The sequence below is a fragment of the Algoriphagus sp. 10J20-15 genome (assembly GCF_055809615.1).
This window is the reverse complement of sequence record NZ_JBVVUG010000039.1, coordinates 1-115343: the sequence shown is the minus strand read 5'-3', so window position 1 is coordinate 115343 and position 115343 is coordinate 1. Positions and strand designations below refer to the sequence as shown.

General features: G+C 40.7%; 111 protein-coding genes, 1 tRNA gene and 4 pseudogenes (1 of these 116 running past the window's edge). 74 read left to right on the top strand and 42 right to left on the bottom strand.

The annotated features are described in order from the left end of the window. Positions 1–646, bottom strand: the 5' portion of a protein-coding gene (locus tag AC0L6R_RS17035; protein WP_283411608.1) for a cystathionine gamma-synthase. Its footprint begins 500 nt before the window's first position; 646 of the gene's 1146 nt are visible here — the first part of the coding sequence; the start codon lies at positions 644–646; its stop codon lies beyond the left edge, outside the window. 179 nt (positions 647–825) lie between these two features. Further along, positions 826–1008: a hypothetical protein gene (locus tag AC0L6R_RS17030; protein ID WP_473272269.1), complete on the bottom strand. Its 183-nt coding sequence runs from the start codon at positions 1006–1008 to the stop codon at positions 826–828. A gap of 254 nt (positions 1009–1262) precedes the next feature. On the opposite strand from AC0L6R_RS17030, the gene AC0L6R_RS17025 reads away from it, so the two are divergent. Continuing rightward, positions 1263–1472, top strand: a complete 210-nt coding sequence (locus AC0L6R_RS17025) for a hypothetical protein (RefSeq protein WP_473272268.1) — start codon at positions 1263–1265, stop codon at positions 1470–1472. 70 nt (positions 1473–1542) lie between these two features. On the opposite strand, the gene AC0L6R_RS17020 is transcribed toward AC0L6R_RS17025, so the two are convergent. The 7 genes from AC0L6R_RS17020 to AC0L6R_RS16990 form a co-directional block, all read right to left on the bottom strand. After that, complete coding sequence (locus AC0L6R_RS17020) at positions 1543–1683, bottom strand: DUF2256 domain-containing protein (RefSeq protein WP_473272267.1); 141 nt, start codon at positions 1681–1683, stop codon at positions 1543–1545. Next, positions 1680–2309 carry a flavin reductase family protein gene (locus AC0L6R_RS17015; RefSeq protein ID WP_473272266.1) on the bottom strand — a complete coding sequence of 210 codons (630 nt, stop codon included), beginning with the start codon at positions 2307–2309 and terminating at the stop codon, positions 1680–1682. The genes AC0L6R_RS17020 and AC0L6R_RS17015 overlap by 4 nt, the downstream gene beginning before the upstream one ends. Continuing rightward, a complete protein-coding gene (locus tag AC0L6R_RS17010) occupies positions 2296–2772 on the bottom strand; it encodes a hypothetical protein (protein WP_473272265.1) in 477 nt (158 codons plus the stop codon). The genes AC0L6R_RS17015 and AC0L6R_RS17010 overlap by 14 nt, the downstream gene beginning before the upstream one ends. Before the next feature lie 34 nt (positions 2773–2806). After that, a complete protein-coding gene (locus AC0L6R_RS17005; protein WP_473272264.1) occupies positions 2807–3439 on the bottom strand; it encodes an FAD-binding domain-containing protein in 633 nt (210 codons plus the stop codon). Further along, the gene (locus AC0L6R_RS17000) at positions 3439–3702 is read right to left on the bottom strand and encodes a TIGR03643 family protein (protein WP_473272263.1); all 264 of its coding nucleotides are present in this window, start codon (positions 3700–3702) and stop codon (positions 3439–3441) included. Before AC0L6R_RS17000 ends, AC0L6R_RS17005 begins: the two co-directional genes overlap by 1 nt. Positions 3703–4422: 720 nt before the next feature. Beyond that, positions 4423–4998, bottom strand: coding sequence for a DUF7010 family protein (locus AC0L6R_RS16995; protein WP_473272262.1), 576 nt, complete (start codon positions 4996–4998; stop codon positions 4423–4425). Between the two features lie 831 nt (positions 4999–5829). Continuing rightward, entirely contained in the window at positions 5830–7080 is a 1251-nt protein-coding gene (locus tag AC0L6R_RS16990; RefSeq protein ID WP_473272261.1) for an alkaline phosphatase D family protein, read from the bottom strand. A gap of 331 nt (positions 7081–7411) precedes the next feature. On the opposite strand from AC0L6R_RS16990, the gene AC0L6R_RS16985 reads away from it, so the two are divergent. Then, complete coding sequence (locus AC0L6R_RS16985; RefSeq protein ID WP_473272260.1) at positions 7412–8278, top strand: alpha/beta hydrolase; 867 nt, start codon at positions 7412–7414, stop codon at positions 8276–8278. 554 nt (positions 8279–8832) lie between these two features. Here the strand turns inward: AC0L6R_RS16985 and AC0L6R_RS16980 are convergent. The 4 genes from AC0L6R_RS16980 to AC0L6R_RS16965 are packed head-to-tail and all read right to left on the bottom strand — an operon-like array spanning position 8833 to position 14984. Further along, the gene (locus AC0L6R_RS16980) at positions 8833–10908 is read right to left on the bottom strand and encodes a hypothetical protein (protein WP_473272259.1); all 2076 of its coding nucleotides are present in this window, start codon (positions 10906–10908) and stop codon (positions 8833–8835) included. 53 nt (positions 10909–10961) lie between these two features. Next, complete coding sequence (gene porU2, locus AC0L6R_RS16975; protein ID WP_473272258.1) at positions 10962–12350, bottom strand: putative type IX secretion system sortase PorU2; 1389 nt, start codon at positions 12348–12350, stop codon at positions 10962–10964. Next, positions 12289–13854: a putative type IX secretion system sortase PorU2 gene (gene porU2, locus AC0L6R_RS16970; RefSeq protein WP_473272257.1), complete on the bottom strand. Its 1566-nt coding sequence runs from the start codon at positions 13852–13854 to the stop codon at positions 12289–12291. The genes porU2 (AC0L6R_RS16975) and porU2 (AC0L6R_RS16970) overlap by 62 nt, the downstream gene beginning before the upstream one ends. Next, positions 13851–14984 (bottom strand): putative type IX sorting system protein PorV2, encoded by a 1134-nt coding sequence (locus tag AC0L6R_RS16965; RefSeq protein ID WP_473272256.1) that lies wholly within the window; start codon positions 14982–14984, stop codon positions 13851–13853. Before AC0L6R_RS16965 ends, porU2 (AC0L6R_RS16970) begins: the two co-directional genes overlap by 4 nt. A 956-nt stretch (positions 14985–15940) precedes the next feature. Between AC0L6R_RS16965 and AC0L6R_RS16960 the strand changes: the two genes are divergently transcribed. The 16 genes from AC0L6R_RS16960 to AC0L6R_RS16885 all read left to right on the top strand — a co-directional run bounded on the left by AC0L6R_RS16960 (position 15941) and on the right by AC0L6R_RS16885 (position 25725). Continuing rightward, positions 15941–16270, top strand: coding sequence for a PadR family transcriptional regulator (locus tag AC0L6R_RS16960; RefSeq protein ID WP_283411618.1), 330 nt, complete (start codon positions 15941–15943; stop codon positions 16268–16270). 94 nt (positions 16271–16364) lie between these two features. Beyond that, a complete protein-coding gene (locus tag AC0L6R_RS16955; protein WP_473272255.1) occupies positions 16365–16739 on the top strand; it encodes a hypothetical protein in 375 nt (124 codons plus the stop codon). Then, on the top strand, positions 16739–17293 hold the full coding sequence (locus AC0L6R_RS16950; protein ID WP_473272254.1) for a PspC domain-containing protein: 555 nt from the start codon (positions 16739–16741) through the stop codon (positions 17291–17293). Before AC0L6R_RS16955 ends, AC0L6R_RS16950 begins: the two co-directional genes overlap by 1 nt. Next, complete coding sequence (locus AC0L6R_RS16945) at positions 17232–18353, top strand: hypothetical protein (RefSeq protein ID WP_473272253.1); 1122 nt, start codon at positions 17232–17234, stop codon at positions 18351–18353. Before AC0L6R_RS16950 ends, AC0L6R_RS16945 begins: the two co-directional genes overlap by 62 nt. Before the next feature lie 62 nt (positions 18354–18415). Further along, positions 18416–19597, top strand: coding sequence for an MBL fold metallo-hydrolase (locus tag AC0L6R_RS16940; protein ID WP_473272252.1), 1182 nt, complete (start codon positions 18416–18418; stop codon positions 19595–19597). A 17-nt stretch (positions 19598–19614) separates the two neighbouring features. Beyond that, on the top strand, positions 19615–19818 hold the full coding sequence (locus tag AC0L6R_RS16935) for an MBL fold metallo-hydrolase RNA specificity domain-containing protein (protein ID WP_473272251.1): 204 nt from the start codon (positions 19615–19617) through the stop codon (positions 19816–19818). Between the two features lie 46 nt (positions 19819–19864). Further along, on the top strand, positions 19865–20269 hold the full coding sequence (locus AC0L6R_RS16930; protein ID WP_473272250.1) for a hypothetical protein: 405 nt from the start codon (positions 19865–19867) through the stop codon (positions 20267–20269). A gap of 149 nt (positions 20270–20418) precedes the next feature. Beyond that, positions 20419–20928 carry a VOC family protein gene (locus tag AC0L6R_RS16925; protein WP_283411622.1) on the top strand — a complete coding sequence of 170 codons (510 nt, stop codon included), beginning with the start codon at positions 20419–20421 and terminating at the stop codon, positions 20926–20928. Positions 20929–21314: 386 nt separating this feature from the next. After that, positions 21315–21884: an RNA polymerase sigma factor gene (locus AC0L6R_RS16920; protein ID WP_111612127.1), complete on the top strand. Its 570-nt coding sequence runs from the start codon at positions 21315–21317 to the stop codon at positions 21882–21884. Next, positions 21877–22110, top strand: a complete 234-nt coding sequence (locus tag AC0L6R_RS16915) for a hypothetical protein (RefSeq protein WP_473272249.1) — start codon at positions 21877–21879, stop codon at positions 22108–22110. The genes AC0L6R_RS16920 and AC0L6R_RS16915 overlap by 8 nt, the downstream gene beginning before the upstream one ends. Next, positions 22100–22456 carry a hypothetical protein gene (locus AC0L6R_RS16910; RefSeq protein ID WP_473272248.1) on the top strand — a complete coding sequence of 119 codons (357 nt, stop codon included), beginning with the start codon at positions 22100–22102 and terminating at the stop codon, positions 22454–22456. Before AC0L6R_RS16915 ends, AC0L6R_RS16910 begins: the two co-directional genes overlap by 11 nt. 2 nt (positions 22457–22458) lie before the next feature. Continuing rightward, complete coding sequence (locus tag AC0L6R_RS16905; protein ID WP_473272247.1) at positions 22459–22704, top strand: hypothetical protein; 246 nt, start codon at positions 22459–22461, stop codon at positions 22702–22704. A 234-nt stretch (positions 22705–22938) separates the two neighbouring features. After that, positions 22939–23220, top strand: coding sequence for a hypothetical protein (locus AC0L6R_RS16900; protein ID WP_473272246.1), 282 nt, complete (start codon positions 22939–22941; stop codon positions 23218–23220). Positions 23221–23363: 143 nt separating this feature from the next. Beyond that, a complete protein-coding gene (locus AC0L6R_RS16895) occupies positions 23364–23858 on the top strand; it encodes a hypothetical protein (RefSeq protein WP_473272245.1) in 495 nt (164 codons plus the stop codon). 123 nt (positions 23859–23981) lie between these two features. Then, the gene (locus tag AC0L6R_RS16890; protein ID WP_473272244.1) at positions 23982–24881 is read left to right on the top strand and encodes a hypothetical protein; all 900 of its coding nucleotides are present in this window, start codon (positions 23982–23984) and stop codon (positions 24879–24881) included. Continuing rightward, the gene (locus tag AC0L6R_RS16885) at positions 24796–25725 is read left to right on the top strand and encodes a DUF4097 family beta strand repeat-containing protein (protein ID WP_473272243.1); all 930 of its coding nucleotides are present in this window, start codon (positions 24796–24798) and stop codon (positions 25723–25725) included. The genes AC0L6R_RS16890 and AC0L6R_RS16885 overlap by 86 nt, the downstream gene beginning before the upstream one ends. A 199-nt stretch (positions 25726–25924) precedes the next feature. Here AC0L6R_RS16885 and AC0L6R_RS16880 read toward each other — a convergent pair whose 3' ends face one another. Together AC0L6R_RS16880 and AC0L6R_RS16875 are read right to left on the bottom strand one after the other, a co-directional pair. Beyond that, positions 25925–26440 (bottom strand): hypothetical protein, encoded by a 516-nt coding sequence (locus AC0L6R_RS16880; protein ID WP_473272242.1) that lies wholly within the window; start codon positions 26438–26440, stop codon positions 25925–25927. A gap of 1 nt (position 26441) precedes the next feature. Continuing rightward, positions 26442–27545: a 2Fe-2S iron-sulfur cluster-binding protein gene (locus AC0L6R_RS16875; RefSeq protein ID WP_473272241.1), complete on the bottom strand. Its 1104-nt coding sequence runs from the start codon at positions 27543–27545 to the stop codon at positions 26442–26444. Between the two features lie 218 nt (positions 27546–27763). Here AC0L6R_RS16875 and purB point away from each other — a divergent pair, with 218 nt between their 5' ends. Together purB and AC0L6R_RS16865 are read left to right on the top strand one after the other, a co-directional pair. Beyond that, positions 27764–29107 (top strand): adenylosuccinate lyase, encoded by a 1344-nt coding sequence (purB, locus tag AC0L6R_RS16870; RefSeq protein WP_283411629.1) that lies wholly within the window; start codon positions 27764–27766, stop codon positions 29105–29107. Between the two features lie 287 nt (positions 29108–29394). Then, entirely contained in the window at positions 29395–29532 is a 138-nt protein-coding gene (locus AC0L6R_RS16865) for a hypothetical protein (protein ID WP_473272240.1), read from the top strand. Between the two features lie 247 nt (positions 29533–29779). Here AC0L6R_RS16865 and AC0L6R_RS16860 read toward each other — a convergent pair whose 3' ends face one another. The 3 genes and pseudogenes from AC0L6R_RS16860 to AC0L6R_RS16850 all read right to left on the bottom strand — a co-directional run bounded on the left by AC0L6R_RS16860 (position 29780) and on the right by AC0L6R_RS16850 (position 31585). Next, positions 29780–29851, bottom strand: a complete 72-nt coding sequence (locus tag AC0L6R_RS16860; protein ID WP_473272276.1) for a hypothetical protein — start codon at positions 29849–29851, stop codon at positions 29780–29782. An 88-nt stretch (positions 29852–29939) separates the two neighbouring features. Continuing rightward, positions 29940–30692: pseudogene (locus AC0L6R_RS16855) on the bottom strand (arginine deiminase-related protein); the annotation flags it as partial. 23 nt (positions 30693–30715) lie between these two features. After that, the gene (locus tag AC0L6R_RS16850) at positions 30716–31585 is read right to left on the bottom strand and encodes a hypothetical protein (protein WP_473272239.1); all 870 of its coding nucleotides are present in this window, start codon (positions 31583–31585) and stop codon (positions 30716–30718) included. A gap of 131 nt (positions 31586–31716) precedes the next feature. Between AC0L6R_RS16850 and AC0L6R_RS16845 the strand changes: the two genes are divergently transcribed. The 6 genes from AC0L6R_RS16845 to AC0L6R_RS16820 all read left to right on the top strand — a co-directional run bounded on the left by AC0L6R_RS16845 (position 31717) and on the right by AC0L6R_RS16820 (position 36141). Next, positions 31717–32118, top strand: coding sequence for a hypothetical protein (locus AC0L6R_RS16845; RefSeq protein WP_473272238.1), 402 nt, complete (start codon positions 31717–31719; stop codon positions 32116–32118). Positions 32119–32357: 239 nt separating this feature from the next. Continuing rightward, positions 32358–32431, top strand: a tRNA-Asn gene (locus AC0L6R_RS16840). A gap of 363 nt (positions 32432–32794) precedes the next feature. Then, the gene (locus AC0L6R_RS16835) at positions 32795–33781 is read left to right on the top strand and encodes a beta-N-acetylhexosaminidase (RefSeq protein WP_473272275.1); all 987 of its coding nucleotides are present in this window, start codon (positions 32795–32797) and stop codon (positions 33779–33781) included. Beyond that, complete coding sequence (locus tag AC0L6R_RS16830) at positions 33765–34949, top strand: family 20 glycosylhydrolase (RefSeq protein WP_473272237.1); 1185 nt, start codon at positions 33765–33767, stop codon at positions 34947–34949. Before AC0L6R_RS16835 ends, AC0L6R_RS16830 begins: the two co-directional genes overlap by 17 nt. A 30-nt stretch (positions 34950–34979) precedes the next feature. Further along, on the top strand, positions 34980–35558 hold the full coding sequence (locus AC0L6R_RS16825; protein ID WP_473272236.1) for an exo-alpha-sialidase: 579 nt from the start codon (positions 34980–34982) through the stop codon (positions 35556–35558). Further along, positions 35509–36141, top strand: coding sequence for a sialidase family protein (locus tag AC0L6R_RS16820; RefSeq protein WP_473272235.1), 633 nt, complete (start codon positions 35509–35511; stop codon positions 36139–36141). The genes AC0L6R_RS16825 and AC0L6R_RS16820 overlap by 50 nt, the downstream gene beginning before the upstream one ends. A 14-nt stretch (positions 36142–36155) precedes the next feature. Here the strand turns inward: AC0L6R_RS16820 and AC0L6R_RS16815 are convergent, their stop codons facing one another. Beyond that, positions 36156–36845 (bottom strand): LytR/AlgR family response regulator transcription factor, encoded by a 690-nt coding sequence (locus AC0L6R_RS16815; protein WP_473272234.1) that lies wholly within the window; start codon positions 36843–36845, stop codon positions 36156–36158. Further along, on the bottom strand, positions 36833–37972 hold the full coding sequence (locus AC0L6R_RS16810; RefSeq protein WP_473272233.1) for a sensor histidine kinase: 1140 nt from the start codon (positions 37970–37972) through the stop codon (positions 36833–36835). The genes AC0L6R_RS16815 and AC0L6R_RS16810 overlap by 13 nt, the downstream gene beginning before the upstream one ends. Before the next feature lie 179 nt (positions 37973–38151). Between AC0L6R_RS16810 and AC0L6R_RS16805 the strand changes: the two are divergent. The 7 genes and pseudogenes from AC0L6R_RS16805 to AC0L6R_RS16775 all read left to right on the top strand — a co-directional run bounded on the left by AC0L6R_RS16805 (position 38152) and on the right by AC0L6R_RS16775 (position 44883). Continuing rightward, a pseudogene (locus tag AC0L6R_RS16805) lies at positions 38152–39032 on the top strand (ABC transporter ATP-binding protein). Then, a complete protein-coding gene (locus tag AC0L6R_RS16800) occupies positions 39029–39403 on the top strand; it encodes a hypothetical protein (RefSeq protein WP_473272232.1) in 375 nt (124 codons plus the stop codon). The pseudogene AC0L6R_RS16805 and the gene AC0L6R_RS16800 overlap by 4 nt, the downstream one beginning before the upstream one ends. Positions 39404–39473: 70 nt before the next feature. Further along, positions 39474–40190 (top strand): hypothetical protein, encoded by a 717-nt coding sequence (locus tag AC0L6R_RS16795; RefSeq protein WP_473272231.1) that lies wholly within the window; start codon positions 39474–39476, stop codon positions 40188–40190. A 288-nt stretch (positions 40191–40478) separates the two neighbouring features. After that, positions 40479–42608 (top strand): M1 family aminopeptidase, encoded by a 2130-nt coding sequence (locus AC0L6R_RS16790; RefSeq protein ID WP_473272230.1) that lies wholly within the window; start codon positions 40479–40481, stop codon positions 42606–42608. A gap of 285 nt (positions 42609–42893) precedes the next feature. Further along, positions 42894–43034, top strand: a complete 141-nt coding sequence (locus tag AC0L6R_RS16785; RefSeq protein ID WP_473272229.1) for a hypothetical protein — start codon at positions 42894–42896, stop codon at positions 43032–43034. Positions 43035–43154: 120 nt separating this feature from the next. After that, complete coding sequence (locus AC0L6R_RS16780; RefSeq protein ID WP_473272228.1) at positions 43155–44009, top strand: N-acetylmuramoyl-L-alanine amidase-like domain-containing protein; 855 nt, start codon at positions 43155–43157, stop codon at positions 44007–44009. Between the two features lie 211 nt (positions 44010–44220). Next, on the top strand, positions 44221–44883 hold the full coding sequence (locus AC0L6R_RS16775; protein ID WP_473272227.1) for an SDR family oxidoreductase: 663 nt from the start codon (positions 44221–44223) through the stop codon (positions 44881–44883). 4 nt (positions 44884–44887) lie between these two features. On the opposite strand, the gene AC0L6R_RS16770 is transcribed toward AC0L6R_RS16775, so the two are convergent. Next, positions 44888–45727: a cyclase family protein gene (locus AC0L6R_RS16770; protein WP_473272226.1), complete on the bottom strand. Its 840-nt coding sequence runs from the start codon at positions 45725–45727 to the stop codon at positions 44888–44890. A 359-nt stretch (positions 45728–46086) separates the two neighbouring features. Here AC0L6R_RS16770 and AC0L6R_RS16765 point away from each other — a divergent pair, with 359 nt between their 5' ends. Both AC0L6R_RS16765 and AC0L6R_RS16760 read left to right on the top strand, forming a co-directional pair. Continuing rightward, positions 46087–47415, top strand: a complete 1329-nt coding sequence (locus AC0L6R_RS16765) for an ammonium transporter (protein ID WP_377919194.1) — start codon at positions 46087–46089, stop codon at positions 47413–47415. A gap of 241 nt (positions 47416–47656) precedes the next feature. Beyond that, positions 47657–48289, top strand: coding sequence for an ABC transporter ATP-binding protein (locus AC0L6R_RS16760; protein ID WP_473272225.1), 633 nt, complete (start codon positions 47657–47659; stop codon positions 48287–48289). Between the two features lies 1 nt (position 48290). Here AC0L6R_RS16760 and AC0L6R_RS16755 read toward each other — a convergent pair whose 3' ends face one another. Beyond that, complete coding sequence (locus tag AC0L6R_RS16755; protein WP_473272224.1) at positions 48291–48419, bottom strand: hypothetical protein; 129 nt, start codon at positions 48417–48419, stop codon at positions 48291–48293. Positions 48420–48468: 49 nt separating this feature from the next. On the opposite strand from AC0L6R_RS16755, the gene AC0L6R_RS16750 reads away from it, so the two are divergent. Beyond that, a complete protein-coding gene (locus AC0L6R_RS16750; RefSeq protein WP_473272223.1) occupies positions 48469–49344 on the top strand; it encodes a hypothetical protein in 876 nt (291 codons plus the stop codon). A gap of 3 nt (positions 49345–49347) precedes the next feature. Here the strand turns inward: AC0L6R_RS16750 and AC0L6R_RS16745 are convergent, their stop codons facing one another. Further along, positions 49348–50751 carry a sugar porter family MFS transporter gene (locus AC0L6R_RS16745; RefSeq protein ID WP_473272222.1) on the bottom strand — a complete coding sequence of 468 codons (1404 nt, stop codon included), beginning with the start codon at positions 50749–50751 and terminating at the stop codon, positions 49348–49350. A gap of 191 nt (positions 50752–50942) precedes the next feature. On the opposite strand from AC0L6R_RS16745, the gene AC0L6R_RS16740 reads away from it, so the two are divergent. From AC0L6R_RS16740 to AC0L6R_RS16720, 5 genes are all read left to right on the top strand, one after another. After that, on the top strand, positions 50943–51305 hold the full coding sequence (locus AC0L6R_RS16740; RefSeq protein WP_473272221.1) for a DUF1016 N-terminal domain-containing protein: 363 nt from the start codon (positions 50943–50945) through the stop codon (positions 51303–51305). A 35-nt stretch (positions 51306–51340) separates the two neighbouring features. Then, on the top strand, positions 51341–51937 hold the full coding sequence (locus AC0L6R_RS16735; protein WP_473272220.1) for a PDDEXK nuclease domain-containing protein: 597 nt from the start codon (positions 51341–51343) through the stop codon (positions 51935–51937). A gap of 290 nt (positions 51938–52227) precedes the next feature. Continuing rightward, positions 52228–53907 carry a serine hydrolase gene (locus tag AC0L6R_RS16730; protein WP_473272219.1) on the top strand — a complete coding sequence of 560 codons (1680 nt, stop codon included), beginning with the start codon at positions 52228–52230 and terminating at the stop codon, positions 53905–53907. A 467-nt stretch (positions 53908–54374) separates the two neighbouring features. After that, the gene (locus AC0L6R_RS16725; protein WP_473272218.1) at positions 54375–56072 is read left to right on the top strand and encodes an ATP-dependent nuclease; all 1698 of its coding nucleotides are present in this window, start codon (positions 54375–54377) and stop codon (positions 56070–56072) included. A 29-nt stretch (positions 56073–56101) separates the two neighbouring features. Then, a complete protein-coding gene (locus AC0L6R_RS16720; RefSeq protein WP_473272217.1) occupies positions 56102–57130 on the top strand; it encodes a hypothetical protein in 1029 nt (342 codons plus the stop codon). Positions 57131–57222: 92 nt separating this feature from the next. On the opposite strand, the gene AC0L6R_RS16715 is transcribed toward AC0L6R_RS16720, so the two are convergent. After that, a complete protein-coding gene (locus AC0L6R_RS16715) occupies positions 57223–57540 on the bottom strand; it encodes a hypothetical protein (protein WP_473272216.1) in 318 nt (105 codons plus the stop codon). After that, the gene (locus AC0L6R_RS16710) at positions 57512–57940 is read right to left on the bottom strand and encodes a phytanoyl-CoA dioxygenase family protein (RefSeq protein ID WP_473272215.1); all 429 of its coding nucleotides are present in this window, start codon (positions 57938–57940) and stop codon (positions 57512–57514) included. Before AC0L6R_RS16710 ends, AC0L6R_RS16715 begins: the two co-directional genes overlap by 29 nt. 556 nt (positions 57941–58496) lie before the next feature. On the opposite strand from AC0L6R_RS16710, the gene AC0L6R_RS16705 reads away from it, so the two are divergent. Beyond that, on the top strand, positions 58497–58847 hold the full coding sequence (locus tag AC0L6R_RS16705) for a GIY-YIG nuclease family protein (RefSeq protein ID WP_473272214.1): 351 nt from the start codon (positions 58497–58499) through the stop codon (positions 58845–58847). A gap of 169 nt (positions 58848–59016) precedes the next feature. Here the strand turns inward: AC0L6R_RS16705 and AC0L6R_RS16700 are convergent, their stop codons facing one another. From AC0L6R_RS16700 to AC0L6R_RS16675, 6 genes are all read right to left on the bottom strand, one after another. After that, a complete protein-coding gene (locus AC0L6R_RS16700) occupies positions 59017–60705 on the bottom strand; it encodes a sulfatase family protein (protein ID WP_473272213.1) in 1689 nt (562 codons plus the stop codon). After that, positions 60702–60884 (bottom strand): hypothetical protein, encoded by a 183-nt coding sequence (locus tag AC0L6R_RS16695; RefSeq protein WP_473272212.1) that lies wholly within the window; start codon positions 60882–60884, stop codon positions 60702–60704. Before AC0L6R_RS16695 ends, AC0L6R_RS16700 begins: the two co-directional genes overlap by 4 nt. A 172-nt stretch (positions 60885–61056) precedes the next feature. Continuing rightward, complete coding sequence (gene msrA / locus AC0L6R_RS16690; RefSeq protein WP_473272211.1) at positions 61057–61557, bottom strand: peptide-methionine (S)-S-oxide reductase MsrA; 501 nt, start codon at positions 61555–61557, stop codon at positions 61057–61059. A gap of 211 nt (positions 61558–61768) precedes the next feature. Beyond that, positions 61769–61960 (bottom strand): hypothetical protein, encoded by a 192-nt coding sequence (locus AC0L6R_RS16685; RefSeq protein ID WP_473272210.1) that lies wholly within the window; start codon positions 61958–61960, stop codon positions 61769–61771. After that, positions 61950–62525 (bottom strand): zeta toxin family protein, encoded by a 576-nt coding sequence (locus AC0L6R_RS16680; RefSeq protein WP_473272209.1) that lies wholly within the window; start codon positions 62523–62525, stop codon positions 61950–61952. The genes AC0L6R_RS16685 and AC0L6R_RS16680 overlap by 11 nt, the downstream gene beginning before the upstream one ends. A 191-nt stretch (positions 62526–62716) precedes the next feature. Then, positions 62717–64345, bottom strand: coding sequence for a sulfatase family protein (locus AC0L6R_RS16675; RefSeq protein ID WP_473272208.1), 1629 nt, complete (start codon positions 64343–64345; stop codon positions 62717–62719). Positions 64346–64680: 335 nt separating this feature from the next. Between AC0L6R_RS16675 and AC0L6R_RS16670 the strand changes: the two genes are divergently transcribed. The 15 genes and pseudogenes from AC0L6R_RS16670 to AC0L6R_RS16600 all read left to right on the top strand — a co-directional run bounded on the left by AC0L6R_RS16670 (position 64681) and on the right by AC0L6R_RS16600 (position 80290). Continuing rightward, positions 64681–66279 (top strand): sodium:solute symporter family transporter, encoded by a 1599-nt coding sequence (locus AC0L6R_RS16670; protein ID WP_473272207.1) that lies wholly within the window; start codon positions 64681–64683, stop codon positions 66277–66279. Between the two features lie 7 nt (positions 66280–66286). Further along, positions 66287–67360 carry a Gfo/Idh/MocA family protein gene (locus AC0L6R_RS16665; RefSeq protein WP_473272206.1) on the top strand — a complete coding sequence of 358 codons (1074 nt, stop codon included), beginning with the start codon at positions 66287–66289 and terminating at the stop codon, positions 67358–67360. A 5-nt stretch (positions 67361–67365) separates the two neighbouring features. Then, the gene (locus AC0L6R_RS16660; protein WP_473272205.1) at positions 67366–68811 is read left to right on the top strand and encodes a sulfatase; all 1446 of its coding nucleotides are present in this window, start codon (positions 67366–67368) and stop codon (positions 68809–68811) included. After that, positions 68808–70028: a glycoside hydrolase family protein gene (locus AC0L6R_RS16655; RefSeq protein ID WP_473272204.1), complete on the top strand. Its 1221-nt coding sequence runs from the start codon at positions 68808–68810 to the stop codon at positions 70026–70028. Before AC0L6R_RS16660 ends, AC0L6R_RS16655 begins: the two co-directional genes overlap by 4 nt. A 52-nt stretch (positions 70029–70080) precedes the next feature. After that, entirely contained in the window at positions 70081–70674 is a 594-nt protein-coding gene (locus AC0L6R_RS16650) for an enolase-like domain-containing protein (RefSeq protein ID WP_473272203.1), read from the top strand. Continuing rightward, positions 70607–71407: an enolase C-terminal domain-like protein gene (locus AC0L6R_RS16645; protein WP_473272202.1), complete on the top strand. Its 801-nt coding sequence runs from the start codon at positions 70607–70609 to the stop codon at positions 71405–71407. The genes AC0L6R_RS16650 and AC0L6R_RS16645 overlap by 68 nt, the downstream gene beginning before the upstream one ends. Further along, entirely contained in the window at positions 71391–72467 is a 1077-nt protein-coding gene (locus AC0L6R_RS16640; protein WP_473272201.1) for a glycoside hydrolase family protein, read from the top strand. Before AC0L6R_RS16645 ends, AC0L6R_RS16640 begins: the two co-directional genes overlap by 17 nt. 75 nt (positions 72468–72542) lie before the next feature. After that, on the top strand, positions 72543–72716 hold the full coding sequence (locus AC0L6R_RS16635; RefSeq protein ID WP_473272200.1) for a hypothetical protein: 174 nt from the start codon (positions 72543–72545) through the stop codon (positions 72714–72716). Positions 72717–72991: 275 nt separating this feature from the next. Continuing rightward, positions 72992–73519, top strand: a complete 528-nt coding sequence (locus AC0L6R_RS16630) for a carboxypeptidase-like regulatory domain-containing protein (RefSeq protein ID WP_473272199.1) — start codon at positions 72992–72994, stop codon at positions 73517–73519. 19 nt (positions 73520–73538) lie between these two features. Further along, positions 73539–76298, top strand: a pseudogene (locus AC0L6R_RS16625) (SusC/RagA family TonB-linked outer membrane protein); the annotation flags it as partial. Between the two features lie 13 nt (positions 76299–76311). Then, a complete protein-coding gene (locus AC0L6R_RS16620; RefSeq protein ID WP_473272198.1) occupies positions 76312–77883 on the top strand; it encodes a RagB/SusD family nutrient uptake outer membrane protein in 1572 nt (523 codons plus the stop codon). A gap of 265 nt (positions 77884–78148) precedes the next feature. Continuing rightward, positions 78149–78424: a TetR/AcrR family transcriptional regulator gene (locus tag AC0L6R_RS16615; protein WP_473272197.1), complete on the top strand. Its 276-nt coding sequence runs from the start codon at positions 78149–78151 to the stop codon at positions 78422–78424. Continuing rightward, positions 78405–78812 carry a TetR/AcrR family transcriptional regulator gene (locus AC0L6R_RS16610; RefSeq protein WP_473272196.1) on the top strand — a complete coding sequence of 136 codons (408 nt, stop codon included), beginning with the start codon at positions 78405–78407 and terminating at the stop codon, positions 78810–78812. The genes AC0L6R_RS16615 and AC0L6R_RS16610 overlap by 20 nt, the downstream gene beginning before the upstream one ends. Further along, positions 78805–80115 (top strand): sulfatase family protein, encoded by a 1311-nt coding sequence (locus AC0L6R_RS16605; RefSeq protein ID WP_473272195.1) that lies wholly within the window; start codon positions 78805–78807, stop codon positions 80113–80115. Before AC0L6R_RS16610 ends, AC0L6R_RS16605 begins: the two co-directional genes overlap by 8 nt. Positions 80116–80131: 16 nt before the next feature. Next, positions 80132–80290: a hypothetical protein gene (locus AC0L6R_RS16600; protein ID WP_473272194.1), complete on the top strand. Its 159-nt coding sequence runs from the start codon at positions 80132–80134 to the stop codon at positions 80288–80290. 20 nt (positions 80291–80310) lie between these two features. Here the strand turns inward: AC0L6R_RS16600 and AC0L6R_RS16595 are convergent, their stop codons facing one another. The 3 genes from AC0L6R_RS16595 to AC0L6R_RS16585 form a co-directional block, all read right to left on the bottom strand. Next, entirely contained in the window at positions 80311–81948 is a 1638-nt protein-coding gene (locus tag AC0L6R_RS16595; protein ID WP_473272193.1) for a RagB/SusD family nutrient uptake outer membrane protein, read from the bottom strand. Positions 81949–81976: 28 nt separating this feature from the next. Further along, entirely contained in the window at positions 81977–85096 is a 3120-nt protein-coding gene (locus tag AC0L6R_RS16590) for a SusC/RagA family TonB-linked outer membrane protein (protein WP_473272192.1), read from the bottom strand. 1226 nt (positions 85097–86322) lie between these two features. Then, on the bottom strand, positions 86323–88140 hold the full coding sequence (locus AC0L6R_RS16585; RefSeq protein WP_473272191.1) for an alkaline phosphatase: 1818 nt from the start codon (positions 88138–88140) through the stop codon (positions 86323–86325). Between the two features lie 251 nt (positions 88141–88391). Between AC0L6R_RS16585 and AC0L6R_RS16580 the strand changes: the two genes are divergently transcribed. The 3 genes from AC0L6R_RS16580 to AC0L6R_RS16570 are packed head-to-tail and all read left to right on the top strand — an operon-like array spanning position 88392 to position 91335. Then, a complete protein-coding gene (locus AC0L6R_RS16580) occupies positions 88392–89471 on the top strand; it encodes a phosphatidylinositol-specific phospholipase C1-like protein (protein ID WP_473272190.1) in 1080 nt (359 codons plus the stop codon). Between the two features lie 15 nt (positions 89472–89486). Then, entirely contained in the window at positions 89487–89822 is a 336-nt protein-coding gene (locus tag AC0L6R_RS16575; RefSeq protein ID WP_473272189.1) for a hypothetical protein, read from the top strand. Between the two features lie 10 nt (positions 89823–89832). Further along, positions 89833–91335, top strand: coding sequence for a metallophosphoesterase family protein (locus AC0L6R_RS16570; protein ID WP_473272188.1), 1503 nt, complete (start codon positions 89833–89835; stop codon positions 91333–91335). Positions 91336–91692: 357 nt separating this feature from the next. On the opposite strand, the gene AC0L6R_RS16565 is transcribed toward AC0L6R_RS16570, so the two are convergent. Both AC0L6R_RS16565 and AC0L6R_RS16560 read right to left on the bottom strand, forming a co-directional pair. After that, positions 91693–93438, bottom strand: coding sequence for a RagB/SusD family nutrient uptake outer membrane protein (locus AC0L6R_RS16565; RefSeq protein WP_473272187.1), 1746 nt, complete (start codon positions 93436–93438; stop codon positions 91693–91695). Positions 93439–93482: 44 nt separating this feature from the next. Next, positions 93483–96554 (bottom strand): SusC/RagA family TonB-linked outer membrane protein, encoded by a 3072-nt coding sequence (locus AC0L6R_RS16560; RefSeq protein WP_473272186.1) that lies wholly within the window; start codon positions 96552–96554, stop codon positions 93483–93485. A gap of 982 nt (positions 96555–97536) precedes the next feature. On the opposite strand from AC0L6R_RS16560, the pseudogene AC0L6R_RS16555 reads away from it, so the two are divergent. Next, positions 97537–98846: pseudogene (locus AC0L6R_RS16555) on the top strand (PhoPQ-activated pathogenicity-related family protein). A gap of 74 nt (positions 98847–98920) precedes the next feature. On the opposite strand, the gene AC0L6R_RS16550 reads toward AC0L6R_RS16555, so the two are convergent. Beyond that, entirely contained in the window at positions 98921–99064 is a 144-nt protein-coding gene (locus AC0L6R_RS16550) for a hypothetical protein (RefSeq protein WP_473272185.1), read from the bottom strand. Between the two features lie 326 nt (positions 99065–99390). On the opposite strand from AC0L6R_RS16550, the gene AC0L6R_RS16545 reads away from it, so the two are divergent. From AC0L6R_RS16545 to AC0L6R_RS16535, 3 genes are all read left to right on the top strand, one after another. Further along, complete coding sequence (locus tag AC0L6R_RS16545) at positions 99391–101133, top strand: hypothetical protein (RefSeq protein ID WP_473272184.1); 1743 nt, start codon at positions 99391–99393, stop codon at positions 101131–101133. Positions 101134–101320: 187 nt separating this feature from the next. After that, complete coding sequence (locus tag AC0L6R_RS16540) at positions 101321–101518, top strand: hypothetical protein (RefSeq protein WP_473272183.1); 198 nt, start codon at positions 101321–101323, stop codon at positions 101516–101518. Next, complete coding sequence (locus AC0L6R_RS16535; RefSeq protein ID WP_473272274.1) at positions 101482–102324, top strand: sialidase family protein; 843 nt, start codon at positions 101482–101484, stop codon at positions 102322–102324. The genes AC0L6R_RS16540 and AC0L6R_RS16535 overlap by 37 nt, the downstream gene beginning before the upstream one ends. Positions 102325–102442: 118 nt before the next feature. Here the strand turns inward: AC0L6R_RS16535 and AC0L6R_RS16530 are convergent, their stop codons facing one another. From AC0L6R_RS16530 to AC0L6R_RS16515, 4 genes are read right to left on the bottom strand one after another with little or no spacing between them, the layout of a single operon-like run. Beyond that, entirely contained in the window at positions 102443–102955 is a 513-nt protein-coding gene (locus AC0L6R_RS16530) for an NAD(P)(+) transhydrogenase (Re/Si-specific) subunit beta (protein WP_473272182.1), read from the bottom strand. Continuing rightward, positions 102930–103829, bottom strand: coding sequence for an NAD(P)(+) transhydrogenase (Re/Si-specific) subunit beta (locus AC0L6R_RS16525; RefSeq protein ID WP_473272181.1), 900 nt, complete (start codon positions 103827–103829; stop codon positions 102930–102932). Before AC0L6R_RS16525 ends, AC0L6R_RS16530 begins: the two co-directional genes overlap by 26 nt. Further along, positions 103826–104113 (bottom strand): NAD(P) transhydrogenase subunit alpha part 2, encoded by a 288-nt coding sequence (locus AC0L6R_RS16520; RefSeq protein ID WP_086501027.1) that lies wholly within the window; start codon positions 104111–104113, stop codon positions 103826–103828. Before AC0L6R_RS16520 ends, AC0L6R_RS16525 begins: the two co-directional genes overlap by 4 nt. Positions 104114–104132: 19 nt before the next feature. Then, positions 104133–105257 carry a Re/Si-specific NAD(P)(+) transhydrogenase subunit alpha gene (locus tag AC0L6R_RS16515; RefSeq protein WP_473272180.1) on the bottom strand — a complete coding sequence of 375 codons (1125 nt, stop codon included), beginning with the start codon at positions 105255–105257 and terminating at the stop codon, positions 104133–104135. Between the two features lie 409 nt (positions 105258–105666). On the opposite strand from AC0L6R_RS16515, the gene AC0L6R_RS16510 reads away from it, so the two are divergent. The 3 genes from AC0L6R_RS16510 to AC0L6R_RS16500 all read left to right on the top strand — a co-directional run bounded on the left by AC0L6R_RS16510 (position 105667) and on the right by AC0L6R_RS16500 (position 108274). Further along, positions 105667–107127 carry a Gfo/Idh/MocA family protein gene (locus tag AC0L6R_RS16510; protein ID WP_283411693.1) on the top strand — a complete coding sequence of 487 codons (1461 nt, stop codon included), beginning with the start codon at positions 105667–105669 and terminating at the stop codon, positions 107125–107127. 304 nt (positions 107128–107431) lie between these two features. After that, positions 107432–107665, top strand: coding sequence for a hypothetical protein (locus tag AC0L6R_RS16505; RefSeq protein WP_283411694.1), 234 nt, complete (start codon positions 107432–107434; stop codon positions 107663–107665). A 99-nt stretch (positions 107666–107764) separates the two neighbouring features. After that, the gene (locus AC0L6R_RS16500; RefSeq protein WP_283411695.1) at positions 107765–108274 is read left to right on the top strand and encodes a heme-binding domain-containing protein; all 510 of its coding nucleotides are present in this window, start codon (positions 107765–107767) and stop codon (positions 108272–108274) included. Positions 108275–108537: 263 nt separating this feature from the next. Here the strand turns inward: AC0L6R_RS16500 and AC0L6R_RS16495 are convergent, their stop codons facing one another. Further along, entirely contained in the window at positions 108538–109122 is a 585-nt protein-coding gene (locus tag AC0L6R_RS16495; protein ID WP_473272179.1) for a hypothetical protein, read from the bottom strand. 209 nt (positions 109123–109331) lie between these two features. Here AC0L6R_RS16495 and AC0L6R_RS16490 point away from each other — a divergent pair, with 209 nt between their 5' ends. The 7 genes from AC0L6R_RS16490 to AC0L6R_RS16460 all read left to right on the top strand — a co-directional run. Continuing rightward, complete coding sequence (locus AC0L6R_RS16490) at positions 109332–110333, top strand: Gfo/Idh/MocA family protein (protein WP_473272178.1); 1002 nt, start codon at positions 109332–109334, stop codon at positions 110331–110333. A gap of 266 nt (positions 110334–110599) precedes the next feature. After that, positions 110600–111394, top strand: coding sequence for an SDR family NAD(P)-dependent oxidoreductase (locus AC0L6R_RS16485; RefSeq protein WP_473272177.1), 795 nt, complete (start codon positions 110600–110602; stop codon positions 111392–111394). Positions 111395–112172: 778 nt separating this feature from the next. Then, entirely contained in the window at positions 112173–112430 is a 258-nt protein-coding gene (locus AC0L6R_RS16480) for a hypothetical protein (RefSeq protein ID WP_473272273.1), read from the top strand. Further along, entirely contained in the window at positions 112363–112818 is a 456-nt protein-coding gene (locus AC0L6R_RS16475; protein ID WP_473272176.1) for a c-type cytochrome domain-containing protein, read from the top strand. Before AC0L6R_RS16480 ends, AC0L6R_RS16475 begins: the two co-directional genes overlap by 68 nt. Further along, positions 112818–113699, top strand: coding sequence for a DUF1549 domain-containing protein (locus tag AC0L6R_RS16470; protein WP_473272175.1), 882 nt, complete (start codon positions 112818–112820; stop codon positions 113697–113699). Before AC0L6R_RS16475 ends, AC0L6R_RS16470 begins: the two co-directional genes overlap by 1 nt. 15 nt (positions 113700–113714) lie before the next feature. Beyond that, the gene (locus tag AC0L6R_RS16465; RefSeq protein WP_473272174.1) at positions 113715–114425 is read left to right on the top strand and encodes a DUF1553 domain-containing protein; all 711 of its coding nucleotides are present in this window, start codon (positions 113715–113717) and stop codon (positions 114423–114425) included. 591 nt (positions 114426–115016) lie between these two features. Then, the coding region (locus tag AC0L6R_RS16460; protein ID WP_473272173.1) for a DUF1501 domain-containing protein at positions 115017–115343 on the top strand (327 nt) is incomplete at its 3' end.

Sequence of the window (115343 nt, the reverse complement as noted above, 5' to 3'; positions counted from 1 at the left end):
CCAATTCATCATCATTTACCACCAAAGCTCCCATTACTACATCCGAATGTCCACCAAGGTATTTGGTCACTGAGTGCATCACGATGTCAGCACCAAGATCCAGAGGGGTTTGCAAGTATGGAGAAGCAAAGGTGTTATCCACTGCGACTATGATTTTATTGCCTTTTCCCAACTTTGCTACTGCAGCAATATCGATAATATTCATCATAGGATTGGTGGGCGTTTCTACCCAGATCATCCTAGTCTTTTCCGTAATATGATCAGCTATTGAAGCCGGGTCTGACATAGGCACAAACTTAAATTTGATCCCATAACGCTCATAGACTTTAGTAAAAAGCCTGTAAGTTCCACCATAAAGATCATTAGTGCTGATGATTTCATCACCTGGGTTAAATAACTTGATTACCGCATCGATAGCTCCTAGGCCAGAGGAAAAACAAATTCCATGCTTTCCATTTTCCAGCGCTGCCAGATTATTTTGCAAAGCAGTTCTGGTAGGATTGTGCGTGCGGGAATACTCATAACCTTTGTGATCACCAGGAGATTTTTGCACGTAAGTGGAAGTCTGGTAAATCGGAGTCATGATAGCTCCTGTCGCAGGATCTGGCTCTATTCCGGCATGAATGGCTTTTGTTCCAAATTTCATTCGTTATTGGTTTAGGTTGTTTTGGTTCGTAGGAAAATGAAAATCAGTTACGATTTTCAGGGTTATTTTAAGCAGTGCGTGTTAAACTTGCAGACTTTCCCAGTGAATCCAATAGATAAGAGACCAAATATGACAAAAAAGGGCAGGATATTCAAAACTATCCGAAGGTACTTCGGCAGTCATCCTGCCGGTATTTTTGCCTGGCTCTGGGTCACCGCTATGCCTTTTATTGGAAGCGTGATTTTTGCCACAAAGTATAATCTGCTTGAAGCATACCAACTTGAAAGTGGATTTGAATTCTTCGCATATACAGTCATTGGAGCGCTGTTAATGGGTTTGGCTCTGCTGCCAACTACGCTCATCGCCCTGGCGTCTGGATTCTACTTCGGTTGGGCTTCCTTACCCTTCTTGATTTTGGGTTACTCGCTAGCTTCTGTATTAGGGTATGCTTTAGGAAAAATCACCAACATGGGCTTCACAGAATTACTTTTTAAGAAAAACCCAAAATTCCGGAAAGAAGTAGAATCACGAAAAGAAAAGGAAGGATCCTTGGTCTTTTTCGTTCAGAATCTCTCCGATTGTGCCCTTTGCAGTTTCCAATTTTCTCTTTGCCTCGTTGAATATCAAGATTTGGAAAGTATTGGTTTATGGTATTCCTGGAATGCTCACCAGAACGGTCATCGCTTTCGCCGCCGGAGTCATTGCCAATTCCTATATAGCTGCCAAAGAATCTATGAATAGTCCTTTACAATGGGGAATTGGACTTGCTTTATTGGTAATCGGCGTAGCAGGGATTTATAATTACCTGAGAAAAAAGAAAAAATGAAGTATGTGCACTAGTCAATGATCAAGGGTAGACCCCAACTCTTGATTCTCGTAGTTGCTTGATGATTTCATCAAAGTCTTTCTGCTCTATTCCTCCTACATCTTTCACTGCAATACTTCACCTCTTCCCAATTCTTTTCCCATTTTTTGCGCCAAGTAAAAGGTCTATTACACACTAGGCAAATTTTGATTGGCAGGTCAGCTTTCTTCATTTGAATTCAGGGATTTCATTTTCCCGTACATAGGGAAAAGAGTCCAGTTTATTAAGTCCATAATAGGTATTCAAGCCCGAAATCCCAACTCCCGAATACCCTTCTAAATTCAATTGCCCCAAGTCATTGATAGTATCATCTGGACAGATGATCATCTCCACCGAACCAATTACGAAAATACATCCATTAGGCAAGGGAATACTTTCTTCATACTTCATCCCTATTTTAACAGGACTTTCCTTCACAAATGGAGCATGGAAGTCTCCAATATACTCTGGCTTCAACTTCATCCGCTCAAATTCAGACGCCCCTTTTTCCAATTTAGCTGAGGTATAATGCGCTTTTTCTATAAATGCCTCTGAAACATGATTGATGGTATAAAATTCCGTTTCCATAATGTTGGGATAGGTATCCCGAGGAATAGCTGTCTGCGGGCGCATGATGAAAGCCAGTTGAGCTGGACTTGATCCCAAATGCACCACTGAGGAGAAAATAGCTACATTTTCCTTATTGGTAGAGGACCTTGTGCCAATCAGATTTGCTGGTTTGATTCCGCTTATGGAGTTGATTAAGTTCAATCTATAAGCACGCTCCAAGCGCTCTATATCTTCTTTATGTAATTTCATACGATCGGTATTGATTCAACTTGCCCTTTTCTGACTCGAGTTCAATTTCTTTTTTACATTTTCTCCAGAACGCAAAAAAGGAAGGAAAATACCCCGTCACACTGCTCAGCCAGTCTCTGGCTTCTTCTATGCCTTGATAATGTCTACTGGCGGGATGTTCTTTGTAAACAATTTGATCTGGATTAAGCAATTCCATCAAATCAGAAAACTCCCCTACAAAAAGTTGAATTCCTTCAATGTTTTCGCTTAGATCAAGTGCAAAATCCAGACATTTTTGACTCACTGGATTCTTTTGAAAAAAAGAAGGCTCTAGGAGAAAAACCAGCTGCACGTCTTCTCCTTTATGCCAGTAAGGATCAAGATTATAGTAATTGTAGATGAGCGTCTTTTTATCTTTCTCAAAATTTGGTTGAATATGATTCGGAAGTTCCGTGTGCAAATTGAAAGCTACGGTGTCAAGCAATTTACTTGGAACTTCAAGCTCATTGAATTCCTCATCAGGCTACATCCAGAAAAGTACCTTTTTGATTGTCATCAAAATAGGTATTGACATTCCATTGATTGGCAAAATATTTCTTACTGGAAAAAGCTCCCGCCACCCATTGCCAGCTCAACTGATTGCTCGCCAAATCTCCATCCAATAAGTGGCTATACATCAACTTTGCAGGCTCTAGCCAATGCGAATTGGCAATATTGCAGCAGATAGATGCCACGTACATTCGCATGTGGTTGTGCATATAGCCAGTTCGGTAAAGCTCCTTGATCGCTTGGTCAACTGTATTGATTCCTGTCTCTGCATTGAGAATAGCGGATGGGATTTGATGATTGGAAATGGGAGCTTGCTCTTGCTTGAGATCTTGATTTATCCCCTCACCTTTTGCAATCCATACTTGCTGCCAGTAATCCCGCCATGCTAATTCTTGAACGAGTTTTTCAACTTGGTACCACTTCAAATCCAGGGTTTTGATGTACTCAAAAACTTGCTTGGTGGAAATCACACCGCGTGAGATGTAAGGGCTCAGCCTTGTTACTGCCCCGTCTTTATAATTTCGAGTAGAGCTATAGCTAACTGGGTCAATAGCGCGAATCCTACGTTCTATGGAAGGCAAATCTGTTGGAAAATGATTCACTAGCTAATTTTATTTAAGGAAATACTTCGTTGTCTGGAGCACTTGAATCGCTCGATATCAGGATTTCTCTTTTTCAGATGCTTCTGACTCACTCCACTATTCACACGCTTTCGCCACATCTTAAAAGAACTTTCTTTGAGTTCTTTCCGCATCAGCTTAATCACCTCAGCTTCACGGATACCAAATTGTGTTTCTATAGCTTCGAAAGGCGTTCTATCCTCCCAAGCCATTTCTATAACTCGATCTGTTTCTCGCTCAGTCATTCGTAGTATTCTAGTTGTGAATCTCATTCTTATAAAAAAATGAGACTTCATTCCTTCCTACATTTAAAGCTTAGAGCGGGTAGAAATGTTTTGATGAATCCAGACTTTTTTGGTTAGTACCTCCCCCTATTAAAAAATAATATGCTATCCGCTTTTGTTCCAGTATGGAGTCAAAAGCAAAAAAAGGATAGGTTAAACTTAGGAATTGAGGCGGTTTCAGCCTGTCCCGCCAGTGCGGGAGTCATCGGTCTTCCGACGATAAGCAAAGAATCCAAAGTCACTGGCATCTTTGCGGATAATCATACAAAATATTTATTCTAGCAAAAGAAACTTGCCAATGTACAAATGGAGCATATAGCAAGAATGAAAAGGCTAAAAATCGTCAAAGGACGTTTTTTGTTTTGGAAGACAAATTTGACCCCCAGAACTAAAAAAACTAGTTGGGCAAGCAGAAACGGAATGGTGAGTAGTTCTACAAAAAATACGATAATCGCAGAGTTTAATTCCAAGAAATTCACCAACCAAAGGCAAATGAAATAGCCAACAATTAAAAAATTGATACCTGTCACTGTTGAATCATTCAATCCACCACGCATGATCTGGCTTATTTAAAATTAAAACTTGACTTCAAGCACATCGTCTAATAGCTCGAGACATCTCTTTCTCAAAATCTCCAACATGAAAATTCAGTTTATTTTCAGATATACCTCTCTTCTTTAATCATTCCTCTTTTCTTTTAAACCTTACTAAAACGAAAATACCAAAAACTATCTCAATGAGGGATCCAGTAAGAGCTGAACCGAATGATTGGATATTAAGCGCAAAAAGTAAATACGCTGCTACACCCAAAGCAGCTCCAAGAATCCAGAAAATTTTATTACCATATAAAGAGGCAAAGGTCAAATACCTTCCGCCTATGATTAATAACATACCTTGAAAAAACCACTCGGTATGCTGAAATGACAATAAAAAAGCAATAGGTAAACACATCAGCATAAACACTGTCCCTTCCATAGCCAAGTTCCCCAAAGGATTTCCCTTACTATGTGCTCCTCTTATTTTAATGATTTTTGCCAGTGCCACACTTAGAGGAAAAATGAACATTCCACCTATCAAAAGTGTCCAAATAGCATGATTATCAGAAAACTGAAGAGATACCATTGATGATATGAACCAAACAAAGCCTGATACCAGCATGCCCACCGCCCCATTTCCATATCCAATACGCATGTCTCTCTGTGCTTGAGCTACTGAATTAGAATTACTTAATGTATTGTCGGTAGAGTTATTTTTCATTTGGCTTTCAGACTAATTTTATCATCCAATTATCTCAGGGTAAAAGATTCAAAGATATCATATCACAAGATCTATCAAAGACCCGATCAACAATACCGCAAAACTAGCGCTCTCCTATAGCCCAAACTTCTCCCCTTCTAAAACTTATTCAATCACCCAGCTACTTTATAAATGAAGCAGCAGTACTAAGAAGAAGGTACTGGGATCTATACGAGCACCTTACCTGTTTTTGGGCAACCACTTGGTTTTAGTATACAGGCTTTTGATAGGTGCTTCCAAATCGAATTGGGATAAAACCTGCTGAGGCGAATACTATGATAGATTAGATTCAGACTCCAATGGAGCAATTGCAAATCCAGCTAATCTACTGAGGCTCATTTAAATAATCAAAGATGCTTTTCTCCTTTCTCTATACCAATCCAAAGGATTGAAAGCATCTGCGTTCTAGCTATTTATTTTTGAAATATGATAATTTTCTGAAGACTGATAACACAGGGTATTTACAGAAGGTAAAGCTTAACGTATCCAATTATTATAGCCACGTAATTTCTTAGCTTATTTACTTCCAGTGCAGAAATGGATTATTGATTTGGAATCAATTTTCTATAAAGCAAACTATGCTCCTCCATGACATTTCCATATTCATCAATCAGCCTAAACGTAACCTGAGGTTCTTCTTCATTCATGGAAAAAGTAAGCTCACCAAATGCTTTTAAACCTTGTCCAAGATATCCAAAAAGTTGCGTAGAGGAATCCTTGGCAATTGCTTCCGGTCCGGGAACTCCTCCTAGAGATGCAGGTCCAAACTCGTAAAACGCAAATCCTGAATTTCTAGGGATCGTAAAACCACGTGCACCATGCCGATCTCCACTCAGTAAGAGTACTCACAGGAATATTTTCAGTCTCAATTAACTTGTAAAGCTCTTCTCGAGCCAGCGTATCCCAAGTCCCCCAAGAATCTTTGCCATCCGAGATAAAATCGCTCCACATTGTTCCGCTGGAAATCACTTTGAAAGTTGCAGGGGAAGTGATCAGTACATCCTTCAGCCAACTCAACTGTTCCTCCCCCAAATAAGAATTATAAGCTCCTCTTCGCTCATTTTCCCGGAAGGATCGAGTATCCAGCATGATGACCTCCACATCTGCTATACGCGTATTGAAATAAATACCTGCCGATTCATTCTTAGGATTATTCCAGTTCTCGGCCCAAATAGCCCGAAGCGCCTCCCTATCTTCTTTGCTAACACCTTTAGGCAATCCACTTAGGTCATTATTGAGGTAATCATGATCATCCCAAGTAGCATATACAGGAACATTTGCGGCTAACTTTTTCCAAGCCTGCGAGACATCTCTTAGCAAATAATCAGATCTATGCATGCTGAATTTGGTATCTCTATCATCCACAGCCAAATCACCCAGTAACAGCATAGCCATAGGATCTCGAGCTAAAATGGCTTCCATCAAATTTGGGTTATGCAAGCCTATCTTATGAAAATCTGAAGCAAAGGCTAGTCGTAGCTCGCTTGTTTCTTCGATTTTTGAGGCGGTTTGGAAAGTACCTTTCGCCATCTCTGCACCTTGTATTTTCATTAAATAGGAATACTTCGTTGCTGCTGACAAATTTCCTAAGACGATTCGCTCAGCTTGTCCGGCCACGCTTGGATTAAAAAAATAAATCTTTGTTTCTTTACCAGCTAAATCTGCTATTTCAATTTCAATCAGATTTTTACTTGCTGGTCTAAGCCAAATACTTACTCCATTCTCTTTGATATCTCCCAACATCGGTCCAGAAATCAAGGGAATGCCATTTTTGAGAGCAGCTGCTACAATTCTTTCGTCTGTAAAATCAACTGCATTATCCTCGAATACCGACCTAGCTTCCAAATAAAACTTTCTAATATTCTCAGGTAATCTCACATAACTATCGAGAAGCAAACTGTCAATTTCCAACGTTCCCTTGTGTGCTTGTGGTAAAGAAACGTCATTTTTTACCGGTATGGAATCAGTTCTTTGCGCAAAAGTAGCAGTACTAAAAAGAGTGACGATAAAGGCAAAGAGGCTGGATATTTTTTTAAATCTCATTGAGAGTGGGGTATTGGAAGTATTGGAAAAGTTAAATTACGGCTTTAGCGGGTGGTAAAAAAGTTGAGTTCTAGGCAAAAGATGGCTTAATGCAAATTCGATTGTATAGAAGCAGAGTGGGAAAATTACATCTAGCCAAAACCCTTGACAACGTTCAGTTGGGTTCCCAGCATATAGACCACACTCAATGGGGAATTGACCATCGGAAAATCCGCACGACCGCAAAAAAAGTAAGGATTTTTATAAATCCATCTTTATGGTAGATTAAAGAATTGATAGATATTTTGTCTTAAAATCAAACTACTACTAAACCCCAAACTCCCTAACCTATATGAAAAGATACACACTTGCTTTAGCCTTATGTTTACTGTTTTCAGTACTTGCTTTTGCACAAGACAGTAAGGTTTTTGATCAAATGACAATGCAGAGTAAAATTCTCAATATGGAGCGGAAATATGCGATCTATCTCCCCCCAGGTTATGAGACCTCGCAGCGCTCTTACCCTGTCTTGTATCTACTTCATGGAGCCGGAGATGATCAGACAGGTTGGGTACAGTTTGGAGAAGTCCAACATATCGCTGACAAAGCCATCTTGGAAGGAAAATCCACGGCTATGATCATTGTCATGCCGGATGCCAATACCGGAAAGCGCGGATACTTCAATGATGTCAACAATGAATGGCGATATGAAGATTTCTTTTTTGAGGAACTGATGCCTGAGGTAGAAAAAAAGTACCGAATCAAATCTGAGAAAAGGTATAGGGCAATAGCTGGATTGTCCATGGGAGGCGGTGGCACATTTTTCTACGCCATGCACCGCCCGGACTTATTTTCTTCCGCTTGCCCCTTAAGTGCATCATTGAGGAATTCCACTTTTGAAGAATTCAATCAAGGACTTCAAACCAATAAAACCGAGGTAATAAATACTAATACCCTACAAGGTTATTATGACCGGCATTCCGCACTAAGGCAAATCGAATTGAATGAGTTGGAAGCGATGAAATCTGTAAAATGGTATTTTGATTGTGGGGACGATGACTTCCTTTATGAAGGAAATAGCGTAGTACATATCGCAATGAAGAAAAAAGAAATCCCCCATGAGTTCAGAATAAGGGATGGAGCTCATAATTGGACCTATTGGAGAACATCCCTTCCCGAAGTGTTATCATTTGTATCAGATACCTTTCGTCAGAAATAGGCAGTAGGTAGATTTAGAACTGTCCTTTTAGAAGGAATATGTGTTGTTTGAGTATGTGGGTATAGTCAATAGCTTGCCGATAGGCTCGATCAAGTTTTTTACCTCGACTTTTCATTTCTATTAAAATCGTCTATTTTCAAAACAGATCAATGTAGCCGTCTCTCGCATCCAACTTTTTTACGCGATGTACGAAAGTTGAAACCCGTTTGCTGCTTATACCAACTACATGAAAAAAACTCTACTAAAAATGGCTGATACATCCGATCCCTCATTAGATGTATCAGCCCATTCCTAAGAAAAACATAAAGCGCTATCTTTTATTTCGTTCCAGCTTAGTGCAATGGTTTTTCTCTAGAAGGTTATGGTGTGAGGATGGTGGTTGCTAGCGTTATTCACCCAAGTAAGATAAGAAGGTCAATTTCAAGTTGATAAGGATAAGAAGGTCTAGATACATCCGACTACTGTACGGATCTACACCTAGCGACGGCAACGCCTAGAGTACGCTCAGAGGGGATTACTGCAGATGAGCAGCTGGACAATCATTTTCAAATGATCTACCTCAACAAATACATCTTCCCATATCCCTTTTTAAATGCCTTATCTCCGGCAGTAGGTCTATGCTCCATGAATTGCCCGTTTTTGCGAACTAGCACACGGTAGATGTACACACCATTGGCGAGCTGGTCGCCAAATTCATCCTTACCATCCCAAGCATAGTCAGTTAAGTTATTTCCGATGCGGATAGGACCTAATTCGTTCTGCAAAATCTCCCGGACAACTTTTCCGGTTACAGTCATGATCTGAATCTTAATTTCATCGGGCACTTCCATACCTGTGACCGTAAAGACAAAGTGAACACTAGTACTGAATGGATTCGGATAAGGATAAAAGTTCGTGATCTGGGATTCGTTGATCACCTCAAAAGTAACTTCATAAGGTTCACTGGAATCCTCATTAACCACTCTTAGGGTATAAATCCCATCTTCCAATGGTCCTGGAATCAGTGAAACTTTGAAGTCCTCATCTTCTGAAGCCGGTGTCCAAGTCAAGTTTGGATTGGAGAAATTAACCCGCTTAAAGTCACAGGATTCGCAGTTCTGCTTCAGATATAGATCCAGCCCAACTGTGTCTTTCTTATACAATAAGGTTTGATCATTCTTCAGAAGGGCGGTGATCAGTACATTTGGCGAGACGATATCCCCGTCCATGATGTAGATTCCGTCAAAGTTTACATCCAGCAGTGCGGTAGAATTATCTCCCTCCACGATGAAGTAGGAACCAAGATCTACCTGATTATTGCGGAAAGTCTGCTCCCGCTGTATTCTAGGATTGGCAAAAATCTCTAGTTCATTCTCACCGGATTTCCCGATGGAATTAAACTCTATCGTAAAGTCAAATGACTCTCCGGCTTTCAGCGCAGGGAATTTCTTCGAGAATTCCTCCACTTTCTTGCTCGTCAGATGGGTCATATTCCAATTCACCTGAATAGAATCCAGGAAATTGTACTTGGAAATATTCTTGAATTGCAGTTCCAGAAGCCCAGTTTCTCCCTCCCGAAGATTCACTTGCTCTTTGGCAGATTTCAGGATTAAAACTCCCTCAGGAACTCCAGTATAATTCACCTGCCACTTATCCAACTGAGCTGGGGCGGTGGAAGCAGGATCATTCATACTATAGCGAAGTTTCAGATATGGATAAACATCCGTACTGATAAAAGACAGATCCATTTCCTGATCGTAAGTATTTCCTATCAAGAGATCCTCCTCCCCATTTTCCTTCACTCCGATGATGTCAAAGAAGGTTTTCTCTTCCTCATTGATCCAGTTTCGAGCATTCACATTTTGGAAGAAACGCTCCCAAGATGATGCAGGGCCAACTCTTGGTGTCAAAATCATCCCCGAAGTCAGGTAGCCTGAAAGCTCAGTATCGAAGGAGAGTGTTTGCTGAGAAGCCGGAACTTCCATGTTTTTATTCCCTACTATCTCAATCGCCTCACCCGGACGCATGCCTTTTCTTCCGTAAAGAATATAAGGTTCACCTGTTTTCAAAGCTCGCAGCGTAGCCTCGCTTGCTCCAAATTCTTTCAGCTTTTCAAACGCAATATCTGGCCAAGCTTCAAAGGTGACATTGCCTACAGAGAAAATCACCACATAATCACCAAGTTTCACATTGTTCACATACTGCTCCAGCATAGTCTGCCCCGGCGTTGTAATCCAGGAATTCTGAATACTCTGGATCATTTGCGGCACGCGACCACAAGCTCTGGAATCCAGTATATCAAATCCGGGAACAGGAATCGCAGGGTAGGGCATCAGGCTTTTTTGCTCAAAAGCCACCAAACCCAAGGAGCCATTAGGACACAAGCGGCTGTTGGCATTATTCACATTATCAATGATCTGCGGGATCTGATTTAAGTAGAATTGAGTGTTGCGGAAAGAAAGTGTATCCACCGCAGCCCCAACCGTAAAGACCTCAATATTAGCTTGCTGATCTAGGTATTTCCAGCTTCTATCGGATTCTTTGATTTCCAGATTTGTCAACTGATCCTCAGCAAGCTGGTGAGTCTGTGCGCTGAGTCCAGCCTTCTGGGCCAGATGGAATGAAAGAGAAACTGGAATTCGTCCAAGCATCGGTTTCGCCTGGTTTTGTTTCCTGAAATTTTGATCTCCAATAATAGGTGGTGCTATCCGAAAAAGCAGTCAGAGCCAAAGGCATTTCTGCCAATCCTCGTGTCAGTGACTCGAACTTCCTTGCGATAGGCGGAATTAAATGCAACAGCAGTATCCAACTGGATGATGATGGTGCGGTCTTCAATGATTTTTCCAGGTGCCTGAGCAATTAGCTTCGTCTCAGTTCCACTCACGATTCCATATTCTATGGGATAAAGATTGAGTGTTCCGCTTAGTGGAATAAACTTGGTGAAGCTGACAGAATTATTGGCAAAGGTCATTTCCTCCACTTCCCTTTTTGAATTTACCTCAATGCTAAATGTGTTTTCTCCAGCTGAATTTCGGCCGATATTTGGAATAGTAAAATTGATAGAATCAATTCTTGGGATATAGGGGATTTTTACCGGATCAAAGCTTTCGGTAGTTCCATCAGGCAATCTTCTACTCACTTTATACTCTATGGAATCAGTATCTACACGGCCGATATTTCTCAGGACGAAACTCAATTTCAAACTATCCGAAAGTACAGAAATAGGCACTTCATCGAAGCTATCTACAGAAACCTCTTCGGCCTTGACCGCATAGTCAGCTTTGTCTGCAGGAAAAATCCGTACGCCCGGATCACCATAATTAATCATCTGCTCCATGTGGGAGTAAGACAGCGGACTTGTGCCATAGCTATCAATATATTCCTCCTCAGCTTCCCGCTTTACCTCACCAAGTGTGCGATAAATCAAAGTACTATCGGCAAAAGCCTTTCTGTAAAACATATCCGAATAGCGGCGCAGATACACATCCACACCTATGGAGGAGTTAGCCAAAACTGAAACAGCTCCCTTATCCGGTGTAATCACCCAATCTTCCCCTTGGGTATAGCTATTCCCATAGGCACTTCCGTAGTCGCAACCATTGAAAAGCATGACTGGATATTTCCCCTTATTCTGATAATTCAGTGTGGGATCAGAGGCAAAACCAATTTCAATATCAATGACTGTAGGTGAACCATGTCCAAAAAACGTCAGCATGGATCGGCCTTCATTCAGATCTCCTGTAATGTCAATCACTTCAATGGTGGAATTTGAACGCTTGCGGTAGGTGGTGACATTTCCTCCAAGATAAGGTCCTTCGGCAATGGTTTTGAAACCATTCATGAAATTGAAATACCGCTCCAACTCAAACTCGGATACTCCGCCAGTGAGGTGAATCAACTCTTTTTGCCAAGGTTCAGCAATGCCAACCGCATCTTTTTCTATTGCCTTGCTAAGGTAATCTGCCAGGTGTTGTGAATTTCTAGCCGGAATCCTTCCTACTGCCAGGGCAGGAGCCAAAGGTTTGTCAGGGTCAAGTCCAAGGGTGTAAACATTGTCCGAAAAAGGAAATCCACCAGCAGGAACTAGGGTCACGAAAGCTAAAAGCTGCGGGATTGTTTCGGTAGAAATAAGTAACACCACCAGCCCTGGCTGTGGAATAAATTGCCAAAGCTCTACCTGCAAGAAGCATGTGCGTGGGTTTGTGAACGGGAAAATACGCCCTCAAAAACTCATAGATCGCAGCAGGGGTATATTCTCCATAGGAAAACTGATTATACAAATCCTCCACTTTCACTGTGAGCGTATCAAACCCTCCTCCTGCCGGCGAAGCTCTGTGTTCAGCATAGGATTTTAAGGGATTGTCAAATTGGCTACTCGGCTGCTCCAAAGCTGAATGTCCAACCAAAATATAATTAGCGGCTTGTGCAAGGTAATTCCTAAACTTAACTGGCTCTAGCGTAGCAATCGGGATGATATTCTGCTCGTTTTGAATCCAAACTTTGCTAGAATCACTTGGGATAGAAGACCTGAAAGCCAAGATCTGCCCAGTTGTACTTAGTTGTACTTTTTGTGGATTAATAGGATCTCCAATATCTATAGCTGAATAATTTCCAGAAATTCCCGTGAGCTGGATTCTCTGATTTCCAGATGGGGAGATGAACAATTTTGAGGTAAAATCACCGGAACTGACATTATTTCTATAAGTGATTTTGGCATAAGCCACAGAAATATTATCCACAGATTCTGCTCCCGCCGAATTCACCCCAATGACTATACTTCCGTCCGAATTGAAGTCACTCATAGCTAGGTCTAAGGTGACCTGAGGATACTCGTATTGAAGGCTCGAAATAGTGCCAATAAGCCGCTGATTTGCTGCAGTAGGTCCAGCCAAAATTCTTGTGGTGTGAGGATTATACGACCTACCTACCAATCCGATTTCGAGCTTGGCCGTGCCTGTCCCCATTACTCCGAGTTGATTCAAGGTTAGCTGTCGGGTATTTCCTTTTGTGATGACGGCTGACATCCACCCTTGCCCCTGATCAAATTTGGATAATCTAAAGTCAAATGCATAACCCACACCCAGCGAATATTGCTCTCCAAGAGCCAATAATTTCTCTGATGCATAACTTGTCGCTAATGGCAATGATGCTTCTGGGGCAGATCGGAGATTCATCCGCTTTCCATTTTGCCCTGAACTAACTGTCAGAAAAAAAGCAGTGGTGTCAGAATTGGTATTGAAATAGGGATTTGGGATCTTTTCAAAGTCCGTGTAAAGCAATTTATCTACCGTCCCGTCATTTCGTTGTCCAAAGAAATCTATGTAATCGCCCGAATCAAAACGTCCATCATTTTCTCCTTCAATGTGAATTGCCACTTCCTTTCCTCTATGATAAATGCGGATAGTTCTAGGGTCCAAGCCAGTTAGGTTTATCCCTGAGTTGCTTAGTGAGGTGGCAGAAATCCGATGAATTCCATCTGAACCGGTTAGGATTTTATAGTAGGTTTGGTCATAATTATACCAAACAGGCTCCTGGGCTAGAGCTAGGTTGGAAAGCATGAGAAATGCCAGAAAAACGATGCTGATGTTTTTTATCATTTGTCTGTCCAGCTTTTAAATTTTCTGAAATCAGGATCCAATTTCTCCAAACTCACTTTTACACTAAACACATGGGAATAAGGTGTTTCTGAAACATTTCCAATATCTGAAAGGGCGTAATCAATCTGAAATCGCTCACTTATAAAAACCCCTATACCCATACTCGGCTGCATATTCAAGCTTTCTTTTCCCTGAAAATCCTTGATATACTGGAAATTCCCAACACCTGCGCGTAGGAAAGCAATATTCTGAAAACCTGCTTCCAGTCCAAACCGTGGGTCTATACTTAGCAAAGGCGTACTAATTACGGTGTTTCTTTCCCCATCAAAAGTCATATCCAAGTCCAAAGTCGTTAGTAAATTAAACTGCTTTCCGATTTGAAATGTGTAAGCCACGGAGGAAATCGCTCGTGGCAAGGTCAATTCCACAGAATTGACAGGAATCTCGTTATCTGTTTGTGAGTATATCTCCCTAACTAACTCGGCATCATGAGACCAAGCATTGAAAGTGGTAGTGATATCACGAACCATCAAGCCCAGCGTCAACTTATCTTTCACATAGATTCCGCCCACATCTAATCCAAAACCCCATGCTTGAGCGAATTTACCTACATTTCTATGGATGATTTTGGCGTTCATGCCCACTTTGAATTTGTCTGATAGATCCCGTGCATAGCTGAGAAGCATGGCATAATCTGCCGCATTAAAAAACTGGATATTATTGTAATTCAAAGCGCCATTCGCATCATAGAGAAATCGGGTATCGGGAATATCGTCCACTCCAAAGCGAATGATAGAAACAGCAACTTGGCTTCGGTCTTTGATAGGCGTAGTGAAACTTAGATAATCGTATTGTGCTACTCCAGCAAAGTATTCCGAGTGCATTAGACTGAACTCATATTTATGCTGGACTCCCATCAGGGCCGCAGGATTCCAATAAGCCGCCGTCACATCGCGCACAGCCGAAACCTGCGCTCCACCCATCCCTAGAGCTCTGGCTCCTACTCCTATGCTGAGAAATTCATTGGAATATTTGGGAGCTAAATCTTGAGAAAAAACATGCGTATTCCCCCCCACTAAGAGGATTAAGAGAAAGGAATAAAAAACTGTAGTTGCTCTGCTAAAATTCACCTTTCAAAATAAACCAAATAATCAGTCCAATGGTAACCGGTGCGAAAAATAATGAAATAATGCCGCTTTTATAATCTCTTGTACTGCCAGAAACCTTACTTACTTTCTTTTCTTGCTCTGCAGGAAGACAGCTGATCTAAGTTACCATGATGCGAGTTTTCACCTATACTTAAGTCGATTTTAACCATTTACTGATACAATTGTAGAAATACACCTAAACTATGAAAACTGGATTTTGATTTTATTGACGGAAAACAGAAATAAGCATTAATACGGATCGTACCGTTGGCACTCATAGTCTCCTCAATGCTCCTCATTACCCTGAATTTCGCTTCGCTGTATTCAGGGCTAATACTGGATGTGCCGCTGGCACAAATAATAATATGTGTATCTGCATGGATGCACGTACCAGAATTTTTTCTAGTTCAAGCCCCCCTTAACACTTTTGGAAAGGGAGTATTGCCAAATTTGAACCTCTAGCCTAAATTAAAAGCACATACTTTCACTTAAGTGCAACTTCACTTATAATAAATTGAATAAACAGTTTGCCTAAGGCAACACCTGTAAAAGTCCGGAATGCAATTCTTGGTGAATGCAGCATATGAAAATAGCGAAGAGTGTCAAAGGCAGGATCGGTAATCAATTTGGTACTACAAAGGCCCAGACCACCTGTCCGCCCCCGTACATAAATATGTTCAGAAATTTAACATTTCATTAAAGTTGGAAAGCCAATATTTTTTTTGAAAACTTTTTTTCCTCCAAGTTCAAAAAACCTAAAACATCAATCTGAGTGAAATAAGAGTGGTTTTTTGACTATATCACTATACCTACTACCTGTTTATCACAAGGAAATAGGTTATACAAGGTAGCTTGGAAAAGATTGGTATAATTTTTCTTTACCAAGAAGGGACGGGAATAGGTATTTTCCGAAACATTGACACATAATCACCTTACAAATGAATGTCGCCAACACACAGATTCAAATGCGCAAAGGGCTCTTGGAGTTTTGCGTGTTGCATATCATCTCTCGAGGCGAGGTTTATACTTCAGATTTGATCGAAGAGCTAACCCAAGCTCAAATGATCGTAGTGGAGGGTACGCTGTACCCACTGCTCAACCGTCTAAAGTCAGCCTCATTGGTCGAATATCGCTGGGTAGAGTCTGAATCCGGTCCGCCGAGGAAATACTACTCCATCACGGAAGAAGGAAAATCCTTTCTGAGCACTCTCTCCAACACCTGGGATTCACTAGTCAATTCCACCCTTCTTATCACCTCAAAGAATTGATCATGAAATCTAGCCCTACATCAACTATCTCAAAGTGGAGCAACTCTCTAACAGGCGAGATTCCATCTGACCGTAAAAATTTAATGACAAACAGATGAAAAAGACTATAAGTATAAACATCAGTGGGATTCTTTTCCACATCGAGGAAGACGGCTATGATACGCTCCGAAAATACCTGGATGCGATCAATCAGCACTTTTCTTCCTATAAAGACAATCACGAGATCATCTCGGATATTGAAAATCGAATTGCCGAGATCTTTCTAAGCAATCTGAAAAACAATAAGCAGGTAATCTCTGCGGAAAACGTAGACAAACTCATCGAGAAGATGGGGACTATAGCAGATTTTGCCTCTGTAGATGAGGAAAAAGCGGAAGTTGATCAAGAAGAGGAAAATACTGCCAAAGACCAGATTTCTATACGTATGTCACTCCTCCGGAATCTGAGAGAAAAGGGTATAAAAAATTAATGCGCCTGGAAAACCGTAAAATCCTCGGTGGTGTTTGTGCCGGAGTGGCTCATTATTTTACCATAGATCCACTTTGGACCAGACTGATTGCCATCCTTTTGCTTTTCTCTGGGAATCTACGGTTCAACTTCGGTTTCTTGGATATTTGGCCATTTGATGACTTCAGGTTAAACCTAAGTTTTGGGATTTTCGCAGCAGTAGCCTACATCGTATTATGGATTATCCTTCCTGTTTCCTATGAAATTGAAGAGGATAAGAATATCAAAAAACTATATCGGAACCCTGACGATAAGGTAATCGGTGGTGTGGCAAGTGGATTGGCAGCATACTTCGGTGTGGAAGTGGTCTATACAAGATTGGCATTGGCCTTTTTGATTTTGGCGGGTGGATCTGGATTCTTGATTTATCTTATTCTATGGATTATCACACCAGTGGCGAGTTCGATCACTGAGCGTATACGTATGAAAGGTGGGGAAATCACGCTGGATAATATTGATTCGACCTCTGAAGGAAAACATAAACCCTATCCCAAAAGCCCCAGAATCAAAAACTAGGCAAATCCTTCTTACTCCATTTAGAATAATAGGACAGGTCATCGAAGCTATTGGATCAGCTTTGGGACCATTAGGAAGATTCTTCCTGAATGTGATCCGGGTGATCTTCGGTTTATTTGTATTCTTTATTGGATTAGGATTGACCATCGCACCTATATTTAGTTTGGCTGTTTACTTGGGCATATTTACCAATGACGACTACCGAGTACTAATGGATAATTTCCCAGTGGAGCAATTCTCCAATTTGATCCCAATCTGGTTAGTGGTAGGAGCATCGTTCCTCTTAATCATCCCAGGTATTATCATCATTCTGCTAGGGCTTAGCGTTTTGATGCAAAAGAATCTAATTGGCTCCAGATTTGGCTTTGTAGCACTTGGCTTATGGTTGCTTTGTGTAGGAATCTGTGCTTTCCAAATCCCATTGATCGTAGCACAATTCAAAGAAGAGAACTGGCATAAAATCGAAAACACAGTGCCTGTCACTGAAGGAATCATGATTCTGCGACTAAACCCAATCGGTGAAGAGTCGACGTTCAATAACGTAAACCTGAAAATCGAAGGGACTTCTGATAGCACAGTCACACTTCGCGAGGATTTCTTTGCCAGAGGCAAAACTAAAGCAGAGGCAATGAATAATGCCAAAATGATCACTTACCGATATGAAGTATTGGATTCTATGATCACCTTCGATGAAGGTTACGATGTTTCCAACTTGGATAAGTTCAGAGATCAAAAACTGAATCTCTTTCTGGAGATACCTTATGATAAACCATTTATCATGGAACGCTCGCTTCTTGAAATCCTAAGAAACACTATTTATAGAAATGGCTACAGTTCAAACGATCTTTCCCAAAATGCAATCTGGACATTTAATGAGCAGGGATTAGTATGCTTGACTTGCAAAGAGGATGTTGAGCTGGAGGAGGAAACTGAAGATGTAAACTTTGAGGTAGAAGAACCCGATACTGGAGAGTACGACAGAGCACAACTCGACAGTATAAGTCGGGCAAAATTTAATCAGTCCCAAGCTCCCGTAGATACCTCAGTTGTAATTGACTAATATTAAAGGCACCCAAATGGGTGCCTCTTTTTTTGTATCTTTTGGGTTAAACCCAAAAGAATATGGATGTAAGCGTAAAATTTTTAGGTGCAGCAGGTACAGTCACTGGTTCCCGCTATTTATTGGATCTTGGAGATTTTGAATTTCTTGTCGATTGTGGGCTTTTTCAGGGAAGAAGGGAACTGCGGCGGAGAAATTGGGACAAATTCCCAATGCCACCTACTGATATGGAAGCGATTGTGCTTACTCATGCACACATGGATCATATCGGTTGCCTACCAAAACTGGTGAAAGATGGTTTTAGAGGACCAATTTATTGCACTGCCGCGACTGCTGAGCTAGCCAAAATCCTACTCCTTGACTCTGGTAAGCTACAGGAAGAAGAAGCAGAATATGCCAAAAAGAAGGGTTATTCCAGTCATGAGAATCCAGAGCCCCTTTATACAGTAGAAGATGCAGAAGCTGTATTTCCCTTGTTGGTCCCGCAGAACTTCAAAAAACCTTTCTCTATTCATCCTTCAGTGGAAGTGACTTACTATCACGCAGGGCACATTTTGGGAGCAGCTATAGTCAAGGTTGTGATCAAAGGCGATTCCCAAACAAAAAAATTGGTTTTCTCAGGAGATCTAGGAAGATATCATGATCCTATACTCTACCCTCCTACCCTGATTCCTGAAGCAGATATAGTATGGATAGAATCCACTTATGGGGACCGTGTTTCTACTCCCGTAAAACCTGAGGAAGAGCTCGCTAGCGCTATCAATGATGTGTTTGATCGAGATGGTTTGGTGATTATCCCAGCATTTGCGGTAGGCCGTACCCAGTTGGTTATGTATTATTTGTATCAGTTGGTGAAAAAAGGAAAAATCCCAAATGTGCCTATATATCTGGATTCACCCATGGCCATCAATATATCTACCCTTTATAAAGATTTCCACCAAGACCACCAGCTTATAGCAGTTTTAGACGATCAAGCTCAGCATCCATTCCAGCATTCTCAGTTGCATTATTTCAGAAAACAAGAGCAGTCACGCACGCTCAATGACCTGAAAGGAAAGGCTATCATTATCTCCGCAAGCGGCATGGCTACAGGAGGCCGTGTCCTTCATCATTTATTTCATCACTTGCCAAATGAAAGAAACGGCGTGGTCTTCGTAGGATATCAGGCAGAAGGAACTCGCGGAAGGCGTTCTGGTGGATGGAGAGCCAGAGGTACAGAATATATGGACAAGAAGTTCCTGTAAAAGCTAAAATCTATAGCGTGGAAGGACTTTCTGCACATGCCGATCAAAATGAGTTGATGGAATGGGCTGAGGGGTTCGGTGAAAAGCCAAAACTTGCATTTATCGTTCATGGTGAAGAGCGTAGCGCAGGTGTGCTAGCGCATAAACTTAAAGATGAACTAGGCTGGAATACCATCATCCCAAATTATTTGGAATCATTTATGCTGTTTGAGGAAATATAAAAACCAGGAGATTTACTCCGCTCTGAATCTATAATTCCATCTACTCATGAACCAACTACTTAGAATTCTGATCGCATTTGCATTTACATCTATCCTTTTCCAATGTGCACCCTATCAACCCGAAGGTCAGGGTGTGGTAGGTCAGGTAACTTGGCTTGAAGGCAATCAAATGCCTATGGTGTTGGAGGAAGAAAAGAAAGCGAAGGATACCAATATAGGAAACCCTGTAAAAAGAACAGTACGGGTGTATCCATTAATTAAAATCTCTGATGTGACCTTGGAAAATAGCTTGTTCCAGTCGGTGGCTGCCAAACCCATTACCGAATTCGAAACCGATGAAAACGGTAAATATTCCATCAACTTGAGCCAGGACGATATTCCATACTTACAGTTGAAGAAGGCGGGCTTTTCGCAAGCATATTTGATGGAGATGGAAATGTCCAGCCGGTGACCGTGAAAGAAAATGAATGGACATTGTTGGATATTGTGGTGAATTATAAAGCAGCGTACTAATAGCTCAAGCTTTTAGGCATTGGAGCATTTTCTGAACTCTTTGCCAAGATGCATAGTTCTCCACCCATTATTTATCATTAAGCAATTATGGAAAAAACTACTTATCCTAAATCATTTTCTCATATAGGAATCACCGTTCCGGATATTCAAAAGGGCGTAGATTTTTATCGTGACGTCATGGGCTGGTATGTGATCATGGCTCCTTCCAAAGTAAAGAAAGAAAAAGAAACAGCTATTGGCCAAATGTGTATAGACGTATTCGGAGATGATTGGGAGGAATTTGAAATCGCTCATATGTCCACTTCTGATGGAGTAGGTATAGAGTTATTTTCCTTTCCCCATGGTGTGAAAAAGGCTCCGGCTTTCAATCCTTTTAATACAGGACTATTTCATTTTTGTATCCAGGATCCGGAGATTGAAGCGCTTACCAATAAAATCGTAGCGCATGGAGGCAAGCAAAGAATGCCTATTCGTGAATATTATCCTGAGGAAAAGCCTTTTAAAATGGTCTACGTAGAAGATCCATTTGGAATAGTATTCGAGATATATACTCATAGCTACGAATTGACCTACTCATCTGGAGCGTATCAGAAATAAGAACTTGTCTTATAAAAGTCTATTATCAGCCCCAACATGGCATTTAGTCAAGTTGGGGCTGTTTTATTAGTCGTCAGTTTTGCAACTCCTTAATAAGATGATTCAATTATTTTGTAAGTAGCAGGAAGCCAGCCATAGGTTTATAGTAAATTGTAATTTCCTTACTCATTTTGTAAAGGCTTAGTTTTTTTAATCCTTACTTTCGATACAATATAAAGTCACAAAAAACGTGATCAGAAAACCCCACGTAAAACACTAATTTTAAGGAGATTAAGATTACACCTATCTTCAGTCAATTCGTTAAATAAAAATAATTAACTTTTTTTCACTTACCCACGCAACCATTTTTTCAATACGGGCATCTACCTAATTGAAAGCTAATTCAAATGTTCAGCAGAGTCAATTTTTCAAACGAATCAGATTTACTACAAGGATGTCTCAAAGGAGATAGAATGGCGCAGCGCCACCTGTATGATCAGTATTCGGGAAAATTCTTGGCCATCTGCATCCGATATCTAAAAGATCGGGAACATGCCGAAGATGTGATGATCGAAGGCTTTATGAAAATCTTTGAAAAACTCCCTCAGTTTCAGTCAAAGGGAAGTTTCGAAGGCTGGATGAAGCGAATCATCGTCACTCAAGCTCTCATGACGCTGAGAAGTCATCGTCATCTCATGATGGAGATCAACATGGAAAATGAGACTGAATATCAGGATCACAACTACGAGCTCAACCATATGGAAACTGAAGATTTGATGAGAATGGTGGAAAGCCTTCCGGTAGGATATCGGACAGTATTTAACCTCTACGCAATCGAAGGTTTCTCGCACCAGGAAATTGGAGATCTCCTGGGAATCACAGAAAGCACTTCAAAGTCCCAGCTCAATCGGGCAAGGAATACTTTGAAGGAAAAAATTGCCAGTCAAACACCAAAAGAAAGGAGAATCAATGGCTAAGGAAAAAAATAATCTCGATCAGTTTTTCAAAGAAAAACTAGAAAACCATACTGAAAGACCAAGCAAGCTTGCCTGGGAAAGGCTGGAATCTCAGCTTCCTCAGCAAACTAAATCCTACAAGGGGATTTGGTGGGCAGCGGCTGCCTCTATTACTATCCTTTTCACGGTTGGATACTTTGTCTTGAGGGAAGGGAGATGTGACCGTAGAAAAGCCAATGCTTGCTGACAATACCACTGAAGAAGTAATTGATACTCCAACTCAACCAGAAGTCATAACACCTGAAGAAACAGAGAAAACGCAAAACGAAATTGAAAATCAGCAGGCTGCTGAGGAATTGAATACTAAACCTACTACTACTACTACTACTACTACTACTACTACTACTACTACCACAAAATCTAAAGCCAAGCCTGCTGATACTTCTTCTAACACACAAAAACCTCAGAATACAACTCCTCAAAATCTAGTCGCGATGAACGAGGTAAAAGAGGAACCAAAGCCAATAAAAACGGAAGCTCCCAAAATCGAGGTGGAAACACCTGATTTCAAGAAGCGGAACTACCCCCTTTGAACTTGGAACAAGCTGTAGCACAAGCAACAGAGTCAGTAGAAGCTGAACCAGCGTACCGGGTTAAAATCTACTCCAGTGGGCTCAAAGAAGAACCAAAAGATAAAAACCTAATCGCCGAAATCGGCAAAACTGTCAACGAAGTAGAGGACTTATTGGGCAAAGTAGATCAAGGGTTTGCAGACCTGCAGGATGCAAAAAACAATCTCTTCGCTTCAATCACCACCCGAAAATCAAAAGCAGAAAAGTAAACTTCACCAACTCATAAAATTTGAAACTCAACATTAAATTGGGCATGCCCCATGCATCAATCGGAGACCTTTTTTGCCCGAAATGCAGGATGCCATTTGATAGAAAACTCTAAATACAAATGAAAAAATACCTTCTATTATTTTGTTTGATGGCCATCGTGCAAATGGGATTTGCGGGAACCATGCCATCGGTAGACCACGGCGTTCTAAGTGACAGTGTAGTGGTGGAATTCGGTGGTAAAGCCTGGAAGAATAGTAATCATCGTAAACAGCAAAGAGGATTTTGAAAAGCTAAAACTGATGAACATCAATCAGATCATCCGTGAGCTGGATCTGGAAGAGAATGAAGAAACCGGAGAAACAACCATCGTTGAAATCAAGAAAAAAGATGGCTCATCCAAGCAAGTGGTTAAAGTGACAGAAGATGGAGCGGAGACCGAAGTTTACATCGGCAATATGCGTCTGCTGGTAGATGAAACCGGTGAAAACACAAAAGTCCGATTTAACCAGGCTTAAAAAGGAAAAGCGACCCTCCTTTCAGAACCTATTTTAATCTGGATCTGGGAGTAAATAACTACCTGGAAGATGGGAAATTCCCAACCTCTGATAATCCATACGCTGTAAAAGGCTGGGGAAGCTGGAATGTAGGAATCAACTGGATGGCTGCGCAACGAATTTCCAAAGGCTTCTATTGGGACTTTGGACTGGGATTCCAGTTCTACAACTTCAAGTTTGAAAACCGAGATTTCCAAGCGGTAAGAGGTGACGATTCAATTGATTTCCTCCAGAGAACAGATGTGGACGGATTCAAAAGCAAGATATCTGCTTCTTATTTGACCGCAATGACGATGTTGGAATTGGATTTTGGCAAAATGAATGACAATGGTCGCCGTGGAGTAAGAATTGCCGCAGGACCTTATGTTGGCTATAGGCTAGGCGGACAATCCAAATATGTCTATCGTGAATTAGGCGGATCTGGACGTAAGAAAGACAAGCAAGACACTGGTCTTTACCTTCAGAATTTCAGATACGGTATCCGTGGAGAACTTGGAATCGGAAGAGTTAAATTCTTTACCACTTACGACCTGAATGAATTATTCCAGGAAGACAAAGGACCTGCTCTTAACCCGATCACTTTTGGGATAGTATTTTAAGCGATCTCATCTTCACTACTTGAGTCAGACTGAGCGACCTAGTAAGCTATCCGGGTCGGAATAGGCTTCGACTTCGCTCAGCCTGACTATTAAAAACGAATTTTTAGTCAAACCTTTTAAATAATGAAAACTACACTACTACCACTATTATTTCTTGTCCTATCACTTCGCCAGGCCTTTGCTCAGGACAAACCAGACACGGTGATTTACACGAAAAGTAAAGTAATAAAGGTCTTTGGGAATACTTGGTCGTACCAACAAAAAGAAGACGGAAAATGGATTCTGGATATTGAAGAATCAGATGAAGTGAAAATCAAAGATCTTAAACAAAATCGTCGATTCACTGCCGGAATAGACACAGAGTTGGGAATCAATCAGGTGACTCCTACTGACAGAATGCCTACTGTAAAGCCTTGGGGTTCCTGGTACTATGCTATCAATTTGATGGGAACTACCAAAATCTCTAAAAACTTCCATTTGTACTCTTCTATTGGGGTAAACTGGTATAATTTCAAATTAGAAGACAGAAGTCTAATTGCCGTAAAAACTCCAGATGGAATCGTTTGGGAAGAGTTTGCAGGACCTGGCACAGGCACCAAATCAAAAATCTCAGCTTCCTACCTCAACTTTACTTTAGTACCTACGATTCTTACCAATAATCAAAAACTCCGTCTTGGAGTCGGAGGATACGCAGGTGTGAGAATCGGAGGTAGAGGAAAATATGTCTATGACGATGAAAACGGCAAGAAGCAAAAGCAATTTGAGAAGTCTAACATGTACGTGGAAAACTTCCGCTACGGAGCACGTGCAGAGATAGGAGTCAGTGACGTCACCTTATTCTTTAATTATGATTTAAACAATCTTTTCCAAGAAAACTTAGGCCCCGAGGTACAGGCAATCAGCTTCGGAGTTACTATCAGTATAAACAACCAGAACTATGAACAGACTATTCAAATTTTCGAGCTTGGCCTTAGCCATGATACTGATCTCAGTGGTCAGCTTTGCACAAAAAGTATTGGTTGACGCCAATAAAAACTATTCCAACATCAAGGCTATCGAAGTTAGCGGTGGTTGGCTGGATGTCACCTTCTCAGGTGGGTCAGATTCTAATGTGAATGTGGAGGCATTTCTTGAATCTTCAAATGAAAATCAAGACATCATTTTTGTGACAGTCGGCGATGTATTAAAGATCTCTTACGAGCAAAGTTCCAACAATTCTTCCTGGGGTAACAATCGAAATAAGGGCTATATCAAAATCACAGGTCCAATGAACATTGACCTAGACATGAAAAATTCCTCAGGAACCTTGACCGTAGATAAAGTAGTAGGTGATGAAACCAACCTGAGAGTTTCATCAGGAAAAATCACGGCCACCAACATCTCAGGCGATTTGACCATCAAAGCCAGTTCAGGCTCTCTTTTTATAGACAAAGTATCTGGAGATATAGAAGCTGGAGTAACTTCAGGAAATGCAGACATCAACAATGTGGGTGGGAATGTTGACTACAAATCAACCAGTGGTTCATTGACTGCAGATAGAATTAAAGGCGAATTAAGTGTTGCACTTACTTCAGGAAATGCAAAGTTGAGTAACATTGGATCGTTGGGTTCCATGAAATTCACATCTGGCAATATCAGAGCGACTAATGCTGGGCTTAGCGGAAACACCAACTTCAACGGTACCTCAGGGAATTTCAAAATTCAAACTTCTTCGAATTTGAAGGACTTCAATTTCTCTTTGAAAGCGTCCTCCGGAAATCTTAGGGTAGGCGGGATCAATACAGGTAAAAATCTGGAAATTGATAATGATGCCTCTGCTTGGGTGAAAGGGTCTATTTCTTCAGGAAATATCTCAATAGAAAACTAATCATTAGCTATAATAATCCGAAAAGGCCAATCCGCATGGGTTGGCTTTTTTTGTATTTTCTAACCGCGGGGATCGCAGAGGATTACGCAGAGAACACAGATAATCAACATTATTAGCAATGTAGAAATCTAACATTCAGATCGAATATTCTTGGTTATAAAATCTTAAATCTAACGTCTAACGTCTTGCATCTAAAATCTCAGTCTGGTCTCGAAGCCAACCTGATCACTTCGGCATCCTCTTTATTCAGCTTTAGCAATTTTTGTATTCGCTCAGGAGTTGGCTTGGCTACAGAAAAAAAGAATAGCGCCACGGCAAAAATCACGTTGTAAATAGCCGACCCGAAAAAAAGCAATCCAGCTGAGCAGATCAGCGCAATCACAAAAAGTATTAAATATCGCTCTCTGGTGGCGCTTGTATAAATCTTCAATTTCATCAACAGCTCGTCAGTGTGAGAAACTGCCTTAATTTTCTTGCGGAAAAGTAAGTATTGCGCCAGCAAAAGACCAACTCCTAATCCAGACAATACCTGACCAACAAAAGCAGGCAACTCCGGTAGATCCCACTTGATTTCCCCACTGGACTGATACAAATAGATCATCCCAAAAAGTGGTAAAACCAAGATCAGTAAGACCAAAATAAGTTTATCCAGGTTTTTATAAACCCTCCTGAATTCCTGAGTTTCCAGATTTGGAGTTTCTTTGCTATTATCCAAATTACTCAATGGTGATTTTGACATCATCTGTTAGTGGGTGCCCTACACAGCAAAGCACATAACCTGCTTCGATTTCATTTGGACTAAGACCAGCATCCTCATCCATTTTCACTTTTCCACTCAGTAATCTACCTCTACAAGCCGTACATAATCCACTTTGGCAGCTATATGGCATATTCAGATCCTGAGAAAGGCCAGCTTCTAGTATGGTTTTGTCAGGTGAAACTGTGACAATACTTTCCTCACCTTCCAAAATCACAGTGATATCTCTTGTCAACAAACCACCTGTAATCCCATGCGCAGCATCCTCATGTGCTTTATCCGCAGCTGAAGAGTAAAAGCTCTCTCGATGCACTTTTTCACTTGGTACACCTAGCTCCTCCAAGACAGCAACCACATTATCCATGATTCCTTCCGGACCACAGGCAAAATATTCTTTTTCAAATTCCGGATCCAACTCAGCTTTCTTAGCAAAGTCAGCAATACTTTCCTTTGTCAATCTACCCTTCATCCCTGTCCAAGCTTCCGAAGGCTGACTTAGATTGTGAATTACTTCCAGTCGATCAGGGTTTTTCTCAGCCAATGCTGCTAACTCCTTCTTGAAGATAATCTGCTCTTCATTTCTACTGCAGTAAAGCAAGGAAACCTTGGAATTTGGCTCATTTACCAGCACAGATTTAAGAATACCCATGATAGGCGTGATACCACTTCCGGCGGCTACTAAAAAGAAATGCTTCTTGTTCTTGGAGTGAAAATCAGTGGTGAAATTCCCCAAAGGCTTCAACACATTGATAGTTTTTCCAGGAAAAACTCGTTCATTTAAAAAATTAGAGAATTTGCCTTTTGGCACTCGCTTGACAGAAATCCCGGGAAATGGATCCACATAAGGCGAAGTACACAAACTGTAAGATCTTCGCTGCTCTTGTCCTTCAAACTCCATCACCAAAGTCAAAAACTGACCTGGCTTATAGTCCAAAAACGGTTCTGGTTGCTCAAAATACAAGGTTACTGTATCCTCTGTCTCTCTTACTACCTCTCTCACTTTTAGTGGCAAAAACTGTGGAGCCTTTACCTCTTCCTTCTTTTTCTTAAATAAATTGAACATTCCTGATCTGAGCTTTTATCTGTTAAACGGTTGCAAAATTAACGCTGAAAGCCAAATATTCTGGCTTGTCACTGATTATTTGCTCATGATAACTCAGATTATGCTTTAGTGGTTCGAATTAATTGAAGGATATTTCCCGAATTAGCCTACTCAAAACCGAACTTTTGGCTTCAAAAAATTAACTTTACAGCTTCCTAAAACCAAATTGATTTAAAGAGATGGAATTAAATGCATTGACCGCGGTGACTTCAGTAGATGGACGCTATGCTGGCAAAACTGCTCCGCTGAGAGCATATTTTTCTGAATTTGCCCTGATCAAATACAGAGTGCACGTAGAAGTGGAATATTTCATAGCACTTTGCGAACTTCCATTGCCTCAACTTAAGGATTTTGATAAAGGCTTATTTGCAAACCTAAGATCTATCGTTTCTGACTTTTCTATGGATGATGCAGCTACCATCAAAGCCACCGAAAAGATCACAAACCATGATGTGAAGGCTGTGGAATATTTCCTGAAGGAAAAATTCGATGCGCTAGGTTTAGAAGCACACAAAGAATTTATTCACTTTGGACTGACTTCCCAGGACATCAATAACACGGCTACGCCACTGATGTTAAAGGAAGGCTTGAATGAAGTGATTTTACCTCAGCTTAATGCTGTAATCGATAGACTTCATGTATTGGCCAAAGATTGGAAGGATATTCCAATGCTAGCAAAAACGCATGGTCAACCTGCCTCCCCTACCCGGCTGGGCAAGGAAATCGAGGTGTTTGTAGTAAGATTAAAAAAGCAGCTTGAACTGCTTCACCACATCCCTTACTCAGCAAAATTTGGTGGAGCAACAGGCAATATGAATGCGCACCATGTTGCTTATCCAGAATTTAAGTGGAATGAGTTTGCGTTTCAGTTTGTGGGTGAATATTTAGGCTTGGAAAGAAGCTACCCAACTACGCAGATTGAGCATTATGATAATCTGGCAGCTGTTTTTGATGGATTGAAAAGAATCAATACCATTCTTTTGGACTTGTCTAAGGACGTGTGGCAGTATGTGGCTATGAATTACTTCAAGCAAAAGATCAAAGCTGGGGAAATCGGATCATCTGCGATGCCACACAAGGTAAACCCGATTGACTTCGAGAATGCGGAGGGGAATTTAGGTATTGCCAATGCCCTTTTGGAGCACTTGGCTGCAAAACTTCCTGTTTCGAGATTGCAGCGGGATTTGACAGACAGCACAGTTTTAAGAATCATCGGTGTGCCACTTGGTCATATGCTGATTTCTTTTGAGTCTTTGCTGAAAGGACTTGGTAAATTAGAATTGAATGAAGCAGCTATACAATCAGATTTGGAGGAAAACTGGGCGGTGGTAGCGGAAGCAATTCAAACGGTATTGAGAAGAGAAGGATTCCCAAAACCTTATGAAGCGCTAAAAGACCTTACCAGAACGAATACAAAAATCACCGAAAAATCTATTGCTGAGTTCATCGCCAACCTACCGATCTCGGATGAATTGAAGGCTGAGCTAAGTGTGATTTCACCATTTAACTATACTGGAATTTAATTGATGTCGGATGTCGGATGTCGGATGTCGGATGTCGGATAAGTAAACTTTGGTTTGAGCTTAGAGTTTCAAGATCAACTTGAATTTAATTTGCAATAATTAAAGTCAGTAAATCTTACTTTTTTACCATGAAAATCATTCTTAGAGCTCTGGTAGTGTTAATTAGACAAGTTTGATTGTACTTTTCCAATAAATTATCAGTAATTTACTTTCATCAAACAGAATAAATAGCAGTTCAAATACACTCAACTGCTGTTTAGACTTTAAACACTCTAAAGCTTAATGTTATGAAAAATAAAAAAACAACAACTTCAACTCAAGAGAATCAAGTTACAAATGCGGCTATTGATTCGGTTAAAAACATTTCCGAATTAGGAAAAACCGAACTTTTGAGAAAGAAGAAAGTAGATCCAGGAATTGAGTAGGGATTACACTATTCCAAGATATGTATGTCTGCTTTTGTACCAGGATGGAGTCAAAAGAAAAAAAGGATAGGTAAAATTTAAGAATTAAGGCCGCTTCGGCCTGTCCCGCCTGTGTGGAAGTCATCGGTCTTTCGACCAGATAACCAAGGATCTAAGGTACATGGCATTTTTGCGGATAATCTCCTAGAAAATGTATTAATCGAAAACCGTGTGTGAGACACTGACGGTGGCTAAGGACTTCCTAAAATCAATTAGTTGCCACAGGCAAAAAGATCTCAGCCATCATACAGCGTGCACTTCCACCTCCTAATTTTTCTATTGTAGGAATAGAAGGGCTTATGATGGTCGAGATATTTTTCTATCAGTTGAATCTGCCCCACATTCAACGAGTCCAGTGCAGTTTCAGACATAACGGTGAACTTTTCCCCGCCGTCATTCCCTACCTCAAGCATATTCCCTGCGAAATGAAACTTTTGCTTAGGAGTGATAGGAACCACTTTTTTACCGGCTTGAGTTAGACACTTCTGCACAGCCTGCTTTTCAGAAGCTTTCGGAATACTATCCAAACAAACAACTGCTAAGTCTGTGCCTACATGCATCATTACATTCGTATGATAAATAGGAGAAAGTACTCCTTGATTCTCCTGCACAGCATGAAAACCTATTACTTTATACCCAAGCAGCTTGCCTAGATAGTCCAGAGGAATGGTATGGGTTCGTTCTGAAAAACAAGCATAAATTATTTTGGACTGATGATCTATAACCATACTGCCAGTGCCTTCTAAATACTGCTCATCCTCCTCAAAAAAACTTAAATCAATGATTTCCTCAACTTTAAATTTCCGCTGCATCAGATCCTCCACAAAATCCTTTCTTCTTTCTAGTCTTCGCGTAGGAGAAAACATAGGATATAGAATCAATCTACCGTCAGGATGTGTGCTAAACCAGTTGTTGGGGAAGACAGCATCGGGCTTGATTGGATCAGAAGTATCATCCTCCACGATCACCTGTACTCCTTGATCTCGCAGCATTGCCACAAATCCATCAAATTCCTTCTGCGCCAACGCATTGATCTCAGAAGCAGGTCTATTATCTGATTGTTGATAAAAGTTATTTTCAGCAGTTTCGGGATTGAACCCAAAGTTTGCTGGACGAACCATCAGAATAGTAGAGGTAGTTTGCATTAAGGCTTTTTAGCTGTGTACTTATAAAGAACGGGATCCAGATCGAATCGTTTTTCACTCAAGGTATAGTATGCTTTTCCGCTCGGCAAAAAACCTATTGCCTCACCCTGAGGCTCTGGAGAATATGGCAATTGAATAGGAGTTCTACTCATGGCTTTCTCGATAGACTCCCCTTCTTTTCTCTGCCAGTAATATATTTCCAGGTAATTTTTGACTAGAATCTGACTTCCATCAGCTGAAATATCTGCCCCAGTAGCGCTGGTAAAAGGCAACTTAATCAACTCCTCTAATTCTACATCAAGAGTTCCAAATTTCTCAGCAGGCAATCTATAAAGTGTATTTACACTATCTCGCTTGGACACTATGAAAATATCTCCTGAAATGGGATCAACCATCAGAGATTCCGCATCTCTAGCACCTCCAGGATAGTTAAATGTCTGCTTTTCCGGAATTACCTGCGTAATTGATTCCTTTTTCATTGGCTCTGGCACTCTATAAATAGCGACTTCATTATAAGCAGCATTATTATCTCCAATTTCGCCAACATAAATATAGGATTTACCATCTGCTCCAGGACCTACTGCTATATCCTCCCAGTCTCTATTTTGAGCTCCGAGAAACTCAATTTTCCCCACATTATTCCCGGTGGAATCCAATATAAATATAGCCGCTTCTCCCCCACTATCATTATGTACATACATCAACCCGGGAAGGGTCCTACTGCAGGAAAGGCCTGATATCTCATCTAACTCCTTATCGATTAATGTAGAAACAGCAATTCCTTCACTAAAAGCTGTAAGTAATTCCTCCTGTGCATTAACGCAGGAAAATGAAAAAAATAATAGGATTGCGCTGACTGATATTTTCATAAGATAGCCTTAGATACATTCAAAAGTAAATAAAATGCCCGAGTAGGCACGCTATTATACATCAGCTTGGAAGGGAATTTTTATATTAGTGGACATCATATACACTACCTATGAACCCAATTCTAAAGAAAATGACATGGAAAGAGGGTATGAACATTCAAGTATGGAACTGCCCGGCAGAACTTGAGGGATTAATTATCGAATGGAAAGCAGAAGGCTTGTTAGATGGTAGCAAAAAACCCGATTTTATGCTGGCTTTTGTCCATACGGAACAAGAAGTGAAAAAACACTTTTCTGTGATGCAGAATCTTGCCCCAGACGATCAGCAGATTTGGCTAGCCTACCCCAAAAGAACTTCTAAGCGTTACAAAGCTCAAATAAATCGCGATTCTGGATGGAAGTATCTAGGTGAGTTTGATTATGAAAGTGTTAGACAAATTGCCATCAACGAAGACTGGTCTGCTTTACGCTTCCGCAAAACAAGGTATGTAAAAGTCATGACCCGGAAATTCAGCGTGAAAGACCAAAAGTAAGAATGTAGGTTCAGTTCCAAATTCTTTGTGATCAAAAAACACTACCTAGAAAGCCTGCTTGCAACATCAATCAAAAAAAGTAACAAATTATTCGAAAAATTAAGTCTCTGATTTTGAATACAAAAACAACACACAAAGTAAAAACATGTAGTTTTTCCTGATTGTAGTTTGGAATAATTGGAATAGCCTCCTACATTTGCATCACCAATTCGGAACAAGCTCCGAATGAAACACAAAATTCCTCCTTAGCTCAGTTGGTTAGAGCATCTGACTGTTAATCAGAGGGTCCAAGGTTCAAGTCCTTGAGGAGGAGCACCTAAAGCCTCATTTCGTAAGATTTGAGGCTTTTTTTTGTTTTGACCAAAATTATTGAAGTCAAAATTCTCTTAAAAACCTGCTGTTTTCCCATTGAGGGGTTACAATAAAGTTGCTCTAATAAAATCAATTACAAAACACAGCATCGGCCTCCTTCCGTTAGTTAGATTATTTTTACAACACTGGTTTCCGGCTATAGTATTTCACGGCTACATTTGCAGTTCACCTAGACTGATTTATTTTGAAGTATCTTGTTTTTTTCGCTTTCCGCCCTTTTGGCACTTGCATCTTGCAGCTCACCAGAACCTATCGAATTTTCTATAGTTCCTTACCCTTCTCAGATTGAAACTGGAAGTGGTCAATTTCACTTGAGTTCCAACACCCAGCTACTCGTTCAGAGCCAGGAAGAATTTTCGGAGGAAATCGCCTTTTTCAATCCATGATGCAGCAGGCACTTGGCCAAAAACTCTCTGATGGAACTGGAAAAAACATATTGGAAATCAGGAAATCAGAAAACTCTGACACTCCAGAATCTTACCATCTTTCCATCTCTGCTGACAAAATACTCTTGGAAGCCGGAGATGCTGAAGGTATATTTTATGGTATGATTACCCTAAGTCAGCTACTACCTGCCAGCTTTGAGTCCGGGCAAATTAGTGAAGGAATCACCTTACCTGAACTGGAGATTAATGACCAGCCTCAATACGACTGGCGGGCTATGCATCTAGATGTTTCAAGGCATTTTTTCTCCATGGATTACCTTCGACGCTATGTGGATCTGCTATCGCTTTATAAACTCAATAAACTCCATTTACACCTGACTGATGATCAAGGCTGGAGAATAGAAATCAAAAAATATCCTGAACTCACGGAGCAGGGAGCCTGGAGAACATTCAATGAACAAGACTCTATTTGCATAGAAAAATCCAAGGAGGACCCACGATTTGCTTTGGAATCAAAGCACATAGAAATGCGGGATGGAACTCCATATTATGGAGGATATTATACTCAGGATGAACTTCGCGAATTTGTAAAGTATGCACAAACCAAACATGTTGAGATCATCCCCGAAATAGATATGCCGGGACATATGATGGCTGCAATAGCGATATTTCCCGAATTGGCCTGTAATGGTGAAGCAGCCTGGGGAGATTTGTTTTCTACCCCACTTTGTCCTGTAAATGAAGAAGTTTACACGTTTGTAGAAAATGTACTAACAGAAGTAATGGACATTTTCCCTTCAAAATACATCCATATCGGAGCCGATGAAGTAGAGAAAAAGACCTGGGAAGAGTCAACTGCTGCTCAGAAATTCAGTGAAGGAAAATGGAATGAAGAACGTAAATGAACTGCAATCCTATTTTGTAAACAGAGTTTCAGCTTTTCTGCAAAAAAACGGCAAAGAAGTGGTAGTCTGGGACGATGCCATGGCTGGGGGAATTGATCCTAATTTGAAAGTAATGTACTGGCGAAACTGGGTAGCTGAAGTCCCTGATAAAGCTGCGCAAAATGGGAATGAAGTCATCCTAACTCCCGGTGATCCATTTTATTTCTCTTCTCCTAATTCCAAGCTATTTGACATTTATAACAAGCCACTCTTGGGATCAAAATTCCCAAAAGAGCTTTCGGATAAAATCAAAGGTATGCAAGCTTGCCTTTGGACCGAAACTATACCTTCTGAGGCGCTAGCTGATGCTATGCTTTTCCCAAATGTGCTGGCCTTGGCAGAAAGAGCTTGGTCCGTCGAAGAAGCCCAAGATTGGGATACATTTAAAACCCGACTTAAAAATCAACTTCCTCGACTGGAGCAGTTAGGTGTGAAGTATGAGTACAACCCTTCCACGAAACTGATTCCTTTTATGAATGTGGATACCGAGGCGAAGCAGATCGGAATCACCCTGGAAAGCGAAATCAGTCAGCCTATCATTTACTATACCACCGATGGGACTGAGCCAACAACTGCATCTAATCTGTATAAGGGCGAGTTTTTTGTAAAAGGAAGTGCCACAATCGCAGCAGCTGTTTTTCAAGACGGGAAGATCACCGAACCAATACTTCGCAAGCAGGTAGATTACCATAAGGCAATAGGCAAATCTGTGGAATACCATAAACCTTGGAACAAATCCTATCCAGCAGGTGATGCAGGAAGTATGACTGATGGCTACCGAGGCGGAGAATCCTACAATGATGGCAAATGGCAAGGCTTTACGAATGACTTTGCGGTAACCGTGGATATGGGTGAAAAAACTACCCTAAACTCCATCTCCGCTTCTTTTATGCAAGCCGCCGGGCCAGGAGTATTTATGCCTGAATACGTAGAAGTTGCTATTTCTGATGATGGGGAGAATTTTGAATCCATTCTGAAAATTGACAACGATATTCCCATCACTGAAAAAACTAAAGTGGTTAAAGACTTCAAAGGATCCTTGAAAGGAAAAGAAGCACGATACGTAAAAGTGGTAGCTCCAAACGTTCAGAGAGGGTTTATTTTCGTAGACGAATTGGTCATTAATTAGTCATTTTTAAAAAGTCATAAACCCAAAATCATGAAACTTCTCCTAGCCTTCCTTTTTCTGTTCCAATTCACTACCCTATTTGCACAGGAAACGATCGTTTACCAAGGTGGTCAAGAAGGACATGCTACGTACAGAATCCCAGCAATTATTGACTTACCTAGTGGCGAACTTTTGGCTTTTGCCGAAGGCAGAGTAAATGGATCAAATGATTATGGTGACATCAATTTGGTGCTCAAGAGAAGCAAGGATAAGGGAAAAACTTGGTCGCCACTCCAAACCATAGTTGATTACGACGACTTGCAAGCCGGCAACCCCGCGCCAGTAATCGATCTTTTTGATCCAGAATATCCGAATGGCGTGGTGTACTTATTCTATAACACCGGCAACAATCATGAATATGACATCCGAATGAATAAAGGAGTTCGTGAGGTTTGGATGATTTGGTCACTTGATTTGGGCCATTCTTGGGAAGAACCGGTAAACATCACCAGCCAAGTTCACAAGCCAAATAACCCAGCATTCAATGCTGCATACACCAATCCTGCAGACTGGAGGCATTATGCGAATACTCGCTGGCCATGCCTTTCAATTCCAAAATGGAGCTTATAAAGGAAGAATCTACGTAGCGGCAAATCACTCCCAAGGAGATGCCCAAGATGAATTCAAAGATTACCAGGCACATGGTTTCTATACTGACGACCATGGTAAAACCTTCAAAATCTCAGAATCAATCAAATTTCCTGGTTCTAACGAATCTATAGCGGCAGAACTTCCGGATGGCAAAATGATCATGAGTACGCGTAACCAACGAGGCGATATACGAAGCAGAATTCTCGCCTATTCAGAAGATGGAGGAGCAACCTGGTCTGAGCAATACTTTGAGAAAAGTTTACCTGATCCTGTATGCCAAGGTTCTATCCTGTCTTTTGAAGACGAAAGTGGAAATACAATTCTCGCGCATTCCAATAATGCTGATACTGAAGATCGAAATAATCTGACATTAAAAATCAGCAGAGACCTAGGTAAAACTTGGCCAGAATCCATGCTGATTGACCGAAAAGACGTTCCCAAAGGAAAAACTTGGACAGCTTACAGTGATTTGGTTTTACTTGATTCACAAACCCTAGGCATCCTTTACGAACGAGATGATTATAAAGAAATCGTGTTTAAGTGGATAGACTGGAAAAAGTAACAGCGAGCATAAACCTAGCCCAGCAGCCTACTTACCTCTGCTTTATACGTTTGGCCAATTGGAATTTCATTCCCATCAATTTTGATTCGATTACCCTCGATGGTTTGGATTTTGGCTGTATTGACCAAATAGGACTTATGAACCCGTAGAAATTTTCCTTGCACCAATTTCTTTTCCAGCTCAGAGATTTTCTCCGGGCAAATAATCATACCAGACTGATGATAGACCTTGCAGTAATTCCCAAGAGCCTCGACAAAGCAAATCTTATTCAGTTCAATCTGCACGTGCTTTTTGTCTGACTTAAGAAAAATTCGCTCTGGTTCATTCTCTTTTTTGAAAGCTGGAGCATTTGAAGAGCATACCTTATTGATTGCCTTGATAAAACGATCCAAACTAAAAGGCTTCAGCAAATAATCGGCAATATCCAGCTCATAACCTTGGAGAGCAAACTCCTGATGAGCAGAAGTTACAATCACTTTGGGAGGGCTTGGCAGAGATTTCAATAATTCAAAGCCTGTAAGTTTTGGCATGTTGATATCTAAAAAGATCAGATCTACCTGATTACTCCTGAAAAACTCCAAAGCCTCAAAACCATTGAAGAAATTGCCCGCTTTTGCCAAAAATGAAAAGTTCTCACAATAGCCTTCAATAATACGATGCGCGATAGGCTCATCATCCAATATAACGTAGCTTACCTGCTCCATAAGATTTCCAAAACCAAAGTATAGATACCGTTCTTTTGAGTGATTTGCAAGGTATGTGAGCCAGGATAGGTTAATTCCAGTCTCCTTTTTAAATTCTCCAGTCCTATTCCAGGAGCTGCAGATTGGGAGCTGAGATCGAAATTATTTTCAACTTCAAGCCTTAATTTTTCCTGATTCGAATCCAATGTAATGGATACAAACGCCTCTTCTGCCAACTTTTCAACTCCATGTTTAAAAGCATTTTCCACAGGTACAATAAACAGTAAAGGAGAAATTAATTTGTCTTCTGACACGGACACACTAAAATCAATTTTAGGGAGTTGGCGATGACGAATTTTGTGCAGTTCTAGGAAATTTTCCACATAGGCCACTTCCTGAGAAACAGACACCTCCTTTTTTCTCCCCTCATAAATCGTATAGCGCATCATATCCGACAGCTTCAGCACCACCTCAGGCGCAGCATCAGATTTCTCCACACAAAGTCCATAGAGGTTATTAAGTGTATTAAAGAGAAAATGCGGATTGATCTGATTTTTCAACATGGCCAGTTCTGCCTGATTTTTCTGGTTTTCCAGATCTCTCATCCTTTTCCATTGCTCAAAAACCCATAACAAAAGGAAGAAAGGAATCGGAATCAACAACATGAAAATAGCCATTTCATGGTGTTCTCTCAGGTAAGTTTCATGCCAACGAAGAATGGAAAAAACCATCCATATCAGTCCATAAGCAATGAAAATGACTTTTTGGTACTTCTTGAAAAAGGCCGGAGCGACAAATCTGGCAATCCCCATCCAAAATAAAATTAGCAAAAAGATGGAAACCGGATTATCAGGAATGGACATCCATTGATCCAAAAGCAAAATTCCAGTGAAGAAAAGTGCCAGATACAGAATCTTAAGGAGGTTCTTTTTATGCAAACTGATTTTTCTGCTGTAATAAAAGACCAAACTGGTCAATATCCACCAAGACCCAAGGATCAGTACATTCTCTAAATATTCATCAAAATCAATCTTGATAAACCCGATTCTTTGGAGCAAAAAGGTGATAAGCAAGGTAACTGCTAAACCCCAGGCCAAGGCCTTAAAAAAAGAAGCTTTTGGAAACATACTTCTAAGATAGGTAAGCACAGATTTTTAGAAAATAAAGATGACCAACTGAGGTATTTCGATGATAAACTTATTAAAACCTTCACTTTATGCCCAGATCCATTAGATACCGAGTTCATCCTCAATTTGAACCTGTTTGACATATTAATTAGATCTAATCTTTTCGATTTCCAATTTTTGATGGAGCAAAAACACAGGACATGAACCAACTCGAAATCAGAAATCTCAGCAAAACCTATCCAAATGGGATCAAGGCGTTAAATGACATTTCCATTACCATCACTAACGGGATGTTTGGTCTGTTGGGACCTAACGGCGCGGGGAAAATCCAGTTTGATGAGAACACTTGCCACACTTCAAGCAGCAGGTTCAGGGGAAATTCTTTTCAACGGGCAAGATGTCCAGAAAAAACCTGAGATCATCCGCTCTGTACTAGGCTATTTACCTCAGGAGTTTGGGGTGTATCCAAAAGTTTCCGCACTTGAATTGCTCGATCATATCGCCATCTTAAAAGGCATTACAAATTCTGTTCAGCGAAAAGATCAAGTTCATTTTTTACTTCAACAAACCAACTTATACGATCATCGAAAAAAAAGCTGTGCATTCCTATTCAGGTGGAATGAAGCAGCGGTTTGGAATTGCCCAGGGACTTCTAGGGGATCCCAAATTGATTATCGTAGACGAACCAACGGCTGGACTAGACCCCGAAGAAAGAAATCGTTTTCTAAATCTTCTGAGTGAAATCGGAGAAAACATCATCGTTATTCTTTCCACCCATTTGGTGGATGATGTATTGGAGCTTTGTCCGCAAATGGCAATTATGAATCAGGGAAAAATTATTAAACAAGGAAATCCTGCAGTGCTCACAGCAAGTTTGGAAAGCAAAATATGGCGAAAAAAAGTCTCCAAATCGGAGTTGCCCCGCTACCAAAAAAAGCTGAATATCATCTCTTCCAAACTCATTGCCGGAGAAACTTTGATTCATGTAAAAGCCGATGAATTACCCGAAGTAGGTTTTGAGCAAATCAAGCCCAGCTTAGAAGATTTCTATTTCTCCACGCTTCAACAGACAAAGCAATGAACAGCTCAAGATTTATTTCTTTACTTCGATTTGAGCTCAGCTATCAACTCCGAACCAAAGCCGTTTACCTCTTTGGGCTAATCTACTTTGGATTTGCCTTTCTGATGGGAAGCCAAGGAGCCACGCCAGCCGGAGTCAATTACAATTCAGCGTATGAACTGTATTTCAAAATGGGGTTGGTTAGCTTGGGTGCAGTTTTTTCCATTATGTTTTTCGTAGTCACTGCAGTTCTGCGAGACAGTAAATTCGGCATGGAAGCGCTTATTTTCTCCAGTCCACTTTCCAAATTGGAATTCTTTTTCAGTCGTTTCTTAGGCGCCTGCGGTCGGAATACTAGTGCTAGTATTAGCAATTCCAGGCTTTTCATCTAGGAATCGCTTTTTCTGATCTAGATCCGAACAGAATCACGCCCCTTAATTTAATAGACAGCATTTCAGTAGCTTGGATGCTTTTGATCCCATCGGTGACAGTTTGTACAGTGCTGCTTTTTACCGTATGTCTGCTCACCAAAAACTCATTAGCGACCTATGCTATGGCAGTTTTAATTTATGCCTTGTATTTCATCTCTGCCATTTTTCTGAACTCGCCGCTCCTGCAAATGCAGCACCAGTTTCCAGCGAGAACTTATTCCTTGCAGCTCTGGCTGACCCTTTTGGACTTTCAGCTTTCTTCGAGCAAACCAATCTTTGGACACCATTTCAAAAAAATCAGGAGCAGATTTCATTTATCAGTTTGCTGGGATTGAACAGATTAATCTGGCTAGGGATCAGCGGATTGGTTTTGACAGCTTGCTATCGCAAATTCTCTTTTAGATCCTCCCATCAAAAACAGCAAAAAACTGAACCTCTCAAAGAAGATGAAAGTCTAAATCGTATTTCACTCCCTAAACCAAAAAAGGCTACCATTTCAATTTGTAATTACTTCCCAATTCTTACTTCTCTGATCCGAATAGATCTGAAATTCATATTCCAAAGCATTGCCTTTTGGGCTGTTTTGGGGATTTGGATAGTACTGGCTGTAACCGAAATTTATTCTAAAATCTATGCAGGAGGAGCCTATGATGAGAATTACTTTGCTGCCAGCCAACTGCTTTTGGAGCAGGTTCAACAGCCTTTGTATTCTATTTGGAATCTTGCTGCTGGTGTTTTTCTCAGGTGAATTAGTCTGGCGAGTGAAAAATGTAAAGTCACATGAAATCATAAGTGCCACTCCTATTCCAAATACCTATTTTTTCCTTTCTAAACTGGGTTCACTCTCGGATTCTAGTACTGCTTTTGATCGGAGTGACGGTGGTTATTTCCTTAAGTTTCCAATTGCTGCAAGGCTACCTAAATATGGATAGTCTAGCGATTTTAAGCCTGTTGATTTATCCCGGAACTCCCCCTTCTCTTCTATGCTTGCTTTTTTCTTTTGATTCAGAATTTCTCTCGAAGCAATTACCTTGGAATGGGACTTTCAGTCCTTGCATTCGCCTTATTCGCAGGCCCATTGGGCACTGCATTGGGACTTAATCATCCCTTATTAAAAATCGGAGACCTTCCTGCACTGGTCTATAGTGAGCAAGCTGGATGGGAAATGAATGCATCCGGTTTTTGGATTTTGGCCTTGCTTTGGGTACTACTTATAGGAAGCGCCACGCTATTTTCTATTACTGATTGGCGTGGATCACTGGATAGAATATCAGGAAAATTTACTTGGAACAAGTTCAATAAGGCTGGATTAATCTGCTTGGCGGCATCTACTGCAGTGATTGGGTTCAGCTTCCATCAAATAAATTATGAGGAAAATTATCAAAGCAGAGATGAGATTCTTTTCGCAAAACAGGATTATGAATTGAAATATAAGCACCTGCAAAAAAGCCCTGTTTTAAGTTACTCAGCTTTGAATATGAAGGTGAACATTTTCCCTTCCAAAGGAACCTATTCCGCAATGGTAAAGGGAAAGCTGATAAACAACAGTGACAGCCCAATCAGTAAAATGCTGTTAACGGAAAAAGAGGAATTGAAGAATTTAAGCCTGCAAAAAGCCACTGAGATCACAAAAGATGAGCCATTGGGAGTTTATGTAGTAGAGTTCGAAATCCCCTTATTACCTAAGGAAGAGATTGAATTTTCGTTTGAAGTCCAGACCAAACCTTCCATCTTCTCCACAAATCCTGCTATTATCAAAGATGGCACTTACCTCAATTTCCGTGATTTCTCACCTTATTTTGGCTATTCTGAAGGGAGGGAAATTAGCGACAATCAGGAAAGGAAAAAGCGAGGTTTACCCCTTAAACCAAATTTTTACGGTTTACAAGAGCACAAAGAGCAATTAGAAAGAAACTTGGCTAAAATTGATTTTGAAGCAGAAATCAGCACAGATTCAAATCAGATTGCATTAACCTCAGGTGATTTAATCGCGCAAAAAACCCATGGGAGCCGTACCACTTTCATGTTTAAGAGCCCTCATAAAATAATGCCTGCCATCGCTTTTTTCTCCGGAATCTACCAGGTAGAACGATTGAATCTAGAAGGAAAACTTCTGGAAGTTTATTCAATTCCAGCCCATCACCTGAGCTCCAAAGAGACTTTGGCGATCATGAAAACCAGTTTGGAGATGCTCTCAGAGACTTTTGGCGAATACCCTGATGAGCATCTGAAAATAGTAGAAGTACCATCCTACTGGGCATTTGGAGGCTTTGCCCATCCCGGAATTATCAGTATGGTTGAGGACAATTACTTTCTGGTAAGATCCGAACCCGAGAATCAATTTGATTTAAAGCGCAAGCGGGTAATTCACGAAGTTGCACATCAATGGTTTGGGCATCTTCTAGCACCAAGAAATCTACCTGGCGCTTCCCTTTTCGTGGAAGGATTTGCAAAATATGCCGAGGCGATGGTGATGGAGAAAGAAATCGGAAAATCAGCGCTTTGGCACTTGACCGACAATGCTACCAGAACTTACTTTTCAGGAAGGGCTTTCGCTTCAGAAACAGAGCCAGCGCTCTCCAGTGTTGAAAACCAAGGCTATTTATCCTACGGAAAAAGTCTTTTGAGTTTGCTAGCAACTCAGGAATTGATCGGTAAGAAAAAACTCAATTCAGTAATTCACAAAATTGTGGAAACCAATCGAGAGAATACCCAACCAAAGGTGAAGGTGAGCGATTTTCTTATCGAATTAAGCGCAGTATGCAAGCCTTCCGAAAATGCATTGATTAGCGATTGGTTTGAAAAAGTAATTCACTACGACATCAAAATTGAGGACGTTACTATACAGGTCTTGCATAGTGGCGAATACGAATTGAAAATAGCCTATGCAGCAAAAAAGCTAGAGACATTAATCGACGGTTCTGTTCAAGAAATCGCGATGGATGAACCTCTTACTATATCCCTTTTATCTGATCATCCAGAACAAATCGAATCAGACTCTGAAATCATCTCTACCTATAAATCACCACTAAAAAACGGAAATGGTGACTTGATTATCATTTCCAAAGTAAAACCGCAATGGGTTGGAATTGATCCCTGGGGCACGAGGCCGGATGCTAATCGGGAGGATAATTTTTATAAAATAAAATTTGAATATTCGCAATGATGCCAATCGTCTTTGATTCCCTGCTTACTTGGATGGAAGAAACCGGAGACCGCAGGTGCCTCAATTATTTATTGTTATAATTTAAATTGCTTTTGGCCTTTTATTGGTAGAAAAGGATGTACATAAAATAAGTTTTCCTTATTTAAATACTATCTACCTAAAGCATTCCTAGCTCAGTTACTTTAGCTCATCCCCTCTGATGAAATCGGAAAAGCAGAGCTCCTATGCATAAACTCCATGTAGATCTCCATAAATCTGTCTCTTTCTTCATCTGTCAAAACACCTATGAATGAAGTTTGCTATCAGATCACAAATATGCAGATACAGGAATATATTGATCCTTCCCTTTTCAAAATAAGCAGGGAAGCACTTATGGATGCCGCGGAATCCATGGCTGTAAGAACGGTAAATGGCACGCTTATTTAGCGTTCAGTCAAGAAAACCGCAGAACCAACAAAAGAAAACTTTCAGATTCTGTTTATTTGGGAGTTATTTAGATGTTATGTGGTAGGAGTCAAATACTGCTCATCCAATATAATTCCACTTATGAACAAGATTATTCCGTTAGCCCTATTCCTCATCCTACCATTCCTCTCCTCTGCCCAAACAGTCTGTACTTTAGAGAGCAGAGAAAAACTTGAGGAGATGCTGGACCAACTCGCACAGGAAGGTCTTAGCGATAAAACTTTAAATGAGCGGGTAATCGAGATCGGAAAGAAATTCCTTAAAACTCCCTATGTGGAAAAAACGCTGGAGCTTCCGGGTGAAGAAAAGTTGGTAATCAACTTGACTGGTCTGGACTGCACCACTTATGTGGAAACTGTTATCACACTTACACGAATTGCAGAAGAGGGTAAATTCACTTTCCAGGAATTCGAAAAGGAGTTGGAAAATCTTAGGTATAGAGATGGAACCAACGAAGGGTATGCTACCCGACTTCATTATTTTTCTGACTGGATTTTTGAAAACGAACTTAAGGGCATTTTGAAGGATGTTACCAAGGAAATCGGGGGATCTCCTTATGCCAATGCTCCTACTTTTATGTCTGAAAACCCTCAATTTTACAGACAACTAAGTGAATCCGAGAATTTGGACGCCATCAAAGAAACTGAGTCAAAAATTGACAAGCGTGGGTATTACTATGTTCCGAAGGCGGATATTCAATCCCTTGAAAAAAATATACAATCTGGGGATATCATTGCCATCACCACCTCCATGACTAATCTAGACGTTGTGCACACAGGCTTCGCTATTGAGAAAAATGGAAGAATTCATTTGATGCACGCAAGCTCTAAAAACAGAGAAGTGGAGATATCCGAAAAACCCTTGAGCGAGTATCTCGCAGGCAATAAAACTCAATCCGGAATTATCGTTTCTAGGCTGATCAAAACAGCCTATTAAGCCTATACGCTTATTTTTAAGCCTTTTCTCTTAGAACCTTATTAGCATATACTGGCATTCATTCTCACCATTCCATACTACATCTTCGACCCATGGGAAATTGCATTTTACTTCAAATGTACCTGGGTTTTTTGTTGAAATGAGAACCTTAGAATCTAACAAATACAAGTAGTGGCTTGCTTATTGGACTTTTGCCAATAAAAAAAAACTCATGAATACCGAAAAGCAAAAAGTATTGATCATCGGTGCTAATGGAAGCACTGGTAAACTCATATGTAATTTATTAAAGTCCTCTTCTTCTTATTCTCCTCTCGCCATGATCAGAAAGGAAGCTCAGAAGGAATATTTTGAGGATAAGGGAATAGAAACCGTGATGGGCGATCTGGAAAAAGATTTTGAATCTGCTTTTGCTGGCGTTTCAAAAATAATTTTTGCCGCAGGTTCTGGAGGTTCAACAGGTCCAGAAAAAACCATAGCAGTTGACCAGGATGGTGCTATAAAGAGTATTGACTTCGCTCAAAATCATAAAATTGAAAAATTTGTCATGCTAAGCTCCATGGGGGCTGGTAATCCTGGAGATTTCGAAGATTCAAAAATGCATGGCTATTTACTAGCCAAGCATAAAGCAGACGAGCACTTGATAAAAAGCGATTTGAATTACACCATCGTTCGCCCGGGAACATTGACAAACGAGACTGGAACAGGCAAAATTGAAGCTGCCAAAAACCTTGGTAAGCGTGGTGAAATATCACGGGAAGATGTCGCTGAAACCCTGGTGGAAGTTTTGGATTCCAAACTCGCTTCGATCATATCATTTGAGATGATAAAAGGACAGGACAAAATCCGAGAAGCACTTGAGAAGCTAGGCTCCTAAAATATCATTCAATTATAGTGGCTATAATCCTTAAGGGGCCTCCACTCCCTCCTTTGATTTTCATAGGAAGTGCAACTACGTAAATGCCAGTCGGGGGAAGTAAATCCAAGTTGGCGACATTTTCAAATCCGGGAATTTGGTTTTCCATCAAGGCTTGATGCGCTGCAAAGTCCTTGGACTGACCAAAGTCTAAACTTGGGGTATCCAACCCCACTGCTTTCACTTTACGTGTTTTGGCTAGCCAAGTAGCCGTTTCGGGCTGAATCCCCGGAAAATGGAGCTCGGGAATCGCTTCTGCGCCCGATTTAGCAGTGCCAAAATAAGCTTCCCGATCAGGATAAAATTTCCCATATCCAGTGCGAAATAACACCATCGCCTGGACTGGGATTTTTCCATGCTCTGCTTCCCAATTCAAAATAGCTACAGAATCGATCAAATAATCCCGGTCTTCCAAGGCTTTTCCACTCACATCTATTACCACTGCCTCTCCCGTCAATTTGGACAAAGGAAGTTCGTCTACCGTTTCTCCTTTTGCAAAAAAGTGAATAGGCGCATCCAGATGCGTACCACCATGTTCGGGGGTCAAAATCGTATAGGAAGAATAATAATACCCCAAGTCAGTCACACCTTCCGCATCAACTCTGTGCTGAAATCCATCAGGATTATTAGGCCAGTACAAGGTGGTAGAATCAAAAGCATACGACAAGTCAATCCATTCACTTTCTAAAAAAGGCATCTTTGGAATGGGGGCTTCCACTTCTTTTTGCTCGCAGGCGCCTAAACCACAAAAAATTAAAACAACGACAACCTTTCTACTAATTTGGACAAACTCAAAAAATCTCATCTGCTAGTACGTTTTGTTTCATTCAAGTTAAAGATAGATTTGCAAAACTATCATCTCCCTGCCTTGAAATATGATAATGGGTGAAATTTGCACAACAAATTATTAGTACCTTATCTGTGCTAATCTGATTAAAATTATGAATTAAAATCAAGTTACACTAAGCAACTGGAGAATAAGACCTAACCCAAAGCCACCCTGTAAAAGCCTGTGTTTTACTTCATTACCACACAAACAAAGAACTGAAATCTCGGTACTTTATAGTCATAAAACTCAAAGGATTGATTTTTTATTCTGTATTAATTAAATAACACAGAATAAAAGATTAATTATTTTATTTTTGTGGCATGGAAAAAAGTGGAATGAAATTCAAGTGGAAGGTTGCATTTCTGATAACGATTGCGGCACCTGTACTAGGTCTTTTTTGGAAGCATAGTCAACCTGTACTGGAAAACTTTGGAACTGAGAGTGATCTGAATTATGCGGATATAGCTTGGCTACTCACCGCATCCTGTCTGGTTTTACTGATGACGCCTGGGCTCTCCTTGTTTTACGGCGGGATGGTCGGCAAGAAAAATCTTATTTCCACCATGTTGCAGAGCTTCATCTCTCTGGGAGTAGTCACCATGCTGTGGGTAGTGGTAGGTTTCAGTATCGCCTTTGGGGATCCTATCGGCATTACCATCGATGGAGTAAAGTATGGTCTTTTTGGCAACCCATTCCAGTACATGTTCTTTGATCAGGTAGCAGAATTACCGCATAAGGCGCTTGGTTCCTCGATTCCATTTATCCTGTTCGCCTTATTTCAGATGAAATTCGCTGTGATTACTCCTGCGATCATCACAGGATCTTTTGCGGAGCGGGTTCGCTTTATAGGCTACCTTTTCTTCATTGGCATCTTCTGCATATTTGTCTATGCACCTCTGGCACACATGGTTTGGCATCCAAATGGGCTGATCGGTTCCTACTTTGGTGTGCTTGATTTCGCCGGCGGGACAGTTGTACATATCAGCGCGGGTCTTGCTTCCTTGGCTGGGGCTTTATTTTTGGGTAAAAGAAACAAGCCTCATCACGAACCTTCGAATATCACCTATGTACTCCTCGGAACTGGTATGCTCTGGTTTGGCTGGTTTGGATTCAACGCGGGTTCTTCCTTAGGAGCCAATGCCACAGCGGCACTTGCATTTGCTACTACGACAATATGTTCCGCAACAGCAATGATGACCTGGGTGCTTTTTGATAGGATTCAGGGAAGAAAAATCTCTGCCCTGCAAGCTTGTATAGGTGCAGTAGTTGGGCTGGTAGTGATCACCCCGGCAGCTGGCTACATCACGGTTCCCGAAAGTTTCTTCTTTGGAGCTGTGGGAGCCATCGTTTCCAATTTGGCTATGCATGCGAAGTTTTTGAAGAAAATTGACGACACACTGGATGTCTTTGCTTGCCACGGAATTGGCGGAATTATGGGGATGATCCTCACTGCAATCTTCGCAGGAAAAGAAGGCTCTAGTTTACTTCATGGAGGCATCGGAGTATTCGCGTCACATATGGTGGTGCTAGTGGGTGTATGTCTTTTCTCCTTTGGGATGGCCTATGCTATTTTCTTTATCCTAAACAAATTTGTAACGCTGCGAGTGCGGGAGGAATACGAAGAAGTGGGACTTGATATTTCCCAGCATGGGGAGTCTATTTAAGAAGTAATAGAATTCTCTTAAATGAAACAGCCGCTTTTGGAAACAAGAGCGGCTGTTTTATTGATCTTCAAAAATTTTGGTCGGTTAAAATTCCTAAACCCCTCCCACCATAACCCAGAATTTCTGAAATTGACTTTTTAAGCAAAAAAACAAGTCCTGCTTCTGGAGAAGCAAGACAACCGCGACCTTTGCGTGAACTCTGTGTACTCTGCGGTTAAATTTCTTTAAGTAATTTCCATACATGCTAGAAATCCAGCACTTCAAAAAAACTTACCCTACCGGCTTTCAGATGGAGATTGATTCACTCCAATTGTCAAAAGGCATACATCTGATCAAGGGTGAAAATGGTTCGGGGAAATCTACTTTGCTAAAGTCCATTGCTGGGATTCATGACTTTGAAGGGGAAATTAAGTTGGATGGGATTTCACTGAAGAAAGAACCTATCTCCTTTCGCAAGCTGCTAAATTACTCTGAAGCAGAACCCCTTTTCCCGGATTTTCTAAGTCTGGATGAGTTGATCGCTTTTGTATCCAAAACCAAAGGAGCTGACAATTCTCAGATCGAGTCTTTGAAAGAGATCCTGGGGATCGGTGACTATTCCAAAAACGCTATTTCTACCTATTCCTCGGGAATGTTGAAAAAGACAGGATTGATCTTAGCTTTTCTGGGCAAGCCAAGCTTGATCATTCTTGATGAACCCTATACGACGATCGACGTGGGAACACAGCAACGATTAACTGAGCTGATCCATCGTGAACTGGAAGGCGGAGTGAGTTTTCTCCTCACTTCCCATATCGCGGATTTCGAAGAGTTTTTCGCCTATGATTCTGTCCTGACTATCGCTGATGGCAACCTGATCCAAAGTCATGAATGAGCTATTTTTCAAGACTTTTGTAATCACTTTCTACCGGGCTTTTCTGGGATTTTTCATATTGGTCATCTTGGTTTTTGGTGTCTTTATGGAAATGAAGCAACACCTCATGATTGCCGAGCGACTGCTTCATAATTCTATAGGTTTTTATACTATCCTGCTGCATTTTCCTGGGCTATACTTTGGCTCAAAAAAGATTTCAGATTCGACTCCTGAATGACAAGCATTATAGAATCTTTCATCAGCTAGGCTTTTTCACCTGGCACCAACTTGGCCGAAACTTCCTGCCTGTTTGGCTGGCAAATCATGCCCTAATTTTAGTCTATTCGGTTTTGCTGACTTATGTAGGAATTGGGATTAATGCTGGTGGAAAGCTTGGGAATATTTGGCTATTTCTCATTGGTATTTTCTTGGCTGATATCACTCTCCTTTATTTCAAACTCAAAAAACCTTTCCCCGAAAGCACCCGAGTTAGACCAGCCATTTTTAGAAATCTAAGCTTCGAGTTTTGGTTTTTGATGCATTTGAGGGAAAATAGAACGCTCTTAATTCTGGCTGTAAAAATCATCAGCATCTTCCTGCTGAATGGGTTTTTCTACTTCTATTTTGGTGGTGGTTACGACCTGCGATGGCTGGAGTTTGGGCTACTCTGCGCGGCCTATGTTCACTTTCCAATTTGGCTGGAGAAAGATGGATTTGAATCAGCGCAACTAAGCTATTTCCGTAATATGCCATTGAGTTTTTCTAGAAAGATCTGGCAACATTCAGTTCCTATTTTACTCATTCTTTTCCCAGAACTTGCCTTGCTGGTCTTTAAGTTTGGTACCCTCGAAAACATTCCAGATCTAGTCTTTTTGCTTATCCTCTTGATCGCTATCAATATGGGGATCTATGGTCTTATCAAATTGAGAAATGAGCAGGAGAAAGCCTTAAAACTTGGCTATTTGGTTTTCTTTTTCCTATTCCTGCTTGTGATATTCGGGATTCATCCGCTAATTATTTCTGCGGTTTGCTTACTTCCGTTTTTGGTAGCAGTGAAGTCTAGGTATTCGGTCTAAGTTTTACCCCACCAATTCCTTTTCTATCTCTTCCAAGGACTTGCCCTTCGTCTCAGGCAACACATAGTAAATCACCAGGAACCCAAAAGCGCAGATTGCACCGTAAAGCCAGAAGTTATTTGCCCAGCCTAGATTCTCACGGATAGCGGGAAAGAAATAGGTCAGGGTGAAGTTACCAACCCAGTGCGCAAGTGCTCCTATGGAAATCGCTGCTCCCCGAATTCGTGTAGGAAAAATCTCCGAAAGAACTACCCAAAGCAAGGGTGCCAAGGTGAAGGAATAAAACATCACATTGGCCAATACAGCAAATACAACTGCATTTCCGCCGAGATCTATAAAGAAAAAGTAGCCAATCAGCCCATACAAAATCGCCATCGCAGAAGTACCGATCAGCAGGAGTTTCTTTCTGCCAAATCTATCCACTGTGAAAATGGTGATGAACACCGATAGCACCATCACCCCACCAATCACCACGATATTCAGCATCATCTGTTTGAGATTATAACCCGCAGTCTGAAAGATATCCGCAGCATAATAGATCACCACATTGATCCCAGACCACTGCTGTAGAAAAGCTAGAAAAATACCTATTCCCAATAGCTTCATAATTCGCTTTTGAAACAATTCCTTCAGATTCACCTGCCCAAAATCACCTTCCTTCAAGGTAGTTTTCACCTCAGCGATAGAGTCTTCGGCATAGGCATTCCCTCCGATTCTTTGGAGTATGGTACGCGCCCGACCTTCTTCCTTATTCTTTATCAGCCAAGGCACCGACTCAGGCACAAAAAACATCAACACAAAGAACAAAATCGCCGGAATAGCCTCAGCAGCAAACATCCATCTCCAGCCATTTTGCCCAGACCAACTCGCTGCGATCATCTCGAAAGTAGCATTATCAGCCAATTGGGTATCCGCAAGGGAAATTTGCCAGTTAATCAACTGAGCCAGCAAAACTCCGATCATGATCAATAGCTGATTAATTGTGACCATTTTGCCGCGTTTCTCTGGAGGCGAAAGCTCTGCGATGTAAAGCGGTGAGAGGTTTAGCGCTACTCCCATCGCTACGCCACCGATGATTCTATAGAAATTGAATTCCCAGAAAGTACCAGCCAAGGCAGTTCCTATAGCCGAAATGGAAAACAATAACCCAGAGGCGATCAGTAATCTTTTCCTCCCCAACTTATCCGAAATCAAGATGCAAATCCCCGCTCCAATCATACAGCCAATCAATGCAGAGCTTGTCCCCCAACCCTGATCGCTTACAGAAGTGATATTAAAAAAAGGCTCGTAAAATGGCTTTGCTCCTCCTATCACTACCCAATCGTACCCAAACAAAAACCCTCCCAACGCTGCAGTGAGGCTAATCAGCCAAATATAAGTTTGGTTGTATGTATAGGTAGGCTTCATGGGATCAGGTTAGGGTTTGGGAAAAAGCATAAAATCGAAGCCATAAAATAGGGCTTTTTGGGATTTCAGCAATCCTGTGGTTAACCTATAGGAATGTATCCATTAGTTTACTATTTCAGAAATAGGATAAAGCTTAGACTCAAAATAAAGATTAGCATTTATATTAGTATATCATTCGTTATGAAGACACTATGAAGCAAATCTCTAAATCGTTTGTAGAGAATATCAGGCAAATCATTTCTCAGGCGCAAGCAAATGCGGTTCGTGCAGTAAATCATGAACGAGTGCTAATGTATTGGGAAATCGGTAGGCACATAGTGGAAGAAGAGCAAAACGGAAAAGTACGTGCAGATTACGGGACTTTCCTACTAAAAAACCTGGCTGAACTACTGGAAAAGGACTATGGAAGCGGTTTCTCAGTTCGGCAATTAGAACTTTGTCGGCAGTTTTTCAACACCTTCTCAATTACGAACACACTGCGTTCGCAATTGAATTGGTCTCAGTACAAACTTCTGCTCCGTATTCAAGATGAGACAAAAGAACCTACTATATAGAAGAAACCTGCAACAACAATTGGAGTGCAAGACAATTGGAAAGACAGATTAACAGTCAGTTATACGAACGTCTTTTGCTCAGTAACGAGAAAGAGAAAGTACTTGCCGTAGCAAAAAAAGAAGCTCAACCTGAAAGCCCAAGAGAAATAATCAAAGACCCGATGGTGCTGGAATTTTTAGGATTAAAACCACAAGCTTCATACTATGAAAAAGATCTGGAAAATGCCCTAATCTCCAATATGCAAACCTTTTTATTGGAGCTAGGAAATGGCTTTTCATTTGTAGCCAGACAAAAAAGAATTCAATTGGAAGATGATCCCTATTTCATTGATTTGGTTTTCTACAATCGACTGTTGCGGTGTTTTGTTTTGATAGAAATAAAAACACACAAGCTGACACATCAGGATTTAGGACAGCTACAGATGTACGTCAATTATTACGATCGAACTGAAAAGCAGGCAGATGAAAATCCTACGATCGGCATCATACTCTGCGCTGATAAAAACAATACCATGGTGGAATATGCCCTTCCTAAACACAACACCAATATCCTAGCAAGCAAATACCAATTATACCTCCCGAAGAAAGAGGAAATTGAGAAAGAATTCGAAAAAATCATACAAGACAGCTAAGGAATTTGTCAAACACTTCTAACCAAAAGTGTAAGGCTAATCAGCCAAATATAAGTTTGGTTGTAAGTATAGGTAGGCTTCATGGGGTCAGGTTAGGGTTTGAAAAAACGAAACCATAAAATAGGGCATTTTCTGATTTCAGCAATCCTGTGGTTAGTTCTGTATGAATTAGTCACAGCTCGCAAAATGGAGAAGGGGGTTTCTAAAGGAATTAAATAAGTATATTTAAAACATATGTAATTTATTGAGCCAACAAGCAGTAGAATTTTTCTCAATTAAACCTTTTACTTATGAAGCAGATCCTGACTAGCTTATCATTACTTATTTTTCTATTTATTCCTATAAGTACCATTCAAGCTCAAAATGAGAAAGAGAAACAAGTCGACGAACTTTTCACGAAATGGGATACGGATAATACGCCAGGAGCAGCGGTAGCAATCGTAAAAGATGGGGCAATCATCTATAAGAAAGGGTATGGCATTGCTAATTTAGAATACGACATCCCGATCACCCCATCTTCCATATTTCACATTGCTTCTGTATCCAAACAGTTTACTGTTTTTTCAATATTACTATTAGAAAAACAAGGCAAGCTAAGCTTAGATGATGATATCAGAAAATACATTCCTGAAGTACCAGACTTTGGCAAGACCATTACATTGAGACATTTAGCTTCTCACACCAGTGGATTAAGAGATCAATGGAATCTACTATCAATGGCTGGTTGGAGATTGGATGATGTCATTACCAAAGAGCACGTTCTGAAACTTGTGAGTGATCAAAAAGAACTAAACTTTAATCCAGGTGATGAATTTGCCTATTGTAACACCGGCTTTACGCTTTTGGCTGAAGTAGTTTCCAGAGTTTCTGACATGTCTTTTGCTGAATTTACCAAGGCCTACATCTTTGAACCTTTAGAAATGAATAACACCCTTTTTTATGATGATCATGAGAAAATCGTAAAGAATAGGGCCTATTCCTATTATCCTGATTCTAGTGGATACAAAAAAAGTGTTTTGAACTATGCGAATGTTGGAGCAACAAGCCTTTTTACTACTGTTGAGGATTTGAGTCTATGGGCAATGAATTTTACGGAGATAAAAGTAGGAGATTCAACTAGTATTAATAAAATGAATACTCTGGCTGTGCTAAACAATGGTGAAACTTTCGGGGGAGCTCTTGGTCAATTTGTTGGTGATTATAAAGGACTAAACGAAATACAACATGGGGGCGCAGACGCAGGTTATCGTTCTTACCTAACTCGCTTTCCAAGCGAAAATTTTGCAGTAATAGTTTTTAGTAATTCAGCAGAATTCAACCCTGGCGGTATAGCCCATCAAATTGTAGATATCTATTTAAAAGATAAACTAAAACCCGAAGACAAAGCAGAAGAGATAAAAGAAGCCAGCAACTCTGAAGCAATTACTGTGGATGGAAATATATTAAATACCTATGTGGGTGATTTTGAATTACAACCTGGATTCGTAATTAGTATTAGTTTAAATGATGGCAAATTAATAGGACAAGCTACCGGACAACCAGCATTTCCATTGACCCCAATATCTACTACCGAATTTAATGTCGAAGGAGTTGAAGCTAAAATTGAGTTTATTCCTAATGAAGGAGACAACATAAAACTTATAAAACTTCATCAGGGAGGTCAAATAATGGATGCACCAAGAGTAACTGAATCCAACAAGTCTTCTGTAATTCTTGCTGACTATTCTGGAGAATATTATAGTGAAGAACTATCAACCACTTACACATTCACTGTTGTCGGTGATAGTCTAGTTGCAAAACACAGCAGATTAAGTGATTTCAAATTGAATTACATAAAGGACGATATGTTTTTCGGTGAAGCTTGGTTTTTTGGGCAGGTCGAGTTCATCAGAGATGAAAACAAAGTAATCACAGGCTGTAAAGTGTCTAATGGTCGGGTCCGAAACTTATTTTTTGAAAAGATAAATTAAACAGCAAACAACGAAAAGGTTAAACTATTAAACCTGCTCAGATACCAAACCAAATTGTTTAAACTGAAAACCCTCCCATTGCTGCAGTGAGGCCAATCAGCCAAATATTAGTTTGGTTATAAGTATAGGTAGGCTTCATGGGCAGGTTAGGGTTTGGGAAATAAGAAACCATATAATAGGGCTTTTTAGGATTTTAGCAATCCTGTGATTACTTCTGGAAGAAACCGTCAAAGAAGAAAAGCAGCAAGCGAGGATTGTAGAAAAAGGTCAGACACTAGTTAACCAACTACCTAAAATACCCTATACAGGGTATAAATTTAAAGTCAAAACTTCCTTTCTTAGAGGACTGAATCTTCAGGGAATGAAAGCTGAGATTTTGGGGAGAATAAAATAAAAGATATATAGAAAACACATGCAACTATTTGGTTATTCAAAGATGTTAGGCTGCATTTAAAAGACACCTTGAAATGGAGATAGAAAGTATTTCATTAAAGAACGACCAAACAATTAACTTAGGTAAAATTTCAATTCTTGTTGGGGCAAACAATGTTGGGAAATCTCAAACACTTAGAGATATTCAACAACGAATGCAAAGTGGATTAACAAGCAAATTTGTTCTTCTTAAAGAAATAAAATTTCGAAAGCCAGCCACTTTTGATGACCTATTCTCAAATCTGAAGGTTTCTGATAGTCAACGTAGCGTTGGACAAAAAAGAATAGTTGGAATAAATAATAATTTGACTGCACAAGACAGTTTTGAAATAAATTTCGAACATTCAAAACGTCAATTTGAAGAACAACCTAATCTTGATTGGGTTTTGGGAAACATAAGTAAATTTAAAGTTTCTCACTTAGACTCTTCTACTAGATTAAATCTAATTAAGACTACAAGTTCTTTTAACCCAGACATTGAAGACCCAGGAAATATTCTTCAAAATCTTTTTGTGCAAAAGGAAAATGAAGAACTACTAAAGAAAGCTTTCAGTGAGGCTTTCGGAATGGAAGTGATGTTAGACTACAGTGGACTCAAAGATTTTTGTTTAAGAGTGGCAAAAGAATTTCCTGTGATTCCAGAAGACCCACGTAAAGCATATCCAATTACAAAGGATTTTAATAAAATTGATAATCAAGGTGATGGGTTCAGAAGTTTTGTAGGGATAGTGTTAAGTTTATTGTTTTCTAAAGACAGAATAGTTTTACTTGATGAGCCAGAAGCCTTTTTACATCCTGCACAATCAAGATATTTAGGAAAATGGATTGCAGATAACTCAGATAAGTTATCTGGCCAAATAATAATTTCAACACATAATTCGAACTTTTTAAGCGGTTTATTACAAAGCGACAAAAGGGTTGATATTTTCAGACTAAATAGAAATGAAGATGATACGACCTTCAAGCTCATTCCTCCCGATGCCACAGAGAATCTTACAAAATCACCAATGCTTTCAAGCCAGCGTGTATTGGAAGCCATATTCCATAAAGCTGTAATCGTATGTGAGGCAGATGCTGATAGAATTGTATATCAAACTGTGTCAACTCTACATCAAAATAATCAAGAAATACTGTTTGTCTATTCTCACAATAAGCAAACATTAAAAGATGTTGCTTCACTTTTGATAGCTACACAAATTCCAGTTGGTGTAATTGCAGACATTGATTTGCTAAATGATGAAACCGACTTTAAAAATCTATTTCTTGCAGTAACAAAAACTGAAGCTTCCGTTGAACTCCTTGCTAGAAGAAAGGAAATTGCTGATTCAGTTGACAATTCATCTGAAAAACAAGCCTTAGATAAATTAAAGGAAAATGTTGCAGAATTTCACGAACAGTTAACTAAAAACGAACATACTTATGGTGGAGCCAAAGGAGCATTGAATAGAATAAGAAAAGAAACATCAAAGTGGACTTTTCCTAAAAAGAAGGGTATTGAAGGTTTTGATAAGGAAATAAGAGCTAAAGTGTCTGACCTAATAAATGAACTGAATCAAAAAAATATTTTCATAATACCTGTTGGCGAACTAGAAGGTTGGATGGATTTAGGGACATCTAGAAAAAACAATTGGATAATAATAGCTCTTAATGAAATATTTGCAAAGAGAACTTCTAAAATATTGATTGACTTTGTAGAAATGATTCTTAACAAAGTAATTAAAAACGCAGCCTAACATTGTATAATCTTTACCAGCAATAATAGATGAAAGAACTTAAATCCTTAAAATTTTTCTGTGGTTCATTGATGGATCCAATGTTTGATGTATTTGAGATTTTAGACAATAATGAGCATCAAGAACATCAAAATTTATTAAGTGACATTAAATCCCTGGAATCTGTTGCTTTAGATGAATTTGTAGACAAGTATCGCATAAATGAAATGATTGGCAGGCAAGAAGACAAGGAAACTGCTAAGAGGGCTCATTTTTTAGTCCATGTACTACAAAGCGAAATAAATGAACAACGTAAAAGCAAGCTTACTGAAATAACCAAAAGGCAAGCCCCATACGATTTCCCCAACTTAATTGAAGTTGTAATCAACGATAATCAATTGGTTAAAATGGACGTATTTGATTTATCTCATTATAATCTTATGTTAAATGAAATGGTTTACATGATATGTCCTGCAACAGAAGTATCAAACTCTAGCTATTGGCTATCACAAGCCATCTTTAAACAGCAAATCGAGAAGAAAATAAATTTCAAAATTCGTTTAGATCCTTTAAAGGAAATTCATAAAGACCAATACAATCCTATGATGTACAAAATGCACGTACATGGAAAACCCTTGGATTGGGATAAGCTTAAAACCCTAAGGTTTGATGATTTCGGACAATGGTTCAACGAAAAAGACTATGACAAAGCTGGGTTTACTGACTATGTGTGGTCCCCTAAAAAAGATAATACGATACACTTTACTTGTGAAGAGGTCCCTAAACTTGAATATAATGGCATTAAATCAAGCAGGTATTTTCATGCCATATTTGATAAAAACTCAGGAAAAATAAATCATTGTGATGGAGCGATTAGATTTTATACGGATAATGAATTGGCAAATCGAATTCAATTCCAAGTAAAAGACCCTGAAGCAAGAAAAGTAGGGAAAAGAGTTAAAATATTTCAGTTTGACAGTAAAGACAATAATGATATTGAACTTGGACAAACTGAATTCTGCGATTTAGCTGTTAATTTTTTTGTCTGGAATAATGATGTAATAAACTACTTTAATTGAAAAAGCCTGTAACCCTGAATAGCAAATAGGGGCTTGATGGTTTACGAAAGCTCAGTGCAATTTACAAACACCACCAAATACTAACCTTTACCCTACTCCCCCGCAACCGGATTCAATTCCGTATCGATCACCTCACCGATCTTCGCTCCCGGGCACCAGGTATTCCAGTCATGGATTTGGTTTTCATTCTCAGGGTTTTTGAGTTTGGCGGTAGCTTCCATGTAGATCACCGTCATTACTTTTCTCATCTGATCCGTTTGGTTGGCTCCGGCACGATGGAAAACCCATCCTGAGTGGAAACTCACCTCCCCCAAATCGAATGCTTCGATCACATGATCAAAGTTGTTGATGCGAAGCTTCTGTTGGATTTTCAGTTCGGAGTCATCCCCTATTTCCAGAGTCTCTACCAAAAACAATCTGCTGACTTCCGGCAGAAAACTCCAGCGGCCCCATTTCCAGCGGAGTTGCCTGAAGAGGAATCCAAGCGGTAATTGTGTTATCCGTATCTATCGGCCAGTAATACTGATCAGCATGCCAAGGAGTAATTCCTCCACCCGCCTCTTTGAATAAGGCCTGATCATGGTAAATCCGAACTTGAGCGCAGCCCATCAGATCCGCAGCGATTTGCGCTAGTCGTTTGCTGAGTACCAACTTTTTCACTTCCTCAGATTCCGTCCACAAATTGAAAATCTGCAAGAATGCCTTGTTGTAGGTATCCCGTTCCTCCATCGGTTTATCCTGCGTGTTTTTCCGCTGAACTTCTGCTGAAATCATTTCATTGAAATGAGCTACTTCTTCTGGACTAAGCACCTGCTTGAGTTTGATGAAGTTATTTTCCGTGGTAAAAAACTTTGGCCTCAGGAGAGATTGGATAGGGTTGATCGAGGTTATTCATGGGTTTGGGTTATTTGCTTTTAAATTAGGAAGCTCAAATGGGTAATAAAATAGATTTTAATAAAAAGTGGTTTTTAGCGCGAACCGTGTCAGTCCGAGCGGAGTCGAGGACATTTATTTTTACTTGCATTAAAAGTGGGGGCTTCGACTTCGCTCAGCCTGACAACACCTTCGCTCAGCATGACACCGAATTCGCTACCAATGACGGATTATGTTTTTAAATGTAAATCGTGTCAGTCCGAGCACCCGAGAAACGGGAGTTTCGAGGTTCGAGGACATTAATGTTACATAAATTAAAAGGGCTTCGACTTCGCTCAGCCTGACAACGACTTCGCTCAGCATGACAACGACTTCGCTCAGCATGACAACTACAAAAAGATTAATTGTAATTTAATACAACTTAGATATCCACATTCGGCACTGGTAATTAGTATATTGTAATTACAAAACTCATTTTTTCAATTGAAATTGTATGAAAATATACTTCGTTTACATACTGAAATGCTCCGACAATACTTTCTATACAGGAGTTACAAATAATTTGGAAAGGAGATTGGCTGAACATTCTGAAGGCATAGATCCCTTTTGCTATACTGCAAAAAGACGGCCTTTGGAGTTAGTGTTTGTTCAGGAATTTCAAGAAATCAAAGAGGCTATTTCTTTTGAAAAACAAATCAAAGGATGGAGCAAAAAGAAAAAACTCGCAATGATTAATGAAGAATGGGATAAATTGAAAGAATTAGCAGAATGCAAGAATGAGACTTCTCATAAAAATTTAAAGGAGAATTTATTGACCTCTAAAACTGATGAAAAGTCTTCCTAGGTTGAAGGAGGGGGGCTTCGACTTCGCTCAGCCTGACATACGACTGCGCTCAGCCTGACACCGACTTCGCTTAGCCTGACAATTGCGCACACCGCGTTAACCTCCGCGACCTTTGCGGTTAAGAAAAAAGCCCCAATTCTCATCGGGGCTTCATATTAGCTTTGCGGAGTTATTTCTTCCTCTCCTCAAAAATCTTATCGATCAACTCGGTGTTTTTACCTCCGTTATACGAGTTATTCTCCTGAATGTAGTCAAGGTATTTCTCTATATATTCCTGACTTAGCTCTGAGCTATCACCATATTTTTCTCTCATATCATCCAACTGCTTATGCAAATCTGCTCTTATCTCCGCATAAGCTGGATCATCATAGACATTGGTCAATTCCATTGGGTCTTTCATGCGATCGATCAATTCCCACTCGTCATTGTCAAAGTAGTAGTGAACCAATTTATACTCCTTGGTAATGATCGCATAATGACGCTTCACCATATGAACTGATGGGTACTCGTAATAGTGGTAGTAAACCGCATCACGGGTCCATTTGTCAGTTTCCCCAGTAAGCAAAGGCAACAAACTCTCTCCCTGCATATCAGATGGAGCTTCAATCCCTGCTGCAGCTAAGAATGTCTGTGCAAAATCCAGGTTCTGGACCATCTCATCTGATTTGGTTCCCCCTTCTACTTTACCTGGCCAAGCCATTAGCAAAGGTGTTTTGAAAGACTCATTGTACACAAAACGCTTGTCAAACCATCCATGCTCACCTAGGTAAAAACCCTGATCAGAGGTGTAAACTATGATCGTATTTTCCATCAAATCATTTGCTTCCAAATAATCCAATACCCGACCCACATTTTCATCCACAGCTTTGATCGTGCCTAGGTAATCCTGCATGTAGCGCTGATATCTCCACTTCATTTTATCCTCTTCCGTCATGGTTGGGTAGGCTTTTTTAAAGTCTTCATTCACTTTCATATACGCCTTGTCCCAGTTGGCACGCTGAGTTTCATTCATTCTGCCTACTTCTCTATCAAAAGCTCCCTTGTCCCAACCGGATGTTCCTTCTATGCCCAATTCGTCCATCACTTCCGGGTAAACTTTTGAATCCCCAGACCAGTGCATATCTGTCAGGAGATTCATCTCAGCCTCGTGCGCAGCTCTACCTCTGCCTGAGTAATCATCGAAAAGTGTCGCCGGTTCTTTGAAAGTTCTGTTGGTGAATTCCTCTACATGTCTTTCAGCCGGAAGCCATTCGCGATGTGGCGCCTTGTGCAGGTACATCAACATAAAAGGCTGATCGGCCTTGCGCTCATTTTGCAACCAATCCAAGGTCATATCTGTGATGATATCCGTCACATAGCCTTCAACTTTGATGTTTCCCTCATTTTTGGTGATAAAATCAGGATTGTAATAAGCTCCCTGACCTGGCAAAATCTTGAACTGATCAAAGCCTTTTGGATTGTTTCCGAAGTGAAGCTTTCCAAACATGGCTGTCTGATATCCTGCATCCTGAAGGATCTGCGGGAAAGTCACATTTGTGGTATCAAAGGGAAAATGATTATCCACTTTTCCATTGATGTGCGAGTGTTTTCCAGTCAAAATAGTCGCTCTAGAAGGCGCACAGATAGAATTGGTCACAGATGCATTAGTGAAAAGCATCCCCATTTTTGCTATGCGATCAATGTTCGGAGTTTCTATCAAAGTATTGTCGTAAGCAGAAATTGCTTGATACGCATGATCATCCGACATGATAAAAATGATATTTGGCCTCTCCGCAGTTTTTTCAGCCTCTTGGGTTTTACATGCAAAAGCAAGTATAGCCAAGGAGCCGAGGAAAAAAGATTTTAAACTATGCTTCATTTTAAGGTGGTTTTTTGAGTATAAATATTTGTGTTTAAAGATGTCAGTTGCAGCACTTTCGTTGGTTTGCCGGATGTCGGATGTCCGATGACCGGTGCGGCCTCAACAATTGATCTGACCTCTTCTTTTATTACTTGAATTTTCATGCTGGCAGAAAGGCAAAGAGTCAAAAGCTTCATAAGATATACTTAACTTTAGACATCAGCCTACTTCCTCCCGTCCACCGTCTTCAGTCTACAGTCATCTAATATCGGTCTTCAGTCTCCCGTCTCCCGTCTTCGGTCATCTAACATCGGTCACCTGACATCGGTCATCTAACATCGGTCACCCTACATCGGTCATCCCTCCTCCTCATCCCTCAATAAAACTCTCCTCAAATCTCAAGAAGTGACAAGTATACCCATTCGGGTTTTTCACCAAGTAATCCTGATGATAGTCTTCTGCTGGCCAAAAAGGCGTAAAAGGCTCTAAGGTAGTCACTACCTTGTTTGGCCATTTGCCGGATGCGTTGACGATGTCAATCATCTCCTGAGCTTCTGCTTTTTCCTCCTCATTTTGGTAGAAAATCGCTGATCTATAGCTCGAGCCCATGTCATTTCCCTGCTGATCCACCGTCGTAGGATTGTGCATTCTGAAGAAGTAATCCAAAATTTCTTTAAATGACGTTTGGCTTGGATCATAGGTCAGTTCTATGCCTTCGGCATGATCTGGATGGTTTTTGTAGGTGGGGTTTTCATTTTCACCACCTTGGTAACCAACTTCTGTATCTACGATTCCCGGACGTGTTCTGAAGAGATCTTCCATCCCCCAAAAACAACCGCCTGCGATGTATGCTTTTTTAGTATTACTCATTTTGTTTTGGTTTAGCGTTAATGCGTTTTGGTTGTAATAATTCACAAGTGGCTGACTTGCCTATTAAAGTCAAATCGGCATTTGTGCTCCAATTTCATCGACAAATAATTAAGTATCGGTCAAAAATGCACGTAGTGAAGGTTTTCGAAGCTTTTCATAGAGCTACCTCAGCCCAATTGCAATAGGAGTAACAATGCGAAGTTTAAGAAATTCAGCCCGAATTTCGCTTGTACAATGTGGTGGGTAGTATTTCATTGGGGTCCACCGCTACAATTTTCCCGTTCCTTACCACAATCATCGGGCTTTTCTTTTGCTTTTTATATTCGATAAGCTTTCTGTAAGTTTCCTCTAAACCTTTGACTATTCTATCCCTTTCCTCTTTCAACTGTTCTTTAGTTCCCATAGTAATGCCCTTTTAATTCTTCCCATTGTTTAACATTATTAATTGTCTCTTCATTCAAAGCTCCCTCTGCTATAATCTCATAATCATCTCCTGAATTGTTTACAAATAGCCAGTTATCCACTTTATTCAGAAATAAATTGAAAAAATTCTTCAGACCACCTTTATACCTCCTTCTAATTACATCTTCTGGAATATGGTGACCTCCTTCTTTTACTCTTGTTTTCACTCTTGAAATAGCCAATTCTTCAAAATTAAGCCAAAAAAATAAGCAAGTCACTTGATAATCCAATTCCTTTGCTCTATCAATAAACTGGACATAGCTTCTAGTTGAAAGAGTGGTTTCAAAGGCGAAATTTTCTCCTGAGTCTAACAGTTTTTTAATTCGCTTCAACATCAATCTTCCTGCCTCTATTCCCGCTTTTTCTGGCTGAAAAGGAGAAATTCCGCGTGCAATTTCGTCGGCATTGACAAATTCCTTACAATCAAGAATCTCTGGCAAAATTGTATAAGAAGCTGTGGTTTTCCCTGCTCCATTACATCCTGCTATGACATATAATTTCTTCATTACATTCAAAGATACGCTTTAGTCCTAATGATTGTGGAAACTTGATAATTCCTATAACACCTACTTATTTTCTTAGAATATTTATTTGAACCATCTATACTATTTGATAAAAACCTCATAGGATTCAGAAGGTGCTAAGCTCAAGGCTACTTCGGTCTCCCGTCTGCTGTCTCCCGTCTTCTGTCTGGTAATTACTTCCCATTCCTCTTGTTATAAACTTCTATATACTCATCCAGGAAACGCTTATCATTCGCATCGCTGTCTCCATACTTTTCGCGAACCTCCTCAAATTTCTTGTGCATCATTTCCCTCACCTCAGCATACTCAGGATTATCGTAGACATTATTCATTTCACTAGGGTCTTTTTCCAGATCGTAAAGTTCCCACTCATCGATGTCATAATAAAAGTGAATCAGCTTGTATCTATCGGTGGCGACGCCATTATGACGCTTCACGCTATGTTCAGCAGGATATTCATAATAAGTATAATAAACTGCATCTCTCCAATCTCTACTTTCTCCGCTGACTAGCTTTCTGAAAGACTCGCCCTGCATTTCTTTAGGAGCTTCAATACCTGCATAATCAAGGAATGTAGGCGCAAAATCAAGATTCTGAACCAAGTTTTTGATGGTAGTTCCTGGCTTGATTTCTTTTGGATACTTTACCAAAAGCGGAGTACGGAAAGATTCCTCGTACATAAATCGCTTGTCAAACCAGCCATGCTCTCCCAAGTAAAATCCTTGATCAGAGGTATACACTACGATGGTGTTTTCTGCCAAACCATTTGCTTCCAAATAATCCAAAACCTCTCCTACTCCATCATCCACGGATTTGATTGTACGCAGGTAATTTTTGATGTAGCGATTGTACTTCCAGATCGCGATCTCACGTTTCTTCTCCATGCTCAAGGTCTTCTCGTCCAGTTGTCCGTAAGCTTTTAGGAAAGCCGCATTCTTTGGATCAAAAGCTTCTCTCCAAGCCTTCAATTGCTCAGGATTGAATCGCTTTAAATCTCCTGCCAAACCAGTACTATCACCGTTAGGATTTACTTCCAGCATCAAATCACGACCCCAACGCATAATCTCATCGATTTCCATTTCCTGCTCACGAGCTGCTGTTCCTCTTCCCTGATAGTTTGTCTCTTCATCAAAGAAATTAGCCGGAGGAGTGAATTCCTTGTCATCATACAATGTCAAGTACTCTGGCGCTGGCTTCCAATTTCTGTGAGGAGCCTTTTGGTGATAAAGCATTACAAAAGGCTTTTCCTTATCTCGTCCATTTTCCAACCAGTCCAAAGCCAAATCGGTAGTAATATCTGTGACGTAGCCTTCTATTCGCTTTTTCTCCCCATTGATTAAAAAGTCGGGATTGTAATAGTGACCCTGTCCAGGCAAAACCATAGAATAATCAAAACCCTGAGGCTGTCCGTCCAAGTGGATCTTACCAATTAGTGCTGTAGTGTAGCCATTGGCCTGCATCAGTTTCGGGAAATTATCCTGATCCCAATTGAATGGCTGGATATTATCCACTTTACCATTCATGAAACTATGCTTTCCTGTGAGCAGAACAGCCCTAGATGGTGCGCAGATGGAATTTGTTACTGTAGCTCTGGTGAAAATCGCTCCTTCTTTTGCTATTCGATCTATGTTTGGCGTCTCATTCAACCCTCCACCATAGGCACTAATGGCCTGATAAGCGTGATCATCAGCCATGATAAAGATAATATTGGGCTTTTGGGGTTGCTTTTGCTCCTCCTTAGCGTTGCAGCTAAATGCAAAAGCCGCAACTAAAAAAAGAAAATAGAGTTTTGACTCAGACATAGTGTATTTTTTTATTGAAGTTCGAATTTATAGTTATTTGATCAAATCATGCAGTTTAGAAGAAAATCTATCAAAATTCCATGGCTTGTACTGTATTAAGTGCTGGAATTCAAAACAGAAATTAAGCACTCAATAAATCTACATCGCTTCGATAGACCAAACATTCCATTGTTAACGCGCTGGTAATATTATCGGAAAATTAACCTAATACTATTAGTGAACAAAAAATTAAGAGATAAACTAGGGCTCTAGCACTAATTTAATTATGTTAGTAGCGATTTACCAATAAAGGCAATTGTTTATGCCCCATATTTGGTATTCAACAACCCGATGCAATGACCTCAATAAGCGCATTAGACTTACTAATAATAATTGTTTACCTGCTGGCAATAGTTGTCATTGGGCTATGGTTTTCTTCCAAAAAGAGGAAAACTAGTAAAGGCTATTTTCTTGCGGGGAAATCTTTGACCTGGTCTGTAATCGGCGCTTCACTTTTTGCCTCTAATATTTCTACCGTTCATTTGGTAGGTTTAGCAGAATCAGGATTTATAGACGGCATAGTTTGGGGGAACTTCGAATGGTTCTCAGCATTTGAACTGCTCATACTCGCTTTTGTATTTATACCATTCTATCTAAGAACGAAAATCACCACGCTTCCTGAGTTTTTGGAAAAGCGATACGATCAGCGTTCCCGGATCATTCTTGCAATATTCAGCATACTGGCGGCTCTATTTATGCATATTGGTGTCAGCTTCTATGCAGGGGCGGTAGTTTTCGAGCAAATATTCGGAATTAACATCCTCAGCTCCATTGTAATTATTGCCCTTGCAACCGGGATATATACCATTATCGGTGGGCTTACTTCAGTCGTAGTCACCGAAACTATTCAGACAGTGATCCTGATTTTAGGTTCGCTAACGGTGACTTTACTTGCAATTTTTGCACTTCCAGATGTAGGAATTACTAGCTATTCGGAATTAAAAAATGCTGTTTCAGCCGATCGTCTCCATGCAGTGGCTTTTGATTCGGAAGCGAAAGGCTTCACTTTTCTGGATATGCTTTTCGGGCATTTGATTTTGGGTATATGGTATTGGTGTACAGATCAGACGATCGTACAGCGTGTCCTTGGAGCCAAATCAGAAAATCAGGCAAAACTCGGAGCCATTTTCGCAGGCTTTCTGAAGATCCTGCCAGTCTTTATCATGGTAATTCCGGGGATTCTTGCCTTTGCTTTATTCAAGGATGAAATTGGTAGCGACACTAAATCTGTGCTTCCGATTATGATTATGAATCTAATGCCTATCGGGCTAAAAGGATTGATGGTGGCAGCTTTACTCGCAGCAGTGATGAGTTCTGTGGCAGCGGCATTGAATAGCTGCTCCACGCTTTTAGTATATGATGTTTTTGGAAGAATCAACCCAAATCTATCGGATAGCATGAAGATCAGAATTGGACGAATTTCGGCAATAGTGGTTTTAGTGCTGGCTGTGGCGTGGTCTCCATTCTTAGGCAACCTTGGCGCCATTTTCGAACTCATCAATCAGATGTTTTCCATCTTCGCTCCATCTATAGTTGCGGTTTTCTTATTTGGAATTTTGTCTCCAAAAGGAACTTCAACTGCTGCATTTGTCACCTTACTTGGTGGGAGTTTATTTGCCGGAGTGATTTTCATGATAGAAAAGTATATTCCGATCGGAGGAGCAGAAAATTACATTTCCAGCAGTGAGGGACTTGGTATCAATTGGCTTAGGCAAACCTATATTTTCTTTCTGATCTCCAGTTTGATTTACTGGGCCACTTCATTTACTGATAAACAAGCGAGTTCCGTTACCGGAGATTTCTATCTCAGCATAGAATCGTCCTCTACCAAAACAAAAGTGTTGAGTGCCCTCCTTGTAGCCATAATGCTAACCATTTACATGATTTTCTATTAAAGCAAATATGAATTTAAATCAGTCTCCTATACTTCCTCAGAACCCTCGCCCTGTTGCAATTATAGGTGCAGGTGGGATAGTGACAAATGCTCACTTACCTGCTTATACCTTGGCTGGATGGAATGTCATGGGAGTTTATGATTTGGATAAAGCGAAAAGTGAGACTGCAAAAGCTGAGTTTCCAGTTGTATCTCAGACATTTTCTGATTTATCGGAATTGATTAAAGCCGCCGCTGAGCAAAACGCGATAATCGACCTTGCCGTCCCAGCAGATCAGATTATCCAGATTCTTGAGCAGTTGCCTAATGGCACTGCAGTGTTGATCCAAAAGCCAATGGGCGAAACACTGGCTGAAGCATCTGAAATCCATGAGCTATGTCTCAAAAAGAAGCTGATCGCAGCAGTGAATTTCCAATTGAAGTTTGCTCCCTATATGCTAGCTGCCAAGGATATGATTAAGCAGGGATTACTTGGGGAAATATATGACCTGAAACTGAAAGTATGCGTCTTTACTCCTTGGCATCTTTGGGGATTTCTGAAAGAAAAACCAAGAATGGAAGTGCTCTACCACAGCGTTCACTACTTGGATTTGATTCGCTCATTTATTGGAAATCCCTCGCGGGTACATGCCAGCATCATCCGTCATCCCAAAATGACAGAATTGGCAGATACACGAAGCTCCATCATTTTGGATTACGATGAATTCACCCAAGCCAGAATTCTAACAAATCATGGACATGAGTTTGGTCTAAAAAACCAAGATTCCTACTTCAAAATAGAAGGAACAAAAGGCGCAATCAAAATAACGATTGGGCTATCTCTGGACTATCCCAAAGGTCAGGCTCCAAAGATGGAGTACTGTCTATTAGATGATCCTAAAGGCTGGCAGGAAATTCCGCTGAAGGGTGGCTGGTTTCCTCATGCATTCATCGGCTCGATGGCGGCCTTGCAGGTAACCTGCGAAAATCCTGGAACTTATTTACCAAACAGTACAGCAGACACTCTTCAGACCATGAAACTCGTCGAAACAGTTTACAAAGCATCCGAATCAGGTGGTACACCATTCGGAAGAATAAGTTGATCCTCATGAAAAAACTACTTTACATCACCTGTTGTCTACTATCACTTACAGCTTTTTCCCAAGAAAAGAACAAGCCAAATGTGTTGTTTATCATCTCTGATGATCTGACTACGACAGCCCTAGGAGCATACGGAAATCCGGCACCAAAAACCCCAGTCATCGATCAGTTGGCGAAGGAGAGCACACTATTTACCCGCGCGTACACACAATATCCAGTTTGCGGACCATCCCGTGCTTCATTTATGTTTAGCTATTATCCCAATGCTACGCAAACCTATGGCTACGTAAGCGGTAGGGAAAATGTAGGTCCTGACCGACCTTCTTTGGCTGAGCTTTTTAAGCAAAATGGCTACTACACAGCCCGAGTGAGCAAAATCTATCATATGGGCGTGCCGATCGATATAGAAAAAGGGTCAGATGGAACAGATGATCCTGCTTCCTGGACTGAGAAATTTAACTCCCAAGGTCCTGAATGGACGGCTGCAGGTAAAGCAGAACTGGTGCAAAACAACCCTGATGGCAGCATAGAGCGAAAAGGTGGAAATGTGATGACTATAGTCCAAGCTGACGGGGATGACTTGGTACATTCTGACGGTAAAACAGCCGAAAAAGCATCCGAATTGATCCGCCAACATAAAGACAAGCCCTTCTTTCTAGCAGTAGGATTGGTTCGACCTCACGTACCTTTTGTGGCTCCAGCAAAGTATTTCGATCCATTTCCATATGAAGAAATTAAGCTACCAGAGCAGGTAGAGAATGATTGGGATGATATACCTGAACGTGGTATCAACTACGTCACCAGTGTCAATGCGGAGATGAATGACGTGCAGAAGCAAAAGGCAATTGCTGGGTATTATGCAGCAGTTTCCTATATGGATGCGCAAGTTGGGAAGGTCTTAAAGACGCTGAAAGAAGAAGGATTGGAAGACAATACAATTGTGATTTTCACCTCGGATCATGGTTTTCACCTGGATGAGCACGAGTTCTGGATGAAAGTGAGTTTGCACGAAGAGTCTGTTCTCGTGCCGATGATGATCAAGGTGCCTGGCAAAAAACCGGCTGTAGTAAACTCTTTCACCGAGCTACTGGACCTCTACCCTACATTGGCTGACTTGGCAGGATTGGAATATCCAGCGGCTATTCAGGGGAAAAGTCTGGTTCCGGTTCTACACAATCCTAAGAAAAAAGTGCGGGATTATGCTTTCTCTGTCACGCAGGGAGGCAAGTCCTTTCTAATTCGCACAGATAAGTGGGCTTATATACAGTACAATGAGGATGCCTCAGCAGGAATGGAGCTTTTTGATATGGAAAATGATCCCCAGCAATTTACAAATCTTGCCCATGATCCAGCGCACAAAGCAACTCTAGATGAATTGCAGGCAATCCTAAAGAAAAAATTGGCTGAGGTAAGAGACAATGATTTGGGTATAAATTATCAAGCTTCGAAATGAAAACTGCATTGAAGAAAATAGCTTTAGCCTGCTTTCTGATTTCCATTTCAGGAATTGCTACTGCACAGTTTCAAGTGAAGCCTTTGCCTGTACAGGCAGTGCTGAAACAAGGCGAAGAAAATCAATTTCTGGACGGACCTTCTACCTTGAAACTGAAGGATTATTTCGTTTGGGGAGGTTCCGTAGTAAAAGGTAAAGATGGGAAATACCACATGCTCTTTGCTCTCTGGGAAAGTGGGGCTGATAAAGAGCAGTTTAATAAAAGTTGGGTCCTGGAAAGCAAGATTGGACATGCTATCTCTGACTATCCTGACAGGGATTTTGAGTTTCAAAAAATCATTCTTAAGGGAGCCCGTTACGATGGCAAGCCAGACGCTTGGGATGCTCAGGGAGTGCATAATCCTCATGTAAAAGAATTCGAAGGAAGCTATTATTTATACTTTATCGGCGGCAAAGATCCAGGTGAGGAAGTCGCTCCTAATGTGGACAAAAGAAACCGAGTCCAGCAAAGCCAAAAACTTGGTGTGATCAAATTCGATTCCTTTGAAGATTTGGAAGCAGGGAAATTCACTCGGCCTACAGAGCCGCTATTAAGTCCACGGACACGTGTCAAGCCTAACCAAGTAGTCAATCCTTCTCCTGAAGGAACCGTAGCTAAGCCAGATAACCTGATTGTGGTGAATCCCTCCGTGGATTACAACCCGAAGACAAAGGAATACATGCTTTTCTTCAAAGGAAACATCTACGAACCATTCTGGAAGGGTGTTCATGGAGTAGCTACAGGGCCAACTCCTATGGGGCCATTCACGGCAAGGGATGAATTCATCTTCGATGTACGTATGCCAGACGGGAAAATTGCCAGCACAGAAGATCCTTACGTCTGGTTCTCTACTAAATACGACTGCTTTTTTGCAGTGGTCAAAGACTTTACTGGCACTGTGGCTAGAAGCGAAAAGAAAGTTCTGGCGATCCTAAAATCTGAGGATGGCATCAAATGGGAAATCACGAGCAAGCCTCTTTTTATGAAACGGGAGGTTACTCTTGAAAATGGAGAAATCCTTCATTTAGATCGTCTGGAGCGACCTCAGCTACTACTTAGTGATGATGGTATTCCGCTTTACCTCTATTGCGCAGCCGCTGTGGAGAATGTGAACGACAAAAAGGACGGAAGTTCATTTAACATACAAATACCTCTAGCAGTGACGCCTGCAAACTAAAACCTATGCAATCAACCTATGCTGTATTAAAATCAGCAAAACCATTTTAAGAATGAGAAAATCTATTGTAATTAAAAAAGGCCTTTCGAGTGACATGCGCTTTGACTTAAAGGACGGCGCGGGATCTGATGCTGTACATACTAGTCCCGTTTATGCCTATGCAGTCTGTAAGCTGGCCACTGATACTGAGTTGGAAGGAGTAGGTCTTGCCTTCACTTTAGGATCTGGAAATAAAATTGTTTGCGACGCGATAGAATACCTAGTCAAACACATAGAAGGTAAAGAGATCTATGAACTGATGTCCGACTTTGGTACCACCTATAAAAAAATGGCAGATGACCCAAACTTCCGATGGTTAGGCCCGCATAAGGGGGTGGTTCAATTGGCATTGGCAGCGATTGTGAATGCTTGCTATGATCTTTGGGCAAAAGCAGAAGGAGTCCCCTTGTGGAAATTACTTACTGATTTAAGTCCTGAGCAATTGGTGAATACTTTGGATTTCTCTTACTATGAGGACATTCTACCAAAGCATGAGGCCATTGAGTTGATCAAAAATCAGAAAGCTGGAATTACAGCACGTGAAAACATCATCAAAACTGGTTACCCTGGCGACCGATACTTCGATTGGCTGGTTCAATTATTCTGACGAAAAAATCATCCAAAATGTGGAAGCTGCTATGGATAATGGGTTCGCTGCAATGAAACTAAAAGTAGGAGCTCAAAATGCAGCTCATGATATCCGCAGAGCCGAATTGGTGAGAAAAGTAGCTGGAGATCAGGCCACCATTATGTTTGATGCAAATCAGCAATGGACTTTACCTCAAGCAATTGACATTTGCTCCAAATTAAAAGAACTCAATCCGTTTTGGATAGAAGAACCTACGCATCCAGATGATGTATTTGCTCATATGGCTTTGGCTAAAGCTGTCGATGTCCCCCTTGCGCTGGGCGAGCATGTTCCGAACAAGGTGATATTCAAAAACTTCATTCAATCCGGATGCATGTCATTCAATCAGGTAGATGCTGTACGGGTAGGTGGAGTTTCTGAGTTCATTTTGATCAGTTTACTTTCCCGCAAATACAATATACCGGTAGTCCCACACGTGGGAGATATGGGACAGATTCACCAGCATTTGGTCTTATTTAATCATATTACTTTGGGACATCCTGCTTTGCTTTTGGAATACATTCCTCATTTACGTGAGTATTTTAAGTCCCCGGCAATTGTCAAGGATGGCAAGTACCTAACTCCCCTGGAAGCCAGGAATGAGCGCGGATCTTTTACAATACGAATACTCCTATTAAGGGAGCACGGTAGCCAACTACCAAAATTGCTCAACAGGTTTCTAAAACAATCTTCAAATGAATATTTCTTTTAAAAAAGTAGCCCTTGCAAGGTATGCCCTAGGGATTTTAGGTTGGCTGTCGCTCCAGACAATTTGTTTCGCGCAAGATGATTTGCAAATTTCTAAATCCATTCTGCCAGTGGATACCGAAAATATCTTTCGTACGGAAGGTTATTACAATTGGGGCGGATCGATTGTCAAAGGAAATGATGATATGTACCATCTCTTTTATTCCCGATGGCCAAAATCCACCAGTTTTAAGGGCTGGCTAGTTTACTCTGAGATAGCTCATGCTGTGTCGAGCAGCCCAACAGGTCCTTGGGAATACAAGGAAACAGTTTTGAAGAGCAATGGAAAAGGGCATTGGGACGCCATAACTGCACATAATCCCAAGATCAAATACTTTGAGGGCAAGTATTACCTCTACTACATATCCACGAATCTGGGTGATAACTTAGATTATTCAGAAAGTGATTTAAAGAGTTTTAGCCAGAAGGATTTGAAAGATCCAAACAGGCATATTCTCAGATCAAATCAGCGTACCGGAGTAGCTGTTTCAAATTCGCTTTCTGGTCCATGGGTGAGACAGTCCGTGCCCCTTATAGAACCTTCAGGCCCTATCACGACTTTGACCGTGAATCCAGCGGTGACCCGAGGCAAGGATGGGAGATATTATATGATTGTCAAAGGTGATAAACCAAATGAAACAAAATTTATCAGAAATCAGGCTATAGCTATAAGCGATCACCCTGAAGGACCTTATGAGATTCAACCTGACCCGGTAATTGATTATTTGGACACCGAAGACATGTCACTTTGGTACGATGAGCAGCGTGAAGTTTACTATGGGATCTTCCATGCGTCTGATGGATTTATAGGTTTGGTCAGCTCTTCTGATGGTCTCCAATGGCAAAAAGCTTCAGAGTATCGAATCATGCCAAAAGAAATAAAGATGAAAGACGGATCTATCCTCAAACCCGATAGACTAGAACGACCATTTGTATATCAAGAAAGTAGAAATCTGATCACCTTAGGGTTAGCCGCTAAACAAGGCGATGATTCATTTATTGTTTTTATCCCGCTACATAAATAAGCAAAACCGAAATCCTTGTCTTTTTCGACTTAGTCCAATGATATCATCTTTTTTAAAATCGTATAATACACCTATATGATTATCCGCAAAGATGCCAGTCACCTTAGCTTCTTTGCTTATCTAGTCGGAAGATCGGTGACTCCCGCACTGGCGGGACAGGCTGAAGTAGCCTCGATTCCTAAGTCTAACCTATGCTTTTTTGCTTTTGACACCATATTCAACCAAAAGCAGATATATATATTCCCTTAAAAGGGAAAACTCCTTTACTATTGAAAAGTAAGGAGTCCATGCCCATATTCTATTTTTCGTCCTACCAATTCCCCAGAATAATCCGCACTGCTTGAGCAGTAAATCAATATTTTACACTTTTTTAGACCTAAAGCCCTATTTTTTTCAAAAACTACTAGGACATCTGCACTATTTTTACTTAACTTACCCGCAGCTATCTAGAAATAGCTTTATTCAATTCCCTTCCTAGATAGCTGTCTACAACATTTCTATCCAATACAAACCACTTTGTGCGTATGAAAAATTCTACTACAAAAAATCTGAGTAGTATCAGAATGTGGCCTGAAACCAAAGTAAATTTTGGTATTCTTGGTTGCATCTGCCTTCTACTCTTTTTCCTGTCAAGTTCAGGATCAAGTATGGCCCAAACGTCTCCTATTGCCGTAAAAGGCACTGTAGTCGATTCAGAAGGCCTTCCATTGCCAGGATTGACAATTCTAGTAAAAGGTACCACAGCTGGTACTGTAACGGATTCGGAAGGCAGATATTCCATCACTGTCCCTGGAGAAAGCACAGTTTTAGCTTTCAGCTACATTGGTTATCAATCCCAAGAAATCACTGTAGGTAGCAGGACCATAATTGATTTGGTCATGGAGGAGGATATTTCATCTTTAAATGAGGTGGTGGTAGTTGGCTATGGCACACAGAAAGTCACCAACCTCACTGGAGCTGTAGATGTAGTTGAAGGAAAAGTGTTAGCAGACCGTCCTTCTCCTTCAGTATCACAATTGCTTCAAGGAACCTCACCTGGTGTGAACTTTTAGTGTTGGGAACAATGGGTTTCAGCCAGGGGCTGAAATGAATATTCAGATCCGAGGTATGGGATCCCTTAATGGTGGCTCTCCCTATGTAGTTATTGATGGGATTCCTGGAGACATGGATCGCTTGAACCCAAATGACATAGAATCTATTTCAGTATTGAAAGACGCTGCAGCATCTGCAATCTTTGGAGCACGAGCACCATATGGTGTTATCGTAATTACTACAAAATCAGGAAGAGGTAAACTGAAAGCAAGCTATTCGGGAAGTGTAGGGGTAGCTTCTCCTCAAAATCTACCATCCATGCTAAACTCTTATGATCACGCCAAGGTAATTAATGAGGCGGGTGTATTTGGGGCTGGCGGAAGATTTTTCCCAAACAGAACAATTGACAATATTCTTGCTTTCCAGAACGGTGACTTTGACTTCCTAAGATCAAATGCCAACTTCCCTGCCGATGCTACTTTCTTTGAAACAACGCCTAACCCCAACAACGTAAATCAATGGGGTTTCAACCAATTTGGTAATGCTAACAGGGATTGGTTTGATGAATATTTCGGTAAGGGAATGATTCAAAAGCATGACCTCAGCCTTTCAGGTGGGTCTGAAAAAACTTCATATTACTTCTCTGCAGGTTTATATGGTCAATCAGGTGTCTTAAACTATGGCACAGATACTTTTGATCGCTATAATATCATGGGTAAGATTACAACTTCCATTACAGATAAATGGGATTTTACCTACCAGCCACGTTTTTCCAAGCAGATCAGGGAAATCCCTAATATGGACAGACAGGGTAGCTATGATCTGATTTTCCATCAAATCGCCAGAACCATGCCTACTAATGCTATGTACGATGGCTTTGGAAATATCATGATCCAATCCAAAATCCCTTGGGTAAACGATGCTGGTACAGATATCACTGAGACCACCGAAAACTGGCACACCTTTGCAACCGACCTGAGACCTACAGAAGGATGGACTATTCATGGAGATTTTGCCATGAAAAACACTGATATTTTTTATAGAAGTAATGAACTTACCGTATATGACCATTTAGTGGACGGAACAGTCACACCAAGTGGAAACACAGTACCAAGCAATACTAGAAGAACTCATTATAGTAATTTGTATTGGACTAGTAACATTTACACTTCTTACGAATTCCAGCTGAATGAAGTCCATAATTTCAAAGCTATGGTTGGAACCCAATTTGAAAAGACTCAAAACAGGAATTTATCTGGATATAGAACCAACCTATTGGTACCTAACGTCCCATCTTTGAACACCGCTGATGGGGAAATTCAAATGAATGAAAACCTTTTAACAGTAAGTACTCAGGGTTATTTTGGAAGATTCAATTACAACTTTGATGAGAAATACCTGATTGAAGTAAATGCACGATATGACGGTAGCTCAAGATTCAGAGAAGGAAACAGGTGGGGCTTTTTCCCATCCTTCTCAGCAGGGTGGAATATTGATAAGGAATCTTTCTGGCAGCCAATCAGCCAGACGGTAAACACGTTTAAAATCCGTGGTTCGTGGGGTGAATTGGGGAATCAAAATGTAGATCCTTATCAGGATTTGCAACTTATTCCGCTATCTGGCAATGCAGTAAACTGGATCTTCTCTCAGGGCGGAACAAGACCAATCGGATTTGCTGGCACACCTTCATTGATTAGTCCAGACCTCACTTGGGAAACTGCAAGATCTATAGACATCGGTGCTGATATGAGCTTCTTGGATAATCGTTTGAAGTTTGTATTCGACTGGTTTGAAAGAACAACTTTTGATATGATCGGCCCCGTGGATCCTGCGCCAGGAGTATTGGGTGCTACAGTACCGCAGTCTAACAATGCCACGCTAAGAACAAGAGGATGGGAAACAACCATTAACTACGGTCAAACGCTTTCTAATGGACTTACTTTCAATGTAGGCTTCAACATTTTTGACAGCCGCACATTTGTAACAGAGTATCTTAATCCTAACGGCGTACTTTCTACCTGGTATGAAGGTAGAGAGCAAGGTGAAATCTGGGGTTACACTGCCAATAAATTATATGCAAGCCAAGAAGATGTAGATTCTTACACTTCACAAGTAGACTTATCTGATTTGACAGGCCTTAGCTGGAATCCAGGTGACGTAAAGTATTTAGATATTAATGGAGATGGAAAAGTTGACAATGGAACTAATACCCTGAAAAACCCTGGTGATTTAAGCATAATTGGAAACAGTACTCCAAGATGGCAGTATGGTCTAAATCTCAATGCCTCCTTCAAAGGATTTGACCTTTCTATGATCTGGAGAGGAGTAGGAAAGAGAGACATTGCATTTGGCTCTGGAGACAATATTTTCTGGGGCTTCAGATCAGGTAATCAGTCCTCCTTATTTCCAGAACATTTGGATTATTTCAGAGACACTCCCGGGGATATGTATACAGGACTATATGAAGGTGATGCTAATATCAATTTAGACGCCTATTTCCCAAGACCTTATATTAATGATGGTCAAAACAATAAAAACAGATTGACCAGTACAAGATACCTTCAAAGTGGAGCCTACTTGAGATTGCAAAACTTGCAGGTAGGATATACACTTCCAGACCCGGTGTTGAACAAAATGCGCCTGAGCAATTTCAGAATGTATGTAACAGGAGAGAATCTATTGACTTTCTCCAAAATACCAGTAGGTATAGATCCAGTAGCTACCGGAAGTTCATGGGGAGCTGGAAAAACCTATGGAGCGGATAGAATGATATCTGTAGGTGTACAAGTATCCTATTAAAATGACGATGACAATGAAAAAATCAATATCAATATTTGGACTCTTGATTGTTCTGGCCGGAACTTTTGGATGCGAATCCTTTATAGACAATGCGCCTGAAGATCAAATCGCGGTTGAAGACTATTTCAAAACTGCAAATGACATAGAAAACTATGTAAAGAAGTACTACGCAGGACTTCCTACCCATGGTTCTGCAAATCTCCCTTTATCAGAAACTAGCTCAGACAATCTGATCGTAGCAGTCCCTAATGCAGTGATTCAAGGTTCACGCGCTCCTAGAAATGGACAATGGACAGGAGAATGGGATGACATTAGAAGTATTAATATTTTATTTGACAATCTAGAAAATGTGCAGGACGATCTGAGTTCATATGCGCAATTTCTAGGAGAAGCTCATTTCTTCAGAGCTTGGTTCTACTACGAGAAGCTACAGGTATATGGAGATGTGCCGATTTATACGAGTCAGTTACTCCCAGGTGATGAAGGGCTTTTTAAATCACAAGACCCAAGAACTGAGGTTGCTGATTTTATATTATCTGAGCTGGATTTTGCATTCCAACATCTTGGATCCAGAGCCAGCGTAGGTAATGCCAGACTGAATAAAGAAACTGCTCTTGCATTTAAAACGCAGGTGGCTCTTTATGAAGGCTCTTGGCAAAAATACCATGCAGGTACTGAATTCGGTACTAGCGGCGCCGATCCTAACAAGTACTTTCAGGAGGCTGTCATTGCAGCAGAAAAACTTATGAATGGTAGCTATACTGTAGGCGTATATTCCACAGGAAATCCAGAGTCAGATTATTACGATTTATTCGGAAAGGACAACATGTCTGATATAAACGAAGTTCTTTTTTACCGAATTGCCAGCACATCAGAGCAACTAGGTCATGAACTGCAGTTTTATACGACCAGACGCACAAGGGATATGTCTTTGACATGGTCTTTGATCAGTTCTTACCTCGGCAAGGATGGCAAACCTTATAACTATGAGGCTCTCACTCAAACTGCAAAGGGAAATGAATTTCTTAAGAAAATTGCAGAAGAAACTGATCCGAGATTACAATCCACAATCTGGATCCCAGGGGATTTAAGAGTAGCTAGCTCAGGACAGGTATTTGATAAACCTTTCTTGACTGGCGGATCCGAGGAACTTTGTTCAACCGGATTTCAAGTGAAAAAATTCTCAAACCCTTATTCTTCGGCAGCAGGTGCAGATTTTGGAGGATTAAGTCAAACAGGAAGAATATACTTCCGATACGGAGAAGTGCTACTAAATTATGCAGAAGCTAAATACGAATTAGATGGTACCATCGCATTCGAAGCTCTCAATTTACTGCGTGATCGAGTAGGCATGCCAGCGTTTGAAGTAATTCCTCAGTCTGAGTATGGAGCCAATTTGCTCGACTATGGCTATTCAATTGACGATGCACTTTATGCCATTAGAAACGAAAGAAGAGTGGAGCTAGCACTGGAAGGTCAGAGACCTGATGACTTTAGAAGATGGGCTGCTCATAATCTGGTAATTGGAAAAGACCAAAGGGTTACCCTTTTGATCCTGCAGAATTCCCTGGCTTCACTCCTCTGATCGATGCAAATGGTCAGACAGACTATTTCAAGAACCAGTTGCCAAATGGATATGGATTCAGACCTGATCAGGATTACCTCACCTCAATTCCTTCTGATGAATTAGTGTTGAATCCTAACCTCGTACAGAATCCAGGCTGGGAATAAAAAAACTTCATAGGTTTAATTTGGGTTTATAAAAGTAAAAAAGGGGATTTATAATCTCCTTTTTTATTATTTCAGATTATCTTGAATGCCCATCTTTTTTTAAGTATCAATAAATCGAAATGGAAAAATCTAAAAAGATCAAAACAAAGGATAAAATCTTACTAACTGCCATCAAGCAATACAACGAAGTAGGCGTCCAAGGCGTGACTAGTCGGCATATTGCTGGAGAAATAGGCATTAGCCATGGCAATTTAGATTACCACTATAAAACCAAAGAGGATTTGATATTGGCAATCCATGAGAAAATGAGGGAAGAAATGAGTGGAATTTATGAAAATCAAAACACTATCATTTCCTCAATAGAAAACTTCCATTTTGCTATTGATCCAGTTTGAAGAGTTCCAGTACAGATATAGATTTTTCAACCTAGACGTCCTGGAAATCACCCGCTCATTCCCAGAGGTAAGCAAATTGATACAAAGTACCTTAGAACTCAGAAAATCACAAACTGAACTTCTTTTCGAAAGGCTAATTGAAGAGAACTTTATCGCAAGTAATTACGCTGAGGAAGCTGAAAGAATACAACATATTATCCGTATGGTTATTTCCTTTTGGCTATCACAACGCGAGGTATTAATTACCTACAACTTTACTGAAAAGGGAGAAATGGTCAAAAGTATCTGGGCAATAATCAATCCCTACCTGACTGAAAAAGGCAAAGAAGAAAAAGAAAAAGTCATAGCCAAATACGGCTATACACAGATAGAATCAAATAATGAATAGTAAAACCACAGTTTTCTGTCTAGGAATAGCGCTTTTATCCCTTATTTCAACACAAGAAAACCTAGCCCAGACATCACAAAGTAAACCCAACGTCCTCTTTCTTTTTGCTGATGATCAGCGAGCCGATGCATTAGGGGTATCTGGAAATCCTTACATCCAAACACCAAATCTGGATCAGTTGGCTAGTGAAGGTAGCCGATTTGCCAATGCCTATGTAATGGGCGGAAATCATGGAGCTGTCTGCGCAGCAAGCCGAGCTATGCTTTTAAGTGGAAAAAGCTTGTTTCATGTCTATGACAAGCTCCAAGGTGAACGAACCATGCCTATGGACTTTGCACAGGCAGGATATTCTACATTCGGCACTGGCAAATGGCATAATGAGAAGACCGCATTCGAAGCTAGTTTTCAGCAGGCAAAAAATGTCTACCTAGGTGGAATGGCTGATCACTACAGTGTAGCGCTGCGTGATTACGACGAAAACGGAAAACTAGGTGAGCCAACCCAAAAAGGATATTCCACCGAAGTATTTGCTCAAGGTGCTATTGATTTCATTAATTCTCATGCGAAGGCAGGTTCTGACAAACCATTCTTTGCTTACGTAGCATTCACAGCACCACATGACCCTTACTCTCCGGAGGCAGGCTACATTTCTCACTATCCAGATGGTTCTTTGCCCCTTCCAGGAAATTACAAACCATATCATCCCTTCGAGTTTGATAATTTAATGGTGCGTGATGAATTGCTAACGGACTGGCCAAGAAAGCCGGAAGTGATCCAGATGATACTTTCAGACTATTATGCTTTGGTAACTCACTTGGATAGCCAGATTGGCAAAATCATCCAAACCTTAAAGGATAATAACCTTTACGATAACACCATCATCGTTTACGCAGCTGATAATGGTTTGGCAGCGGGAAGTCATGGATTGCTAGGAAAGCAAAGCCTGTACGAGCATAGCACCAACGTACCGATGATCATCAAAGGCCCTGACGTTCCGAAAAACGAGACTTTCGACGCGATGGTCTATCTCTACGACTTGTACCCTACCCTTTCAGAATTGGCTGGCTTACCTAAACCAAATCAAGTGGATGGAAAAAGCTTGACTCCCATCTTAAAAGGAAAAGAAAAGGAAGTTAGAAATAGCTTATTTACTGCTTACCGATATACAGTGCGTGCAGTCAGAACAGCAGAATGGAAGTTAATTCGCTATCCTGAGCGTGATTATTTCCAGCTTTTCAACTTGAAAAATGACCCCTTAGAATTGAATAATCTGGCAGAAAAACAAGGAGTATTCCGGAACTAAGGAAGAGTTAATCACTTTGCTCAAAGACTGGCAAAAAAACGCGGATGATACCGCAGCATTTACTACTAAAGTAATCAAGCCATTGGAATATGATCCAGCCACACTTACCCGTCAACCAGATCGATGGCAGCCAGACTATACGCTGAATAGGTATTTTGGAAATATGGAAAAGTAAGGTATGTCTGAAGGTTAAGTTCAATTGTCTTCAAAAAAATCAAAAAAAGGGCTCCTAGGTAGGAGCCCTTTTAATTCACTATTAATTCTAAAACTATTCTTTAATACCCAGTGATTCTGAGGAGTCAAATTTGGGTTATTCTGCATTTCTGGAAGAGGATAAGGCATTAAGTAATGCTTTGCCTGGAGCGTTTGATTAGAGCTTGGATTGGTATGTCCTTCAAAATTGTCAAATCCATTGGTAGCTTCATTGTACACTTTGCGCAAGCGAAGCATATCGAACCAAGTAATCTGCTCGTAGCAGAGCTCATGCCATCTCTCTCTTAACACCGCATCTCTGAATGTATCTGCAGTAAATCCGCCCACAGATGGAGTACTTAGTCCCGCTCTGTCTCGAATTCTCTTCAAGCTTTCAACCGCCAAAGCATTTGGACCCCCAACTTCGTTCTGTGCCTCTGCGTAGATCAACAATACTTCCGCAAATCTGATCAATGGGACATTGAGATTATTAGCTCTAGTGCCCGGCTGGTCTTTAGTGCCCAATGCCATCTGATTAAAATGCTTGAAAATATACGGGGCACCTAGGTCAAATTCAGCACCGCTACCATTCGTATAGTAAGTAGTATAAAAGAACCCTTCCTGATTCACCGCCCTCTTATCTCCAGGCTCATATGAATTGTAGAAATCCTCAGTCGGCACAGTACTCCCCGTACCTGAAGGTCCTGCGAATGTTACCGGCTTAAAGTTTGGAAACATATTATTCATTGGATTACCAGCAACGATTACGTTGTACTGAAGCATGAAAATATGCTCTAGAATGTTGTCGTTATTCTCATCGTGGATTGCCTTATAGGTAGGAAACAAATTAATAGATAAAGGATTACTGTTAGCGTAATCGATCACCTCTTTTGACTTATCAGCAGCCATTTGGTAATGAGATGCTCCCAAACTCAATGGAAATCCTGCCATAGTTAAATAGACCTTCGCCAACAATGATTTGGCAGCAGCCAAAGATGCCCTACCACTATTGTCCATCCATGGTAAGCCTGCTGATTCCGCCGCTTTCAAATCCTCAACGATCAAGGCGTAAACGTCCTCTTGCGAAGCAGGTGCCGGTCTAAAATCTTCAGAACTGGCTGTTTGTGGCAACGTAATCAATGGCACATCACCCCAAAGTCTAACTGCATAGAAATAAGCCCAGGCTCTCAAGAATCTTGCTTCACCAAGGATTTTCGTTTTCTGTGCAGCATCCATTGGCGTAATTGCCGGCACTTTCTCCAACACCAAATTGGCTTGCGCAATCACTTTATACAAGCCATTCCACCAGTTGATCACATGTTGAGTTCTTCCATCATAGATTAGACCATATAGGTTATTCAAATCGGAATTTTGTGCTGTTTCAGTGGTAGATGTACCTGTTGGAGCTTCCAATAATTGCCAGGTAGAAGAAAAGATTCCTCCATCTCCTCCTATAAATCGAGTATCAGCATAAACTGATGCAAGTGCTGCTTCGGCGTGGTCTGGAATAGTATAGAAACTTTCCGGTGTCAAATTAGAAGGATCCTCTTCCTCCAGAAAACTTGAACAACCTACAAATCCTGCCACTAATGCTCCAAATAAGAACAATCTGCCTGCTTTGTTATATATGTTATTTTTCATTGTTATATCGCTTTAAGTAAAACAAGGATTAAAGAGTCACCTGTAGACCGAACATAAAAATTGTAGGTCTTGGATAACTGTGCCAGTTCATACCCTGTGAGAACACATTACTACCGTCACCACCTCGTATAGGTGTTGTTTCAGGATCTCCATTGATATCTTTTCCTGTCAAAAGGAAGAAATTCTGAGCTGAGGCATAGGCTCTCAATCTACTTAGCTTGATAGCGCTGGTAACATTTGAAGGAAAATTATATCCCAGTAACAGGTTTCTACCTCTAAGGAAGGAACCATCTTTCACCCAGTGTGAATCCACATTTGTTACATATCCAGCACGAGTATCACGTATCTCAGCAATCATCGTATTTTGATTCTGAGGTGTCCATGCATTCAATACTGAAGTGTAGCTATTTGCTAAAGCCTGACGATCTTCACTTGGGTGAAGTGTCATATCTAGTACATCATTACCCACACTGTATTGCAGCTCAACAGTAAGGTCAAAATTGTGAAATCTGAAGCTATTGGAGATTGCTCCCCAGAAATCAGGACTACCGTTACCTATGATCATTCTGTCCGAATCGTTGATTGCTTTATCACCGTTTACGTCTAAATATTTGATATCTCCTGGAAGAATAGTGAGTCCATTTCTATAACTCACAAATTCCGCAGCTTCTGCTCTTTCTGCCTCACTCCAAGTACCCAATCTTACAAGTCCCCAGAATGAACCTACTGGCTCACCTACTCTGATTATGTTGGTTTGATTAGTAAAATTAGGACCACCTACACCGAAAATATCTGCTGGCGTAGCTAGTGATAAAACCTTGTTTCTATTTAGCGAAAGGTTAAAAGAAGTATTCCAGCTGAAATTTTCTGATTCAAAATTCACGGAATTTAGAGTGAATTCTATCCCTTTGTTCTCCATGGAACCTACATTGCTTCGAATGGTCGCATAGCCACTTGTTCTTGGCACTGGGGAATCCAATAGCATGTCAGTAGTTTTTCTGTAATACAGATCCACTTCCAAATTCAATCTATTATTGAACATCCCTAGCTCAACCCCAAAATCCGTCTGAGCTGTTTTCTCCCATTTCAAATCCGGATTTGCTAGTCTATTGATACCAGTTCCACCCACTTGATTCTCGTTGTAAATAGCTGAATAATTAGAGCTCAATAAAGAAAGTGAGGAGTAAGGCGGAATTTCAGAGTTACCTGTCAACCCGTAACTCGTTCTAATCTTCAGGTTTGAGATAGTTGAATTACCCTTTAAAAATCCTTCCTCAGAAACTCTCCAAGCTAATGCGGCAGAAGGGAAAAAGGCATATTTGTTATTGTCACCGAATTTGGATGAACCATCGGCACGACCAGTCGCAGTAAACAAATACTTATCATCCAGAATATAATTAATTCTAGCAAAATAGGAATTTAATGCTTCGCGCGCTGCACCAGAACCTACCCTTGGTAATTGACTTCCAGCTCCAAGGTTATTATACAGGAAGTAATCTGTTGAAAAATTCTGGATACTAGCACTCATGGAAGAGAAATTGCTCTCTTGCCAGGAAATACCCAGTAATCCTTCAACAGCATGTCTTTCAGCAAAGACCTTATTATAGGTCAAGTAATTCTCAAGAGACCAGAAGGTGTTTTTACTTAAACTTTTGGATGCGGTACCACTTTGACCTATGGCCAAGGTCCTTGTCTCAGATCTATCATTTTCTTGGGTTAGGATATTTACCCCCAAGGCAGTTCTCATTTGAAGTGCATCAGAAAACTTGATATTGGTATACGCACTTCCCAAAGTTGTTTGCGTATTGAGAATATATCTCCTTCCAGACAATCTGTGCATGGAACTCATGGTGCCCTCAGCAAATGGATAATCTCTGTTATTTGCAAACGTACCATCTTCGTATTTCACAGGAAGGAAAGGAAAATCCTCCACCATCTGTCTAGCTACCGCATCAGATACATCGACTAGATTTTCTGACTGATTGTTATAGCTTAGACTACCACCTACTGTCAACCAAGTTTTCACTTTATCTTCTATGGTAAAACGCGTAGAATATCTTTTTAAATAGGATGTTTTCACTAAGCCTTCATCATCTCTGTATCCTAAAGAAAGAGAATATGAAGTACGTTCGTTACCTCCTGTAAAGCCTAATTGATGGTTTTGAGAAAGTTTATTTTGAGTAGTTTCTTTTAGCCAATCGGTATCGTAAAGTGGATTTCCTTGGCTATCAAAAATACGCGGGTCAGTTCTACGGAGAGCTGGGTTCAGATATGCCCATTTGCCAGCATTCCATCCTTCTGGATCATATTTGGCCATATTTGCCCAAGCCAGATCTTCCACAGCTAGGTATTGCTCGGCATTCAATACTTCCGGCCTATTGGGACCGATGATAGGAACACTTAAGTCCACATTATAGGTCACACTTCCTTCGCCTGATTTACCTTTTTTGGTAGTTATGAGAATGACACCATTTGCTCCTCTGGAACCATAAATAGCAGTAGATGAAGCATCCTTTAAAACTTCTACAGATACGATATCGTTAGGGTTGATGTAATCAACTGCACTACTTTGCTGATCCAAAGTACTCATCGGCATCTGGACACCATCTATCACATATAGAGGATTGTTGGATGAGTTGATTGAACTGAAACCCCTGATTCTCACAGTAGTTCTTCCCCCTGGTCTTCCTGAGTTATTGTTTACTTGAACACCGGAAATTCTTCCCGCCAAAGCTTGATTTAGAGATGCAGCTGGACGCTCTCTCAGTGCTTCTGCACCTACAGAACCTACCGAGCCCGTCAAATCACTTCTTTTGGTAGTACCGTATCCAATTACGACCACCTCATCTAATGCTGTTGCATCAGGTCTAAGAGTAATGTTGATGACAGATTGAGAACCAACTGTTACTCGCTGTGGCTCATATCCTATGTAGGAAAATATCAGCTCAGCATTGTCAGCCACAGTAATTGTATACTTGCCATCTATGTCTGTAATGGTACCAGAAGTAGTACCAGCTACTGATACTGTAGCACCAGGAAGTGGTAATCCTGTTTCATCCAAGACTTTCCCGGTTACAGTTACATCCGCTATTATTAAATTTATCAGGGGATCTGCATTAGCACTTGTAATTACTATAGCACTAAACATAAGTTGAATTAAGAACCCATACAGGACTCTTTTTAGACACCCGCAAGAGTCGTCTATGTAATGTTGATTTCATATTATGTGAGGTTTATTATTAAAATTGACTAAAAATATTCTGTAATTATTTTTCAAAAAACAGATTACCGAGTATTGTGCAGCGAGGAATTTTCTAAAATATCAACTGCTCCTTTCAAAGGTTCCTTTAGTTTAATTCATTGGCATTTTTTTTATGTAAAAATTATTTAAAAACTAGTTGAAACGTCAAACAATAAATAATATAAAACCATAGAGATCTAATCTAAATATTCATAACCAAGACCAAATCAACCTAAAAAGCATTAAAACACTGATAAACAAAGAATTACACTCTATATATAAATGTCAGGTATCCCAAAACACCTATATAAAGTAATTCGTAATATAAAAAATGAATCTTATGCAAAAGCAGCATAGAATCACAATTAGAGATTCAAATTTTTAAAATTAGTAATACCGAAAGTTAAGATTTAACAAAATTATTAAACATATCCAATATTAATTGAACTAAACTCATTTAGAGTATTAATAAATCAATTTAAACATACCAGCCCTGTGAAAAAGACCTCTTCCTAATTTAAACAAAAAAATTTATCATTTGACCTGAGTAATAAAAAAATATTAACAATCAAAAATACAAGCTATTACCCTACTTAGCTAAATTTTACATTTTTAATAAAAAATATTAAATATAAATAAACCACCATTTCCTTTTTAGCAAAGAAAAATCTATCCATGATGGATTCTGATACCTTAAAACTCCAAATTGAACAATTTTAGTAATCATGTTTTTTATCAAATGAATTGAAAGCACCTCATAGACTAATTCATGAGTCGGGAAAAAATTAACTTTTCCCAATAAAATGTCCGAAAATCCCAATTTTCGTGTTCGGTTTCGTGACAGAAATTACCTTCAACCTGCGTGTATTAGCTAAAAATCGATTTAATTGAGATTGGAATAAGTATTGAATCTCTCAATCCTAAAAACAAACTATGCTAAGCTTCCTTCTTTGGTGCATCCTCTTTATCCTTTGCTGGCCATTGGCAATTATCGCTCTTCTCCTCTACCCCATAGTATGGCTTCTTTTACTTCCTTTTAGGCTATTGGGATTTGCTGTTGACCTTTCCTTTGACCTGATCAGAAACATCTTTATGCTGCCCTTTACTTTGGTAGGCAAGCGATAGAAAGCAACTTATTTGGAGTGATAGTGCTTTACCAATTTCATGATTTTATGGAATACTTCAGTATTTTCATAAATCCCTCTGAAATCACCCGAATGTACACCGTAAGCAAAAATCGGAACCATAATCCCGGTATGATCATCAGAATGGTAAGCTAGCTCTACAGTTCCAGTTGCAATATCCCCCTGCGGAATAGAAACCCCTCCTGTCTCATGATCGGCTGTAATGATGACCAAAGTTCCGGGATTTTGATCTGCAAACTGTATCACTTTAGCTATTGCCTGATCAAAATCCAGCATTTCGGAAACTATCATGGAGCTGTTATTCTCATGCCCTCCCGAATCGATATTGGCTGCCTCCACCATTAGGAAAAAAGGTGTGTTTTTTTCCGCTAAAAAGTTAAGACCAAAGGCGGTGCTTTCTACCAAATATTCTCCTCTTCCTTCCAGCTTTTTAGGCAAAGCATTATTTGCAACAAAATAACCTATTCTCTCCGCCGATGTTTCGCCGAGACTCTCCACCATGGTGAAACCAGCATCTTGAAGATTTTTCGACTCTGAGGAAAATTTTGCTCCTCCACCAGCGATAAACATGTCCAGTTTACTCTTCGACAAATACGCTGAGATGTGATCTGCATCGTCACGCTCAGGATGATGAGCATAGAAAGAGGCTGGCGTTGCCCCTGTCAATTGATCAGTGGTGATGATGCCGCTCGCAAAACCATACTGATCCAAGATGTCTGGCAGATTTGACAAAGCCTTGCCTTCCGAATCCACTCCCAAGGCTCGATTATTTGTTTTTTCGCCTGTGGCATAGGCTGTGGCTCCGGCCGCTGAGTCAGTTGTAAAATCGTCTGCCGCTTGAGTTTTCACCAAACCCAGATTCTTCAGCTGAGTCAGGTTCAATTGATTACCATTGGAAAATAAAGCGGCAGAAATCTGAGCCAAGCCATTACCATCCCCTATCATCAGAATCACATTTCGCACAGGCACATTGGCTCCATCCAGTTCGAATGTAGGCTGATACACTTCATGTTTTGAGGTATTATGATAGACATTTTTAGTCAGCTTACTGAGGTAATCAGCAGCCTCATTTGGATGATCTGTGTTGATGTAATCTTCTCCCATTTCATAGAAAGCCTTCCAGGCCGACTTGCTATCCGGCGATCCCCAAAAGCGCACAGGCTTACCAAAACTATGAACCAAATCAATGAAGTTTTGGAGCTTCGCACGTTGTTCTTCCACCATTCTCCCTTTTCCATTCCAAATAGAAAACTGCCTAAAACTTAAGCTTACCATTCCGATTTTATCCCAAGGCAAATCCTTGCTTAATTCCTTACTTTGATAATCAAAAAGCATCCAGTCCGGATAATTTTTATAATCGTCAGGGTTTGGTCTATTTCCGGAAATGATCAATTTCAATCCACCCGGATTACTGGCAGAAAAAAGTACATCCTGATAGTTCAACATGCTTTGCTCTAATACTTCCAAAGTAGAATAGGCTTCCGTCTTTAGGTCCACCAGCAAATGAAAATTGATGGAAGGAATAATATCATTTTTTAAGCCTTCTTTAATGGGGTCTAAATACAAACTTTCTATGGTACGTCGAGAGTCAATACTCTCCACTTCATGAGCAGCCATCAGCATACCATCTTGCAGGATCAAATCGACTTCAATGGAAGTAGCTCCTGCACCATAGGCCGTCCAAAAAGGCACAGTCTGCAAATAGTCGTTGTGGGAATGGATTTGAAATGCTGCCTGATTCTGAGCAGAAAGGCCAAAAGAAATCAGTAGTAGCAGTAATAACTGAGTTGAAAAGAATTTATTCATGCCTAAAATTAGGGTATTCAATAGGATTAAATGCCTTCATTATGTTCAAAAAACAAAGCCTTAACATATTCATAAACTATAAAGCATTAGAGTAAAACATAGAAACCAGTGTAAAAAATTAATACCCTAATAATAAAGCTATTGTATAGCTGACTTCGATTTCAGATTCTATTAAATCATAACATAAACATGAAGCAAAAAATAAAAATCATCTTCAAATTAGTAGGAACTTGCTATTCAAAATACATCTTATGAAAACCTCCATCAACGTACCGTTTCTAGCTTTTTGCCTGTTTTTTTACTCTGCTATTTCTGCTCAAGACCTCAAAATCAACCAAATCCAAGTAATCGGCAGTCACAATAGTTACAAAAGTCAAATGGCACCGGAATTACTGGCTTATTTGGCCAAAGTAAACCCATCAGCATCTCAGAGTTTGGAATACGCACATATTCCTTTAGAAGCTCAACTTGATCTGGGACTTAGAAATTTGGAACTTGATGTATACCATGATCCCGAAGGAGGAAGATATTCAAACCCAAAAGGATTGGAAATCATCAAAGCCAGCGGTGGGGAGATTCGGGATTATGATCCTAGCGATGCACTTTCCAAGCCTGGAATGAAACTGTTCCATGTGCAGGATCTGGATTTTCAGTCTCACTACCTACTTTTTGCAGATGCTTTGACAGCACTCAAAAAATGGAGCGACAACAATCCTGAGCACTATCCTATTTTTATTTTGATCAATGCAAAAGATGGAAACATACCTGGCACTCGCCCTATTTTACCTTTCACTGCTGCCGCGTTGGATAGTATTGACCTGGAAATCAGGACACATTTAGGAATGAATAAACTAATCACTCCAGATAGGGTAAAAGGAAAGTATGCTGATTTGGAAGCTGGCGTGTTGGCTGGAAACTGGCCTAAATTGGATGATGCAAAAGGAAAATTCCTTTTTGTTTTGGATGAAAGTGAGGAGAAAATCGATCGATATCTCGAGGCTAAGCCTGAGCTAAAGAATGCTGTGCTTTTCGTGAATAAAAAAGAAGGTAATTCTACCGCTGGATTCAGGATTATTAATAATGCAGTGAAAGATGCAGCCTACATCAGAGACCTAGTCCAGAAGGGATACATGATCAGAACGCGTGCGGATTCTGACACGAAACAGGCCAGAGCAAATGATTACACCACATTTGAAAAGGCAAAAGCTTCTGGCGCACAAGTAATCTCTACGGACTATTATTACCCTTCTACTTTCTTTAAATCAGAATACAAAGTTAATTTCGAAGGAAACACCTACGAAAGACCTAATCCAGTATTGGTCAACAAATAGCTTTACTGCATTATTTTGAACAAAAAATACCTTCTTCCAAGCATCCTTGGCGCTGCAATTCAATTAATCGGCGCCAATACACCGCTCGTTGCGCAAGGATCAGCTGAGATTGAAATCGCTTTTCTCTCAGACATCCATCTTCAGGACATTTATGCAGACCTGCAGTCACCTGATTTTAATGGAATTCTGAATCCAAAAACCGGCAAATACGCGACTATTCGTACCATGAAAAGTCAGTTGAATTCCACCCGGCTTTTTAATGAAAACTATTTTGCTTTCATCAGCGCATTGGAAGATTTGCGGGAAAAAGGGATTCACCTCGCAGTGCTTCACAGGCGACTTTACCGATGATGGCCAACCGATGAATGTCCTAGCTCTACAGAAAATTCTTGAGCACTATTCCAGCAAGTTTGGAATGCGCTTTTTTCTGACCACCGGAAATCATGACACAGTGAAGCCTTACGGAGGTCTTGCCGGCAAGCGTGATTTTCTTGGCACCGATGGAAAGGAGCAGGCTATTGCTGGAGATGCAAAGGTATTCCCAGCTCTTGAGGCGGCGCAATCAGATCAAATCAATTACTGGGGCTATCCTGAGGTTACTGCTGCTTTGAGCAATTTTGGTTTTTTCCCTGATGAAAAAGACCTCTTTTGGGCACATCCTTTCCAGAAGCTTGATTATGAAAACTATTCTTTCGAACAAGCTATGGCCTCTGCTAACCTCGAACAGAGAAAGTACCCTCTTTCGGATTCAGGGTTATTTCTACCGGATGCCAGTTATGTAGTTGAGCCTATCGAGGGAATCTGGCTGCTGGCTTTGGATGGCAATGTATTCACTCATTCAGGAAGTAATTTGAAAGAAGGCTGGAAAGGCTCCTCTGTTGGATTCAACCAAGCTTCTATTTCCAAAAAGCATCAGCTAGACTGGATTAAAAAAGTAGCTGCAGAGGCAGTAAAGAGAGGAAAAACGCTGATTTCTTTCAGCCATTATCCCCTAGTGGAGTTTCATGATGGAGCTTCCGAAGAAATGAAATCACTCTTTGGACCTAGAAAATTTCAACTGGAGCGCGTGCCTACCAACGAAACCAGCGAACTCTACGCCACTGCAGGCATCCACATTCATTTTGCCGGACACATGCATATCAATGACACCGGAGTTTATCAAGACCAATCAACCACCCATACCATGTATAATATTCAAGTACCTTCTTTGGCTGCTTTCCCACCTGCTTATAAGACTGCAAAAATCTCGAAGAAAGACAATTTTGAGATTGAGACTATCCCACTGACGGAAGTAGATCATATGAATGAATTCTTTGATCTCTATAGAATGGAACATAGATGGCTGCTGGAAAATCAAGATCCTGGAATTTGGGACACCACCATTCTAGCATCAAAAAATTACCTGGAATACACCCGGAATCACTTACTTGAATTGACCAAGTCCAGATTTATTCCTTCAGATTGGCCAGAAAACCTCGCCCTGCTGTTGCAAAATATGACGGAATCTGAATTAAGGAATTGGAGTCAAATCAATGAAAAAGAAGGGGAAATTTATCTTTCTAAAATAGTAAATAGGTTAAAATCCAGCTCTACACAAAGCGGCTCTAACCTAAGTATAATCGATGATTTCTACCTTTTGAAAAATGGAGATGACCTTGGTAAACGCCTCATTCCAGACAATAGACTAGGTTTTTACACGGAAATCATCCCCGTGATTATTCAAAAAACAAATTCTCAGGAACAAATTCATAGTAAGGAATTGATTCAGTTTTTTAGGATTTTTGACCTGCTTTTCCATTCCCAGCCTGCAGATCATTTTTCGATTGATCTAAAGAAGAATACCATCAAAATGATTGAAGATTGATTTTCTGGAGTTTTACTTGATAAAGGAATAGCATCAGAAATACAATACTGATCGTACCGTAGGCACTCTTCAAAATACACGACCTAGGGAACCCAGAATGTTGTTTCTGGGCTAGTATTGGTCTAGCCTTAGGTAAGATGTTTTCAACCTTCTAACTTTCTCTTGCTTGCTCAACCTAAATGCTTTTTTCTTCCAACCTTCATTAAGGCTACTACTATCCTAAACAATCCCCAATCTATGAACGCCAAAGGCACGATGGGTAGCTTTACCTTGTCCTATTTTGCCCTAAAAGCGTAGAAATAGCAAAGCCGATGAGTAATCTCATCGGCTTTGCTTTTAATAAGAGGTTTTCAACTATTAATACCCATGATTTTGCACCAAGAAACCAGAAACATTTGAGGCTCCATCAATTGCCCTTTGTGGAATTGGGAACAATCTTTTGTTCGGATCGCTATCGGTTTTCTCAGTCCAGCTATCTTCATATTTACCAAATCTGATTTGATTGGTTCTTCTCAAACCTTCCCAATAAAGCTCAAAGCCAGATTCACGGAATAGTATATCCAAATCAATCGAAGCCAAAGGAGCAGGTGTTTGCGCAGGACGAGCTGTTCTCGAAGTTCTGAGGGTATTGACATCTGCAAGTGCCCCTGCATTATCACCTTTTCTCAACTTGGCCTCAGCACGCATCAAATAAACCTCACCTAATCTCAGCAAAACGATATCTACACTGCTATTTGAACAGCAATTCGGCGCGGTTCGGCTAAACTGATATTTAGAGAATCGATTTCCAGTATTGTGCAAGCTACCCTCGCTGGTAAAATCCACCTGGAAGGTGTGATCCACGTAACGGATATTTGCTCCACTACTTCTTCTGTTAATCACTGGATAGATTTTCACTTTCCCATCAGTATCCCGAATAATCGCTCCGGTTTCATCTTTTCGCGGTCCCCAGATAATATTTCGAAGAATCCCTCGATCCATTTCAAACTCGGTATCTTCTACTGTGTAATAGTGATCTTCATCATTTGTAGGATTAACCCCTGTTAAGTCTTGAAGATTCTCAGGAACCATCGTATTGCGCATGAAGAAACGTGCATCTGCATCCGCAGGATCCACATTACCATATGCGTCATACCAGGTTTGCACGAAATCCGGTGTAGCAGCGACCGCATCAGTTCCTCTAGTGCTAGGGTACTCAGGTCTTGGAACCTGATCACCCGAAATTGACCAGTATTGCCATCTGCTATGCTCAGTCTGCAATACACCACGCTGGTCTAGAGAGAAAATAATCTCCTTATTGGTATTATTATCATCATTAAATAAAGCGAAGTATTCAGCAGACAAGGTGTAAGGTCCATTGATTATATCAGTCGTGTATTCTATGACCTTATCCATGTCTTCAGTTCTGAAGTCAGGTGTACCATAAGGATCACGATATACAGCGGCATTCAAATACAAGCGAGCTAACATTCCCTCAACAGCATATTTATTTATTCGGCCTGGACCATTAGTGCTACTGATCACATTGACAACCGAAAGCAGCTCATTCTCAATGTAATCGAGTGCTTCTTGGCCACGCAAAATGACAGACTGTTCGTCAGAAGCATCTTTTCTGAAAACCAACCCCCAGTTGTCCAAAGCAAGCATATTCAAATATGCCTTCATTGCTATCATTTCATACAGTGGGTTTTGAGCATTCGTGTTCCCGTTTTCCACCTCTAGAGTCAATTGCTCCTCTGCCGCTACTGCTCTAGAAAGTGTCAAGGTGATGTAAGTCCAAGAATCACCAACTAAGCTGTTTCCAGGAGTCATCAAATGCTGGTGTATAGCGATAAACTTACCTCCATCAAACCAATCTGTACCTCCACGGTAGGGAAGAATCCCTTCGTCTGAAGCTACTTCTTGAAGACCAAAATTAACGGTATGCATCCATACCTGCCGAAGCATCCCATATACTGGCGCAATAGACCCGCTGACGATTTCTGCTTCGCCAGTACCTGTTAGTGACTCATCGAGGATGTCTTCATCTAGTGTAGTGCAGCTTAGAAATGCAAGCAACAATGCAGCTACGGGAAGTATTCTATTAAACTTGATATTTTTCATTTTATTAAAATTTTCTAGAAGATTATCTGGTGATCTTTGAGTGATTAAAAGGTGACATTCAAGTTGATTGTGAATGTCCTCGCTCTTGGGTAGGTGAATCTGTCAATACCGAAAGTCTGAATTCCAGAAGAAGTAGAACCTGTATTGACTTCAGGGTCAAATCCGGAGTAGTCAGTTATCACGAAGAGATTCTGACCGGTAACTGAGAGCCGGATATTTTGGAATGTATTGCCCATTCCAAAGCTTGTTGGATTCACATTATAGCCCAATGTTGCGTTGTTAAGTCTAAAGAATGACCCACTCTCCAAAAATCGTGTTGACACTGTATTGGAGTTGTTGAAAGATTCCTCTGGATACTGTACGGCAAAATCTGTGGTATTATTTGATCTGGAAAGTTGGGCTTTGGTAAACAAAGACATGGTCGTGTGATTGTATATCTTGTTGCCAGCAGCTCCATTAAAGTTTAGACCCAAGTCGAAACTATTAAATCGAAAATTGGTATTGAATCCGTAGATGACCTTTGGTATAGCGCTTCCTACCACGCTTCTGTCATTATCCAGAATTTGTCCATCATTATTGATATCCACGAATTTATTGAGTCCATCTTCTCCGATTCCATCAAACTCAAGCATGTAAAAAGCTCCGATCGGTTGATTATTAATGTAGCCATTAATAGTGGCACCAGTTTGGCCTGCGCCCTGCGCTGCCCCAGTAGTCAAGACTGCGTACGGAGAATCTCTCACCTCATTTTTAATAAATGTGACGTTACCACCAATTTCATAAGAGAAGTTGGTTGATTCCTTACTAGCATAATTCAAAGTAAGCTCCACACCACTATTGTGGATTTCCATATTGTCGATATTATCCCAAAAAGTGGAGGTAGGCTGAACTGGATCTGCAGGAACTACCTCAAGGAGGATATTTGAGGATACCTTGTTGAAGTAATCCAACGTACCGCTCAACCTGTAATCCATCAAGGCAAAATCAATTCCGAAATCGATTTGGGTAGAAACTTCCCATTGCAAATTTGGATTTGCTAATCGCGTAAAGACAATACCATAAGGGTAGCTATCTAACGTAGTTCCGTCAGTGTCTATTGGGTAAGTATTCAAACTACCTGAACCAGTTGCCAATCGATCTTCGGAATAACTGGCCTTGGTGATCTTAGACGGGATCTCCTGATTTCCTGTTTGACCCCAGCTCGCACGTACTTTAAGGTTATTGAAAATGGAGTTAGCCATGAAAGCTTCTTTACTCAAATTCCAACCCAATGCAAATGAAGGGAAGTATCCATACTTATTGTTTTGTCCAAATTTGGAAGAACCATCTGCCCGGAAAGTAGCTGTAAATAAATATTTATCAGCATATACGTAGTTCAGTCTGCCAAAGAAAGATTGTAATTCATTTCGCGTCGCAGAAGCATTTACCGTTGTTGGAAACTCGCTAGTACTGTTATGGTCCTGATATCTTGGTTCTATATTGTTTGCAGCAAATCCTCGGTAATAAGTTCCTCTAAATTCGTCCAGAAAAGTCTGGTAAGAATGTCCTGCTAACACAGTAAAATTGTGTTTGTAATTGTTCCAATTATAGGTCAGGGTGTTTTCTACCAAGCTATTGGTATTGGAAGAAATAAGTTCGTCCAAGGTGCCGTCAGAGACATTAGATTCGTTGATCACCTCTGTATATGGCTTGTATTGCACATATCTGTTGGTGGTGGAATAATCCACACCTAAATTCAACTTATACGTCAAGCCATCAAAAATCTCAAAAGATGGGGAAATAGTCCCTAAAATCCGGTTGTTTGCCGCATCATCGCTGTACAAATCATATCGCTTGATTGGATTCAATGCATTTGTATTCAACAGCGTAGGTTCGCCATTCGTAAAAGCTGGAATTGTGGGGTTGAGCCCCAACATATCGCTAATCGTTCCAGTAATTACAGGTCTAAGGTTCTCTGTGTAAGCAGCTGTAAGATTGTAATCAATATTTAATCTGCCTTCAAAAGCCTTTTGATTTACGTTTAGTTTACCTGAATAGCGCTTCAAGTCACTGTTTTTCAAAATACCTTCTTGCTCCTGAAAGCCCAATGAAGCGAAATAGGAGAATCTCTCCGTATTGGCGCCACTCATGGATAAACTATAATCCTGAGAAAAGCCTACTTGAGTCAACTCGTCTTGCCAATTGGTATTTCCTCCAAAATCCTCCAGATTCCCTCCCACTGCCACTACTTGCTCTCTAAACTCATCCGCACCAAAGACATCAATCTGCTTTGCCATGGAAGACCAAGACGTTCCAACGGAGAGGTTCACCTGAGAGCTTCCCTTTTTGCCCTTTTTGGTGGTAATAACCACAACCCCATTTGAAGCGCGAGAACCATAAAGCGCAGTTGCACTAGCGTCTTTAAGCACATCGATACTTTCAATATCATTGGGGTTTAGGAAGTTGAGCGGATTTGATGCTACTCCAGTTCCAGAGTTATCCAATAAAAACCCATCCAATACGTAAAGCGGCTGGGTACCTGAGCGTAAACTTCCGATTCCACGGATGATCACATTTTGATTTGCACCAGGCTCACCACTGGTAGAAGTAATGTTTACTCCTGCCATTTTTCCTTGCAACAGATCAACTGGATTTGTGATCACTCCCCTATTAAAATCCTCACTTTTAACAGAGCCAATAGCCCCAGTAACATCTGATCTTTTTTGGGTACCGTAGCCTATCACTACTAGTTCGTCTAGTTGGGTAGCATCAGGCTGCAACTGTACATCAATGATGGATTTTCCATTCACGGAGATTTCTTGGAGTATATACCCCACATAAGAAATCTGAAGAATAGCGTCTTCACCCACCTCAATTGTAAATTTGCCATCCAGATCAGTAACCGTTCCATTTACAGTACCTTTTATCTGAACTGTGGCTCCTGGAAGTGGCTGACCCGTTTCATCGGTGATCGTTCCAGTCACTGACTGTTCAGCCGAAATCAAGGTAGATGTCGACAGACTAGTTCTAGTCTCTAGTTCTTTCGCGAGTAGTTGCGAGGAACTGGAGACTGATGTCCAAATCAACATACAGGTGGACGCATAAATAATTTTAGATAATTGTAATTTTGTATTCATAAAATTTATTGTATATAAAAGAGAACAATTCATATAAAAAACTAAACCAACCCTGTTAGCTAGCCAAAATTCAAACGCAAAAGTACCGCTTACCTAACACAGTCCTGTTAAGGCTATTTTAGGCTTATATTAAGTAAACTGAACCAATTTAAAGATCTATTATTTGCTCGATAATGATTTCATCTCAGTAACTTAAAAAAAACGACAAACGCCTAAAAAGGCTTTAAAAATGTAAAATAAGGCCTTTCACGGGTTTTAATAGTGGAATAACAATCCCAACAAAGAGTCAAAAAAAAGAAACAAACCAGCTTAAATTATTATTTTGTTAATTAATTAATATCTTTTGTAGACATACCTATAATTAAATTAACTTAACATTATATATACACTAGCTATACTCCCTAGTATTTTATTATCACATAATAATTTTAAATATGTCCACCCGCTTTTCTGCCAGTAAGGTAGCAAAGGCAAGGTAGGATATGTTAACCTTAAGAATTGAGGCTACTTCAGCCTGTCACGCCCTTGTGGGAGTCTCGGTTGCTTGTAGTGAGCGTAGCTGAAGTATCGGTCTTCTACCCTGACAGGCAAAAAAGCTAAGGCGACTTGCTTCATTGCAGATCATCTTATTTTAAAAAACTCACAAGAATAAAGGGTTGCTTTAAGAAAGCTAAGCAACCTATTTCTCAACTTAATTGGTCAGAAAACCAACCTTTCAACAGTGAAAGGAAAAAGTAATTATTCATAGAATTCCTTCGCTATCATAATCATGTTGACGAATAGTTTATAAATTATATGATTATTAGCTTTTAACAATTAACAAAAACCCAATTCCTGATGAAATCACTTTTTCCCACGTCCCACACTGGTTTTTTCCTGTGCTTATGTTTTCATTTCCCTTGTTTTTTTCTCCTGCCAAAAGCCAGAAGAAAAAACAATAACCCAAGAAATTGCCTCAGACAACCTGTTGAAGGATTATGTAATGGCTCCAGACTCTGCATTCAAATTTGAAGTAGTTCATACGGTCACGGGGGCAGAGTATGATTATCACGTCATCAAAATGACTTCACAGCACTGGCTCACTCCAGAATTAGTAGATAAGACCGAGTGGTGGCACTGGATTTCTATGGTGGTGCCTAGAGATACTCCCTTTGAAACAGGGTTGATGTGGATTGGCGGGGGAAGTACAAACACAAAAATGCCGGAGAACCCTGATGAACTGATTTTAGCCGCAGCGATGCAGACAAATTCAATTGTGGCACAAGTCCATAATATTCCTTTCCAGCCCTTAACCTTCGCGAACGATCCAGAAGGAGAAAGGTATGAGGATGCCATTATTGCTTATGGCTGGAGAAAGTTTCTGGAAGGAGGCGCTAAAGACGAAGATGCGATTTGGTTGGCTCGCCTCCCGATGACCAAAGCGGTAAAACTCGCAATGGATGCTACTTCAGAGGTAGTAAAAACCCTTTATGACAAAAACCTAAACAACTACGTCGTCGCTGGAGCATCGAAACGTGGGTGGACCACTTGGACAACTGCAGCTGTGGATGATAGGGTCGTTGCGATTATTCCAATCGTCATAGACATGCTAAACTTAGAATCTTCATTTAAGCATCACTGGAAAAATTATTGATTCTGGGCTCCAGCCGTAGATAATTATGTGAATGAAGGTGTAATGGACTGGATGGGGACTCCTGAATTTGATAGGCTATTAGCGATTACAGAACCTTATACTTTTGCTTCTGAGATGGAATTACCTAAGCTCTTGATCAATGCAGCAGGAGACCAGTTTTTTCAACCGGATAGCTGGGAATTTTATTGGAATGATCTGCCCGGTGAAAAGCATATTCAATACGTCCCGAATTTCGGACACGACTTAGGAGATTCTGATGCATTACCAAACATGATCTCCTTTATTCCTCGGTGTTAAACCAAAAACCTAGACCTAAATACGAATGGAAAATTGAAGGAGACCTCATTTCATTTCAAGCGGATCCTGCCGACAAACCAATTTCAGTAAAAATCTGGAGCGCATATAATGATAAGGCTAGGGATTTTAGAGTGGATGTGTTTGGACCAAATTGGAAAGCAACTGAGTTAGAAATGGAAGCAGACGGACTTTATGAATTCCAGATGCCAGAACCTGAAACAGGGTATCAGGGATATTTTATGGAAGTCACTTTTGCAGGTCAGGCGCCTATGAAAGTAACAAGTGGTGTAGAAGTTCTGCCTAGATCCTATCCATTTGAGGAATTTGAACCTTCCCATGCTGTCTTAGAAAAATCAAACTAAAATTTTATAATAAAAACTTCCTTCATTTCTACATTTCCTTCCTATCCTTCTAAAAAAATAGTCTTCCATGGCAATTAATCATCCTCCACAGTTCCATCTGCATTTTCCCAAGGTATTAGCTTAGAAGTGTTCTTAGTCAGCTCCTTGTAAAAACCGAAATAGGCACTCAACGCTGGCTTTGCAGAAAACATGGATTGTACAAGGTCAAAAGTCTCCAAAAAGAGCTAATATTTTTGAGTCTTAAACCTTTTGGCAGCTTATATGCAATTGAAATAAAACAATGTGATTATCCGCAATGATGCCAGTTGCCTTAAATTCTTTGCTTAACTGGTCGGAAGACCGATGACCGAAGACTGAAGTGACCTCAATTATAATTTTGAACAAATTCTAGATTGCTTTTCCCTCTTTACTGGTAGAAAAGCGGATATACATAAAAAACAAACTCTCATTGCACAAATCAGAGCTTAATTTTTCGATTAAATTATAAAAAAACTTGTCAAAAGCATCATTAGGGGCACTTTTACTACTAATCATACTCCTTAGTGTGAAGCAGAATCTTTTTGCCCAAAATGAGAAAGATACTTCCAAAATTTCCATTACTCAAAAGGCCTTGGAGAAAGGAATGGATCTGATTACCAGATCAAATAGAGATTCCGTTTTAGTAGAAAAAGCAGAGGAAAAATTCCTTCCATATGAAGGAATGATCATCCGTAATATTACGATTGAAAACCTAGGATTTGAATTTTCTATTTATGGTCGACAAAAACCCATCGTACAGAAAGTTGGCAGGATAGCAAATAAGCTTCACACCAATACCCGCGAGAAAACTATCCGTCAACATCTTTTCATCAAGCCAAATCAAAAACTCAACCCTTACAAACTGGGCGATAACGAGCGATACCTCCGGGATCAATCGTTCATTTTGGAAAGTAGAATAATAGTGACCCCTATAGCCGGGACAGACTCCGTGGATCTGGCAATTGTCACCCGGGACATTTTCAGTTTTGGAGGCTCATTAAGCGGAACAATTCCTACAGCACCCTTGCTGAAAGTGTACAATGCCAACTTAGATGGACAAGGCCAGGGTTTTGAATTCGACATTCTATATGACCATGATCGGAGTCCAAAAACTGGGATAGCTTTAGCTTATACCAAGAGTAGTTTTTTGGGAAGTTTTGCGGATTTCACTGCCTATTATACCCAGTTGAATTCGGGAATCAGTGCCGGTGAAGAGAAAGAATACGCTACAGGCATCAGTTTAGAGCGTCCCCTTGTTTCTCCCTATTCAAGATTTGCAGGGGGAGCTGGATGGAGTCAAAATTGGTCAAAGAATGTAGATTCAAGACCAGATTCGGTATTTCTAGATTACAAATACAACATCATGGATCTCTGGATCGGCTATAATTTCGGGGCGAATAAAATACTCCAAGATAGAAAAAGAGAGTTTCTGGCGTTGCGGGTTTTTGATGGATATTTCATTAATCAGCCTGAACAGGAAGATGTGATTGATGAAAGTAGATATAATGATAGCAAGGGAATATTGGCAGAGTTTACGGTTTACGAGCAAGACTTTTTTCAAAACCCAATATGTCTATGGTTTCGGGCGAACGGAAGACATTCCTTCTGGATACAATATCTCCACGGCACCTGGGGTTTTACAGAGACTATGGGTTACAAACGACCTTATGGAGACATCAATATCAATTTCAAGAGAGCCTTCAAAAGTGGTAGCTTTTATGATTTGAATTTAAATGGAGCTAGTTATTTAAGAAATGGCCTCGAAGACGCTGTACTTCAAACTGGGGGAACCTATTACACTCAGGCTTTTTCTCTTGGAAAATACAAAATCAGAAACTCTGCGAGTGTACTATACACCCATATTTATAAGCGACTCACTAACGATTGGTTAACTATCCGGGGTAATCTAATCCCTGGACTGCGCGTGGAAGAGGTGGATGCCACCCGACGTATAGCTTTAGGCTTTGAGACCAGCCTATTCACTCCTTGGTCTTTGGTGGGATTTAGAGTAGCTCCATTTTCCTCATTTTATTGGGCAAAACTCAATTGTTACACTTGTGAAGAAAAATACCAGAATTACACTGGAATCAGTCTCGGAATGAGAATACGAAATGAAAACTTAATCTTCGGTACTATAGAATTGAAGGGCACCTTTATTCCCAACGATGACGAAGGCAATTCCAAGTTTGCTTTCAGCGTAAGAAAAAACTTGAGATTTAGGAAATCAGACATTTTTGTGACCGCTCCAAACTTGATAGTATATAACTGAGATCGTCATAATTAAGCTATCAAAGGAGGGGGAAAATGTGTCAAGTATGGCTCAAAAACCTAGAGTCAATTGCGCTGCGGATAATCGTATTTTTTTTAGAAGAACTTACAATTCCTTACAGGTAAGCAAAGGAAACTTGCCCTTTTTTTATAACTTATTTCATCAATCCAAATTTAAAATAACACTTATGTCAACCTTACTTTTCATTCTCTCCCTATTCAGCCTTTTACCCCAACCCGAAAAACCAACGGTGAAAATTCTCTCCTCTGGTTTTATCTACGAATCGGCTCCTTTCCCCTCTTGTCACGCCTCTACTTTAATTGAAACTGATCGAGGTATTATGGCTTCCTGGTTTGGCGGCACCTACGAAGGCATCCCGACGTAAGTATCTACACTTCCCTTTTAGCAGACGGAAGTTGGTCAACTCCAGAAATGGTAGCTGATGGTATTGAAAATGAAGTTTTCAGAAACCCTACTTGGAATCCTGTTTTATATAAGAGCCCTGCAGGCAAAATTTTCCTTTTCTACAAAGAAGGACCTAACCCAAGAGAATGGTGGGGGCTATACAAAACCTCAGATGATGAAGGGAAAACTTGGTCAAAAGCCATTCAAATCCCGCCTGGAATGCTCGGTCCTGTGAAAAATAAAGCAGTGCTTTTAGAGGATGGCACACTACTCCACCCATCTAGCTTCGAAACCAACGGAGTTTGGAGCATGCATGTGGAAACTACAAACTCAGAAGGTCAGAATTGGAAGAAAACAGAAATCGACAATGGAGAATTTCATGCGATTCAACCAACTATTCTGCAATACCCAAACAACAAGCTACAAATGCTTGCCCGCACCCAAGAAGATGTCATAGGATCTACCTGGTCAATGGATGGAGGCAAAGAGCCACGGTCGAAAGTAGAATCAACTGGATTAATTCACAATAACTCCGGGATTGATGCGGTGACATTAAAGAGTGGGTTTCAATTACTTCTTTGCAATCCAATCAAAGATGGAAGAAACAAGCTTTCTCTCATGATGTCCATGGATGGGATGAATTGGGAGGAGATATATGTATTGGAAGATCAGCCAAAAGGGGAATTCAGCTACCCTGCTATCATTCAGGGAAAAGACGGCACCGTTCATATGACATATACTTATAACAGAGAGAAGATTAAATATGTATCTCTCACTTTAGAATAATTATTAAAAACGCACGGTTACCTATAAACAAACTGTGAATGGAAGGGCTATAATCAAAAGGGCTATCTGAAAACCATCAGATAGCCCTTATTATATAGGTTTGTGATAAAACAGGTAATTACATTTCTTTCATTTCGGACACCACTTTGGTAATAGTTTGCTTGGCATCTCCGAAAAGCATGAGACAGTTTGGATAGCCAAAAAGCTCATTTTCCACTCCTGCATAGCCTTTACCCATACTTCGCTTACTGACGATTACCGTTCTAGCTTTGTCCGCATTTAAAATCGGCATACCATAAATAGGACTTTGAGGATTATTTCTAGCTGCTGGATTTACCACGTCATTTGCTCCTACGATTAGCACCAAATCAGTATTTGGGAATTCATCGTTTATGGATTCCATTTCAATCAATTTGTCGTAGGAAATATTTGCCTCGGCGAGTAATACGTTCATGTGTCCTGGCATTCTACCTGCCACTGGGTGAATAGCAAATTTGAAATCTATGTTACGCTTTTCGCATTGCTCCATCAATTCTCGGATCACATGCTGAGCTTGAGCTACAGCCATTCCATCACCAGGAACTACAATCACCGAAGAAACTCCATCAAACAACATAGCCGTTTCCTCCACTCCAATTTCGCTTCACGGTGATCGATGGGCCGTCTCCTTGTGCCTCATTCACCGTCTGCCCAAATCCTCCAAGCAACACATTGACCAAAGATCGGTTCATCGCCTTACACATGATCTGAGTGAGGATAATCCCAGATGCACCGACCAGAGATCCAGCTACGATCAACACATTATTATTTAGGATAAAACCAGTAGCACATGCTGCCATACCTGAGTAGGAATTCAACAAGGAAATCACCACCGGCATATCCGCTCCTCCGATAGGGATCACCGTCAAGATACCCAAGAGCAAGGCAATTACAATTAAAATAATGATCAGCATAGGGTCAGTTTGATCCATTACGGTAAAGACCGCAGCTGTCAAGAATCCTAAAAACAGGATCAAGTTTATCGCGTGCTGTCCTTTGAAGGTAATCGGCGAACCGGAGATATTCCCATTCAATTTCAGATACGCGATCAAAGATCCTGTAAATGTCAGACCGCCTATAAATACCGAAACGATAATACTGATTACAGTTACGAGCTCTATGGATTCCATATTGACTTCTGTACGAAGGAAATAATCCGAGAGGGCTACAGAGAAAGAAGCCAATCCTCCAAATCCGTTGAAAATGGCCACCATTTCGGGCATTTTAGTCATCTCAACTTTATTGGCATAATACAAGCCAATGGCAGATCCCAATACCACGCAACCTAGTATCTCAACCAAGGAAATGGCATCGATCTGTAGCAAGGTAGCGACAATGGCTATAAACATTCCCAAAGCTGAAAGACGGTTACCCTGTCTGGCAGACTTGGTTTTATTCATCATTTTCATCCCCAGTACAAACAAGACTGAGGCGATCAAATACGCTAATTCTATGGCTATACTCATTTCTTCTTAAACATTTTAAGCATACGATCTGTGACAGTGTAGCCGCCGACTACGTTGATGGTGGCAAGCACCAAGGCTACCATTCCCAGCCATTTGCTAAGGGTGGTGTAGCCCATTTCATTACAGGCTAAAAGCGCTCCTACTATGGTGATTCCGGAAATAGCATTCGAACCGGACATCAAAGGGGTGTGCAAGGTTGGGGGAACTTTTGCGATTAGCTCAAACCCCAGAAAACTTGCTAATACAAGTATATAAATCAGAATAATCAGTGCTTCTGAGCTCATAATTTGAAAAGGTTAATTCTTATTTATTTAATATTTTATTGGTGAATTCATGCACTACCTGACCTTCATAAGTGATCAAAACACCTTTGGTGATTTCCTCCTCCCGGTCTAGATTAAATCCATCTTTGGTAGCCAGATGCAGCAACAACGTGCTGATATTAGTTGCATAAAGCTGACTGGCATTGGTAGACATCAAGGAAGGCAAATTAGATTCACCGATTATTGTCACTCCATGCTTTTTCACGATTTGGTCCTTTTCAGAAATTTCACAATTTCCCCCAGACTCCACTGCCATATCAACGATCACAGCACCTTTTTTCATAGTTTTCACCATTTCTTCTGTTACGAGAATCGGAGACTTCTTCCCCATCACCAAAGCCGTGGTAATAACTAAGTCTGAGTCCTTGATCTTACTTTGAATAAGTTCCTTTTGCTTTTGTAAAAACTCAGCAGAAACCTCAGCAGCATAGCCTCCCTCCACCTTCACTTCTTCTGCTCCTTCTACAGTCAAAAATCTACCGCCAAGAGACTCCACTTGTTCTTTGGTTTCGGGACGCACATCAGACACTTCTACGACAGCTCCCAAGCGCTTGGCCGTCGCGATCGCTTGTAGTCCAGCTACACCCGCACCGAAAATCAAAACTTTAGCAGGCGTAATCGTACCGGAAGCAGTCATCATTAATGGAAAAATTTTCTCGAGGTAATTTGCTCCCAAAATCACAGATTTATAGCCAGCAAGATTAGCCTGAGAACTCAGGCAATCCATTTTTTGGGCTCTAGAAATCCTTGGTACAGCATCCATGGAAAAGGAAGTGATGGATTTCTTATTCAATTCTTCAAGGATTTCAGGATGATTATAAGCATACATGATTGACATACATGCACTGCCATTCTTCATCTGAGCTACTTCTGTTTTGGTAAAGAGGTTCACCTTTAATAAAATATCTGCAGTAAATACCTCAATATTATCACCAACGGTGGCACCTGCATCCTTATAATCCATATCAGAAAAATTGGATCCAATACCAGCACCAGGCTCTACAATGACCGAAAATCCCTTTTTGATCAATTGCTTGATGACATCCGGAGTAAGTGCTACCCTATTCTCACCATCCTTTGTCTCTTTTAAAACTCCTATTTTCATTTTAGGCTAGTTGAGTTTGTTTATTTCAATGCTATTTCATTTCAATGCTTCAAATAAAGTAGGAAATTCTGGCATGCACTACCTGCTTTATCCTGTTTTTTTACTATTTCTTGATATTTTCTTTTGACAAACAGAAAAACCATAAAATAAAACTTTAACCAAAAAACTTGAAATCAACACGTTATACCATCGATTGCACAACAAATTTTAACCGGATTTCTCAGCGAAAATTCTTTTTTTTGAAATAAGTAAGAAGAAAGTACCTCCTATTTCTAAAATTGGGATTTTAAGGAGATTTCATGCATCACCCTTAGTCATTTGATAATTATTGTTTAACAACAAAGAGGATTCTTCCCTGAAAATAAATCCCTATTTTAGAATACTTATTTGACTTTAAACTAATAACCTCATGCGCAAACCAAAGAAAAATTCCGAGGGACAAACCCGAAGGGATTTTATCAAAAATGCAGCAATTGCATCTTCTTTTATGATTGTTCCCCGACACGTATTAGGCGGTGTAGGATTTATTTCCCCTAGTGATCAATTGAATCTAGCTGCTATTGGAGCTGGTGGAAAAGGAGCCAGTGACATCAGAAATGCCTCAGTGAATGGGCGAGAACGAGTAACTGCACTATGTGATGTTGATTTTTCCGGTTCTGCCAAAGCTTCTGTAGAAAGATTCCCAGACGCAAAACTTTATGCGGATTTCCGCAAAATGCTGGACACAGAAAAGGATATCGATGCAGTGACAATTTCCACCCCAGATCATGTCCATGGTCCTGCTGCTAAATACGCAATGGAGCGCGGTAAGCATGTATATGTGCAGAAACCAATGACACATAACATCAAAGAAGCAAGAATGCTTACCGAAATGGCGCGAAGTCAAAAGGTAGTAACTCAGATGGGAAATCAAGGTGGTTCAAATGAGCTTTTGAAACTTGTCCAGAAATGGGTAGATGACGATAAAATCGGTAAAATCTCCAAAGTGGAAGTTTGGACAAACAGACCAGTTTGGCCTCAAGGCGGTGCTTTCCCTAAGCCGAATCCTAGTGCTAAACCAGACGCTTTAAACTGGGATCTGTGGCTAGGCCCATCACCGGAGATTCCTTATACTCCTGGACTTCATCCGTTCAGTTGGAGAGGCTGGTGGAATTATGGTACTGGGGCGCTAGGCGATGTAGGATGTCACTTGATCGATATCCCATTTAGAACCTTGGGATTACACTATCCAACCGATGCAGAATGTAGTGTAGGGTCTGTTTACAGTGGAATGTGGACGCCAGATTATCATCCTGACGGCTGCCCGGCCTCTTCTTTTATTTCTTTGAATTTTGCGGCAACTCCGAAAAGCAAGTCACCTATCAACATGACTTGGATGGATGGCGGTATCAAACCAGCACATCCGGATATTATCCCTGCAGACCAGGAAATCGGCGGTGGTGCTAACGGCGTGCTGATTATAGGTGAAAAAGGAATAATCGCTACTAACATCAATGATTCATCTCCTTTGATGCCAAAACTCTATCTGAATGACGGCACTCAGGAGTTTGGCCCTCAAACGGAAGAAAATATTGAACCAGAGTACGGACATCAACGAAAATGGGTTGATGCATGTAAAGCAGGTTTCGGTAGCAAGGAGCACAAAGGCTTGACATCTTCATTCGACTATGCCGGACCTATGACTGAAACTGTATTAATGGGTAACCTAGCCATCCGAAGCTATATGCTTCGCAGAGAAAACTCCAAAGGTCAAATGGAATTTTATGGTAGAAAGAAATTACTTTGGGACGGAGATAAACTCCTGATCACCAACTTTGAAGAAGCCAATCAATTTGTTGGAAGGACCTACAGAGAAGGCTGGGAAATGTAATTTTTCCCTAAAAATGAATCATTCGAAACCCGTTCAAGTTGACATTGGACGGGTTTCGATATTTAAATGAATATACCAACACACCCTGTCCAAGAATTAGCCTAATTCAGCATACTAAATTTTCTTTCGTCAAGTGAATTTTAAGTTTATGGTGGAGCAGGAAATAGAATTTTTATGGCCTAAAACCAAAAAATATTCTGTAAATAAGTATTAAAAAAAATTGGATTTTATCCATAAATACTTTGCTTAGTTTTTTTTTAAACGACAAGCATTCTTAGATTGGCAGGAATTAAATAATTGATAAATGGCACAAATGATTAAAAAGGGGAAAGAGCTAATTCGTATCTGCCCAACCAACACGCTTAAAATTGAATACTCTGTAGATGAGGGTGAAACTTGGGCTCTACGTTACATGGGAAATCCAGCAAGTCCAGGAGAATTTTCAGAATTAGCTGATGGTGGTAAAGAATTGTTAGCAGAAGGGCCTAAAGGAAGTTTTTATTCTAAAAATAAAGGCAAATCCTGGCACAAAAAATAGTGGACTAGCAAGGGTTTCGTTTATCCAAAAATTAATAGTTTCTGATAAAAATTTAAACTTTCCCTACTACCCCAAGTCTAACAAGAAAATCTTTTAGCCATGTTAAAAAAAGTCGGAATTGTTCTCTTAGTTATTCTAGTAGCCATTCAGTTTATCCCTTATGAAAAAAATGAGGGTTCTCCAGCTGCAGCCCCGTTATCGGGTAGCTATAATGTCCCGGACAATGTCGATAAGTTATTGGTGAATGCTTGTAACAATTGCCACACAAATAAATCGGAATACCCTTGGTATGCGAAAATAGAACCTGTCGGGTATTGGCTAAACCATCATATAGAAGATGGCAAAAGACATCTAAATTTTGACGAATTCACCAATCGCCCACTGGCTTATCAGAATCATAAGTTGGAAGAAACGATTGAAATGGTTGAAGAGAAGGAGATGCCTTTGGAATCTTATACCTATTTCGGACTACATCCTGAAGCTAATCTGTCGGATGCAGATAGAAAGGTGATTATCGATTGGGCAAAGGATCAGATGGCATATCTGAAAGCCACCTATCCAGCGGATAGCTTGGTAATGAAGAGAAGAAGTCCTCCTCCAGCGCAGTAGAAGTTTTAATCGTTTAGGATTCTAACTCGTAAATAAAAAAAACAGGCTCAGATAACTCTGAGCCTGTTTTTTTTTAGGAAGTATTCTCCTAATCTACAGCCCCATCCTTTTTATAAAAGGAGGACTCTTTACTGTCTTTTGATAAAGAAATATTGGTGAAATTGACTCTATTTCGTTCCCCAACTATTTCTCCGTCCTCGAGCTTTTGCCATGCAATAGAAGTCGGTAAGCTTACCCCATTTACTTCAGCCCATTCATCGTACCTAATCCAGCTTGGAGGGCCTGGTCTTCAGTTCTTCCCCAAAAGTCGCTTTATATCCCAACCAAGCCATTTTCTTGGTTTCTGGATGGTAATGAAGCAAGTAAATATCTTCCGGGGCCTCACCCACATTGGCTTGGTAGGTGATTTTCACTCCAGGATAGCTTATTCCTTCATAAACCATCGGCTCAGCTGTTTCATAATTGATCCCTTCGTCAGCAAGAACAAAAGGCATGGCATAAAAATAAAACATCAGATCATGCCTGAAAGAGGGATCTCCCTTATATTCTTCAGCCTTATTCAATGACCAAGCAGAAACTCCGTCAAAACCTATGTCATAAGCCGGCGCCACTACTCTATCCATTCTAGAATGTAGATCTATCGTATGCACTTCATCAAAGCCTTCCTTTGGAATAGAAAACGACAAGGTTTTCATTTGATCCCAATTCTCTATGCCACCATGCGCTTCCAACACATCCCACAATTCCTGCGGGATGTGTTGTTTTTTAAGATCGTACTGCTTTTCATCTTGAGCATCACAAGCTGACAAACCAAATAGTAATAAACTAACAAGGATAAAATTCTTCATAAGAGTAAAAGTGCCGGAAAATGATTTACTGAACAACATTACCCATGGCATTATTCGTCGTCAAGCATACAAAAGATTACTATCTAGCTTTTTCAATCCCACATTTACAAACCTTACTTTCAGTAGTTGTTTAAGCAAAAACTAGCTGAACCAATAACTATCTTAGGACTAATGCCTATTCTTTACGCAGTATCACCTATTTTTAAAACATGAGCAAAATCCAAGATAACGAAGTCAAATGGGGAATTTTAGGCGTGGGAAATGTCTGTGAAGTCAAATCTGCACCTGCCATGAACCTCATCCCCAATAGTAAAATAGTCGCGGTGATGCGCCGCTCTGAGGAAAAAGTAAAAGACTACGCCGAAAGACATGGAGTAGGTAAATGGTACACTTCCGCTCTGGATCTCATTAATGATCCTGAGGTGAATGCGATTTACATTGCTACACCTCCCAATGCACACCTAGAATTAGCCACTCTCGCGGCCAAAGCTGGCAAACCCGTGTATGTGGAAAAGCCGATGGCAAGAACTCATCTGGAATGCCTGGAAATGATCGAGGTGTGTAAGCAAGCAAACGTCCCGCTATACATCGCCTATTACAGACGAGAACTTCCGCACTTCCTGAAAATCAAAGAATTGATGGATGCAGGAGTTTTGGGTAAAATCCGTACAGTCCACATCAATCTCAAACAAAAGCTGGACGCGAGTTTAATAACCAAAGTTGAGACCAACTGGCGCGTTGATCCAGAGCTAGCCGGAGGTGGATATTTCTTTGACCTTGCCTCTCATCAATTAGACTTGCTGGACTTTTTCTTCGGAAAAATCACCCATGCGAATGGATTTGCTTCCAATCAGGCAAAAACCTACGCAGCCGAAGACATTGTGACAGGTAATTTTGTTTTTGAAAGTGGGGTTTTAGGATCAGGAAACTGGTGTTTTACCACATCCGAAAATGCAGAATTAGACCAAACCATCATTTACGGTAGCAAAGGCAAAATCAGCTTTGAGACCTTTGGCAAAGGAGAGTTCATTCTGGAAACTGATGAAAAAGGTCTTGAGAAATTCTCCTTCGAACTACCAAAACATATACAGCAACCCTTGATCAAAACTATTGTTGGCGATTTATTAGGCACCGAAATATGCAACAGCACTGGTGAAAGTGGAGCCAGATCAAACTGGGTAATGGATCAGTTGGTGAAGCAAAGAGTATAATACATTTAAGCTATGCTTAAGTTAATGTCTTAGTCTCATCTCATGTCTCACTAACAAAAAAAACACCCTCGCTTTGTATTTCAGCCTCCACCTTTGTCACGAATCGAAACAGTCTGCCTATTCGAGAGGCCAAAAATAGCAGCATAAAAAATTAATTTTCTCGAGATTATTTCCACTCTTCCGAATTTTCTTAACGCTTAGATAGTTTACTCTAGCATGTAGCACTTCGCTACTTTTCAACTATTCATTTTTAATCATCACAAACAATGGATTTAAAATTAGAAGACAAAAAAGCATTCATCAGTGGATCTACAGCAGGAATTGGTTTTGCTATCGCAAAGAGATTCTTGGTAGAAGGTGCTACTGTCATCATCAACGGAAGATCTCAGAAAAGTATAGATAAAGCCATCTCAGAACTGAAAGAAGAAACTGGATCGGATAAAGTCACAGGGATACCAGCTGATTTCTCTAAAGTTGAAGAAGTTGATAGTTTGCTCCAAGCCCTACCGGAAGTAGATATCTTAATCAACAATGCAGGGATCTTTGAGCCAAAGGCATTTGCGGATATTCCTGACGAGGACTGGTTTCGATTCTTCGAAATGAATGTCATGAGCGGAATCCGTCTTTCCCGACAGTATTTTCCAAAAATGCTTACAAAAAATTGGGGTAGAATCATCTTTATATCCAGCGAGTCGGGAGTTTTCATCCCAGACGAAATGATCCATTACGGAATGACCAAAACCGCCCAATTAGCTGTATCAAGAGGTTTGGCAGAACTGACTAAAGGTTCAAATGTCACCGTAAACACAATAATGCCTGGCCCTACCAAATCAAAAGGAGTGGGTAAATTCCTCGAGGACATGTCAACATCAAGTGGTAAATCCGTAGCAAAGGTTGAAGAAGAATTCTTCCAGGATATGAGACCAACTTCCTTGATTCAGCGCTTTGCTTCTGTGGATGAAGTGGCGGATACCGTGGTGTATTACTCCAGTCCATTGGCTTCGGCGACGAACGGTGCAGCCATACGGGTAGAAGGCGGACTAGTAAAGTCAATTCTGTAAAGATTCGCACTTCTGATACTAATGGAGTAACATTTCCATTCTTACAGAAAATCAATTCAGAAGCCCTGTTTCACGTAGAGACAGGGCTTTTCCATTTTATCAACCGCTCAAAGGGTTGAGTACAAAGAGCATGGGTACTACAGCTCCGAAGGAGCGAAACAATTCATGACCCTGTACGAAGTATAGGGAAGCGATTTAGTTATTATCCTGAAGCTCTGAAGCTGCGAAAATCCAGAGTTATCCTGCTTCTCCAGAAGCTGGACTTTGACTGATTCAAATTTCACAATTGCCCCATGGAAGCAAACTCTTGGTAGCTAAATAAGGTCTAGCAATAATTGCTGTGCCTTTGGGTACAGGACATTAGGCGCAAGTCTGAAGGCTTTAGCCAAAACGTGCTAAAGTAGAATTGTCAGGCTGAGCGAAGTCGAAGCCCAACAAAATTTCTAACATCTTTCCCCATTCATCAAATCAACCCACAAACAGGATAGGTTTACTCAACAAAACCACTATTTTTCAATTGTAAGATAAGTAAGCTCCTAATTCTGAGCACTTATTGTTAAATCTTATTTAGAGGACTGCATTGAAAAATCAATCTCAAACCCATTATTTACCTCCATTATTCTTCCTTCTCATAGGAGGTTCACTTTTTATTAATTTTTCAGCATTTGGACAGACTGTAGTAGTAGAAGAATCTGCTTTTTGGCTTTGGCAATTCCTAGGTAGGCTTCATCCTCTGATCGTCCATTTCCCTATCGCGCTGATAGTGGTAGCGGCTTTGATGGAGCTCTTCACCTTCGGGAAATTTAATTCCAAGATCAGGCCTGGAATTCTGATTTTAACGGTTATTGGCGCCGTTAGTGCAATTATAGCTGCTCCCATGGGTTTGCTTTTGGCAACAAATGAAGGGACATCCGGCGAACTTTTGGATCTGCACCAATGGATAGGAATTGGAACCGCGATTCTGAGTCTTGTTACAATATTCTTCCTATCCAAAATCAGAAACCAACCCCAACCCTACTCAGATAATAGCCTTTAGAGCAACACTTTTTTTAACTGCCATATCCGTATCAGTTGCTGGACATTTTGGAGGTTCACTTACACACGGGGAGGATTTCCTTACCGAGGTTTTGCCTAGCGACAAAGAGGATGATTCAGAAATAGAAAAAGCTCCGATCAACCTTGCTTCCTACAACACAGAACTAACTCCTGACAAAGAGATGAAACTCATCGGGGAAGTTCGGATGGTCTTGGCGCATAATTGTTACAAATGTCACAGCGGAGCAAAGATCGAAGGAGAATTACGCTTGGATGAAAAAGAGTTTGTCTTTGCCGGAGGCGAAAATGGCCAAATTCTAATCCCTGAAAATCCCGGGAAAGTGAGATCATCCGCAGAATTAACCTCCGCAAGAATCACAAGGAGGTGATGCCTTCCAAAGGCAAACTACTGAGCAAAGACGAACGAGATTTGATCGCGCTTTGGATTGCCAAAGGAGCTCCTTGGCCAGATGGCGCTGCCCAGCAGTCAGTATACCGTGTTGCGGAGTTGGCTCCGAGAAATCCTACCCTACCCGCTTACAAAGCTGGCATGGAAAACCCAATAGATCTCTGGGTGGATCAATATTTCCAGGCAAACAAGTTGGAATGGAAAGGCGTCGTGGACGACAAAACTTATCTCCGCAGGATCTATCTAGACATCACCGGAATGATTCCAAGCCCACAAGAACTGGATGATTTCAGATCTGACTCGCGGCCTGACAAGAGAAGCATCTGGCTACAGGATTTATTAAATCAATCGGATGATTATGCCACTCATTGGCTCACTTTCTGGAATGACGCCTTGCGCAATGACTATACGGGAACGGGCTACATCACCAAAGGCCGTTATAATATCACAGACTGGTTATATACTTCATTACGTACTAATAAACCATACGACCAATTCGTGAAGGAATTGCTCAATCCAACTGAAAAGTCCAAGGGCTTTATCGAGGGAATTAAATGGAGAGGAACTGTAAATGCAAGTCAGCGAACCGAAATGCAGGCTGCACAAAATGTGGGGCAGGTGATTTTAGGGTTGAATTTGAAATGCGCCTCCTGTCATGACAGTTTTATCTCTGACTGGAAACTGGAAGAGTCTTATGCTTTTGCCAATATTTTCGCAGATTCTACGCTGGAAGTCAGTCGCTGTGAAGTACCTACCGGGAAGATGGCTAAGACCAAAATCCTCTGGGAAGAACTTGGAGATATAGACAGTGCAGCGAGCAGGGCAGAAAAGCTTAGACAGCTCGCTGATCGGATTGGATAGCCAGCGAATGGAAGAATGTATCGCACGATTGTGAATCGGGTTTGGAAGCAGCTTATGGGGCGTGGAATCGTAGAGCCCGTCGATGAAATGGACAACGAACCTTGGAGTCAGGATTTACTGGATTGGCTGGCTTCGGATTTCGTGGAAAATGGCTATGACCTCAAGGAGCTGATTTACCAGATTGCAAGTTCGAAAATCTACCAATCCCAATCCATTGGTTATGAATCCTACGATGAGGTGATGGCCGACGATTACAAATTCAGCGGAATGGTACGTAAGCGGATGACAGCCGAACAGTTTTCTGATGCCGTTAGTGAAATCGTCTATCCTCTTTTCACGGAGGAGGAAATCAAGTACAATCCCTTCCAGCTTCAGCAACCTGAATTGGCAACTCCATCCTTTGCGCGAGCATCCCTTGTCGCTAATAATCCTTTCCTAACGGCTTTGGGAAGACCAAATCGTGAAATTGTATCAACAAGCAGGGAGGCGCAGGGGAGTTTGTTGCAGGCACTTGAACTCACAAACGGAGAGCGATTGAATACTGCTTTGCAGAAAGGAGCGGAAAAATGGAAAACTGAACTCAGCGATCCTGTTCAGATCACGGAGGAATTATACCTGAAGGCATTAAACCGAAAACCAAACGAGAAAGAACTGGCTATCGCAAAGTCGGCTTTAGGCGCAAAACCAGATGCCGCTAAAATCCAGGAATTTATTCTGGGGCGGTGATACTGTTGCCGGAGTTTCAGATGGTGGAGTGAGGGTTGGGTGTCGGGTGACGGATGACCGATGTGGGAAGTTTGGAGGTGGGAAGTTGGTGGTTGGGTGTCGGGTGTCGGGTGTCCGATGCAGGAAGTTTGGAGGTTGGAGGTTGGATGTCCGATGACCGATGTACGCTAGTAGTACCGTCATTGCGAGGAGGCGCTGCCTGTCCGGATCTATCAGGAAGGAAGCAATCTCTGTTTCAGATGACCTTTGCTTGATGTTAGTGGTCAGTCGCAGTGATCAGCATTGAGGCACTGGTCAATGACTATTATTTGAGGGGATGATTGAAGTGCAGTTGAGGTATTCTCTCCGCCGCGGCGGAGGGATAGGGGGATTTAAAAATAGACAGAAGACAGAGGAGGCACTACCTGTCAAGATTTATCGGGAATGAAGCAATCTTTAAGAGATTAATCATTTCCCGCAGATCAGCGCAGAAAACTATCGCTGATTTTCGCTGATCTTGTGTTGTAGTAAATAAATTAAGTATAGTAAATCTGCGTTTATCTGCGGTTCTTTTCAGCGATAATCTGCGGGAAAAAGAGAGTTAACCAAACCATGAAAACACCACTAAACCGTCGAGACTTTATAAAAAAAACCTCTGCTGCTGCTTTGGCTACCATGGGAATGGGCGCGCCATTGGCTGGGCTGTTGTCTTCCTGCGGAGTGGATAAATTCCCAGCGACGGCAGACTCGGTGATCTTACTTTTTATGGCTGGGGGAATGGCGCACACCGAGACCTTCGATCCAAAAAAATACACCCCATTTCGCAAGGGAATGGAATCCAAGGAAGTGCTCAGCACCTTCCCTTCTATCCCGACAGCTTTGGATGGAATCCACTTTTCCGAAGGTCTGGAATCCATCGCCAAAATCATGGACAGGTGC

What these genes read in the sequence shown, in the direction of transcription:
- AC0L6R_RS16705 (WP_473272214.1), top strand. Translation starts at nt 58,497, where the DNA reads ATGAAAATATACTTCGTTTACATACTGAAATGCTCCGACAATACTTTC.
- AC0L6R_RS16665 (WP_473272206.1), top strand. Translation starts at nt 66,287, where the DNA reads ATGAATTTAAATCAGTCTCCTATACTTCCTCAGAACCCTCGCCCTGTT.
- AC0L6R_RS16825 (WP_473272236.1), top strand. Translation starts at nt 34,980, where the DNA reads ATGAAACTTCTCCTAGCCTTCCTTTTTCTGTTCCAATTCACTACCCTA.
- AC0L6R_RS17000 (WP_473272263.1), bottom strand. Translation starts at nt 3,702, where the DNA reads ATGACTGAGCGAGAAACAGATCGAGTTATAGAAATGGCTTGGGAGGAT.
- AC0L6R_RS16985 (WP_473272260.1), top strand. Translation starts at nt 7,412, where the DNA reads ATGAAAAGATACACACTTGCTTTAGCCTTATGTTTACTGTTTTCAGTA.
- AC0L6R_RS16655 (WP_473272204.1), top strand. Translation starts at nt 68,808, where the DNA reads ATGAAAACTGCATTGAAGAAAATAGCTTTAGCCTGCTTTCTGATTTCC.
- AC0L6R_RS16580 (WP_473272190.1), top strand. Translation starts at nt 88,392, where the DNA reads ATGAAAACCTCCATCAACGTACCGTTTCTAGCTTTTTGCCTGTTTTTT.
- AC0L6R_RS16595 (WP_473272193.1), bottom strand. Translation starts at nt 81,948, where the DNA reads ATGAAAAATAACATATATAACAAAGCAGGCAGATTGTTCTTATTTGGA.
- AC0L6R_RS16685 (WP_473272210.1), bottom strand. Translation starts at nt 61,960, where the DNA reads ATGGGAACTAAAGAACAGTTGAAAGAGGAAAGGGATAGAATAGTCAAA.
- AC0L6R_RS16815 (WP_473272234.1), bottom strand. Translation starts at nt 36,845, where the DNA reads ATGGAGCAGGTAAGCTACGTTATATTGGATGATGAGCCTATCGCGCAT.
- AC0L6R_RS16830 (WP_473272237.1), top strand. Translation starts at nt 33,765, where the DNA reads ATGAAGAACGTAAATGAACTGCAATCCTATTTTGTAAACAGAGTTTCA.
- AC0L6R_RS16590 (WP_473272192.1), bottom strand. Translation starts at nt 85,096, where the DNA reads ATGTTTAGTGCTATAGTAATTACAAGTGCTAATGCAGATCCCCTGATA.
- AC0L6R_RS16650 (WP_473272203.1), top strand. Translation starts at nt 70,081, where the DNA reads ATGAGAAAATCTATTGTAATTAAAAAAGGCCTTTCGAGTGACATGCGC.
- AC0L6R_RS16495 (WP_473272179.1), bottom strand. Translation starts at nt 109,122, where the DNA reads ATGAAGAATTTTATCCTTGTTAGTTTATTACTATTTGGTTTGTCAGCT.
- AC0L6R_RS16775 (WP_473272227.1), top strand. Translation starts at nt 44,221, where the DNA reads ATGAATACCGAAAAGCAAAAAGTATTGATCATCGGTGCTAATGGAAGC.
- purB (WP_283411629.1), top strand. Translation starts at nt 27,764, where the DNA reads ATGGAATTAAATGCATTGACCGCGGTGACTTCAGTAGATGGACGCTAT.
- AC0L6R_RS16635 (WP_473272200.1), top strand. Translation starts at nt 72,543, where the DNA reads ATGATTATCCGCAAAGATGCCAGTCACCTTAGCTTCTTTGCTTATCTA.
- AC0L6R_RS16680 (WP_473272209.1), bottom strand. Translation starts at nt 62,525, where the DNA reads ATGAAGAAATTATATGTCATAGCAGGATGTAATGGAGCAGGGAAAACC.
- AC0L6R_RS16500 (WP_283411695.1), top strand. Translation starts at nt 107,765, where the DNA reads ATGTTAAAAAAAGTCGGAATTGTTCTCTTAGTTATTCTAGTAGCCATT.
- AC0L6R_RS16875 (WP_473272241.1), bottom strand. Translation starts at nt 27,545, where the DNA reads ATGTTCAATTTATTTAAGAAAAAGAAGGAAGAGGTAAAGGCTCCACAG.
- AC0L6R_RS16695 (WP_473272212.1), bottom strand. Translation starts at nt 60,884, where the DNA reads ATGAAGCTTTTGACTCTTTGCCTTTCTGCCAGCATGAAAATTCAAGTA.
- AC0L6R_RS16520 (WP_086501027.1), bottom strand. Translation starts at nt 104,113, where the DNA reads ATGAGCTCAGAAGCACTGATTATTCTGATTTATATACTTGTATTAGCA.
- AC0L6R_RS16540 (WP_473272183.1), top strand. Translation starts at nt 101,321, where the DNA reads ATGTCAACCTTACTTTTCATTCTCTCCCTATTCAGCCTTTTACCCCAA.
- AC0L6R_RS16760 (WP_473272225.1), top strand. Translation starts at nt 47,657, where the DNA reads ATGCTAGAAATCCAGCACTTCAAAAAAACTTACCCTACCGGCTTTCAG.
- AC0L6R_RS16605 (WP_473272195.1), top strand. Translation starts at nt 78,805, where the DNA reads ATGAATAGTAAAACCACAGTTTTCTGTCTAGGAATAGCGCTTTTATCC.
- AC0L6R_RS16640 (WP_473272201.1), top strand. Translation starts at nt 71,391, where the DNA reads ATGAATATTTCTTTTAAAAAAGTAGCCCTTGCAAGGTATGCCCTAGGG.
- AC0L6R_RS16700 (WP_473272213.1), bottom strand. Translation starts at nt 60,705, where the DNA reads ATGAAGCATAGTTTAAAATCTTTTTTCCTCGGCTCCTTGGCTATACTT.
- AC0L6R_RS16920 (WP_111612127.1), top strand. Translation starts at nt 21,315, where the DNA reads ATGTTCAGCAGAGTCAATTTTTCAAACGAATCAGATTTACTACAAGGA.
- AC0L6R_RS16560 (WP_473272186.1), bottom strand. Translation starts at nt 96,554, where the DNA reads ATGAATACAAAATTACAATTATCTAAAATTATTTATGCGTCCACCTGT.
- AC0L6R_RS16820 (WP_473272235.1), top strand. Translation starts at nt 35,509, where the DNA reads ATGCGAATACTCGCTGGCCATGCCTTTCAATTCCAAAATGGAGCTTAT.
- AC0L6R_RS16510 (WP_283411693.1), top strand. Translation starts at nt 105,667, where the DNA reads ATGCGCAAACCAAAGAAAAATTCCGAGGGACAAACCCGAAGGGATTTT.
- AC0L6R_RS16925 (WP_283411622.1), top strand. Translation starts at nt 20,419, where the DNA reads ATGGAAAAAACTACTTATCCTAAATCATTTTCTCATATAGGAATCACC.
- AC0L6R_RS16755 (WP_473272224.1), bottom strand. Translation starts at nt 48,419, where the DNA reads ATGAAGCAGTCGCTCGGCAATCATGAGGTGTTGCTTCATTTCCATAAA.
- AC0L6R_RS16790 (WP_473272230.1), top strand. Translation starts at nt 40,479, where the DNA reads ATGGGACTTTCAGTCCTTGCATTCGCCTTATTCGCAGGCCCATTGGGC.
- AC0L6R_RS16890 (WP_473272244.1), top strand. Translation starts at nt 23,982, where the DNA reads ATGAAAACTACACTACTACCACTATTATTTCTTGTCCTATCACTTCGC.
- AC0L6R_RS16525 (WP_473272181.1), bottom strand. Translation starts at nt 103,829, where the DNA reads ATGAGTATAGCCATAGAATTAGCGTATTTGATCGCCTCAGTCTTGTTT.
- AC0L6R_RS16950 (WP_473272254.1), top strand. Translation starts at nt 16,739, where the DNA reads ATGCGCCTGGAAAACCGTAAAATCCTCGGTGGTGTTTGTGCCGGAGTG.
- AC0L6R_RS17020 (WP_473272267.1), bottom strand. Translation starts at nt 1,683, where the DNA reads ATGAAGAAAGCTGACCTGCCAATCAAAATTTGCCTAGTGTGTAATAGA.
- msrA (WP_473272211.1), bottom strand. Translation starts at nt 61,557, where the DNA reads ATGAGTAATACTAAAAAAGCATACATCGCAGGCGGTTGTTTTTGGGGG.
- AC0L6R_RS16865 (WP_473272240.1), top strand. Translation starts at nt 29,395, where the DNA reads ATGAAAAATAAAAAAACAACAACTTCAACTCAAGAGAATCAAGTTACA.
- AC0L6R_RS16940 (WP_473272252.1), top strand. Translation starts at nt 18,416, where the DNA reads ATGGATGTAAGCGTAAAATTTTTAGGTGCAGCAGGTACAGTCACTGGT.
- AC0L6R_RS17015 (WP_473272266.1), bottom strand. Translation starts at nt 2,309, where the DNA reads ATGAAATTACATAAAGAAGATATAGAGCGCTTGGAGCGTGCTTATAGA.
- AC0L6R_RS16485 (WP_473272177.1), top strand. Translation starts at nt 110,600, where the DNA reads ATGGATTTAAAATTAGAAGACAAAAAAGCATTCATCAGTGGATCTACA.
- AC0L6R_RS16995 (WP_473272262.1), bottom strand. Translation starts at nt 4,998, where the DNA reads ATGAAAAATAACTCTACCGACAATACATTAAGTAATTCTAATTCAGTA.
- AC0L6R_RS16785 (WP_473272229.1), top strand. Translation starts at nt 42,894, where the DNA reads ATGAATGAAGTTTGCTATCAGATCACAAATATGCAGATACAGGAATAT.
- AC0L6R_RS16620 (WP_473272198.1), top strand. Translation starts at nt 76,312, where the DNA reads ATGAAAAAATCAATATCAATATTTGGACTCTTGATTGTTCTGGCCGGA.
- AC0L6R_RS17030 (WP_473272269.1), bottom strand. Translation starts at nt 1,008, where the DNA reads ATGAGCGTAGTTGGCAGCAGAGCCAAACCCATTAACAGCGCTCCAATG.
- AC0L6R_RS16980 (WP_473272259.1), bottom strand. Translation starts at nt 10,908, where the DNA reads ATGCTTGGACGAATTCCAGTTTCTCTTTCATTCCATCTGGCCCAGAAG.
- AC0L6R_RS16765 (WP_377919194.1), top strand. Translation starts at nt 46,087, where the DNA reads ATGAAATTCAAGTGGAAGGTTGCATTTCTGATAACGATTGCGGCACCT.
- AC0L6R_RS16660 (WP_473272205.1), top strand. Translation starts at nt 67,366, where the DNA reads ATGAAAAAACTACTTTACATCACCTGTTGTCTACTATCACTTACAGCT.
- AC0L6R_RS16480 (WP_473272273.1), top strand. Translation starts at nt 112,173, where the DNA reads ATGGAGCTCTTCACCTTCGGGAAATTTAATTCCAAGATCAGGCCTGGA.
- AC0L6R_RS16915 (WP_473272249.1), top strand. Translation starts at nt 21,877, where the DNA reads ATGGCTAAGGAAAAAAATAATCTCGATCAGTTTTTCAAAGAAAAACTA.
- AC0L6R_RS16585 (WP_473272191.1), bottom strand. Translation starts at nt 88,140, where the DNA reads ATGAATAAATTCTTTTCAACTCAGTTATTACTGCTACTACTGATTTCT.
- AC0L6R_RS16505 (WP_283411694.1), top strand. Translation starts at nt 107,432, where the DNA reads ATGGCACAAATGATTAAAAAGGGGAAAGAGCTAATTCGTATCTGCCCA.
- AC0L6R_RS16885 (WP_473272243.1), top strand. Translation starts at nt 24,796, where the DNA reads ATGAACAGACTATTCAAATTTTCGAGCTTGGCCTTAGCCATGATACTG.
- AC0L6R_RS16515 (WP_473272180.1), bottom strand. Translation starts at nt 105,257, where the DNA reads ATGAAAATAGGAGTTTTAAAAGAGACAAAGGATGGTGAGAATAGGGTA.
- AC0L6R_RS16615 (WP_473272197.1), top strand. Translation starts at nt 78,149, where the DNA reads ATGGAAAAATCTAAAAAGATCAAAACAAAGGATAAAATCTTACTAACT.
- AC0L6R_RS16910 (WP_473272248.1), top strand. Translation starts at nt 22,100, where the DNA reads ATGCTTGCTGACAATACCACTGAAGAAGTAATTGATACTCCAACTCAA.
- porU2 (WP_473272257.1), bottom strand. Translation starts at nt 13,854, where the DNA reads ATGATAAAAAACATCAGCATCGTTTTTCTGGCATTTCTCATGCTTTCC.
- AC0L6R_RS16780 (WP_473272228.1), top strand. Translation starts at nt 43,155, where the DNA reads ATGAACAAGATTATTCCGTTAGCCCTATTCCTCATCCTACCATTCCTC.
- AC0L6R_RS16955 (WP_473272255.1), top strand. Translation starts at nt 16,365, where the DNA reads ATGAAAAAGACTATAAGTATAAACATCAGTGGGATTCTTTTCCACATC.
- AC0L6R_RS16770 (WP_473272226.1), bottom strand. Translation starts at nt 45,727, where the DNA reads ATGAGATTTTTTGAGTTTGTCCAAATTAGTAGAAAGGTTGTCGTTGTT.
- AC0L6R_RS16565 (WP_473272187.1), bottom strand. Translation starts at nt 93,438, where the DNA reads ATGAAAAATATCAAGTTTAATAGAATACTTCCCGTAGCTGCATTGTTG.
- AC0L6R_RS16465 (WP_473272174.1), top strand. Translation starts at nt 113,715, where the DNA reads ATGTATCGCACGATTGTGAATCGGGTTTGGAAGCAGCTTATGGGGCGT.
- AC0L6R_RS16745 (WP_473272222.1), bottom strand. Translation starts at nt 50,751, where the DNA reads ATGAAGCCTACCTATACATACAACCAAACTTATATTTGGCTGATTAGC.
- AC0L6R_RS16670 (WP_473272207.1), top strand. Translation starts at nt 64,681, where the DNA reads ATGACCTCAATAAGCGCATTAGACTTACTAATAATAATTGTTTACCTG.
- AC0L6R_RS16850 (WP_473272239.1), bottom strand. Translation starts at nt 31,585, where the DNA reads ATGAAAATATCAGTCAGCGCAATCCTATTATTTTTTTCATTTTCCTGC.
- AC0L6R_RS16630 (WP_473272199.1), top strand. Translation starts at nt 72,992, where the DNA reads ATGAAAAATTCTACTACAAAAAATCTGAGTAGTATCAGAATGTGGCCT.
- AC0L6R_RS16990 (WP_473272261.1), bottom strand. Translation starts at nt 7,080, where the DNA reads ATGAGATTTAAAAAAATATCCAGCCTCTTTGCCTTTATCGTCACTCTT.
- AC0L6R_RS16720 (WP_473272217.1), top strand. Translation starts at nt 56,102, where the DNA reads ATGAAAGAACTTAAATCCTTAAAATTTTTCTGTGGTTCATTGATGGAT.
- AC0L6R_RS16740 (WP_473272221.1), top strand. Translation starts at nt 50,943, where the DNA reads ATGAAGCAAATCTCTAAATCGTTTGTAGAGAATATCAGGCAAATCATT.
- AC0L6R_RS16960 (WP_283411618.1), top strand. Translation starts at nt 15,941, where the DNA reads ATGAATGTCGCCAACACACAGATTCAAATGCGCAAAGGGCTCTTGGAG.
- AC0L6R_RS16895 (WP_473272245.1), top strand. Translation starts at nt 23,364, where the DNA reads ATGGCTGCGCAACGAATTTCCAAAGGCTTCTATTGGGACTTTGGACTG.
- AC0L6R_RS16845 (WP_473272238.1), top strand. Translation starts at nt 31,717, where the DNA reads ATGACATGGAAAGAGGGTATGAACATTCAAGTATGGAACTGCCCGGCA.
- AC0L6R_RS16490 (WP_473272178.1), top strand. Translation starts at nt 109,332, where the DNA reads ATGAGCAAAATCCAAGATAACGAAGTCAAATGGGGAATTTTAGGCGTG.
- AC0L6R_RS16675 (WP_473272208.1), bottom strand. Translation starts at nt 64,345, where the DNA reads ATGTCTGAGTCAAAACTCTATTTTCTTTTTTTAGTTGCGGCTTTTGCA.
- AC0L6R_RS16930 (WP_473272250.1), top strand. Translation starts at nt 19,865, where the DNA reads ATGAACCAACTACTTAGAATTCTGATCGCATTTGCATTTACATCTATC.
- AC0L6R_RS16570 (WP_473272188.1), top strand. Translation starts at nt 89,833, where the DNA reads ATGAATGTCCTAGCTCTACAGAAAATTCTTGAGCACTATTCCAGCAAG.
- AC0L6R_RS16800 (WP_473272232.1), top strand. Translation starts at nt 39,029, where the DNA reads ATGAACAGCTCAAGATTTATTTCTTTACTTCGATTTGAGCTCAGCTAT.
- AC0L6R_RS16725 (WP_473272218.1), top strand. Translation starts at nt 54,375, where the DNA reads ATGGAGATAGAAAGTATTTCATTAAAGAACGACCAAACAATTAACTTA.
- AC0L6R_RS16730 (WP_473272219.1), top strand. Translation starts at nt 52,228, where the DNA reads ATGAAGCAGATCCTGACTAGCTTATCATTACTTATTTTTCTATTTATT.
- AC0L6R_RS16470 (WP_473272175.1), top strand. Translation starts at nt 112,818, where the DNA reads ATGCCTTCCAAAGGCAAACTACTGAGCAAAGACGAACGAGATTTGATC.